Here is a 111,622-nt window from a genome sequence, read left to right as displayed (position 1 = left end):
CGCTCTCGCGTGGGCGATCGGGGCGGCCTGCCTCATCGTGGTCGCCGTCGTCTACAACGGTCTCGTCCCGGGGACGGGGTCGGCCCCGCCGTGGGTGAGCGCGGTGCTGCACCTCATCTTCCCGCTGCTCGTCGTCGTCGACTTCGCCACGGCTCCCGATCGTCCCCGACTCGCGTGGCGCCACCTCTGGTGGGTGCTGCCGTACCCCGTGGCGTGGGTCGCGGTCGTCCTCGCGCGCGGCGCGACCGACGGATGGGTGCCCTACGGCTTCCTCCTGCCCGAGCGGGGTCTCGCCTCTCTCGTTCTGCACGTGGTCGGCATCCTGGCTCTGCTCCTGCTCGCGGCCACGGTAGTCTGGGCGCTCGGTCGTCGACCCCGACGCGCCCCGTCGTCATAGCGGCGGGTCGAGGGCGCGGAGCGCGGCATCCATCCGCTCCGCCATGTACGCGTACCCGGTGTCGTTCGGATGCAGGCCGTCGGCGGCCATCCAGCTGTCGGACGAATCGGCGTAGTGACCGTCGAGCCAGTGGCTGGCGCCCGCGATATGGTCGGCGCCGATCCGCGCGGCGGCGTCTTCGACCCACCCCGCGATGACGTCGACCGACGCCGGGCGGTCCGCGGTGTACCAGAAGGGCTCGACGACGACGATGCGCGCGTCGGGCACGCCCTCGCGCAAGCGCTCGAGGTCGCTGTCGATCGTCTCGCGGATGCGGTCGGCGGCGCGGTCGTAGCTGAAGTTGTCATTCAGGCCCATCGTGACGAAGACGAGGTCGGGATCGTCCGCGATCACCTGGGAGGGGATGTCGTCGAGGCCCGGCCCCATCGAGGCGCGGCGGTTGACGAACCCCAGGCCGTTCTCGCTGCGGTTGATCTCCTGCCACCCGCGCTCGGCCGAGACGATCGTCGACCAGCGCTTGTCGTTTGCGCTCGCACCCGTGCCGCGCGTGTACGAATCGCCGTAGAACGACACGACCGGGCCGGTCGCGGCGGGGGCCGGTGCCGCGGTCGGGGCCGCGCACCCCGAGAAGACGAGGAGGAGGGATGCCGCGGCGACCGGGCCGAGGAGTCGTCGCGCACGCATGACCCCATTCTCGGCGGCGTTCAGTGCTCGGGGGCCGGGGGAGCCGATTCTGCGGAGAGGCGTTCGACGTGGCGTGCGATGCGCGCCGCACGGGTGGCCGGCGTCGCCGCCGTGACCACGGGGTGCAGGACGGAGTAGCGCTCCGCCTTCGTCAGGGCGTCGAAAGCGCGCGCCGCGTCGGGGACGGCGTCGAGCGCCGCGCGCAGATCGGCCGGCACCTCGATCGCCGCGGAGCCCTCGTACGCGCGCTCCCAGCGGCCGTCGGCGTGGGCGCGGGCGATCTCGTCGGCCCCGCGCGGGCGCATGCGGCCCTCGTCGGTGAGGCGTGCCACGTGATCGACGTTGCGTTTCGACCACATCGAGCGGACGCGGCGCGGGGTGAAGTGCTGCCGGAAGGTGGCGGCATCCCGAGACTGCTTCCGCCCGTCGATCCACCCGCTGCAGAGGGCCTCGTCGAGGGCCTGGGCGTAGGTGAGGGACGTGGGCGAGGTCGTGCCCTTCTTGGCGAGCACCAGCCATACGCCGTCGCTGGTGTCTTCGTGGGTGTCGAGCCACGACCGCCATCGTGCGGCGTCGTCGACGGTCAGTTCGGGGGCTTCAGGCATGATCGCGGTCCTTTCCGACGCTCCCCCGGACTTTAGCGTGGACCCCCGACATGCCCGCCCTATCGGAGCGGGCGCCCCACGGCAACCGGCCCCCGCCGACGTGCTCGAGAGGAGATCATCGCTGAATGCGCAGTGTGACCTATGCCGGTGAGACCGTGACCACGACCGACGACGTGGCGGAGGCTCTGGTTCAACTGACGGCGTCGATCGCCGCTGAGGGGCAGGCGGAGGCCGTGAGCATCCCGATCGTCACCGACGGCGGCCAAGAAGAAGCCGAGCTCGTCATCGGCGTCGGCAACGACGTCCTCAGTGCTCCGGCCGACTGGACGGGTGACGAGCCCGACTTCTCGTGGGCGGCGGAAGAGCTGCGTCAGCACAAGCGCTTCCCCCAGGCACCGGCCATCGCCGTCGAGCAGCCGAGCGAAGACGCCAACCCCGACGCGTTCTGGGACCCCGACCTCGACGGGTTCACCCGCGCCTGAGCGGCTCGCCCCTCGCCGGGCCGTTTCCTCGCGACCATCGACCCCCGCACCCCGCGGGGGAGCTCGTCAAGCCCGCCCCCGCTCCCGCGCTCGGACGTAGCGTGAGTCATCCGCACCGGACGCGACCGGTTCATCGCCCCGGTGCGTGAGCCCCGGACAGTTCGGGCGGCCCGCCGTTTCGCGGTGCCGCCCGGACGCTCGTACCGGGAGGATGGGGGCATGCTGTACTCCCTCGTCACCGGCGCCTCGCGCGGGATCGGCCGGGCCATCGCCGTCGCCCTCGCATCACGCGGCGACCGCGTCGCCGTCCACTACGGCCACGACCGCGCCGCCGCCGAAGAGACACTCGCCCTGCTCCGCGGAGACGGGCATCTGCTCGTCGGCGGCGACCTGTCCGACCCGGCGACGGCGGAGCGCGTGGTCGGCGACGTCCTCTCGGCGCTCGGACGCATCGACGTCCTGGTCAACAACGCCGCGATCGCCCCGAGCCCCGAGACCTTGCACCCGATCGCGACCGTCGACTACGCCACCTGGCATCGCACGTGGGAGCGGATGGTCGACGTCGATCTGCACGCCCCCGCGAACATGGCCTTCCTCGTCGCGCGATCGCTGATCGAGCGGGGCCTGCCGGGGTCGATCGTGAACGTCGGCTCGCGCGGCGCCTTCCGCGGCGAGCCGGAGTTCCCCGCCTACGGTGCGGCGAAGGCGGGCCTGCACGCGATGGGCCAATCCCTCGCCGTCGCGCTCGCGCCCCACGGCATCGCGGTCACGAGCGTCGCCCCCGGCTTCGTCGGCACCGACCGGCAGCAGCAGAAGCTGACCGGGGCGGAGGGTGACGGCATCCGGGATCAAAGTCCCTTCGGTCGCGTGGCCACGCCCGAAGAGGTGGCGGATGCCGTGGTGTACCTCAGCGCGCCCGGCTCGCAGTGGGCGTCGGGAACGATCCTCGATCTGAACGGCGCCTCGCACCTGCGCACGTGACGGCGGGCACGAGTCAGGATCCCGCCGGACGCACTGCGGTCATGTGCTCCACGAGCGTGGTGGGAGTGCGCCTTGGCGCGGGCGACAGTGCCGTGTAGACGTCGCCCCAGGTGAGCAGCAGGTGCGCGCGGCTCCCCGTCGCGGCAGTCCATCGTCCGGCCTCGTCCAGTCGCTCCGCGTGATCGCGCAGCGGTGAGGCGTCGGTCATCCACGCGCCCGCGCCACTGATGTGCCACGACTCGCGCACGCGACGAGCGAACGGTCGACTCCGCCACACCAGCCATGCCCACGGTCCGAGCCACACGGCCGCGCCGAGCGCCACGCTCCACGAGACGGAGGCGGCGTGGTGCACGACGACGGCTGCGGCGATCCCGCCGAAGAAGCCGACGGTGGGCCAGATGACGGCGGCGTTCCAGGCGAGCCGCTCCTCGGGGGTGCCGTTCGGGGGGAGCACCCGCAGGTGCTCGACGACGAGCCCGTGTCCGCTCAGCCGACGTTCGTACGAGCCCCAGGTGCCGCTGACGTGAGAGGGGGAGCCGGTGTTCGATCGCACGCAACGATGGTGCGCTCACCCGATCCGCCCCGCGAGGATCCTCACGATACCCATGCGGCAGGCGTAGCGCGTCCGAGTCGTGCACACCGGCGAACAGCCGTCTCCACAGCTGTGGATAACTTTGTGGAAAGTGTGTGTGGAAACCGGCACCGCCTGTGCAAACAGGTGTGGATAAGCCCGGGATTCGTTAACGTGTTCGAAACTACACGCGCGTAATTCCGCGGAGTGGCGGGTCGACTTGGGCGCTTCGCCCTGTGGAGAATCGCCGACCGGATGCCACCGCCTCGGGTCTCAGCCCATCACGCTGCCGAAGATCCTCGCGGCGCCCACAACGCACATCGCGACCCAGAACAGCGTCCACGCCAGCAACGTGTAGCCCCAGATCGCCTCACCCACGCTCATTCGACCGCGGCGGAAGCGGACACCGAGTGCCGCTCCGACGATGAGCACGATCGCGACCACGGCCGCGACGACGGGCTGCTGCCACACGACCAGCAGAGGAAGGGCGAAGATGATCGCCAGCGCCGCAGCGGTGTAATTCACGCCGGACGACTGCGCCTGCACGACCTGCAGAGCGATGACGGCCACCACGATGAGCGCGATCGCGACGACCTGCAGCCACCCGAGCGCCTTCACCCAGAACGGCAGACCCGGCCTCTCGATCCCCGCGGCATCCGTTCGATCTTCCGAGATCCCCGTCATGACGTCCCCCTTCGTCGGTCCCCACCCTGGCGGGTCGCGGCGACGGGACGGGGAGGGGTTGACGGGCGGAGGCGCGGCAGCTTCGCGGCGCGCGGAGCCTCTGGCGGCGTGGGCCCACCCGCTGCGGCTTCGTTTCCTACGGCACCCACGCAAAAGGCCCGCCACACCGCCGATGGCGGTGAGTCGGGCCTTTGAGGGGCTGACGGGAATCGAACCCGCGCTATCTGCTTGGGAAGCAGAAGTTCTGCCATTGAACTACAGCCCCGTGCGCCGTGCGGCGACCGGGCCAGCATAACAGCGTCTGCGCGGCATCCCCGATGACCGCGCGATCCTCACCTGGGGTCGGCGCCCTCGAAACCGCACGAGATTCGCGAGGACGCACGTGTTCGTCGCCCTTCGGGTGCGGTCTCGTCGAACGAGTGCGACCTCGGCGCGACACCACTCCGCCGCGCCGCCCGTCCCGGAACCCGACACGCGCGACGCGGCCCCGCCCCTAGGCTGGGGCCGTGCTGCTCTCCGATCGCGACATCCGGGCCGAACTCGATGCGAAGCGCCTCGGCCTCGAGCCCTTCGACCCGGCCATGGTCCAGCCCTCGAGCGTGGACGTGCGTCTGGACCGGTACTTCCGGTTGTTCGACAACCACAAGTACCCCTTCATCGACCCGGCCGAGGATCAGCCCGAGCTCACCCGCCTCATCGAGGTCGATCCGGACGAGCCGTTCATCCTTCACCCGGGCGAGTTCGCACTCGGTTCGACGTTCGAGCGCGTGAGCCTGCCCGACGACGTCGCCGCGCGCCTCGAGGGCAAGTCATCGCTCGGCCGGTTGGGTCTGCTGACCCACTCCACCGCGGGCTTCATCGACCCGGGCTTCTCGGGTCACGTCACCCTGGAGCTGTCGAACGTCGCGACGCTGCCCATCAAGCTGTGGCCCGGCATGAAGATCGGCCAGGTCTGCTACTTCCGGCTCACGTCGCCGGCCGAGAACCCCTACGGCTCCGGCCCCTACGGCAACCGCTACCAGGGACAGCGTGGACCGACGGCCTCGCGGTCGGCGCTGAACTTCCACCGCACCGACGTCGGCTCCACTGACGCGGGGTCGGCGGGACGCTGACGATACGACGACGCGGCGGGCTCCCGAGGGAGGTCCCGCCGCGTCGTCTTTTCGCTCATCACTCGGATGCCGCGGACTCGCGCCCACGGATGAATCCGGCGTCGAAACCGCGCTCGTAGGCGCGCTCCGCCGCGCGGTGTCCGCGCTCGTGCCGGTGGCCGGGGTGGCCGTGGCGGTGCTCGCCGTGCGCGGCGGAGCCGTCCGCGGCTGCGTGGTCGCCGTCGGGCCAGTGCCCCTCGGTGTGTCCGCCGTGGCGGGGTCCGAAGCCGTGGTGGGCGTTGCCGCCGCCACCGCGTCGGTGGTCGCGCTCGCCGCCGCCGAAGCGGGGGCCGCCGCGCATGCCGGGGCCGAATCCGCGGCCCGAGCCGGGGCCGAACGGGCCGGGACCAAAGCCGAACCCGCGGGGTCCCCGCGGGCGTGCCGTCTCGGCGTGCTCGTCGAGCCCGAGGGCGGCGGAGATCGCGTCGAGAGCGGCGTTCAGGCGCTCGATCTCGTCGGCCGGGACCTGGGAGAGAAGCACCTGGCGGTCGGCATCCACTCGATCGAGGATCTGACGACCCTCGTCGGTGAGCGTCCAGCCGTCGCCGGCGGGGGCGATCCATCCCCGGTCGGCGAGGGCGCTGATGCGCTTTCCGCCGCGGGCGATGCGGTCACTGATCCACGGGGCGTCGAGGCGCCCGTCGATCACGGAGAGGACCAACACGGTCTTCGGGTGCAGGTCGCTGTCGCGCATCTGTGCGAACAGGCGGTGGTGCAGCGCGTGGCCAACCGTCGTGAGGCGGTGGGCGAGGCTGCGGGGATCTGAGGGTGTGGGGGTGTTCATGGAGGGGTCCTTTCGTCGGCGGTCGATCCGTCATTGCATGTCATGTGACAACGAATGTACTGTGACATGTATTCCTGATGCTTGTCAAGCGACATGTAAAATCTCCCCATGTCCACCGACCCCGCCGACGAGATCGCCGCCGCCCTCGGGCGCCTGCGTGGACGACGACCGCGGCCGCCCTTCGCGGGTGACGGCCATCACCACCCGCACGGTGAACACGGCGGCGGGCACGGGGGACCGTGGGGGCGGGGCGCTCCGCCCTGGGTCGCCGATCCCGCGCATGGGCGCTTCGGCGGTCCCGCGCGGCTGCGCATGCTCGACGCGTTGATCGCGGCATCCGGGTCGCTGTCCGTCAGCGAGATCGGCGAAGCCGTCGGCGTTGATCAACCCCGCGCATCGCGACTCGTGCAGCAGGCGGCGCAGATGGGACTGGTCGTGCGCGAGCCCGACCCCGACGACGCCCGCCGCACGCGTGTGCGCCTCACCCCCGAGGGGGAGGGGCTCGTATCCGGTTTCCGCGGACGTCGACGGGATGCCGTGCGCTCCGCGCTCGAATCCTTCACCGACGCCGAGCGGGTGGAGTTCGCGCGTCTGCTGGCGAAATTCGCCGACTCCTGGCCGCGCGACTGACGTCGTTCTCCCGGCGGATCAGACGATGACGGCCGGCTTCCCCTTCACCGGGATGAGCAGCAGCAGCCCCGCGCCGAGGATCAGCACGATGCCCAGGATGCCGAGACGCGTGTCGCCCGTGATGCCCACGAACAGGGCGAATAGCCCGGGAGCGAGGAACGACACGGCGCGACCCGTCGTGGCGTACAGACCGAAGATCTCACCCTCGCGCCCCTCAGGAGCGACGCGGGCGAGGAAGGACCGGCTCGCCGACTGGACGGGGCCGACGAAGGCGCACAGGCCGAGGCCGGTGATCCAGAAGGCGCCCTGCGACGTCCCGATGAAGAGGACGGCCCCGCCGAGCACGATGAGTCCGATCAGTGAGATGACGATGACGCGCTTCGGGCCGAACCGATCGTCGAAGCGGCCCGCGACGAACGTGCTCACCCCCGCCACCACGTTCGCCGCCACCGCGAAGTACAAGACCTGCGTCGAGCTGAAGCCGAACACCTGCGCGGCGATGATCGCGCCGAAGGTGAAGACGCCGGCGAGCCCGTCGCGGAAGACGGCGCTGGCCACGAGGAAGAGCAGTACCTCCCGGCTGTCGCGCCAGAGCGAACGCAGCGTGCCCCACAGCACCACGTAGGAGCGGAAGAAACCGACCCGCACCTGGCGGCTGCGGGCGGGGATCTCCGGAACGCGCAGCAGCACCGGGATCGCGAACGCCCCGAACCAGAGGGCGGATGCCAAGACGGCGAGGCGGATGTTCCATCCACCCTCCTTGGTCATGGCGAGGAGCCCACCGGCATCCGGATCTCCGAAGCTCTGGATGAAGAGCACCAGCAGCAGAAGAAGCAGCACGATGCCGCCGACGTAGCCCATTCCCCAGCCGAAGCCCGAGACACGGCCGATGTTCTCGCGCGTGGAGACCTGCGTCAGCATCGCGTAGTAGTTGACGCTCGCGAACTCGAAGAAGACGTTGCCGACCGCGATCAGGGTCGCGCCCAGCACGAGGAACCCGGGGGTGCCCTCGACGAACACCATCGCCGCCATGGCCAGCACGACGAGACCGGTGTTGATGCCGAGCCAGAGCTTGCGGCGGCCGGTTCCATCGGAGCGCTGACCGAGCACCGGGGCGACCAGGGCCACCACGATCCCCGCGATCATCAGCGCGACACCCACGAGGGTCGCGTTGTCGGCGAGGGCGCGCACGAGGGCCGGGTCCTTGTCGTTCCCGTTCGCGGCGGCCACGATCCTCGGGTCGACGAAGAGCTGGCTGGCCAGGTACGTGCTGAAGACGAAGGTCGTCACGACCGCGTTGAACGCCGCCGACCCCCAGTCCCAGAGGGCCCAGGCGATCACCGGTCGGCGGTCGGTGGCGGGGGCTGCGGTGGTTCCGGGGGAGGACATGTCGGTCACGCTAGGGTCCTTCGGTGAACGCCCGGTACGGCCGGGGAGGCAGCCGCGCCGTCGTCGGCGCGCGGGTTCAGGTTAGACCCCGGCCCGCGCGAGAGCGCGGAGGAGACTACCGTGGAGTCATGGCATCCGAAACCCCCGTCGACTCCGCTGAAGCCGAGACCACTCCCGAGAAGCTCACCTTCGCCGATCTGGGACTGGATGCCGCTGTGCTCAAGGCCCTGAAAGACGTGGGCTACGAGACCCCGTCCGCGATCCAGGCGGCCACGATCCCCGTACTGCTGCAGGGCCGCGACGTCGTCGGCCTCGCCCAGACCGGAACCGGCAAGACCGCCGCCTTCGCGCTGCCCGTGCTGTCGCAGATGGAGACCGGTCACAAGAACCCGCAGGCCCTCGTGCTCGCGCCCACCCGCGAGCTCGCTCTGCAGGTGTGCGAGGCGTTCGAGAAGTACGCCGCGCACATCAAGGGCGTCTCGGTGCTCCCCGTCTACGGCGGCCAGGGCTACGGCCAGCAGCTGTCGGCCCTGCGCCGCGGCGTCGACATCGTCGTGGGCACCCCCGGCCGCATCATGGACCACCTCGACAAGGGCACCCTCGACCTGAGCGAGCTGAAGTACCTCGTGCTCGACGAGGCCGACGAGATGCTCAAGATGGGCTTCGCCGAAGACGTCGAGACGATCCTCGCCGACACCCCCGCGACTAAGCAGGTCGCGCTGTTCTCGGCGACCATGCCCGCGCAGATCCGTCGCATCTCGGCGCAGTACCTCAACGATCCCGAAGAGATCACGGTCAAGACCAAGACCGCGACCTCGACCAACATCACCCAGCGCTACCTGATCGTGTCGTACCAGCAGAAGATCGACGCCCTCACGCGCATCCTCGAGGTTGAGAACTTCGAGGGCATGATCGTCTTCACCCGCACCAAGAACGAGACCGAGACGGTCGCCGAGAAGCTGCGTGCCCGCGGCTACACGGCCGCCGCGATCAATGGCGACGTGGCTCAGGTGCAGCGCGAGCGCACGGTCAACCAGCTCAAGAGCGGCAAGCTCGACATCCTCGTCGCCACCGACGTGGCCGCGCGCGGTCTCGACGTCGACCGCATCAGCCACGTGGTCAACTACGACCTGCCGATCGACACCGAGTCGTACGTGCACCGCATCGGCCGCACGGGCCGTGCCGGACGCACGGGAGATGCGATCAGCTTCGTCACGCCGCGCGAGCGCCGCATGCTCACCGCGATCGAGAAGGCCACGCGCCAGCCGCTGACCGAGATGTCGCTGCCGAGCGTCGATGACGTCAACGCCACGCGCCTCACGCGCTTCGACGACGCCATCACCACGGCTCTCGAGGACACCGCCGCGATCGCGACGTTCCGCGACGTGGTGGCCCACTACGTGTCGCACCACGACGTGCCCGAGGCCGACGTGGCCGCGGCCCTCGCCGTGGTCGCCCAGGGTGACACCCCGCTGCTGCTCGAGGCCGAGGCCTTCCGCCAGCAGCGGTTCGACAACGACCGCCCCGCGCGCGACTCCGGTTCTCGCGAGGGAGGATCCCGCGACGGCGGTCCGCGTCGCGACTCCTCGGGTCGCTTCGCGACGTATCGCATCGCGGTGGGTCGTCGTCAGCGCGTCGAGCCTCGTCAGATCGTCGGCGCCCTCGCGAACGAGGGTGGTCTGCGCCGCAACGACTTCGGTGCGATCCAGATCCGTCAGGACTTCTCGCTCGTCGAGCTGCCCGTCGACCTGTCGAACGACACGATCGACCGCCTCGCCGACACCCGCATCTCGGGCCAGCTCATCGACCTGCGCCTCGACCAGGGCGGTCGTTCGGCCAAGCGCAGCGACCGGCCGCAGCGCCGCGATCGCGACCGCGACTGAGTCCACGGCATCCGTTCGACGCCCCCGTACCCCGGTGAGGGTGCGGGGGCGTCGTGCGTGGTGGGATGGCGGGCGCCTTCAGGCGGACCATGTCCCACTTTTGGCTGCCTGGGGTGCGCGTGGGCCGCCCATTTTGGGACATGGTCTGCGCAGATGGGGACATGGGTGGAGGGATGCCGTGACACCGCGCTGCGCAGAAGAGCCCGGGGCCGCGCGGGGGGCGGGCGCACGGGCAACCGAGCTAGGCGGCATCCGGAAGTTGAGCCAATCCATATCAAGTCGCCTTGACCTCGCGAACGGGCTCCGATAACCTTGAGTCATCGCGGCTCAACCCGCGCAGAGACTTTCACCAGAACCCCGAGTGCGGCAACGGCCGCGCTCACAAGCAAGGAGACACATATGCCCCGTGCAGTGGGAATCGACCTCGGTACGACCAACTCCGTCGTGAGCGTGCTCGAGGGTGGCGAGCCCAAGGTCATCGCCAACGCCGAGGGTTTCCGCACGACCCCCTCGGTCGTCGCCTACACGAAGGACGGCGAGGTGCTCGTCGGCGAGACCGCCAAGCGCCAGGCCGTCACCAACGTCGACCGCACCATCTCCAGCGTGAAGCGCCACATGGGCACCACGTGGAGCTTCGACGTCGACGGCAAGAAGTGGACGCCGCAGGAGATCTCGGCCCGCATCCTGCAGAAGCTCAAGCGCGACGCCGAGGAGTACCTCGGTGACAGCGTGACCGATGCGGTCATCACCGTCCCCGCCTACTTCAACGACGCCGAGCGTCAGGCCACGAAGGAGGCCGGTGAGATCGCGGGCCTCAACGTGCTGCGCATCATCAACGAGCCCACCGCTGCGGCACTCGCGTACGGCCTCGACAAGGGCAAGGAAGACGAGCTCATCCTCGTCTTCGACCTCGGTGGCGGAACGTTCGACGTGTCGCTGCTCGAGGTGGGCAAGGACGACGACTTCTCCACCATCCAGGTGCGCGCCACCTCGGGTGACAACCGCCTCGGTGGAGACGACTGGGACCAGCGGGTCGTCGACTACCTCATCAAGCAGTTCAAGGACACGACCGGTGTCGACGTCTCGGGCGACAAGATCGCCCTCCAGCGCCTGAAGGAAGCGGCCGAGCAGGCCAAGAAGGAGCTGTCGAGCTCGACCTCGACCAGCATCAACCTGCCCTACCTGTCGCTCACCGACTCGGGCCCCGTCTCGCTCAGCGAGACCCTCACGCGCGCCAAGTTCGAGGACCTCACCAAGGACCTTCTCGACCGCACCCGCAAGCCCTTCTCCGACGTCATCCGCGAGGCCGGCGTCAAGGTCGACGACATCGCCCACGTGGTGCTCGTCGGCGGCTCGACCCGCATGCCCGCGGTCGCCGAGCTGGTCAAGAAAGAGACCGGTAAGGACGCCAACAAGGGCGTGAACCCCGACGAGGTCGTGGCCGTGGGCGCAGCCCTGCAGGCCGGTGTCCTCAAGGGTGAGCGTAAGGACGTCCTGCTCATCGACGTCACCCCCTTGAGCCTCGGTATCGAGACCAAGGGCGGCATCATGACCAAGCTCATCGAGCGCAACACGGCCATCCCGACCAAGCGCAGCGAGACCTTCACCACCGCCGACGACAACCAGCCGTCGGTCGCGATCCAGGTCTTCCAGGGCGAGCGCGAGTTCACCCGCGACAACAAGCCGCTCGGTACCTTCGAGCTCACCGGCATCGCGCCGGCTCCCCGCGGCATCCCGCAGGTGGAGGTCACCTTCGACATCGACGCGAACGGCATCGTGCACGTCTCGGCGAAGGACAAGGGAACCGGCAAGGAGCAGTCGATGACCATCACGGGCGGCTCCTCGCTGCCCAAGGAGGACATCGAGCGCATGGTGCGCGAGGCCGAAGAGAACGCGGCCGACGACAAGAAGCGCCGCGAGTCTGCCGAGACCCGCAACCAGGCCGAGACCCTGTCGTACTCGATCGAGAAGCTGATCAAGGAGAACGACGACAAGCTCCCCGCCGAGGTCAAGACCGAGGTGCAGGGCGATGTCGACGCTCTCAAGACGGCTCTCGCCGGTGACGACGACGACGCGGTCAAGACCGCGTTCGACAAGCTGAACGCCAGCCAGGGCAAGCTCGGCGAGGCCATCTACGCCTCGTCGCAGGCCGCGGGCGAGCAGGCCGACCCCAACGTGGGGCAGCCCGGCAACGGCGAGACGCCGAACCCCGAGGAAGACGTCATCGACGCCGAGGTCGTCGACGACGAGAACCCCGACGAGAACAAGAAGTAAGCAGAGAACATGGCACACAAGGACGACGAACAGCCCACGGGCTCGGGCGCCGGTCCTGACGAGACGGGGCCGGAGGAGAACACCTCCGGCCCCGCGCCGTCGGGCGACCAGCCTCAGACCGAAGGGACGGATGCCGATGGTCTGACCATCGACGACATCCTCGGCGCCGAGCAGACGCCCGAGGCGGCCGCAGAGGGGGCATCCTCCGATAAGGAGGCCTCGCTGCTGATCGACCTCAAGCGCCTGCAGGCCGAGTACGCCAACTACCGTCGGCGCACCGAGGAGCAGCGCGAGCGCGAGATCGAGCGCGCCAAGGGCGAGGCCGTGAAGGGCCTGCTGCCCGTCATGGACGACCTCGACCGCGCCGCCAAGCACGGTGACCTCGTCGAGGGCAGCCCGCTCTCGGCGATCGGCGACAAGGTGCGCGCCGTGGCCGAGCGCCTCGGTGTGGTGTCGTACGGCGCCGTGGGCGACGTGTTCGACCCGCAGCAGCACGAGGCGATCTTCCAGGCCCCCACCCCCGGCGTGACCGAGACCACGATCCTCGAGGTCGTCGAGGTCGGCTACCGCCTCGGTTCGGTCGAACTGCGACCGGCCAAGGTCGTCGTCGCCGTGCCGGCCGAATAGGAGGACCCATGGCGAGTCAGGACTGGTTCGACAAGGACTTCTACAAAGTCCTCGGTGTCGACAAGAGCGTCAGCGCTGCCGATCTGAAGAAGACGTACCGCAAGCTCGCGCGCCAGTACCACCCCGACTCGAACCCGGGAGACGCGAAGGCCGAAGCGAAGTTCAAGGAGATCAGCGAGGCCTACTCGGTGCTCAACGACCCCGAGCAGCGCGAGGAGTACGACCAGATCCGGGCCATGGGCTCGGGGGCGCGCTTCTCGGCTCCCGGGGCCGGAGCGGGCGGTGGCTTCGACGACGTCTTCAGCCGTTTCGGTCAGGGGCGGCAGGCGCCGTCGGGCGGCTTCGACGACTTCTTCACGATGTTCGATCAGCAGGGCGGCGGCTTCGGCTCCGGCCGGTTCGGTCAGACGACGGGAGGGTTCCGCGGCTTCGGCGGCCCGCAGAAGGGCGCTGACGTCTCGGCCCGCACGACGCTCGACTTCGTCACCGCGGCCAAGGGTGAGACCATCACCCTCGCGGGCGAGGACAACGTGCCGTTCAAGGTGAAGATCCCCGCCGGCGTGTCCGACGGGCAGAAGATCCGGCTGCGCGGGCGTGGACGCAAGTCCCCCGACGGTGGCGAGAGCGGCGACATCGTCGTGACCGTCGCCGTGCGGCCCCACCCGGTCTTCACGCGCGACGGACTCAACCTGCGCATCACCGTGCCGGTCACCTTCACCGAGGCCGCTCTCGGTGCGACGATCGAGGTTCCGACGCTCGGCGGCGACCCCGTGCGCTTGCGCGTGGCTCCTGGCACACCCTCGGGACGCGTGTTGCGCGTCAAGGGTCGCGGGATCTCGACCACCAAGGGCACCGGCGACCTGCTCGCCGAGGTCCAGGTCGCGGTGCCCACGCATCTCGACGACGCCGCGCGCGAGGCCCTCGAGCGGTTCCACGAACTGGAGCCGAAAGAGAATCCCCGCGCCGACCTCATGGCCAAGGCGCGATAGACACACGCGCGTCGCCGAGGTTCTCGGCATCCGATACGACAGGATGCCGAGAACCCGGCACCCGCATCCGGCACGACGAAAGAGGTGAAGACGTGTCCGAAAGAGAGATCGACGAAGACGCCCCGATCTTCGCCATCGCCGCAGCCGCCGAGCTGTCGAACATGCACCCGCAGACGCTGCGGCAGTACGACAGGCTCGGCCTCGTCGTGCCCGCGCGGACCCAGGGCGGTTCGAGGCGGTACTCGAGCCGTCACGTCCAGCAGTTGCGCGAGGTCGCGCGCCTGTCGGGCGAGGGGATGAGCCTGCCGGCCATCGCGCGCCTCCTCGCACTCGAGGAGCGCGTCCACGAGCTCGCTCGACGCGTGAACGACCTCGAGCGTCAGCTCACGATCGAGCGGCAGTCGCGCCCCGGTGCCCGCGTCTTCGCGGCCGGGGCCAGCGGTTCGGTCGTCACGCTGCGCCACGGAGCGCGCGTGCGCCGGGCCACCGACATCGTGCTGTGGCGTCCGCGCGACATGCACGGCGACTGACGCCGCCCCGCGCTGCGCGAGGTCTGTGCGCTGCGCGAGGTTCCTGGGCGTGGCGAAACGGGCCGGGATGCTGCGGGCGCGCCGGGCTTCGACGGGCTCAGCCACCCCTCCCGGCTCAGGCCGGGTCGATCCGCAACACGGTCGGCGCCTCGCCGACCTGCAGATCGTCGACCACTCGGATCGTGCGCGCCACGGCATCCACCTCGTCGATCACCGTGCCGAAACGCTGGCGGTCCGAGCACACCGCCGTGACGGTCACGAAGTGCGAGCCGGTGTCCCACGTGTACGTGGCGAACGGAGGCGTCGTGGGGTCGTTCGGCAGCGGCATCGCGAGCTTCTCGCCGACGCCGAGGTGCGGATTGCGGAACGACTCGGTGTCGTCGTACTCCATCGGCATCATCGCCCGGGCCGTACGCAGCTGCGGTGTGGCCTCCTGCAGCTGCGCCATGACGACGAGCAGTTCGGGGTCGCTCTTCCAGACCCACACGACCACGCGCCCGCCGGCGCGGCGCATGAGCAGGGGCGCCGCCTGGCTGAGGATCCACGCGAAGGCTCCACCGCCCGGGCGGGGAGCAGCGCCCGCGGCCTGATTGGCCTGGCTCAGCAGCATGCCGATCGCCGCCTTGCGGTGGCGTCGGCCGCGGAATCCGAGGGAGCCGGTCACGGGCACCCAGAGGTCGGCGGGAGCGTCGGCCTGCAGTCGAGACATGGGCTCAGCCTACGATCCGGCTCCTGAGAGGGGGATGCCGATGAGCCGCGTTCGCGATGAGAGAACGCTCCCACACGGCGAGGGGTCGCCGATGTCGGAGGTCAGTGCCAGGCTGGACTCCGCGGTCATCGCGACCGCGTCGATCTCTCGGAGGGCCTCGTGCTCGGCAAACTCCTCATCCGCTATCTCTCGCGCTATCGCTGGCTGCTGGTCGCCATCCTCGTCTTCCAGGCCGCGTCCGCGGTGGCGACGCTGTACCTGCCGCGACTGAACGCCGACATCATCAACCTCGGCGTCGCCCGGGGCGACACCGGGTTCATCTGGTCGCGCGGCGGGCTCATGCTCGTCATCTCGCTCGGCCAGATCGTGGCCTCGATCATCGCCACCTACTTCGCCGCCCGGGCCGCGATGGCCGCGGGCCGCGACATCCGCCTCGACGTGTTCGAGCGCGTGAGCGGCTTCTCCGAGCGCGAGCTGTCGCAGTTCGGCGCGGGGTCGCTGATCACCCGCAACACCAACGACGTGCAGCAGGTGCAGATGCTCGCGATGATGGGCGCCACCATGCTGGTCAGCGCCCCTCTGCTGGCCGTCGGCGGCATCGTGATGGCCCTGCAGCAAGACGTCGGGCTCAGCTGGCTCATCGCGGTGGCCGTGCCCGTCCTGGTGATCGTGGCCGGGCTCATCATCGCGCGGATGGTCCCGCTGTTCCGCAGCTACCAGACCAAGCTCGACGGCGTGAACCGCGTCATGCGCGAGCAGCTCACCGGCGTGCGCGTCGTGCGCGCCTTCGTCCGCGAGCGCATCGAAGAAGAGCGCTTCCGCGAGGCGAACACCGACATCCTCGTCGTCGGCCGCAAGGTCGGTTCGCTCTTCGTGCTGCTGTTCCCCCTCGCGATGCTCGTCCTGAACGTCACGGTGGTGGGCGTCATCTGGTTCGGTGGCATCCAGGTCGACGCCGGAGGGGTCGAGATCGGCACCCTGTTCGCCTTCATCCAGTACGTGGCGCAGATCCTCGGCGGCGTGCTCATGGCCAGCTTCATGACGGTGATGATCCCGCGCGCCGCCGTCTCGGCCGAGCGCATCGGCGAGGTCCTCGACAGTCGGTCGACGCTCGAACGCCCGGACAACCCGGTCGAGCGTCTGCCCGAGCCCGGCGCGGTGCAGTTCGACGGCGTCTCGTTCGCGTACCCGGGCGCCGAGTCGCCCGTCGTCTCCGGAATCAGCTTCGCCGCACGTCCCGGTGAGACCGTCGCGATCGTGGGTTCGACGGGAGCGGGCAAGACGACGCTCGTCTCGCTGCTGCCGCGGCTCTTCGACGTGACCTCGGGCGCCGTGCGCGTCGGCGGGGTCGACGTTCGCGAGGCCGACCTCGACGTGCTGTGGAAGAGCATCGGTCTCGTACCGCAGCGGCCGTTCCTGTTCAGCGGCACGGTGGCGTCCAACCTGCGGTTCGGCCGCGAAGAGGCCACCGACGACGAGCTGTGGCATGCCCTCGAGATCGCACAGGGTCGCGACTTCGTCGAAGCGATGGACGGAAAGCTCGAGGGGCGCATCGCCCAGGGCGGAACGAACGTCTCGGGCGGCCAGCGCCAACGCCTCGCCATCGCGCGGGCGATCGTCCATCGGCCGGCCGTGCTGGTCTTCGACGACTCGTTCTCGGCGCTCGACCTGAGTACCGACGCTCGATTGCGACAAGCTCTGTGGCGCGAGCTCCCCGAGGTGACCAAGATCGTCGTGGCTCAGCGCGTGTCGACCATCACGGGTGCCGACCGCATCGTGGTGCTCGAAGACGGTCGGATGGCGGGTCTCGGTACGCACGATGAGCTCCTGGCCACCAGCGCCACCTATCGCGAGATCGTCGAGTCGCAGCTGGGGGTCGAGGCATGAGCACCGTGGACGCCCTCACCGAAGAAGAACGCGCAGAGCTCGAGCTCGCCGAGCAGGCGCGGGTGAACTCCGGCAGCTGGGACAGCGTCGCGCCCGGCAAGGCGTCGAACTTCGGCCCGAGCTTCCGTCGCCTGATCGGCCTGCTCCGGCCATACGCTGCCGCTTTCGTGTTCGTGTCGATCCTCGGCGCCATCGGCGTCGTGCTCGCCGTGCTCGCCCCGCGCGTGCTCGGAGACGCGACGAACATCATCTTCGAGGGCGTCGTGTCGAAGGGACTCGCGCAGCAGTTCCCCGCCGGTACCTCGCAGGCCGAGGTGGTCGACGCCCTGCGGGCCGCCGGGCAGAACGACATCGCGAACATCGTCGGAGCGATGAGCAACTTCTCCGTCGGTGCGGGGGTCGACTTCGACGCCCTGCGCGTCGTGATCGTGACGGTGCTCGCGATCTACGTCGGCTCGTCGCTGCTGTCGTGGATTCAGGGGTACGTCATCAACGTCATCATGGTTCGCACGATGTGGCGCCTGCGCGAAGACGTCGAGGCCAAGGTCAACCGCCTGCCGCTGTCGTACTTCGACCGCGTGCAGCGCGGAGAGCTGATCTCGCGTGTCACGAACGACATCGACAACATCACGCAGACGATGCAGCAGTCCCTCTCGAGTGCGCTGACGTCGGTGCTCACCGTGGTGGGCGTGCTCATCATGATGTTCACCATTTCGTGGCAGCTGGCTCTCGTGGCCCTCGTCTCGCTGCCGCTCATGGCGGTGATCTTCGGCGTCATCGGTCCGAAGTCGCAGAAGGCCTTCGGCGAGCAGTGGAAGAAGGTCGGCCGTCTCAACGCGCGCGTCGAGGAGTCGTTCTCGGGTCACGCGCTGGTCAAGGTCTACGGCCGCGAGAAGGACGCCCGCGAGAAGTTCGAGGCCGAGAACGAAGAGCTGTACCAGGCCAGCTTCAAGGCGCAGTTCCTCTCCGGCATGATCATGCCGGGCATGATGTTCGTGGGAAACCTCACCTACGTCGGCATCGCCGTTCTCGGTGGTCTCATGGTGGCCGGAGGACAGATCCGTCTCGGCGATGTGCAGGCCTTCATCCAGTACTCGCAGCAGTTCACTCAGCCGCTGTCGCAGCTGGGCGGCATGGCCGCGGTCGTTCAGTCGGGTACCGCCTCGGCCGAGCGCGTGTTCGCCCTGCTCGACGCCGACGAGCAAGAGCCGGACTCGGCCGACGCTCCGGCGCACGTCGACGGCCGGGGAGTGATCGAGTTCCAGAACGTCCGGTTCTCGTACACGCCCGATCGCCCGCTGATCACCGACCTGTCGTTCCGCGTCGAGCCCGGCCAGACGGTCGCGATCGTGGGGCCGACCGGGGCGGGCAAGACCACGCTGGTCAACTTGATCATGCGGTTCTACGAGCTCGACGGCGGGCGCATCCTGCTCGACGGACAGGACATCGCCGAACTCCGTCGCGACGACGTGCGCTCGCGGACCGGCATGGTGCTGCAGGACCCGTGGCTGTTCGCCGGGTCCATCCGCGACAACATTCGCTACGGGCGCGAGAGCGCCACCGACGAAGAGATCGTCGAGGCCGCCGTCGCCACGCGCGTCGACCAGTTCGTGCACTCCCTCCCCGAGGGGTACGACACCGTGCTCGACGAAGACGCCGCCAATGTCTCCGCGGGAGAGAAGCAGCTCATCACCATCGCGCGGGCGTTCGTCGCCCGCCCCTCGGTGCTGATCCTCGACGAAGCCACGTCGTCGGTCGACACGCGCACCGAGCTGCTGCTCCAGCAGGCCATGGCGGCGCTGCGCGAGGGGCGCACCTCGTTCGTGATCGCGCACCGCCTCTCGACCATCCGCGACGCCGACCTCATCCTCGTGATGGAGCACGGCGACATCGTCGAGAAGGGCTCGCACGACGAGCTCATCGCGGTCGAGGGCGCGTACTACCGCCTCTACCGCTCGCAGTTCGAGCAGGCCAGCGCCGACATCGATGCGACGGAGGCCGAGGCGTCGTCGGCCGGCGACCCGCAGCGCACCTCGGCTACAGACGACGCCGTGGTGGTGTCGGCGCTGGCGGCTGCGGCATCCGAGGTCCCCGCTGCGGCCGGTACCGACGGGCCGCCGCGTCCGGCGCAGGGCGCGCCCGCGCCCGACGCGCGCCTCGACGGACAGCCGTAACGCCGACCGCCCCGCCTCGAAGCCCGCTCGGTCTGGCGCCGAGCGGGCTTCGTCGTGTCCGCGTCCGCAGAGACAACCGGCCGGGCTCCGATCAGGGCCGGCGATGCGACACCTGTGGAGCGCCCCAGAGCCCCGAAACCTGCTCGGGTACAGTGGACGGGCGCATGCACCTGCCTCTGCGAACCGACCGCCGCATAGATAGGCCTCACCCCTCGTGACCACTCCTGCGACGCCCGCCGATCCGTCCGAGCCCGCCGCGTCGACCGATTCTTCGGCTGCCCGCGAAGCGGCGCCGGCCCCCGATCGCCCCCTGCGGATCCTCATCGGCGCCGACACCTTCCTCCCGCACGTGAACGGCGCCGCGCGCTTCGCCGAGCGCCTCGCCGCCGGCCTCGTCGCTCGCGGCCACGACGTGCACGTCGCCGCCCCGAGCGTGGGCCACGGCAACGCGGGCACGGCGACCGAAGTCATCGAAGACCAGCCGATGACCATGCATCGGCTGCCCTCGTACCGCTTCCTCCCGCACGACTGGCTCACCTTCGTGCTGCCGTGGCGTTCGAAGCACTACGCCCGCATCCTGCTCGACGAGATCAAGCCCGACGTCGTGCACATCCAGTCGCACATCGTCATCGGTCGAGGCCTCGCGCGCGAGGCGCGCAAGCGCGGCATCCCCGTCATCGCGACCAACCACGTGATGGCCGAGAACATCCTCGACTTCACCACGCTCCCCGACTTCCTCGACCGCATCTTCGTCAAACTCGCCTGGGCCGACGCCGAGCGCACGTTCAAGATGACGCGCGCGGTCACGACACCCACGCGCAAGGCCGCGGACTTCCTCGAGTCGACGATCGACATCTCGGGGGTCATCCCGATCTCGTGCGGTATCGATCGGTCGAACTACCGCCCCGACCTCACCCCGCGCGACGCCAACCGCATCCTGTTCGTGGGGCGTCTCACGACCGAGAAGCACATCGACGTCGTGCTGAAGGCCCTTTCGCAGCTCGACCCCGCCCTCGACGTCACGTTCGACGTCGTCGGCGGTGGCGACCAGCGCGCCAAACTCGAGACCCTCGCGCAGCAGCTCGGTGTCTCCTCGCGCGTGACGTTCCACGGCCATGCGTCGGAAGAAGACCTGCGCACGCTCTACTCGCGGGCCAGCGTCTTCGCCATCGCCTCGATCGCGGAGCTGCAGTCGATCGCGACGATGGAGGCCATGGCATCCGGTCTGCCGATCGTGGCGGCGAACGCGGTGGCGCTCCCGCACCTCGTTCACGAGGGCGAGAACGGCTACCTCTTCGAGCCGGGCAACGCCGACGAGCTCGCCGCGCGCCTGACCGATGTGCTCACGGCCGCGCCCGAGGAGCGCACGCGCATGCAGCAGGCGTCGCTCGATGCGGTCGCCGTGCACGACATCAACCGGACGCTCGACACCTTCGAGGCGCTCTACCGCGGTCGGCCGCTGCCGGAGTAACCCGTGCACGTCGTGATGTTCGCCGACCAGCACCTCGAGTCGCTCGGCGGCGCGCAGGTGTCGATGCGCTTGCAGAAACGCTTCCTCGAGCGCGCGGGTCACGTGGTCACGGTCGTCGCGCCGCGCCCGCACCGCGAGAGCGCCGGCGACGCGGCCTACCTCGACCTTCCGTCGATCGCGATCACCCCCGACCGCGAGTACGCCCTCACCTGGCCGGGCGTCCGGACGGATCGATTCCTCGATGCCGAGATGGGTGCGCGTCTTCCCGTCGACGTCGTGCACGTGCAGGCGGACTTCTGGGGGGCGTTCATCGGCCACCGGTACGCCGCGCGCCACGGACTGCCCGTCGTGCACACGATGCACAACCGCGTCGACGTGGGGATCGAGGCGACCGCGCCCTTCCCGGGCCTCGTGCTGCGGGCCCTCAACGCCTGGGCGCGGCGGGTGCTGCCCGGGGGCGCCGCCGACCGCGCCGGAGTTCGCGGGAGAGCAGTCGATTCAAGCACGTCACCCCGGGGTACCCGCGAAGGCACGGGTCCGTCGCGCGGACCGGCCGACGGGTGGGCGTTCCTGCGTCAGCTGGCCCGACTCTCGCGGGCGGTCACGGCGCCCTCGAGCCACTTCGCCCGCCGCCTCGAGGCGCACGGCGTCGCCGAGGTCGTCGACGTGATCTGGAACGGCATCGACGACGACGTGCTCGACGCCGCCCTGAGTGCCGAGGCGTCGGAACGCCGACCGGGCCGACCGCGTTTCATCTGGCTCGGACGCATGAGTCCCGAGAAGCGTCTGCTGCCGTTCCTCGAAGCGGTCATCGCGTCGGGCATCGAGGCCGAGGTCGAGATCGTCGGTGGCGGGTCGCAGCTTCGTGCTGCGCGTCGCCTCGTCGAGCGGTCGTCGCCCGCGGCGTCCATCATCTTCGCGGGGCGACTGCCATACACCGAGACGCTCCGCCGACTCGCCGACGCCGACGCGGTGGTGCAGACCTCGATCGGCTTCGAGACGCAGGGCATGACCGTGTTCGAAGCGGCCTCGCTCGGAACCCCGGCCGTGGTGAGCGACCCCGACATCGCGGCGGAACTGGGCTCGGGGGTGTGGGCGGTGACGGATGCCACGGTCCCCGCCCTCGCCGAGGCGCTGCGCGGAGCGGCGGCCGACATCGTCGCGGGCACTCCGGCGGTGCCCGACCCGTCGATCGCGGAACGGTTCCGTCAGTCCTCGCGGACGGCGGCGATGGTCGACGTGTACACGCGCGCGGTCGCTGAGGGGCGCTGAGCCGACGCCGCGAGAACGACGGCGGGGGCTTCGGCGACGCGCCGGGGTGTCGGCATCCCGGAACGGCGTGTCTCTCGCGCCGCCCGCCGTCGTGTTCGCGGTGCGGCCGGCCGGCGGGGCGAACACGACGTGGGTCGGTGGGGATCCGGCCGTACCCGTCGGTGCGGACGAGCCACACGGTTCCGACGATGCCGGCGACGGCCAGGATGCCGAGAGCGATGAAGTAAGCCATGACCGAAAAGCTACGACTGGAGCAATCCGGCCACGAGTGGCATGATGGTCGGCATCCGTCCGATTTCTGCCACACCGGAGGTTTTCATGCGATCGGTCGCCGTCGTCACCCAGCCGGGGTTCGCTCCGTTCGAGTTCGGTCTCGCGTGCGAGGCGTTCGGCCTCGATCGCAGCGATGACGGGATCCCCAACTTCGACTTCCGCATCGTGGCCCCCGACCCCGGCGTGGTCCCCTCGAACATCGGGTTCTCGATCAACGTCGAGCACGGTCTCGAGGCGGCTGCCGATGTCGACATCCTCGTGCTCGCGCCCATTCCCCGGGAGCAGTGGGATGCCGTCGACCCCCGCGTGATCGAGGTCGTCCGCGCGGCGCACGAGCGCGGCGCCTGGCTGTTGAGCGTGTGCAGCGGGTCGTTCGTGCTCGCGGCATCCGGTGTTCTGGACGGAAGACGCGCGACGACCCACTGGCGCTACGCCGACACCATGGCGCGCATGTATCCCCGCATCGAGGTCGACCCCGACGTGCTCTACGTGCAGTCGGGCAGCATCATCACCAGTGCCGGGACGGCGGCCGGGCTCGACGCCTGCCTGCACCTGCTGCGGCAGGAGCTCGGCTCAGAGCTCGCCAACCGCATCGCCCGTCGCATGGTCGTGGCGCCCCAACGCGACGGGGGGCAGGCGCAGTTCATCGCGTCGCCCATCCCGATCGACACCTCGCTCTCGCTCGCCCCGGTGACCGAGTGGATGCTGCAGAACCTGGATGCCGAGCTCTCGGTCGACCGGCTCGCCGCTCGCGCCCACATGTCGCCGCGCACCTTCGCTCGGCGGTTCAAGGCCGACCTGGGGGCCACGCCGGCGGCGTGGCTCGCGCGCCAACGTCTGCTGCACGCCCAGCGACTGCTCGAAGAGACCGACCTCGGCCTGGACCGCATCGCGGCGGAGTGCGGGTTCGGGTCCGCGGCGGTGCTGCGACAGAACTTCGCCCGCACGATGGGGTTGACCCCGACGGCCTACCGGGCGCGGTTCTCGTGCGCGGGGGAGGCGGCATCCGGCTCCGTCGTGGCGGCGACCGCCGAGCCCGTCCCGGCCTGAGTCGCGCCGCGCGCGGGCCCGCGCGCCGCCCTCCCGCGGGGAGCTTAAGGTCCCGGCATCCATTGCTCTCCACCCGCCTCGCTGCTAAACTTGAGTCAACGCAACTCAAGTTTGCGAGCAGACTTTCAGGAGACCACATGAACGCCACTCAACAGCCGGGGCAGGAGGACGCGCGCAGCGCCCTCGAGCAGTTCGGCATCAACCTCACCGACCGGGCCCGTCAGGGCAAGCTCGACCCCGTCATCGGGCGCGACGGCGAGATTCGTCGCGTCAGCCAGGTGCTCACCCGGCGCACCAAGAACAACCCCGTGCTCATCGGTGAACCCGGCGTCGGCAAGACCGCCGTCGTCGAGGGCCTCGCCCAGCGCATCGTCGCGGGCGACGTCGCCGAGAGCCTCAAGGACAAAGAGCTCGTCTCGCTCGACATCTCGGCCCTGGTGGCCGGTGCGATGTACCGCGGGCAGTTCGAGGAGCGCCTCAAGAGCGTCCTCAAAGAGATCACCGAGTCCGACGGTCGCATCATCACGTTCATCGACGAGCTGCACGTGCTCATGGGCGCGGGTGGCGGCGAGGGTTCGGTCGCGGCCTCGAACATGCTCAAGCCCATGCTCGCGCGCGGCGAGCTGCGCCTGATCGGTGCGACCACGCTCGACGAGTACCGCGAGTTCATCGAGAAGGATGCCGCGCTGGAACGCCGGTTCCAGCAGGTCTACGTCGGCGAGCCTTCGGTTGAGGACACCGTTGCGATCCTCCGCGGCCTCAAGGAGCGGTACGAGGCGCACCACAAGGTCGCGATCGCCGACGCGGCGCTGGTGGCCGCGGCATCCCTGTCCAACCGCTACATCCCCGCGCGTCAGCTGCCCGACAAGGCGATCGACCTGATCGACGAAGCCGCATCGCGCCTGCGCATGGAGATCGACTCGGCCCCGCTCGAGATCGACGAGCTGCGTCGCCACGTCGACCGCCTCAAGCTCGAAGAGCTCGCGCTGAAGAAAGAGAAGGACGACGCGTCGAAAGAGCGCCTCGCCACGCTCCGCGAGACCCTCGCCGCCGAGCAGGCCAAGCTCGACGACCTGCAGGCGCGGTGGGAGCGCGAGCGCGCTTCGCTCAACCGCGTCGGCGACCTGAAGACCCGGCTGGATGCCGCTCGCGTCGACGCCGAGCGCGCGCAGCGCGAGGGCAACCTCGAGCGGGCGTCGCGACTGCTGTACGCCGAGATCCCGGCGCTGGAGCGCGAGCTCATGGTCGCCGAACGCGAAGAGCCCGCGGGCGACCGCATGGTCAACGACCAGGTCACCGACGAGGACATCGCGGCCGTCATCGCGGCGTGGACGGGCATTCCGGTGGGACGCCTGCTGCAGGGAGAGACCGAGAAGCTGCTCAACCTCGAGCGCGAGCTCGGCCGGCGCCTGATCGGACAGCGGGATGCCGTGAAGGCGGTGTCCGACGCCGTTCGTCGCTCGCGCGCGGGCATCAGCGACCCGCACCGACCGGTCGGATCGTTCCTGTTCCTCGGCCCGACCGGTGTCGGCAAGACCGAGCTCGCGAAGTCGCTCGCCGACTTCCTCTTCGACGACGAGCACGCCATGGTGCGAATCGACATGTCGGAGTACGGCGAGAAGCACTCCGTCTCGCGCCTGGTCGGTGCCCCTCCGGGCTACATCGGCTACGAGCAGGGCGGCCAGCTGACCGAGGCCGTGCGCCGTCGGCCGTACTCGGTGGTGCTGCTCGACGAGGTCGAGAAGGCGCACCCCGAGGTGTTCGACGTGCTGCTGCAGGTCATGGACGACGGTCGACTGACCGACGGCCAGGGCCGCACCGTGGACTTCACCAACGTCATCCTGGTGCTCACCTCGAACCTCGGCTCGCCCATCCTCATCGACCCGACCCTGTCGATGGACACCAAGCGCGAGCAGGTGCAGGCGCTCGTCCGTCAGGCCTTCAAGCCGGAGTTCGTGAACCGTCTCGACGACATCGTGATCTTCCAGGCCCTGAGCCAGGACGACCTCGCGCAGATCGTCGAGCTCGCCGTCGACGCGCTGCACAAGCGTCTTCGCGAGCGCCGGCTGAGCTTGGCGGTCACCCCCGACGCCCGGTCGTGGCTGTCCGAGCGCGGGTACGATCCGGTGTACGGCGCCCGTCCGCTGCGGCGTCTCATCCAGACCGAGATCCAGAACCGCCTCGCGATGGCGATCCTGGCGGGCTCGGTGCGCGACGGAGACGTCGTGCGGGTCGACGTGGCCAGCGACGGTGACTCGCTCATGCTCGTGAGCACCGGTCCCGCCGCCGAAGAACCCGGAGACGACGACGTGATCGAGGCCGAGATCGTCGAGTAGAACCCCGTCCAGAAGAGCGGATGCCACCACGGCATCCCCTCTTCTGGCCTACCGGCCCCGTTAGCCTGGCGCCATGACGATCGCAACGGCCGACCTGTACGACGAGCGCGGCGACGAACTCGACTCGCTTTCTCTCGCGATGATCGACCTCGGCGGGCACGTCGCCTTCGACGGACCGATCCGCACCGTCCGCTGCCACCGCGACAATGCGCTGGTCAAGAGAGTGCTCGCGACCCCCGGCGACGGAGCCGTGCTCGTGGTCGACGGCGGTGGTTCGCTCGAGTCGGCGCTCGTGGGCGACCTGATCGCCGCGTCCGCGGTCGACAACGGGTGGGCGGGGGTCATCGTGAACGGGGCGATCCGCGACCGCGCGGCGATGGCCGAGCTGCCCCTGGGGGTCAAGGCGCTCGGCTCGAACCCCCGCAAGAGCGCGAAGGACGGCGCGGGCGAGGTCGACGTGACGGTGACCATCGCGGGGGTCGTCTTCGCGCCGGGACGCCACGTGTGGGCGGACGCCGACGGGGTGCTCGTGGAGCGCTGAGCGCGCGTTCCGAGAGCCGACGCGTCCTACGCGAGAGTGACGGCGCGTCGGCGGAAGCCGCTTCGGCGCGGCCCGGGCACCTCCTCCGCCCGTCGGGCCGGGCGCCCATGAGGAACGCCGCCCGAGCGAGACACGATGCAACGGTGCGTGTCTCACTCGAGACGGCGTTCTTCGAGCGGGATGCCGGGGCTCAGTCGTCGACGAGCAGCGACTCCTCGACCGTGCGACGCTGGCGAGGGGCGAGCTCGCGCTGACGCAGGCCCTCTTCGGCCGCGTCGACGTCGCCGAGCGCGCCGACGGCGATCACGGTGACCGGGGTGAAACGCGCGTCGATGTCGAAGGCGGCGCGCAGGTCGTCGGCCACGAAGCCGCCCATCTGGTGGGTCGAGAGGCCCTCGGCGTGCGCCTGCACGGTGAAGTGCGCGGCGGCCTGGCCGCTGTCGTAGAGCGCCCAGGTGCGCGCTTCGCCGTCTTCGGTCTCGGCTTCGGCGAGCACCACGAGGAGAGCGCCGGCGTCGGGTGCCCAGGCCTGGTTGAAGCCCATGAGAGCCGAGACGACCTTCTCGTGGGCGGCGGTCCCGCGGCGCGCGACGATGAAGCGCCACGGCTGGAAGTTCATGCCCGAGGGGGCCCAACGGGCGGCCTCGAGGGCGGAGCGCAGAGCGGCTTCGTCGATCGGCGTCTCGGGGTCGAAGACGCGGGTGCTCCAGCGCTCGGCGAGCACATCGAGGATGGGAGCGTCGGTGGGGGCGGTGCGGTCGAGCGTGAGAGACATGGGTTCTCCTGAGAACGGGGACGGATGCGGGACGCCGTTGACCCGCACCATTGAACGCCGTCGCCGCGCGACGTGTTCCCGTGTGAACTTATGCGTCTCTGATGAGGAGCCGACCCTCATCCCGCGACGCCGGGTGATGGCGGCGTGCCGCGGGATCGGTCAGTCGTTCCAGGACGACGGTCCCGCGGTGCCCGCCGGGTACTCGTCGAGAGGCACCTCGTTCTTGCGCCACGCGTCGATGACGGGCTGCACGATGCGCCAGCACTGCTCGGCCGCGTCGCCGCGGACGGCGAGCATGGCGTCTCCGTCGAGAATGCCCGAGAGCACCTCGCCGTAGGCCTTGAGGGCGCCCTCGCCGAGGTGGGTCGACAGGTTCACCCGCTCGAGGTCGAGCGGGTCGTCGGCGCCGTTGATGTTCAGGCCGAGGCTGATCGTGTCGGGGCCGAGCGAGAACACCATCTCGGAGGGCTCGCTCTCGCCGACGAAGCCGACGGGGAGGTGCCGCACGGGCTTGAACGCGACCGTGACGGCCGGGTCGCCCGCGCCGAGCGCCTTGCCGGACCGCAGCAGGATCGGAACCCCCTGCCAGCGGGCCGTGCGCACCTCGACGGTCATCTCGGCCAGGGTCTCGGTGCCCCGCGACGCGTCGACGCCCGGCTCGTCGACGTACGAGGGGAAGTGGCGGTCGCCCACATCGCCCGCGGTGTAGCGTGCGCGGCGGGAGTTCGCGACCGGGTCGTCGTCTTTGACGTGCGTCGCACGCAGGACCGCCGAGGTCGCGTCGCGCAGGTCGAGTTGATCGAGGGATGCCGGGGGCTCCATCGTGACGAACGCCATGACCTGCAGCAGGTGGCTCTGGATCATGTCGACCAGGGCGCCGGCGGCGTCGTAGTACCCGGCCCGGCCTTCGAGGCCGAGGGCCTCGGGGAAGTCGATGCGGATGGACGCGATGTCGTCGGCCGACCAGACGCTCTCGATGATGCGGTTCGCGAAGCGCGTTCCGAGCAGGTTCAGCACGGTCGAGCGGCCGAGGAAGTGGTCGATGCGGAAGACCTGGTCTTCGGGCACGAGGGTCGCCAGCTGCGTGTTGAGCGTGTGAGCGCTCGCCTCGTCGGTGCCGAACGGCTTCTCGAGGGCCAGGACCGTGCCCTCGGGGATGGTCACGTCGCTCAGCGCGAGGCAGGCCTTCTCGGTGACGGCCGGGGGCACGGCGAAATACAGCGCGGGGCGGCCCTCGGCGTCGTCGAGGAGCTTCTGCAGATCGTCGGCCTTCGTGATGTCGGCCTGCGAGTACGTCGTGTCGGAGACCGCGGCGAATGCGGAGTCGGCATCCATCGTCTGGAAGGCCTTGCGCACGACCTCGCGCCAGTGCTCGTCTGTCCAGTCCTCCATGCCCGCCCCGTGCAGGCGCACCGATCGCTTCGGTTCGCGCGAGAGCAGCTGGCCGAGGGCCGGGAGAAGCAGTCGCGAGGTGAGGTCGCCCGAAGCGCCCAGGATGATCAGGGTGGTGTCCGCCGCCATGGGGCCACCGTAGCGCTCGGGTGCGACATCGCCGTGCCGCTTGCAGCGGGCGCATGGATGCCACTAGCGCGATGTTCGGCCATGATGTCGGCGCCACCTGCCACAATCCGAGGGTGACGACTCCGATCGAGGACTACGCGGTCCTCAGCAACTGCCGATCCGCCGCCCTCGTCTCCTCCGCCGGGAGCGTCGACTGGTTGTGCCTGCCGCGGTACGACAGCGGGTCGATGTTCGGTGCCCTGCTCGGCGACGAGTCCCACGGGGCCTGGTCGCTGCGCCCGGCCGATCCCGAGGCGCGGGCGACCCGCCGCTACGACGGGGACACCTTCGTCCTCGTCACGCGATGGGAGACCGCTACGGGAGTCGCCGACGTGTACGACGCGATGCCGGTCGACGAGGGCGTCGAGGCGCTCATCCGGCGCGTGGTCGGGGTGTCGGGCGAGGTCGACTTCGTCAGCGAGGTGCGGCTCCGCTTCGATTACGCCCGCGCCGTGCCGTGGGTGCGCCAGGTGGGCCGTGGCGACGAGCACGCCATTCTGGCCGTCGCCGGACCCGACGCCGTCACCCTCCGGGGCCCCCGCCTCATCGCCGTCGACACCGCTCACCGCGGCCGATGGACGACGGTCGCGGGCGCGAGCGTCGACTCGGTGCTGGCGTGGGGGCCGTCGTGGCAGGAGCCCCCGGCGCCGTTCAACGTCGAGGCGGCGCTCGAGCGGACCCGCGAATGGTGGGCCGCGTGGGCCGACCGGGTGCAATCGGCCGGTACGCACGCGGCACTCGTCACCCGCTCGCTCATGGTGCTCCGCGCCCTCACCCACTCCGAGACGGGCGGCATCGTCGCGGCGGCGACCACCTCGCTCCCCGAGGCGTTCGGCGGCTCGCGCAACTGGGACTACCGCTACGTCTGGCTGCGCGACGCCGCCCTCACCCTGAGCGCGTACATCGATCACGGGTACCTCGACGCGGCTCATCGCTGGCGCAATTGGCTCCTGCGGGCGATCGCGGGCGATCCGGCGGACGTGCAGATCATGTACGGCATCGCGGGGGAGCGCGACCTTCCCGAGCGCGAGATCTCCGGTCTTCCCGGCTACGGGGGCGCGGCCCCCGTGCGCATCGGCAACGGCGCGGTCGATCAATATCAGGCCGACGTCATCGGCGAGGTCATGGTGGCCCTCGAGGCGGCTCGTGATGCCGGCGTCGAAGAGACGACGTTCTCGTGGGCCCTTCAGCGTGCCCTGCTCGACCAGCTGGCCGGTGAGGTCGATCGCCCCGATCTCGGCATCTGGGAGATGCGCGGCGAGCCGCACTTCTTCACGCACTCGCGGGCGATGGTGTGGGCCGCGTTCGACCGCGGCATCCGGGCCGTCGAAGAGGGCGGGCGCGATGGCGACGTCGAGACCTGGCGCACCCTGCGCGACCGGGTCCGGGCCGAGATCGATGCGCGCGGCGTGCACGCCGGCGGGTGGTTCACCCAGCACTTCGACACCGACGAGGTCGACGCCTCGCTGCTCGTGCTGCCGCAGGTGGGTTTCTGCGCCTACGACGACCCGCGCATGCTCGCCACCGTGGCGCGCATGGAAGAGACGCTCATGCCCGACGGCTGGCTGCTGCGGTACCGGACGACGGGTGTCGACGGTCTCACCGGCGACGAGCACCCCTTCCTCGCGTGCTCGTTCTGGCTGGTCGGCCAGTACGCCCACAGCGGGCGCCGCGATGAGGCTCTCGCTCTCATGCAGCGGCTGACCGCCGTGGCCAACGATCTCGGCCTGCTGTCCGAGGAGTACGACCCGACGACCGGTCGACAGGCCGGGAACACCCCGCAGGCGCTCTCGCACCTCGCTCTGGTGGGCGCCGCCGACGCCCTCGACGCCACGGCGCCGGCCCGCGAGGACTGAGTCGGGCCCGGTCGCGCCGGCCCGGGCCTAGAGTCAACGCATGGACGACGACGTCGAGCTGCACCGCCTGCGCGAGCGCGTGTACGGGGCCGAGGGGGCCACGGCGACGCCCGACATGATCGAGCGCCTCGCCGAGCTCGAGGAACGCGCACGTCGCTCTGCCGTCCCCGTCACGGTCGCGGCGCCCGCCCCCGTCGGAGCGCTCGATCCCACGCGGCCCTCGTCCCCCGTCGGCCCACGGGCCGACCCCTCGACGGCCTCTGACGTCTTCGCCTCCACACTCGGCACGTCGACACCGGACGGCGACGCGGACCGCACCCGCGCCACGATCCCGGATGCCGCCTCCTCGCCGCCGCGCCGCCTCCTCCGCATCATCGCGACCGTCGTCGGCGCCCTCGTCGTGCTCGGGATCGGCATCGCGATCGGGGCGAGCACGGCACCGACCGTGGCGGCGACCCCCGACCCCGCAGCGGCGGCTCTTCCCGAATTGACGTTCCCCCAGACGGTCGAGGACGTCATCTCGGCCGAGATCCTGCGCGACAGCGGGATCGACGCCGGGAGCACGCGCTACATCGCCACGGTCAGCGACTTCCGCATCTACCTCGCCCAACCCGACGACGGGGACGGGCGCTGCATCGTGACGTTCACGTCCACCGACAACCGTCCGTGGTCGGCCGGGTGCGCGAGCGGAGCGCAAGAGGGAGCCGCGATCTTCGGTGTCGACGAGAGTTTGACCGTCGCGATCGGCGACCCCGACGGTTCCGACGTCACTGGCATCCCGATCCGTCTGTCACCGAGCGTCACGGCCTACGTGGCGCAATAACGAAGGAGGACATCATGTTCCGTGCAGATGGCGCGTTTTCGGGGTTCGCGGTCGACGACCTCGAGGCCGCTCACCGCTTCTACGCGGACACCCTCGGACTCCGGGTGGAGGTGCTCGAGGGGTCGGGGTTCCTCACGCTCCATCTGGGGTCCGGAGGGCGTGTCCTCGTCTACGGCAAGCCGCACCACGAGCCCGCGTCGTTCACCGTGCTCAACTTCCCGGTGGCCGACGTCGAGGCGGCCGTCGACGATCTGCGCTCGCGCGGCGTCGACACGAAGATCTACGACGACGCCGACTTCCCGACGGACTCGCGCGGGATCATGCGCGAGGGCGGTCCGCTGATCGCCTGGTTCCGCGATCCGGCGGGAAACGTGCTCGCCGTCCTCGACGAGTGACCGGGTTCACCCGATCGGGGTGAGCCGGCTCCCGTCGGCCGAGAGGGTGAAGGACGCTCTGCGGTAGTCGTCGCTGAGTCCGAACGAGACGTCAGGGAGCCCCACGCTTTCGTTGAACGTGGGGCTTTCGATATCGCCGTCGCTGGTGCGCCTGATGGACACCGGCGCGCCTTCGATCGGAAGGCCGCTCTGGTCCGAGGCTTCCTGAAGGGCGGGCCACACCCGGTCGAGTGCGAGGTCGCTCCACGAGAACTGCTCCTCGGCGACACGGGGCTGGCTCAGCGCGGCTCCGTCGTGGGTGACACGCCCCGCGCGGAAGCTCCATTCGTCGGTCGCCTGTTCCCCGGCGCGGATCGGGGCGTCGACGATCACGGCATCCGGGGTCACGACGATCGAGACCACCTGATCGTGGCCGATCTCGGCCTGCAAGGCGCGCTTCGCCGTCTGCAGGGAGTCGGGGGTGCGCATGTCGGCGCTCCAGCGGCCGTCCTGCCACGCGGCGACCGTGAGGGCGATGCCGTCGCGATAGGGCAGGAGGACCACGGTCGCGGCCACGATCGTGGCCACCGCGAACAGGGCCAGGCGCCACGGCCGCCCGCGACGACCCACGCCGAGCAGGGGGCCGCTCCGGCGTCCGTTGCGGACGCGGGTTCCCGCTTCGATCGGCCGCAGCTCGACCGCGGATCGGGCCGGCACGACGAGTCGCTCCCGCTCGGTGGGGGAGAGCTCGCCGTCGGCGAAGACGACCTCGGGGCCGCCGTCGAGCAGGATCACGACATCGCGCTCGAGGCCCGGCTGATACGCGGCGAGTTCGACGAGAGGGACGATCCGACGGAGGGTGGTCGCCCACGCTCCGCCGTCGAGGGCGATCACGGTGACGTCGATCTCGCACACCGGCTGGTCGTTGACGAGGGTGCCGGTCTGGCGGACCCCGTCGATGCGCGCGCGCCCGAGACGGCGAGCGTCACGGGCCGCGGTGACCGCCGCCGGTGAGGGGAGCGCGGGAGACAGGGACTTCGCGACGCTGACGAGCACGGTCGAGATGATGAAGACCGCGAGAGCGATACCGAAGATCCCGAAACCCGTTTCCTGATCCCCGAGGGCGGCTACCGCGAGACCGCCGAGGACGGCTCCGAGCGCGAGGAAAGCGAGCAGGCGCAGCATGTCATCGAGCCTAACGATGACTCTTCACGACGACGAAAAGGGCGGGTGGATGCCGAAGCCGCAGCATCCACCCGCCCGCCGACCGGGCCCGAACCGGTCAGCCCCGCAGAGCCTCGCCGAGCTTGACGCGCGCCCCCATGCGCAGCAGCGAGTTGCGGTAGATGCGCGCGGCGACGCCGATCGCGAGCACGCAGGAGGCGAGCAGCACGAGGAGCGAGAGCACGGGCTCCCACCACTGCGCGTCGCCGAGGTACATGCGCAGCGGCATCCCCACCGGGGCCGAGAACGGCACGTACGACATGATCGTCAGCACGACGGGGTTGTCGTTGAAGAAGATCACGAGGAAGTACGGCGCCATGATCAGCATGGTGATCGGGGTGGTCGTCGCCCCGATGTCCTCCTGGCGCGAGACCATCGCCGCGGCCGCGGCGAACAGCGCCGCGAGAAGGACGAAGCCGAACAGGAAGAAGATCGCGAACCACGCGATCGGGGCGCCGAGAGCGTCGAGCACCCCGGCCTGACCGGTGACGGCCAGTCCCACGACCGCGACGGCGGCGAGCAGAACGATCTGGGCCATCGCGAGGATCGTGTTGCCGAGCACCTTGCCCGCGAGCAGAGCCCGCACGGGGATCGCCGAGATGAGGATCTCGACCACGCGCGTCTGTTTCTCTTCCACCACGCTCTGCGCGATCGTCCCGCCGAAGGTCGTCGCCGCGATGAGGAAGACGATGCCGAAGGCCAGCGCGATGAAGTACCGCAGCACGTCGGCGGCGTTCGACCCGGGCTCGAGGCGGTCCACCGGCGGGGTGTCGCTCAGCATCTGCAAGAGCGTCGAGGGGACGCTGTCCTTCACCACGACGGTGAAGTCGAACGCCGATACCGACGATCCCGAGACCAGGGCGGCATCCACCGTCCCCTCCGTCACGAGGGCGCGCGCGGCGTCGTCGCTGTCGGCGACCGTCACTTCGAGGTCGTCGAGACCCGACACAGCGCTCTGCGTCTGCGAGGTGACGGCGACCGGGATGCCGCTGGAGCTGGCGTTCGAGGCGGTGAAACCGCCCCAGAGAACCGACGCGAGGGCGGCGACGATGAGGATCGCGGTCGAGATGACGAAGGCCTTGCTGCGCAGCTTCGAGCCGATCTCGCGCTCGGCGACCAGCCAGATACTGTGCAGTTCGCCGGGCGCGCGCCGCGCCGCGGCCGGCGACGTGCGGGTGGGAGTCGACGTGCTCACTGGATGACCTCCTTGAAGATCTCGGCCAGGGTGGGGCGCTGAGGAGAGAAGCTGGCGACGTCGTCGCGACCGACCGCGTCGCGCAGCACGCGCTGGGCGGTGAGGTCGTCGTCGGCGTCGAAGAGGGCGTATCCGCCGTCGAAGTCGATCACCTGCACCCCGGGCTCGTCGCGCAGCCACCCGGTGTCGCCGCGCGAGACCAGCTCGTAGCGGTGGGTCGCGTGCTCGGCGCGGAGGCCTTCGCGGCTCCCCTTCGCGCGGATCGTGCCGTCGGCGATGATGACGAGGTCGTCGCAGAGGCGCTCGACGACGTCGAGCTGGTGCGACGAGAACAGCACGGCCGCGCCGTCGGCGGCCTTCTCCTGCAGCACGCCGGCCACCACGTCGACCGCGAGCGGGTCGAGACCCGAGAAGGGCTCGTCGAGGATCAGCACCTCGGGCTCGTGCACGAGCGAGGCGGCGATCTGCGCGCGCTGCTGGTTGCCGAGCGAGAGCGTCTCGATGAGATCGCCGAGGCGCTCGCCGAGGCCCAGGCGCTCGAGGAGCGTCGTGGCCTTGCGGGTCGCCTCGGTTTTGCCGAAGCCGTGCAGCCGCGCGAGGTAGGCGATGTGCTCGGCCACCTTCATCTTCGGGTACAGCCCGCGCTCCTCGGGCATGTAGCCGAAGCGGCGCCGGTCAGCGGTGGTGACCGCCGCGCCGTTCAGCTCGACGGTGCCCGCGTCCTTGCCGAGCACTCCCAGCGCGATGCGCATCGTCGTGGTCTTTCCCGCGCCGTTGCCGCCGACGAAGCCCGTGAGGCGCCCGGGGGCGACGTCGAAGCCCACGCCGTCGAGCACGCGGCGTCCGCCGTAGCTCTTGGTGATGCCGTCCAGATGGAGCACGATCCATCCCTTCTTCTCGATGTCTCCCACGCTAGGGATCGCCGATGCCGCGCCGCCTCCGCCGTAGGGCGGTTCTGCGGCTCCACCGTGAGGGGGAGGGGTGCGGCCCGCCACAGCGCCGCCGAGCTCACCCGCGTCCGTCGAGATGACCCCGGGTGCCGCCGAACGGTCGATGGGCTCGCGGGTCGTCTCGGTGCCGAGGTGGCGCTCGACAGCGCCGCCGTCAGGCCAGGCCGTGCCGGTGCGCCAGCACCACGGCCTGCACGCGGTCGCGCGCGCCGAGCTTCTGCAGCACGTTCGACACGTGCGTCTTCACCGTCGCCTCGCCGATGAACAAGCGCGCCGCGATCTCGGCGTTGCTGAGCGCTTCGGCGACGAGGGACAGCACCTCGCTCTCGCGCTCGGTCAGCGGCTCGCTGAGGTGCAGCGGTTCGATGGTGGCGGAGGGAGGGGATGCCGGCACCTCGGCGTCACGCGTCGCGAAACGCTCGATGACCCGGCGGGTGACCTCGGGGGCGAGCAGAGCATCGCCGGATCCGACGATCCGGACGGCCGACACCAGCTCCTCCGGCCCCGCGTTCTTGAGGAGGAAGCCGCTGGCCCCGGCGGCCAGCGCCGCGAAGAGGTAGTCGTCGCGGTCGAAGGTCGTGACGATGAGGACGGCCGCCTCCGATGCGGGGTCGGCGGTCAGCTGCCGGGTCGCTTCGAGGCCGTCCATGTCGGGCATCTGCACGTCCATGCAGATGACGTCGGGTCGCAGACGGGCCGCGGCGGCGAGGGCCTCGACCCCGGATGCCGCCTCACCCACCACGTCGATGTCGGGCTCGAGCGACAGGATCGTCCGGAATCCCGCCCGCATCATGGCGTGGTCGTCGACCAGGAGAACGCGCAGCTCAGACATTCGCCATCTCCGCCGTGGCGAGGGGCACACGTGCCCGCACGAGGTATCCGCCGCGTGAGCGCGGCCCGATCTCGATCGTCCCGCCCGAGACGGCGGCGCGCTCGCGCATGCCGAGCTGACCGAGGCCCGGGGTCGCGGGGCCGCTGCGCCCGGTGTTCGAGATCTCGAGCTCGACGGCATCCGATTCGAACCGGAGGCGCACGTCGGCTGTCGCATCGGGACCCGCGTGGCGACGGGCGTTGGTCAGCGCTTCTTGGGCGATGCGATAGAGATTCACCTGCACGAGGGGTGGCGGGTCGCACGCGGGTTCGCCGACGAGGGTGAAGGTCGTCGGAAGCCCTGCGGCGGTGGCGTCATCGACCAGCGACGGGATCGACGTCAGGCCATGGGTGGTGGGGGCGGTGTCGGGGGCGCTGTCCGACCCCGGGGCGCGCAGCGTCTCAAGCAGCTGGCGCAGCTCGTGAAGAGAGGTGCGCGCCGAGCTCTCGACGCTCGAGAGCGTATCTCGAGCGGCGTCGGGGTCGCGGGTCAGGAGCGAGCGGGCGACGCCCGCCTGAACGCCCATGAGTGACACGTGATGGGCGACCACGTCGTGCAACTCGCGCGCGATGCGCACGCGGTCGAGGGCCACGGCCTGCGCCGCGGTCACTTCGCGCTCGGACTCGAGCTCCGCGGTGCGCTCTTCGAGGGCCGCGCGCTCGCGCATCTGCTGGTAGGAGCGGTCGCCGAAGTAGTAGGCGCCCCCGAAGAACAGAGCGTTCACCCCGATGGTGAGCAGTTGGTACGCGACGAAGGGCGAGAACGACCCCGCCCGAGAGAAGGCCCCCTCGACCTCTTCGCCGACGGGGAGCGTGGCCTGCTGGAACATGACGACGAACAACCACGCGAACATGCCCACGATGAGGGCGATGCGCACGATCGTCGCGCGCCGGCGGTTGGTCTCCCACGCGCCCACCGTGTACAGCGCGATGAACATGGCGATGTTGCCGGCGTAGAGCTCGGGGATGCGGAAGGTCACGGCGAGGAAGTACGCGAAGGTCACGATGACCGCCGCCACCGACGGCCACCGTCGGCGGAACGCCAGCGGGACCGCGAGCACGGCGACGTAGCCGAGCGCCACGGCGAGAGAGCCCTGCTGGTCGCCGTAGATACCCGATATCGACGACAGCACCGCACTCAGCACGCCCCCGAGGAACAGCACGACCGCGAGCACGATGTCGTTGCGCTGTTGCGCGCGCGTGAGTCGTGGCATCCCTCCACGCTAGAGCGGACCGCCGACACCTGCATCCCCCGCGAGGCGGAGTCAAGAGGAGGGGGAATACAGGTTCGATCGTGATGCTTGCACGTGAATGAGTTCGGGCGCCCGGCGCCCCCGTCGTCCAGAAAGAGGATCATCGTGACCGACTACACGATCGGCTACATCGTCGGCAGCATCTCCAGCACCTCGATCAACCGCCGTCTGGCGAAGGCACTCGAGAAGGTCGCTCCCGAGGGAGTGACGCTGAAGGAGATCCCGATCAAGGACCTGCCCTTCTACTCGCCCGACTACGACGGGAACTTCCCCGAGGTCGCGACGCAGTTCAAGAAGGCCATCGAAGACACCGACGCCATGTTCGTCGTGACCCCCGAGTACAGCCGTTCGATCCCCGGCGTGCTCAAGAACGCCCTCGACTGGTCGGCCCGCCCCTACGGCGAGGCGTCGTTCAACGACAAGCCCACCGCGGTCATCGGCACCTCGCAGGGCGGCATCGCCACCGCCGCCGGCCAGCAGCACCTGCGCGCCGTGCTCCTGCACTACAACGCCCTCGTCCTCGGTCAGCCCGAGGGCTACATTCAGTCGACCCCCGGCCTGTTCGAAGAGGACGGCACCGTCACCGACGAGGGCACGGCCGCGTTCCTGCGCTCGATCATCGAGGCGCTCGTGACCCTCGCGAAGCGCACCGCTCCCGCCGAGGTCCCCGCCGTCTGAGGCACCCTTCGCGACGGGGTCGGGGGTTCGCCCTCGGCCCCGTCGTCGCGCGTGCCGGGGTCCTGTCCGCGTCGAAGGACCGGCCCTACCCCTCCGACTCTCCGTCGAAATCGCGAGCCAGCGCCTCGGCCTTGCGTCGGAGCAGCGCCGCCTCGCGCTCGTTGCGCGTGAGCCCGGCGGCGGCGAGCAGCTCCGCGCGCGCCTCGGCCGATCGCCCCAGGCGCGACAGCAGCTCACCCCGCACCGACGGGATGAGGTGCGACCCCTTCATCGTCCCGGTCGCCGAGAGCGCGTCGACGGCCGCGAGGCCTTCGAGGGCACCGGATGCCATGGCCACCGCGACCGCGCGATTGAGCGCCACGACCGGATTGGCTCCGAGCCGACCGAGCGCGTCGTAAAGCTGCACGATGCGCGGCCAATCCGTGGTGTCGACACTCGGGGCCTCGGCGTGACACAGGGCGATCGAGGCCTGCAGCTGGTACGGCCCGGCGTTTCGGCCGAGGGTTTCGGCGCGTTCGAGAAGCATCCGGCCGCGCGCGATCGCCGACCGGTCCCAGCGCCGACGGTCCTGGTCGGCCAACAGCACGGCATCGCCGTTCGCATCGACGCGGGCGGCGAAGCGCGACGCCTGCAGCTCCATGAGCGCCGACAGCCCGAGCACTTCCGGCTCGCGGGGGAGCAGACGACCGAGCACGCGCCCCAGCCGCACGGCCTCGTGCGCGAGCTCGGTGCGCAGCACCGCGTCACCGGTGCTCGCGGCGTAGCCCTCGGTGAAGATCAGGTAGATCACCGCCAGCACGGCGGTCCGTCGAGCGGGCCACTCAGACGGCTCGGGCACCTCGAACGGCACCCCGGCCGCGCTCAACGCTTTCTTGGCGCGCACGATCCGCTGCTGCATGGTGGGGACCGGTACGAGGAAGAGGCGTGCGATCGCCTCGGTGTCGAGACCGCCGACGACCTTGAGGGTCAGCGCGACCTGCGCGTCGCGGGCGAGCACCGGGTGGCACGCCGTGAACACCAGGCGCAGCACGTCGTCGTCGATGGGCTGCCACACGGCATCCGCCACCTCGTCGAGATCGGCGCCGATGAGCTCGTACTTCTCGCCGCGCACCCGCTCGCGACGCCACCCGTCGATCGCGCGGCGCTTCGCGACAGCGGTGAGCCAGGCCCCGGGTTGTGCGGCACGCCCTCGCGGGGCCACTGCGCCAGGGCCTCGAGCAGAGCGTCGTGCGCAAGGTCTTCGGCGGTGGGCAGATCACCGACCACGCGCGCGAGCGTCGCGACGATGCGGGCGCCTTCGATGCGCCAGATCGCCGCGACGCGTCGCGAGAGGTCGTCGGTCACGTCGGGTCAGCGCGCGGCCTGCTCCTCGCGCCAGCCCTCTTCCTTCTGGATGTACTCGTTGTCGGCGAAGGCCGCGAAGTCGGTCTCGTCGGTCACGCGGCGCACCTCGAGCGTGTTGCCCGCGATGAGAGGCGCGCGTCGCGCCCATTCGACGGCCTCGTCCTTGCTGGAGACCTCGATGATCCAGAAGCCGTTGAACAGCTCATGGGTCTCGCCGTAGGGGCCGTCGGTGACGACCGGCTCCTCACCGCCGAACTCGACGACGAAGTTCTTGCTCATGTCTTCGGCGAGGCCGTCGCCGGCGACGAGCACCCCCGCGTTGACCATGGACTCGTTGTACGCGCCCATCTCGTTGATGACCTGCTCGAACGGGATCTTCTTGTACTCCGCGTACGCCTCGTCGGTGCCGCGCATGATCAGCATGTACTTCATCGTCGTCTTCTCTCGTCGGTGCTCCGGGGAACCGTTCCCCTACTATCGCGTCGAACGGGCACCGAAGGAATCGACAGGGTGCGGAAAAGAGTTTCCGGATGCCGCTGCGGCGGCGCTCAGCCGAAGATCATCGGCAGGTCGTCCTCGTCGTCGGCGCCCGAGAGGTCGAGGTCGGCGACCACGGGCACGTGGTCGCTGGGGACTTCGCCCTTGCGCTCGTTGCGGTGGATCTCGGCGCCGTGCACCGCGTCGGCGAACGCCCGCGAGCCGAGGATGAAGTCGATGCGCAGGCCCTCGTTGCGGGGGAAGCGCAGCTGCTTGTAGTCCCAGTAGGTGTAGCCGGTGGGGATCAGCGGACGCACGACGTCGGTGAGGCCGGCGGCCTCGAAGGCGCGGAACGCCTCGCGCTCGGGCGGGGAGACGTGGGTGGTCGCGCCCTCGACGACCGTGGGGTCGCCGTTGTCGTCGTCGGTCGGGGCGATGTTGAAGTCGCCGGTCAGCGCGAGCGGCAGATCGGGGCTCTTCTCGAGGGTGTCGGCCGTGTACTGGCGCAGCTTGTCGAGCCAGTCGAGCTTGTAGACGTAGTGCGGGTCGTCGAGCCCGCGCCCGTTGGGCACGTAGAGGCTCCACACGCGCACGCCGTTGACGGTCGCGCCGATCGCGCGCGCCTCTTGCGGCAGGTCGGGGCCCTCTTTGCCCTTCTCGAACCCGGGCATGCCGGGGAAGCCGATCTCGACGTCTTCGAGGGGCTCGCGGCTCGCGATGGCGACGCCGTTCCACTGGTTCAGGCCGTGCGCGGCGACGTGGTAGCCGGCCTCTTCGAACGCCGCGTAGGGGAACTGCTCCGTCTTGCACTTGATCTCCTGCATCGCCAGCACGTCGATGTGCTCGCGCACGCAGAACTCGACGGTGCGGGCGACGCGGGCACGGATGGAGTTGACGTTCCAGGTGGCCAGGCGCATGGCATCCAGCCTACTTTCGGCCGCCGACATCGGCGGCCAGGGTGACCCCGGCGTTATCCGTATGGAGCACTAAACTCGGGGCCGTGACCACCGCCTCCACGCCCGAGCTCGAAGCCGACCGTCAGGCCCTCATCGGCCTCATCAAGGACGAGGCGGTGTTCCACGGCGACTTCACCCTCTCGAGCGGCAAGAAGGCGACGTACTACGTCGACATGCGCAAGCTCACCCTCGACCACCGCGCCGCTCCCGCGATCGGCCGGTTGGTGCTCGACCTGGTGAAAGACCTCGACGGCGTCGTCGCCGTCGGGGGACTCACGCTCGGCGCCGACCCCATCGCCAACTCCGTCATGCACGAGTCGGTGCACGCCGGTCGCCCGCTCGACGCGTTCGTCGTGCGCAAGGAGCCCAAGGACCACGGCCGCGGCCGCCAGATCGAGGGCGCCGATGTGAAGGGCAAGCGCGTCGTCGTCGTCGAAGACACCTCGACCACGGGCCAGTCGGCGCTCAAGGCCGTCGAGGCCCTGCGCCGCGAGGGCGCCGAGGTCGTCGCCGTCGCGGTCGTCGTCGACCGCAAGACCGGCGCTCAGGCCGCGATCGAGGCCGAGGGCCTGCAGTGGCTGGGGTCGATCGACCTCGACGACCTGGGCCTCGCCCCGCAGTAGGCCCGCCGCGTCACCAAAACAGGCTGGTGCGCTGGGAACAGGCCGATTCCGCGCGAATCTTCCTGTCGCGGTGACACCCCCTGTTCTCGTGACGATCAGGGGGTGGATGCCGACCCCTCGCCGCCCCGAACGGCGCGACAGCCGTGCTCAGGGCGCGTCGTCTCCCGGCCCATCGAACGGGTCGCGACGACCGCTGCCGCCGCGACGCGAACGGCGCCACTGCACGATGAAGGCGACGAGTGTTCCCGCCGTGATGACGAAGGCGACGATCAGCCAGAGAGTGCGGTCGTCCATGATGTGGTCTCCTCGGGCTCAGAGTCCCGCTTCGAGGCCCGCTTCGCCGTCGGCGAGATCGGTCTCGACGGGTTCGGCGCGCACGAGTTCGGCGACCGAGCCCAGGATCTCGTCGGGGCGGAACGGGTAGCGCTCGATCTCGCGCTGGTCGCTGATGCCGGTCATCACGAGCACCGTGTGCAGGCCCGCCTCGATGCCGGCGACGATGTCGGTGTCCATGCGGTCGCCGATCATGCCGGTGTTCTCGCTGTGGGCGCCGATGCGGTTGAGGGCGGAGCGGAACATCATCGGGTTGGGCTTGCCGACGATGTAGGGCTCCTTGCCCGTGGCCTTGGTGATCAGGGCCGCGATGGCTCCGGTGGCGGGCAGCACTCCCTCGGTCGAGGGGCCCGTGGCATCCGGATTCGTCGCGATGAACCGCGCGCCCCCGCGGATGAAGCGGATCGCCTTCGTGATCGCTTCGAACGAGTAGTTGCGGGTCTCGCCCACGACGACGTAGTCGGGGGTGGTCTCGGTCATGATGAAGCCCGCCTCGTGCAGGGCGGTGGTGAGCCCCGCCTCGCCGATGACGAAGGCGGAGCCGCCGGGCATCTGCGACTTCAGGAAGTCGGCCGTGGCGAGCGCCGACGTCCAGATCGACGACTCGGGGACGACGAGCCCCGACGCCCGCAGACGGGCGCTGAGATCGCGCGGGGTGTAGATCGAGTTGTTCGTCAGTACGAGGAACGGCGTGCCCTCGGAGCGCCACTGCGCGAGCAACTCTGATGCTCCGGCGATGGGCGTGTTCTCATGGACGAGAACGCCGTCCATATCGGTCAGCCAGCACTCGATGTCGCCTCGGGTCCGCATGGGGCCCAGCCTAGACCCGGCCACCGACACGCTCCCAGGGGGTGATTTCCCCGTGAATGAGCGCGGGCGGGCCCGACCGGAGTCGTGGCCCGCCCGTCCGCGGAAGCCGACTTACTTGAAGGTGTCCTTCACGTTCTCGCCGGCCTTCTTGGCGTCGGCCTTGACCTGGTCGGCCTTGCCTTCGGCGGCGAGCTTGTCGTTGTCGGTCGCGTTGCCGATCGCTTCCTTCGCCTTGCCCACGATGTCCTGAGCGGCGTTCTTGATCTTGTCGTCGAGACCCATGATCTGACTCCTTCTTGTCGTGTCGGCGTCGGCGGCGGGAGTATCTCGTCGCGACGGAGCGGGTTGCTCACAGAGGAGACGCACCCCGAGCGGGATTCGTCACGCGAGGTCGCGAAAAACTTTTCGTCGGGCGGTATTCCGTCTGCGGAATGCACCCGTGACGGACGGGCTCGATCTCGTTAGGGTCGAAGGGTGACGCGAACCGAATGGGACCCCGAGAACCTCCCGAACCTCTCCGGGCGGTCCTATCTGGTCACGGGCGCCACGCGCGGGCTCGGCTTCTTCGCCTGCGAGCAGCTCGCCGGCGCCGGAGCCCATGTGCTGCTGACGGGGCGCAATCCCAACAAGATGTCCGCGGCCAAGGCCGCGATCAAGCGATCGACTCCGGATGCCAGCATCGAGACGCTGCTGCTCGACACCAGCAACATGGGCTCGGTGCGTGCCGCCGCTGCCACGGCCCGCGCGCGCGGGCGCCTCGACGGTCTGCTGCTGAACGCGGGCATCGTCCACCCGCCCAAGGAGCGCGAGACCGCCGGCGGCCACGAGTTGGTGTTCGCGACCAACGTGCTCGGGCACTTCGCGCTCGCCGGCGAGCTGCTCAAGCCCCTGGCCGCTGCGCGCGGTCGCATGGTGTGGGTCGGCAGCATGTCGACCTCGCTGTGGCGCCACGTCCCCACCGACCCCGAACTGCGTGAGGGTTATTCGCCCTGGCGCGCGTACGTGCAGTCGAAGGCGGCGACGACCGCTCTGGCGCTCGAGGCGCAGAAGCGCCTGATGGCTCACGGCGTCCCGGTCGAGAGCCTCGTCGCGCACCCCGGGTACTCCACGAGCGGCCGGACCCGCGGAGTGCGCGGGGTCAACGAGCCGAGTCGTCTCACCCGCTTCCTCGACAACCTGCAGGCCCCGATCACGCAGTCCAAAGAGCAGGGGGCCTGGGCGCTCGTCCGCGCGCTCGTCGACCCTCTCGCCGAGGGCGGCTCGATGTACGGACCGGCGCTGGTCGCGCGGGGCGCACCGCGAGTGGCGACCCCCGCTCGTCGGACGCGCGGCGGAGAGCTCGGCGCCGACCTGTGGCGCGCGTGCGAGACGGCGACGCACGTGCGGTGGCCGTTCGATCGGGCCCGACGCGCGGCATCCTGAATCCGGGGCTTCACTCGATCTCGGTGAGAGGGCTCAGCTCGCCCCGGTGACGCGTGTCAGCGCGTCAGCCAGACCGAGCTCCCCGCCCCCGCGGGCAACGACACCTCGACGCCGTCGGCGCGCACGACGTCGTCGCTGAGCACCTCGAGTTCATGCCCCACGTCGATGCCGTTCTCCACGAGGGCCCGCAGCAGCTCCGGATCGCGGTCGCTCACGCGCAGGACCCGACCCGAGTGCCCGGCCGGCGCCTCGGCGAGGAGCACGAAGGGTTCGCGGTGCACCGAGCCGTCGGCATCCGGGATGGCATCTCCGTGGGGATCGAAACGCGGGCGGCCGAGCCGCTCGTCGATGCCCTCGAGCAGACGGTCGCTGAGGGAGTGCTCGAGGACTTCGGCTTCGTCGTGCACCTCGTCCCACGAGTAGCCGAATTCGCGCACGAGCCAGGTCTCGATGAGACGGTGGCGACGGATGACGCCCGCCGCACGTCGCCCGCCCGCGGTCGTCAGCGACACCGGTCCGTACGGCCGGTGTGTGACGAGCCCCTGCGCGGCGAGCTTCTTGACCATCTCGGTCACGCTCGACGGCGCGAGGCTCAGCACCGCGGCGAGCTGCGAGGGCGTGATCGGATTGTCCTGCCACTCGGTGTGGTGGTAGATCGCCTTGAGATAGTCGTCGGCCACGGGCGATTCCACTCCGTCAGCCTATCCGCCGGTGAACACCAGCCACAGGAGCAGGGCGTTGAGGGCGATGAGGAAGACGGATGCCAGCACCCCGGCCGCCGTGGTCAGCCCGCGGTTGCAGTACTCGCCGAGCACGTCGGGTCGACGGGTGAGGGCCACGAGCGGGACGAGCGCGAAGGGGATGCCGAACGACAGGACGACCTGGCTGAGGACGAGCGCGAGGGTGGGGTCGACGCCGAGGCCGAGGATGACGAGCGCCGGCACGAGGGTCACGAGGCGCCGGGCGAGCAGGGGGATGCGCGCGTGCAGCAGCCCCTGCATGATCTCGGCGCCCGCGTAGGCGCCCACGGACGTCGAGGCGAGACCGCTCGCGAGCAGCCCCACCGCGAACAGGGTGGCGACGAGCGGGCCCAGTCCGTCGCGCAGGGCCGCGTAGGCGCCCTCCAGGCTGTCGGTGCCGTCGACGCCGGCGAGGTTGGCCGCGGCGAGCAGCAGGATCGCCAGGTTCACGGTGCCGGCGACGGCGAGGGCGATCGTGACGTCCCAGCGCGTCGCGCGCAGCAGACGGGGGGTCGAGATGCCCCGGGCGTGCGCGAGGGTGTCGGCGCGGCTCTGGGCGGTCGCCGACTCCGGTGCGTGGGCGTGCGCCGCGGCGATGCCGCCCGAGGGATCGGCGGGGTCGCCGGTGGGCGCGAAACGGTCGCGGGCGAGAGCGGAGTGCGCGTAGATCGCGTGCGGCATGATCGTCGCCCCGAGGATCGAGGCCGCCAACAGCACCGAGGTGCTGCCCTCGAATCTCGGCACGAGACCGGCGATCACTCCGGTGGGCTCGGGCGGCGCGAGGAACAGGCCGAACGTGAAGCCGACGGCGATCACGAGTAGCAGGCCGATCAGCACCGTCTCGAAGGCCCGCGCCCCGCGCCGCGTCTGCACGAGCAGCAGGCCCATCGAGATGACCCCCGTGATCGCCCCGCCCCACACGAGGGGGATGCCGAACAGCAGATGCAGCGCGACGGCACCGCCGATGACCTCGGCCACGTCGGTGGCCATCGCGACGAGCTCCGCCTGCAGCCAGTAGGCGCGTCGCGTCCACGGGCGGCGGATCCGACGGCCGAGCACCTGGGGGAGGCTCTCTCCCGTGACGATGCCGAGCTTCGCCGAGAGGTACTGGATCAGCCACGCCATGACGTTGCCGAGCACCACGACCCACACGAGCAGATAGCCGAACGTCGCCCCCGCGGTCATGTTGCTCGCGACGTTCCCCGGGTCGAGGTACGCGACGCCGGCGACCATCGCGGGTCCGAGCAGCCAGAGAGCGCGCTGCGGCGCGCGGCGGCGGGGCACGGCATCCGCTGTTTTCGGCATCCCGAAACCGTAGCAATTTTTCGGGCAGCCGAAAAGTGTGCGTGATCACTGAGAGTGCGGCGCACGCCCCGACCGTCCAGTGCCGTCGAGACGAGGTCGCCACCGCACCGCGAGTAGCCTGAAACGGTGACGGATGCCGAGAACCCCCCGCCGTCGCAGGGCGACGCCGCCGAGTCCCGATCGACGGATGCCGACGGCCCGGCGTCGCCGCAGGAAGCGACCCCCACGCACGGCGTGGGCCCGTGGCCCGGGGGCGCGGACGCCTGGCCCGACGATCCGCGCTACGACCGCGACCTGCTCGAGAACGGCGACACCCGCAACGTGGTCGACGAGTACCGCTACTGGAGCATGGACGCGATCGTGGCCGACCTCGACGCGAAGCGGCATCCGTTCCACGTCGCGATCGAGAACTGGCAGCACGACCTCAACATCGGGTCCATCGTGCGCAGTGCCAACGCCTTCCTCGCGGCCGAGGTGCACATCGTCGGCAAGCGCCGCTGGAACCGTCGCGGCGCCATGGTCACCGACCGGTACCAGCACGTGCGCCACCACGAAGACGTCGCCGCCTTCGCCGCCTGGGCGCGCGAGGCGGGGCTGCCGGTGATCGCGGTGGACAACGTCGAGGGGTCGATGCCCGTCGATCGCGCCGATCTTCCCGAGGCCTGCGTCCTGCTCTTCGGCCAGGAGGGACCGGGCCTGTCCCCCGAGGCGATCGAGGCGGCCACGGCGGTCGTCGAGATCACGCAGTACGGATCGACCCGTTCGATCAACGCAGCGTCCGCCGCCGCCGTGATCATGTACGAGTGGTGCCGCCGCTGGGCGTGACCCGCGACAGTCCGCGTCGGGCGGGTGTCCGCGCGGTGCGCGCCCACCCGCGAGGCTGCCTCAGGCGGCGTCGCCCGCGCTCATCCACGACCGGCCGCGCACCCGCAGCCCGAGGGTGAGCGCCCGCGCCACCATGTAGACCCCGAAGAACGCCGCCGACAGCCACGCCAGGCCGACGGCGCCGCCGCCCGCGAACAGCGCCACGAGGATCAACGCCGGAACGTACGGCACGAGGTTCAGCAGCCCGGCGAGAGCGAGGTAGCGCGCGTCGCCGGCCCCGATCAGAACGCCGTCGAGCACGAAAACGAACCCCGCCAGCGGTTGGGCGAGCGCGAGCACGAGCAACGCGGGCTGAATGAGCGCGGCGATCTCGGCATCGCCCGTGAAGATCAGGCCGATGACGCCCGAGGCGGCCGCCAGCACCGCCCCCACCGCCACACCGAACCAGATGCCCCACGCGCTCGTGCGGGTGAGCACCCGCCCCACCGTCACGGTGTCGGCGGCACCCAGAGAACGGCCGATCAGTGCTTGAGCTGCGATCGCGAGGGCGTCGAGCGCGAACGCGGCGGTCGAGAAGATCGTGAACGCGATCTGCCAGCCGGCGAGCTCCGCCGAGCCGAGACCCGTGGCGACGGCGACCGTGGCCAGGAACGCGGCGCGCAGGCTGACCGTGCGCACGAACAGCCAGCCGCCGGAGCGCACCGTGCCGCCGAGGCTCTCCCGTTGGAAGCCGAGGGATGCCGTGTGCACCCGTGCCAGTCGGCGTGCCACGAGCACGTAGGCGCCGACCATCCCCCACTGCGCGACGACCGTGCCGATCGCGGACCCGGCGATCCCCCACCCGAAGCCGTAGATGAAGAGCGCGTTGAGGAGGGCGTTCGCGCCGAAGCCCAGGCCGGCGATCCAGAGCGGGGTGACCGTGTTCTGCATGCCGCGCAAGAGCCCGGTGGCGGCGAAGACCACGAGCATGGCCGGCAGACCCCACATCGAGATCGCGAGATAGGTGCGCGCGTTCTCGGCGACATCGGGGGCGGCGCCGAACAGATCGACGACCGCGGGCGTGACGAGCGAACCGGCCGCGGCCAGCAGCGCGCCCAGGCACAGGGCCAGCCACATGCCGTCGATCCCGACGCGCACGGCACGGCCGTACTCGCCGGCGCCGTAGCGTCGGGCCACCGCGGGAGTGGTCGAGTAGGCGAGGAACACCATGAGCCCCACGATCGTCTGCAAGACGGCGCCCGCGATGCCCAGTCCGGCGAGGGGAGCGACACCGAGGTGGCCCACCATCGCCGCGTCGACGATGAGGAACAGCGGTTCCGCGATGAGCGCGCCCAGGGCCGGCAGCGCGAGCCGCAGGATCGAGCGATTCAGCGTCTCGGGCGGATGGGTGGTCACGGTCCGAGCCTAGAGCGGGGTCCCGACCCCGCCGCGGCGGCGCACCCGCGGCGCGGAGGGCCGTTCCGAGCCGCCGTGGATGTGTGGCACTTATCCTGTCTCCATGACCGACATCCCCCGCTCCGGTCTCGCGCTCGACGAGCTCAGCGACGAGATCCGCCCGCAGGACGACCTGTTCCGCCACGTGAACGGCAGCTGGCTCGAGCGCACCGAGATCCCCGACGACAAGGCCCGTTGGGGCTCGTTCCACCTCATCGCCGAGCAGGCCGAGGCGGACGTGCGCACCATCGTCCAGGAGTCGCAGGACGCCGAGCCGGGCAGCGAAGCCCGCAAGATCGGCGACCTGTTCGCGAGCTTCATGGACACCGACCGCATCGAGGCCGCCGGGAGCGAGCCGCTCGCCCCGCAGCTCGAGCGCGTCGACGGCGTCTCCGACATCCCCTCGCTCCTCCGGCTCATCGGCGAACTCGAGCGCGACGGGATCAGCGGCCTGCTGACCCTCTTCGTCGAGCCCGACCCGGGCGACCCGACCCGTTACGTGCCCGTCGTCTACCAGGGCGGCATCTCGCTGCCCGACGAGAGCTACTACCGCCTCGACAACTTCGCCGACACCCGCGCGGCCTACCGTGCGCACATCGAGCGCATCCTCGAGCTCGCCGGGGTCGCCGAGGCCGCGGCATCCGCCGATCGCACCTTCGCCCTCGAGACCGACATCGCCGCGCACCACTGGACGCGCGAAGACAGCCGCGACTCGGTCAAGACCTACAACCTGAAGTCGTGGGACGACACCGTCGCCCTCGCAGGCGTCGACCTCGAGCCGTGGCGCGCAGGGGTCGCCCCCGGACACGAGGAGGCGCTCGCCGAGGTCGTCGTCTACCAGCCGAGCTTCGTCGAGTCGCTCGGCGCCCTGCTCGTCGAGGAGCGCCTCGACGACTGGAAGGCGTGGCTGCGCTTCAAGATCGTGCACGCCGCCGCGGCGTTCCTCTCCGAGGCGTTCGTCGCCGAGAACTTCGCCTTCTACGGCACCCAGCTCACCGGCGTGCCGGTGAACCGCGAGCGCTGGAAGCGCGGCGTCAGCCTCGTCGAGGCGGCCCTGGGCGAAGCGATCGGCAAGGTGTACGTCGAGCGCCACTTCCAGCCCGCGGCGAAGGACGCCATGGACGGTCTCGTCGCGAACCTCATCGAGGCGTACCGGCGCTCGATCCAGGGCCTGTCGTGGATGACCGATGAGACCCGCGAGCGCGCGCTCGCCAAGCTCGACACCTTCGTGCCGAAGATCGGCTACCCGGTCCGCTGGAAGGACTACTCCGAGCTCGAGATCACCGCGGACGACCTCGTCGGCAACGTCCGTCGGGCGCACGTCTGGGAGCACGACCGCCAGCTCGCCAAGGTCGGCCAGCCGATCGACCGCGACGAGTGGTACATGACCCCGCAGACGGTCAACGCGTACTACAACCCGCTCATGAACGAGATCGTGTTCCCCGCGGCGATCCTGCAGTACCCCTTCTTCGACGCCGATCGCGACGCGGCCGCCAACTACGGCGGCATCGGAGCGGTCATCGGTCACGAGATCGGCCACGGCTTCGACGACCAGGGCAGCCGCTTCGACGCCGACGGGTCGCTTCGCGACTGGTGGACGGATGCCGACCGCTCGGCGTTCGAGGAGCGCACCAAGGCCCTGATCTCCCAGTACGAGGCCCTCGTCCCGCAGGGGCTGAGCGAGGAGCACCACGTCAACGGCGCGCTCACGATCGGCGAGAACATCGGCGACCTCGGCGGGCTGGGCATCGCGATCGCCGCATACCGCCTGTTCCTCGAGAGCCAGGGCGAGACCGACCTCGACGGCCCGGTCGTCGACGGGTACACCGGCATCCAGCGGCTCCTGCTCAGCTGGGCGCAGATCTGGCAGCAGAAGGGCCGCGACGCCGAGACCATCCGCCTGCTCACGATCGACCCTCACTCGCCGAACGAGTTCCGTTGCAACCAGATCGTGCGTAACATCGACGCGTTCTACGAAGCGTTCGAGGTGACCGAGGGCGACGCCCTCTGGCTCGACGCAGACCAGCGCGTCACCATCTGGTGAGGCCCTGTTTGTTGCTCTCCTGACGCGGAAGGAGCCACGCTCGTGGGCATGCCCCCGGTTCCCGAGCCCGCCCTGCCCGATCCCGTCGGCGGGCCGGTGGAGTCGTCTCGACGCGACGCCCCGGCCCTCCGCGGGGCCGGACGCAAGGGGCCCAAGCGACTGCCCCGCCGCGCGGCGGCGGGTCGCCGATCGTTCACGGCGACCCTGCGCTCTCTCGACGAACTCGCCGCGTCGGGCGCGAAGGTGTCGGTGCGCATCGACGACCTCGACGGGGGCTCCACCGAGGTGCTCGCCGGCGACGACTTCGTCACGCTGCCGGTCGGAGGTCTCGGCGTCGTCCCCCTGCTCATCGAAGCGGCGGCCGCGTTCGAATCGGGGCGCCTCGACCCGCTCGAGATCATCGATCGCGCATCGGTGCACGGCGCCGCACACGGCGGCGTCTGGCAGCACCTGAAAGCCCCGGCGCTGCCCCTGACCGACGTGGCCATGCTCGCCGCGTCGTCCGGCGACGCCCTCGCCGTCAACGCCCTGCTGCACCGGGTGGGTCTGCAGTCGGTGCGCGCGCGGGTCGAGCAGCTCGGGCTGCGTCGCACGGCTCTGCTCGACCGCTTCCGTGACGACCGCGGTCCCGACGACGCCCCGCATCTCGCCCTGTCGACGGCCCGCGAGATGGCCCAGGTCTTCGCGGGGCTCGTGAACTCCACCGTCGTCTCGCCCGGGGTGAGTGCCCAGGTCGCCGAATGGCTGAGCCTGAACCACGACCTCTCACTCGTGGCATCCGCCACCGGCCTCGATCCTTTCGCGCACGAGAACGACCAGCACGGGCTGCTGTTCATCAACAAGACGGGGCGTGCCCCGGGCGTCCGCGCCGAGGCGGGCGTGCTCGGCGGACCCCGCGCGGGGATCTCGTACGCGCTGATCGTGAACTTCGACGACCTCTCGATCGCCCACCGCCTGCGCGCGCACGACGCCTTCCGCGTGCTGGGCGTCGAGCTGATGGAGTACGTGTACTGAGATCGGGGCGGGAATGGTCCCGCACCCGACGCCCGAACGCAATCCCTCCTTTCGAGCCCCGACCCGCTGGGACGCTGGTGGCCTCGAAACGAAAGAAGGGACCGAAGCCATGTCGGACACCACTCCCACCAACGACCCGTTCGCCGCCTCGAGCGGACCCGAGGGTCACTCCATCACCGACTGGACCGACCTCGGCCGCGAGATGTGGTCGTACCTGACCGGCCGCGGCGCCGCGGTCAACTACTCGTTCGTCGACATGACCGTCGAGGTGCCGCGCGACATCGGCCCCGACGCGCCCCGCGCGACCTGGAAGCTCAACGGCACCCTCCGCGTCACCACGAGCGACGACACCGCGGCCGGGTCCGACCCGTACCGCGGCAACTGAGGGGAGGCGCCATCATGGTGCGCCTCGACATCGACCTCGCCTTCTCGGAACACGAGCAGGACCAGGATGCCGACACCCCGCCGTTCGAGGGCACGGTCACGGCCGCGGGCACCGAGGTGCGCATCGTCGTGAGCGACCCCTCGCGGCTGCCCGGTAACGGCCGGCGGACGCTCGCCGAACTGTCCACGGTCGCCGACGCCCTGGCATCCCGAGGCATCTCGGTGAAGCTCGAGGGACCCGAGGGCCCGATCCTGCACCTCGGCGACGTGAAGAGCAGCGTGCTGCAGCGCGCGATCACGGGGTCGAAGCACATCCGCCTCGGGTCCGTCTCGGCCGTCGCGCCGTTGCTGACGCGGCGGAACAAGGGGCAGGCGCTTACCTTCCCGATTCCGCCCGAGACGCCACTACCCCTCGTGCCGACGGCCAATCGCACGGTGCGACGGCGCATCACGACGACCCACTACACGCCCGGTTCCGGCCGGCCGCGTCTGATCTTCGCGGTGGGCGATTCGTCGTGGGACGGCTCGCGTCCGCGGGAGTTCGACCTGTTGCCGACCAAGACGGTCATCGGTTCGGGCGAGGGGGTCGACTTGCGTCTTCCCGGTCTCGCGCCGATTCACGCCGAGATCCGCCACGAGGGCGACGATGAGTACGTCCTCTACGGCTTCGACGAGGTCGGGGGCGGCGGGGCACGCGAGCAGGGCCCCGGGCGCGACCGCGGCGGACGCATCCTGCGCACCGGCGCGCGCATCGAGCTGGGCGACTGGCGTCTGGCGTACTTCCGCGCGGAGTTCGCCGACCACGGACGCCCCTACGGGGGCCGCCAGGGCGGCGAGCTCTCGGATCAGCGCAAGCAGCCGCCGCGCGGCGGTTCGGGCCCGCTCAGTCGGGCGACCGACCCGGAGTGACCACGCGCGCGTGAGGGGTCGTCTTCTGTCGCTCGGCATCACCGGAGGCGACAGGAAACGACCCTTCACGCCTGCGGGCGGGCGTCGAGCGGCGCGCGGCGGCCGGGGTCCCGGCATCCGGGATTCAGAAGACGATCGTGTGGTTTCCGTGGCGGATCACGCGGTCTTCGGCGTGCCACAGCACGGCACGCGACAGCACCTGGCGCTCGACGTCGGCGCCGCGGCGGGCGAGCTCGGCCGAGGAGTCGGCGTGGGTCACGCGGACCGTGTCCTGCTCGATGATCGGACCCTCGTCGAGGTCGCTCGTGACATAGTGCGAGGTCGCGCCGATGAGCTTGACGCCGCGCTGCTTGGCCTTCTTGTAGGGCTCGGCGCCGATGAAGGCCGGCAGGAACGAGTGGTGGATGTTGATCACCGGTACGCCGATCTTCTCGAGGAACTCCGGCGAGAGGATCTGCATGTAGCGCGCGAGCACGATGAAGTCGACGTTGCCGACCAGCAGTTCGAGGATGCGGGCCTCGGATGCCGACTTGTCGGGCCCCGGCGTCGACGGGACGTGGAAGAAGGGCACCCCGAACGACCGCACGTCCTCGGCGGCCGTCGTGTGGTTCGACACGACCATGGGGATGCTGACGGGGAGGTCGCCGCGACGGTGACGCCACAGCAGGTCGAGCAGGCAGTGGTCCTGCTTCGAGGCGAGGATCGCCATGCGCTTGGGCGTCGAGAGGTCGGTGAGCGTCCACTCGAGCTCGAAGCCGTCGCCGAGGGTCTTCGCGAGGTCGGCCTCGATCTCGGGGAACGCGGCCGAGAGGTCGGGGCGGTGGAAGACCACGCGCTGGAAGTACGCCCCGCCACGGGGATCGTCGGAGTACTGGTCGAAGGCGACGATGTTGCCGCCCTGGCGCGCGATCAGCGCCGAGACCGCGGCGATGATGCCGGGGGTGTCACTGCCGTGCACGATGAGACAGGCGTGATCGGGCTGCAGGTGGGGGCTCGCGGAGACCATCGGACCATTATTCCGCGCGCGGGTGGCGTCGCCGACCACGCGCGGTGTCGCTTCGGGGCGTGGTTCGTGGCCCCGGGGCCACTTGTGACGCCCCGGGGCCATTTACGCCGCCCCGCCGGGGCCCGACCCCGGCCCGGATCACAGGCGCACGACGATCTTCTGCGCCGAGACGCCCGCGCGCTGGCGGTCGAGGGCGCCCTGCACGGTGTCGAGGCCGTCGCCGACGACGAGCGGGGCGGGCGCGGGGCGGAGCGCACCCTCGGCGAGCAGGCGCGGGACGACCTCGCCCCAGAGGCGCGGGCCCATCTCGTCGTCGCGGAGGCTGCTACCCCAGACGAAGTTCGCGCGGATGTCGCGGCGGCGGGCGCGCAGCGTCGAACGTAGCGTGCCGAGCCCGATGCGCGTGAAGACCGGCAGCATCGCGGGGAACAGACGGCGCCGACCGACCAGTGAGTCGAGCGCGATCGGCGTGCTCGCCATGGCCAGCCGGTTCCCGCCGGTGCGGGCGAGGACGTCGATGCACGCGTCGGTCGAACCGGCCCCGAGCGCAACCGCCCCGACCACGGGGCGTCCGCCGACGGCCGCGACGAGCTCGGCCACGGCGGAGGGCGAGCGGTGGTCGACGACGGCGTCCGCTCCGAGGTCGCGCACGGTCGCCGCGTTGCGGGCGGATGCCGTGGTCACGACGTCGTAGCCGGCGGCGCGGGCCAGTTGGATGGCGTTCATGCCCACGCTCGTCGATCCGCCCCAGATCACGACGACGCCTCGGGTAGTGTCGGGCGCCGGGTCACCCGGCATCCGGAGTCCGAGGTGCTGGGGTTGGAACAGTGCGCACGCCGCCGTGGACAGGCCCAGCGGGAAGACGGCGGCCTCCTCGTCGGAGAGGCTGTCCGGTGTGGGGGCGCTGAGGCGCTCGAGCAGGGTCGTGTACTCCTGGAACGCGCCTTCGCGCAGCGGATCCCGGCCGCGGTCGGTACCGGTCGCGAGCCCGAAGACGCGCTGACCCACGCGGAAGCGCGTGACGCCGGACCCGATCGCGACGACTTCGCCCGCGACGTCGGAGCCGAGCACGGCGGGGGTGCGCAGCCATCGGTAGGTGATGCGGCTGGTGCCCTGGATCACCCAGTCGACCGGGTTGACCGCCACCGCGCGAACGCGCACGAGCACCTCGTCGGCGGCGGGTGCCGGGGTATCGACCGTGCCGCGGGTGAGGGCGGCTCGAGGCGCGGAGAGCAGGGCGGCGGCGTGCGAGGACATGGGGGACCTTTCGCGTGATGACACGGAGTGTCTTCACTATAACGTGATGACACGTGGTGTCGTCACATAGGATCTCCGCATGGCCAGATGGGCACCCGATACCAGAGAGCGCTTGCGCGAAGCCGCGATGCAGCTCTTCGCGGAGCGCGGGTTCGACGCGACGACGGTGCCCGACATCGTCGAGCGGGCCGGGGTGACGCGGCGCACCTTCTTCCGCCATTTCGGCGACAAGCGCGAGGTGTTCTTCGGCGACGACGAGATCCCGAGGCTGGCCGCCGAGATGCTCGCCGCCGCCCCGGCGGACAGCTCGCCCTTCGAGATCGCGTGGGCGGGGTTCCAGTCCCTCGCCACCGACCGCTTCGAGCCCCGCCGCGACGAGATCGTGGCCGCGCGACGCCTCATCGAGGCCGAGCCCGCCCTGCGTGAGCGCGACCTGCAGAAGCAGGCCGACCTGCGGGCGGTGTTGGTCGAGGGGTATCGCGCGCGCGGCATCGAGTCCCTGCAAGCCCGGGTGCTCGCGGGGGTCGCGGTGGAACTGCTGCAGACGGCCCTCGAGCAGTGGGCGGCGGACGTTACGGGCACGCCCTTGCGGGCCTATCTCGAACGGGTGCGCCGCGAGATGTCGGCCGTCCTGTCCTGACGCTCGCCCGTGCGCCGGTGACGCGCCGACCACGCGCGGGGTGCGTTTCGGGGCGTCGTTCGTGGCCCCGGGGCCACTTCTGCCACCCCGGGGCCCCGTCCCGTGCCCCGGCGTCGCGGCGGGCCGCGTCGAACCCGGCGACGCGCCACCCGCTGCTCGCCGGCACCGGGGCGCGTCTCGTGCACCGGGGCGGTCGGCGGACGCCCCACTGCACGGAAGGCACCCCACTGCGCGTGCCCCGCGCGCACACCGCCACCCCGCCGCCGATGTCGGTGGCCGGGGCTAGCCTGGAAGACGTGACCAGCACCCTCCGCCTCGACCGGCCGGGGTGGCGTACCTGGACGCTGTGGATCGTCGGCGTTCTCGCGTACGTCGTGTCGATCATCAACCGCACCTCGCTCTCGGCGGTGGGGGTGGATGCCGCTGTGCGCTTCGGAGCCGACGCCTCGGCCCTGTCGATGTTCGCCGTCATCCAGCTCTTCGTCTACGGCGCGATGCAGATCCCGGTCGGGCTCCTGCTCGACAAGTACGGCGCGCGACCGATGATCGCGATCGGCATGGTGCTGATGGCCGCGGGCCAGCTCGTCATGGCCTCCGCGGATGCCGTGGGGATCGGCATCCTGGCCCGTGTCCTCATCGGTGCGGGCGATGCCGCGATCTTCCCGAGCGTGCTGCGCGTGATCGCGACGTGGTTCCCCGCGCAGCGGGCGCCGGTGCTCGTGCAGCTGACCGGGATCATCGGTCAGCTGGGCCAGATCGTCGCCGTGGTCCCGCTCGCCGCCCTCCTGCACGCCACGAGCTGGAGCGTCGCCTTCGGCAGCGTCGCGGGTCTCGGCCTGCTGTTCGCGGTCCTGACGTTCCTCATCATCCGCAACCGCCCGCCCGAACGCCGGTCCGACCCGGTCGACACCTCGGTCGACACGCAGACCGGCGCGATCCGCGTGGTGCGGTCATCGCCCGACCTGCGGCAGGGTTTCCGCGAGTCGTGGGCGCACCCCGGCACGCGTCTCGGCTTCTGGTCGCACTTCGCCACTCCCTTCGCGGGCACGGCGTTCATGCTGCTGTGGGGCTTCCCCTTCCTCACCGCGGGCGAGGGCCTCGCCCCCGCCACCGCGTCTCTCGTGATGACCTCGCTCGTGCTCTTCAGCATCCTCAGCGGTCCCGTGATCGGGGCGCTGTCGAGTCGGCATCCCACCCGCCGTTCGCGCTGGCTCGTGCTGCCGACTGTGGTGTTCCAGGCCGTGATGTGGATCGTCGTGATCGTCTGGCCCGGGCCCGCGCCCGTGTGGCTGCTCGTGGTGCTGATGTTCGCGCTGTCGACCGGGGGCCCGGCGTCGATGATCGCGTTCGATCACGCGCGTACGTTCACTCCCAGTCACCGCCTCAGCACGGCGACAGGCATCGTCAACGGCGGCGGATTCCTCGCGGCCCTTCTGGCCATCCTGTTCATCGGCATCGCGATGGACGTGCAGGGTGCAGGAAGCCCCGAGACGTACTCGCTCGACGCATTCCGTCTCGCCTTCCTGACGCAGGTACCGCTGTGGCTCGTGGGCGGGATCGCGATCGTCATCGAGCGCGGGCGGACCATCCGTCACGTCGGCGGGGTGCTGCCGCGCTGACGTGCCCGCGCCGCGGTGCGAGACTCGAGAGCATGAGCGAGATCGACATCCGGACCCTCGACACCGTCGAAGCCATCCACGAGGCCGCGGGTGTGCTCGACCGGGTCTGGGGTGAGGACGGGACCATGCCGGCGAACATCCTGCGGGCTCTCGAGCACGCCGGAAACTACGTCGTCGGCCTCTACGACGGCGACCGGATGATCGGCGCCTCGGCGGCGTTCTTCGGCCCACCCGCCGAGAGGTCGATGCACTCGCACATCACCGGCATCGTCCCCGGATATCAGGGGCGCGGACTGGGCCGACAGCTGAAGAACCACCAGCGCGAGTGGGCGCTCGAGCGCGGCGTCGGCCGCATCACCTGGACGTTCGACCCGCTCGTCGGTCGCAACGCCCACTTCAACCTCGCGGTGCTGGGCGCGCGCGTCACCGACTACCTCGTGAACCAGTACGGCGAGATGGCCGACGCGGTGAACCGCGGCGACGAGTCCGACCGCCTGATGGTGTCGTGGGCTCTCGCCGAACCTCCCGCGCCCACCCCGACGGATGCCGGGATCTCGGCCGTCGTGCCCGTGCCCGACGACATCGAGGCCCTGCGCTCGAGCGACCCGGCGGCAGCCGCCGAGTGGCGTCGGCGCGTGCGTGACGAGCTGCGGGGGCACCTGGCATCCGGTCGACGGATCGGTGGCTTCGATCGCCGCGGGTACCTCATCGTCGGCTGAGACGGAGCCGCGTCCCCGGGCGGGGACGCGGGGGCGTCACCGCTCGGTGATCGGGGTGTCCTTCTCGGCTGCCGGGTCGCCCTGGCCCGGACCCGGCCGCACGGCCGCGTCGTCGCGGACGTCGATCCGCGTGATCCCGTCGTGCTCGCTGACGTCGAAGCGCGGAGCTGCGTCTTCCTCCGTCGCCTTCGGCGCGCTCGTCAGCTGGTCGTGACGGTTCTCTTCGAAGCTCTTCTCGTCGCTCACGGTGATCACTCCTTCTCGCCGGCCGAGCGCCAGGCGTCCGACTCCATGTGCGAGCCTGCCTGCGGGCCCATGTGCAGCATTCCGCCGTCGACGACCCAGCTGGCTCCGGTGACGTAGGCGCTCTCGCGCGAGGCGAGGAAGCGAATGACATCGGCGACCTCGTCGGGCTTTCCGGGGCGACCCAGGGGGATGCCGGGGCGGTGGGTGCGCTCGGCGTCTTCGGCCGACATGTCGTTGATGGGGGTGGCGATCTCGCCGGGCGCGACCGCGTTGGCGGTGATGCCGTACGGGCCGAGCTCGAGGGCCATCGTCTTGATGAGTCCGCCGACGCCGTGCTTGGCGGCGACGTAGGGGGCCGAGCCGACGCGCGGCTGGTGCTCGTGCACGCTCGACACGACGATCAGGCGTCCGCCGTTGCCCGCCTTCACCATGCGGCGGGCGGCGGTGTGCAGGGCGAGGAACGCCCCGTCGAGGTTGAGCGAGATGTCGGTGCGCCAGGTGTCGAAGTCGAGGTCGAGGAAGGTGCCGCCGATACCGCCTCCGGCGTTGTTGACGAACACGTCGAGGCCGCCGAGCTCGTCGGCCATGGCGTTCACGGCATCCGGAACCGCGTCGAAGTCGGTCGCGTCGAACTGCGCGACGGTCGCCTTCACACCGCGCTCGCGCACGGCTGCGGCGGTCTCTTCGGCGCCGTCCCTATCGGAGTGGTAGGTGACGGCGACGTCCATCCCGGCGGAGGCGAGGGCGAGGGCCGTGGCCGCGCCGATGCCCGAGTCGGAGCCGGTGACGATCGCGTGGCGGGGGGTGAAGTCAGCGCTCATGCGGCCGACGCTACGCGCGGGCGGCAGCGGCATCGGCGGCCTTGCCACGGCCGGGCGCGGGCGTTACGGTCGCGGGTCGGCCGGGCGCGGAAGCCACCGACCGACTGACGCAGGCGCGGCGGGTCGGGCAAGGGTGGCGTGCACAACTCCTGCGATTCCCCCGGCTCGGGCGCCGGTCCTCCCCCTCCGCGCCCGTTCTGCAGGAGTTGTGCCGGGGTGCCGCGACACAACGCAGGAGAATTGCTCGGCCGTCCCGGCTGCGGGGCCGTATGCCGGGGGCCGGCGTCCGCGTCTCCTGCGTTGTGCCGCCGCCCCCGCTAGCCTGCCGTCATGCCGCTGATCCGCCCCGCCGCGCCCGTGACCCTCGATGCCGTCGACCTGCGCGTGCTGCACATGCCGCTCGTGTCGCCCTTCACCACCTCGTTCGGCACCGAGACGGTGCGCGAGGTCATCATCGTGACCGCCGAGACGCCCGACGGCCGCGGCTGGGGTGAAGTGGTGACCCAGTCCGAACCGTCGTACTCCAGCGAGTACACGCAGGGCGCGTGGGACGTGCTGACCCGCTTCCTCGCCCCGGCCCTGCTCGCGCGTCGGACCGTGGCACCCGAGGAGGTCGCCGGAGCGCTGCACCACGTCGTCGGTCACCGCATGGCGAAGGCCGGTCTCGAGCTCGCGGTGATCGACGCGGCCCTGCGGGCCGAGAGCCGCAGCTTCGGCGAGTACCTCGGCGCCGAGAAAGACAGGGTGCCCTCGGGCGTCTCGGTCGGCATCCAGAGCGACCCGCAAGCTCTCGTCGCGGCCGTCGGCGGCTACCTCGACGAGGGGTACGTGCGCATCAAGATCAAGATCAAGCCCGGTCGCGACATCGACGACACGGCCGCCGTCCGCGCGGCCTTCGGCGGTGTTCCGCTGCAGGTCGACGCCAACTCCGCGTACACGCTTCAGGATGCCGACACCCTCGCCGAACTGGACCGCTTCGACCTTCTGCTCATCGAGCAACCCCTGCAGGAGGACGACCTGGTCGATCACGCGACGTTGGCGAAGCGCCTGTCGACGCCCGTCTGCCTCGACGAGTCGATCGTGAGCGACAAGGCCGCCGCCGACGCCCTCGCCCTCGGGTCCGCCGCGATCATCAACATCAAGGCGGGGCGCGTGGGCGGCTACCTCGAGGCCGTCGCGATCCACGACCGTGCGCTCGCCGCGGGCGTTCCCGTGTGGTGCGGGGGCATGCTCGAGACCGGCATCGGCCGCGCGGCCAACGCGGCGCTCGCGGCCCTGCCCGGGTTCACGCTGCCGGGCGACATCTCGGCATCCGCTCGCTTCTACACGCGTGACATCGTGACCGAGCCGGCCGTGATCGAGGACGGGCACGTGCGCGTGCCGACCGGCGCGGGGCTCGGTGTCGAGATCGACGAAGCCGCGCTCGAGGAGTTCACCGTGCGTCGCGAGCGCCTCACGCGGTGACGCCCGGAGGGCGACCAGGCGGGCACGGGCCTCTTCGATAAACTGGGTGCCGCGCACTCGCGCTCGAACCCCACAGCTTTCCCGACCATTGGAGCCACCGTGGCCGAACAGTCCCGCCTCGACAAGGTCATCGCCCTCGCCCGCCACCGCGGGTTCGTCTTCCAGGCCGGTGAGATCTACGGCGGTTCGCGCTCCGCATGGGACTACGGCCCCCTCGGCACCGAGCTCAAAGAGAACATCCGTCGGCAGTGGTGGCAGACCTTCGTCCGCGGTCGCGGCGACATGGTGGGGCTCGACTCGAGCATCATCCTGCCCAAGCGCGTGTGGGAGGCCTCGGGTCACGTCGCGACCTTCACCGACCCGCTCGTGGAGTGCCTGAGCTGCCACAAGCGCTTCCGCGCCGACACCCTCATCGAGGACTTCGAGGCGCGCAAGAACCGCAAGGCTGAGAACGGTCTCGCCGACATCCCGTGCCCGAACTGCGGCACCAAGGGCCAGTACACCGAGCCCAAGTCGTTCTCGGGCCTGGTCAAGACCTACCTCGGCGTTGTCGACGACGAGTCGGGCCTGTACTTCCTGCGCCCCGAGACGGCGCAGGGCATCTTCGTGAACTTCTCGAACGTGCTCACGGCATCGCGCCGCAAGCCCCCGTTCGGCGTCGGCCAGGTCGGCAAGGCCTTCCGCAACGAGATCACCCCCGGAAACTTCATCTTCCGCACGCGCGAGTTCGAGCAGATGGAGATCGAGTACTTCACGCCCCCGGCCGAAGCGAACGAGTGGTTCGAGCACTGGGTCGAGGCGTGCTGGAATTGGTTCATCGAGCTCGGGATCGATCCCGAGAACATGAAGCGTTTCGACGTCCCCGAAGACGACCGCGCGCATTACTCCGCCGGCACGATCGACGTCGAGTACCGCTTCGGCTTCCCGGGCAAGGAGTGGGGCGAGCTCATGGGCGTCGCCAACCGCACCGACTACGACCTCAAGAGCCACTCCGAGGCCTCGGGCCAGTCGCTCACGTTCTTCGACCAGGCCTCGGGCGAGAAGTACACGCCCTACGTCATCGAGCCCTCGTTCGGTCTGACGCGCGCGATGATGGCCTTCCTCGTCGACGCGTACCGCGAAGAAGAGGTGCCCAACGCCAAGGGCGGCACCGACACCCGCACGGTGCTCAAGCTCGACCCCCGCCTCGCGCCCGTCAAGGTCGCCGTGCTCCCGCTCTCGCGCAACGAGCGCCTGTCGCCGCTGGCCCGCGAGGTCGCCGACACGCTGCGCGCGGCCGGTTGGAACATCGACTTCGACGACGCCGGCGCCATCGGCCGCCGTTACCGTCGCCAGGACGAGATCGGCACCCCGTTCTGCGTCACGGTCGACTTCGACTCCCTCGACGACAACGCCGTGACCGTGCGCGACCGCGACACGATGGGCCAGGAGCGCATCGGCCTCGACGCGTTGCACGGCTACCTGGCGGAGCGCCTGCGGGGAGCCTGACCCGATTCAGCGAAGACCGGATGCCGTGGCCCGAGGCCGTGGCATCCGGTCTTCGGTCGTTTCGGGGCGCCGTCGGCGCCTCACGCGCGGGGGAGGGGCCCCGCGGTGCTCGCGCGGACGACGAGTCGCGGTTCGGCCAGGCGTACGGTCTCGAGGGTCTCGTCGGCGTCCCACACCTCCACGAGCAGTTCCAGACAGGCCGACCCGAGCTCGCGCGCGGCGAGGTCGATCGAGGTGACCGGCGGCGACAGGAGGGCGTGCGCGGGTTCGTCGACGCACGCCGCGACGAGGAGGTCGTCGCCGACGCGGCGGCCGGCGCGAACGGCGGCCTCGAGGGTCGCCGCGGCGGAACCGCTCGGGGCGATCACGAGCGCGTCCACCTCGGGAAGCGTCAGGAGTTCGGCCACGGCCCGGCCGATCTCGTCGGCGGTCGGCACGAACGAGACCCGGCGCGACAGGTCTTCGCGACCGTGCGCGCGGGTCCATTCGGCGTAGGTCTCGGCCAGCTCGCGGCTCCACGACGTGCCGTCGGGCGGCAGGATGGCGGCGATGCGCGCGGCGCCCCGATCGGCGAGATGGGCGAGCAGTCGGGTGAGCGCCGCGCGGTGGTCGGTCGCGACGCTGCCCTCGGTGCGCCCCGCGCCGCCCAGGACGTGCTCGCCGCTGACGACGGGGCGGTCCGAGTCGAGCAGGGCCCGGATGCCGGGGTCCTCGACGGACGCGTCGACGATCACGTAGCCGTCGACGAACGCCGACGGTGCGGAGGTGTCCGCGGCGTCGCGGTGGGGGAGGAGGATCACCGACAGCCCCCGGCGGTCGGCGGCGTCGACGACGCCGAAGGCGAAGTCCGTGTAATAGGGCAGGTGCGTCGTGCCCGCCGGAAGGGACAGACCGACGGCGCCCGACCGGGCCGTCCGCAGACTGCGCGCGGGGATGTTGACCGAGTAGCCGAGGTCGCGCGCGACGGCGAGGACGCGGTTGCGGGTGTCGGGGGAGACCCCGGTCTTGCCGCGCAGGGCGAACGAGGCGGCGGCGACCGACACGCCCGCGCCGGCGGCCACGTCGTGGAGCGTCGGCTTGCGCGGGGTCACGAGCAGTGACGTTACCCGACGCGAGGTGACGGTCGATCCGCGGAAAGGTCTTGCGGCGCGGTGGACTTAAACGTTTAATGTCAGGGAAACAGAACGGGCACGGAGACCGAAACACACGGTCCCTAGCCTCGGGTCCACCGGACGCTCTCGACGAGGAGGCGTCCCGGCCCGTCCCGTGTCCGCCGCACGCCGGCTCCCCGAGAGGTACCCGTGTCCGCTTCCGTCCAGTCCGCCCCGACGTCCGTCGGCGCCGCCCGGCTCCCCATCCGCTTCTCCACCGCCTCGTCGACGTTCCTCGTCGGCATCGCGGGGTACCTCGGCGTCAACCTGTCGCCGTACATGATCGCCGCCGTCCAGACGGGCGTCGGCGCCGACGTGCTGACGGCGAGCTGGATCGTCACGGCGACCCTGCTGCTCACCGCCCTCGTCGGCCTCGCCGTCGCCCCCGCGTGCGCGGGACCGCGCCGTCGCCTGGTGGCGCGCGTCGGTCTGATCCTCGCGGTCGTCGGCTTCGGCGCCGCGGCGCTCGTTCCCGTGCTCGTCGTGACGGGCCTGCTCCTCGGCGGCGTCGGCGCCGGTGGGGCGGTCGCGGCCGCGGGCGCCGCCCTCGCCGCGTTCCGCAACCCCGACCGCGTCGCCGGACTCAACGGTCTGGCCAACCGCGGGCTCATCACGATCATCCTCGCCGTCGTCCCGCTCATCGGCCTCGCCCCGATCGACGTGTTCGGCTCGATGGCGGTGTTCAGCGTCCTCGCCCTGCTCACGGTGTCGTGGATGCCCACGGCCCCGGCCGCGACGGTGCACGCGGCGGCGGCGATCGGCGAGGCCGTCCCCATCGAGGTCCCGCCCACCGGCACGCTCCGCACCGCCGCGCCGCCCTCGCGCGCGGTCACGGTCGCGGGCTTGGTGCTCCTCGTCGTGTTCGCCCTGTGGGCCGCGAGCGAGGATTCGCTGTGGGCCATGGCCGGGGTCATGGGCGCCGACAACGCCGGTCTGACGCCCGAGGGGCTCAGCCTCGCCCTCAGCGGTGCCACCGCGGGAGGCCTGCTCGGCACCATCGCGCTCGTGGCCGTCGGAGATCGCCTGGGTCGCGGCATCCCCCTGATCGTCCTGTTGGTGGCCGGCGGCATCCTGAAGATCGTCGAAGGCTCCGTGACCGATCCGACGCTCTTCGTCGTGGTCTTCATCGCGTGGAACACGATCTACGCCGTCGCCTTCATGTACTTCGTCGCCACGGCCGCGGCTCTCGACGCCGACGGACGCTGGTCCGGCCCCCTGCTCGCGACCTACCTCGTCGGTTCGGCGCTCACGCCCGTGATCGGTGCATCCCTGGTGGGGCTCCTGGGATACCAGGGCTTCGCCCTCACGCTCGCCCTCGCGAGCTTCGTCCTGGCCGTTCCGGCCGGCATCATCGGCGTGCTCTCGCGACGGCTCGAGCGCGCCGCGAAGGAGGCAGCATGACGCGCACGCTCTACCGCGGGGGACGGATCTTCACCGCCCACACCGATCCGCGACGGCAGTGGACGGATGCCATCGCCGTCGACGGCGAGACGATCGCGGCCGTCGGGTCTGAGGCGCTGGCGTCCGCGGCCGACGAGGTGGTCGACCTGGGGGGAGCCGTCGTGCTCCCGGGCTTCACCGACGCGCACACGCACCTGCTGATGATGGGCGCGTCCCTCGCCCAGGTGCCGTTGACCGAGGCGCGGTCGCTCGAGGCGATCCAGGTCCTCCTGCGCGAGGCGCGCGAGGCGGCTCCCGAGGCGCCCGCGATCTGGGGGCGCGGGTGGCTGTTCGACTCGATTCCGGGCGGGGCGCCGACCGCGAGCATGATCGACGCGGTCGTCTCCGACGTGCCCGTCTACCTGGATGCCAACGACTACCACTCCTGCTGGGTGAACTCGGCGGCGCTGGCCGAGCTCGGCATCACCCGCGACACCCCCGACCCGCTCGGCGGCGAGATCGGCCGCGACGCCGACGGCGAGCCGAACGGGATGCTCTTCGAGACGGCCGCGATCCGCTACGCGTGGGCCCGTCGCGACTCGTCCACGACAGACGACGAGCGCGACGCGGCCGTCGACCGCGTGATCGACGCGTACGTGCGCGCCGGAGTCGTCGGAGTCGTCGACATGGCTTTCAACGAGCACGGCCTCGCCGCCTTCGAGCGAGCCGTGACGCGCCACCGCGGGCGACTCCCGATCCGCGTCGCCGCACACTGGCTCGTCGAGAACACCGGTGACCGTGAGAAGAACCTCGCCCAGTTGGACCGCGTGATCGACCTCGTCGAGCGCACCCGCTCGTCGTGGGTGCGGGTGATCGGCATCAAGCTGATCCTCGACGGCACGATCGACGCGTGCACGGCGGCGATGGGCGCCCCGTACGCCGACGGTTCGAACGCCACTCCCATCTGGCCGCTCGCCGATCTCGCGCCGGTGGTGGGCGCTGCCGACGCCGCGGGGCTTCAGATCGCGATGCACGCGATCGGCGACGCCGCGAGCGACGCGGCGCTCGTCGCCCTCGAGCGCGCCTACCGCGCCAACGGCGATCTGCCTCGTCGCCACCGCATCGAGCACCTCGAGTACACCGCCCCCGGGACGGCGGAGCGCATGGCGCGGCTCGGAGTCACGGCATCCATGCAGCCGGTCCACGCCGACCCGGCGATCTACCCGAACTGGGCCGCGATGCTCGGTGACGAGCGGGCCGACCGTGCGTTCGCGTGGCCTGAGTACGAGCGCGCGGGAACTCTTCTGGCGTTCTCGACCGACGCGCCGACCGCCCCCTACGACGCCCTCGCCAACATGTACGTCGCGGCGACCCGCGCCTCGGCTCTCGACACGGGCGTCGCGGCGGTGCACCCGCAGTTCGCGCTGCCCCTGACCGACAGCATCGCCCACGCCACGCGCGATGCGGCCGCGTCGACGGGGGACGGCGACTGGCGCGGGCGTCTCGCTCCCGGGTTCGCGGCCGACTTCGCGGTCCTCGACACCGACCCCTTCGCCGACGGGGCCTCGACGCTTTTGACTGCCCGCGTCGTGCGGACCGTGCGGGCCGGGGAGACGGTCTTCGCCGAGGAGGCGGTCGCCGCGCTCCCGCGCGAGTGACGGCGGTGACCCCGGGCTGGGGAGGAACCGCCGCTGTGCATGACCCCGGTGGGGCGGCCGGACTTCGCTAGCCTGGGTCGACGACCGACGCCGAGGGGGCACGATGACGGAAGTCGATCACGGGGGAGCACTGTCGGGCATCGCCTGGCCCGAGCAGCCGGGGGCGCTCGTCGACACATCGCGCTGCCCGTCGTGCTTCGCACCCATCACCGTGTCGCCGTGCGCCTCGTGCGGGCTCGACCTGACCGATGCGCGCACGGCGCGGGTGCTCGACCTGTCGCAGCGGATCATCGCCCTCGTCGACGAGCGCGCCGACGTCCTCATGCGGGTGCACCGCGATGCGGAGACCGCGGCTGCCCGGGCAGAAGAGGAACGGATGCCGGCTCCCCCGTCGTCCGAGCTTCACCTGGTGCGGCCGTCCCCGGTGTTTCCGTCCCCCGCGCCTCCGTCGCCGGTTGCGATGCCCCCGGGTGACTCCGTGACGGCCGAGCCCGCATCGCTCTCGACGACGGCGTCGGCGCCCGCCGCAGCCGCCGACGTGGCGTTCTCACCGCCGTCGGGGCCGACGATTCCCCCGGGGCCGCTGGTCGAGCCGAGCGCAGGCTTCCCGGCTGCGCCGCTGTTCGACGGTGATCCTCCGGTGGAGCCGGCCGCACCCGTCCCCGCGGGGCCGGCCGCGCCCCGCCGTTCGAGCGTCCAGGTCTTCCTCCTGTCGGTCGGCGTGGTGCTTCTCGCCGTGGCTGCGGCCTTCTTCCTCACCGTCGCGTGGATCAGTGGCGGGTTCGTCCTGCGCTCCGTCATCATCGGACTCGTCACGGCGGCGATCATCGCCACCGCCTCGCTCCTGCGCCGTCGGGGCCTCGGTGCCACCTCCGAGGGCATCGCGCTGCTCGGGATCGCTTTCGTGGCCCTCGACGTCTGGGCCGTCCGAGCCAACGACCTGGGCGGGGCGGCGAGCCTCGAACCGAGCGTGTACTGGGGCGCGACGACGGTGGCCGCGGGTGCCGCGTTCGTGGGCTGGTCGCGTCTATCGCGCCTGCGCGCCCCGCTCTCGGTCGCTGTCGCGGCTCTCGCGGTCGGGCCCGCGATGCTGGTCGCCGGTCTCTTCACGCGGGATGCGGCCCTCGGGTGGTACGCGTGGGGGCTCGTCCTGCTGCTCCTGGCCCTCGCGGCACCCTTCGCACCGCTCCTCGCCCGGGCGCCGCGCCCGGCGTTGACGATCGAGATCGCGGTCGTCCGGGCTCTCGCCGCCGTCGGTGCGGTCGTCGCGATGACCTCCGCCCTGATCGTCGACCCGCGCAGCACGGCGACCCCCGTGGTCCTCGGCGCGGCGCTTTCCCTCGGTCTCGCTCTGCACGCCCGGTCGTTCGCGCGCCGAGGTGCCGCGCGCCTGGCGCCGACGGCCGCGGTGGCAGCGGTCGTCGTCCTCGGGCTGGGGATCGCGGGCACGGTCATCCGTGCGGCCGACGCGACCCTGTCCGTCACCGTCCCGGTGCTCGTCGCCTCGGCCGTCGCGTTGGGGCTCGACGTCGCCGCGCGTCGCGCGACTCCGGGCCTCGGGCGGACGACCGTCGTCGTCGCTTCGCTGGCTGCGGCGATCGCCGCCGCTGTCGCCGCGATCCTGCCCCTGGTCGGCGCGATGGATACCGTCGGCACCGTCCTGGGTCGGTCGATCGTGGTCTTCGGGCGCTCCGCCCTCGATCTCGATGCCCCGGATGCCGTCAGCACGGCGGCCGTGATCGCCCTCGCGGCCATCGTCGTGCTCGCCGCCGTGGTCTGGCGTCTGTCGGGATCGTGGGCGCAGCGCCGGACCCCCGCGCTGATCGCCGGGGCGGCCGTCGCCCTGCTCGCAGGACCCCAGCTGCGCGTCCTGATCCTCGTGGTCGCCTGGTACCTGGCGCTCGCCGTGGTCGCCGTCGTCGTCCTCCGCCGCCGTCGCGGCGACATCGCCCTCGCCGCGGTCGGGGGTTTCCTCGCCCTCGGCGCAGGGTGGGTGTCGTCGTTCTCCTCTCCGCTCGCCTGGGGGCTGTGCAGCGTCGTGGTCGCGGCCGTGCTCGCCGCGGTGGCCGGAGCGCATCCGAGTATCCGGGTGCCGTCCGCGATTGCGGTCGTCCTGTTCCTGACGGGGAGCGCCGTCCTCGTTCCCGGGGCGTTGCGCGCCGGAGCCGACCTCGTCGTCGACGGGGCCACCCCGACGACGGTTCCTTTCGCGATGGCATCCCTCTGTCTCGTCGCTCTCGTCGCCCCGCTCTTCCGGCGGTGGGGTCTCGATGTCGCGCAACGAAGCGCCGGCATGGTCACCTCTCTGGCGGTCATCGTGATGGTCGCCGCCCCCGCGCTGTGGTTCCGCGCGGGCACCGCGACCGACGTGTGGATGCTCGTGTCGGCGCTGGTCGCCGCGGTCGCGTCGGCGGCCGTCCTCACGACGCCCTACCTGCCATGGCGCGTCGCGCGGCCCTTCGCGGCGGTCATGACGCCCCTGCTCGTCGCGGGCGCGGCCGGTTCCGCGCTCCGGCTGATCGACCCGCTGCCGCTGGTGCCGGCGATCGTCTACGCGGCGATCGCCGTCGCCAGCGCCGCGGCGGGCCTGCGCCTGCTCCGCACCGACCCGTCCACCCGCGCCTGCCTGGACGTGGGGGCCGCGCTCGTGGCCGCTCTGTCGATCGTCGTCGTTCCCTCGCAGGGAGTCCGGTGGCTTCCGCTGCTGCTCGCGGCGGTGGCCGCTGTGCTGTGGGCGACCGACGGCGACGGTCTCTTCCGCTCTCGCGGGCCCCGCCGACACCTCATCTGGCTCGCGCTCGTCCTGGGCACCCTCGCGCTGTGGACGCGGCTGCTCTGGCAGCAGACCGAGACGGTCGAGCTCTTCACCGTGCCGGTCGGTATCGCGGTGCTCGGCATCGCGGCCGGCCACGAGCGGGCGCGACGGGTGGGAGAGAACCGTTCCGCGGTCGTCCCAGCGGTGATCGCCGCCGCGGGGACCACCGTCGCGCTCGCTCCCAGCGCCCTCTCGGCCCCGGGAGACCTCGTCCACGTGCTGGCGGTCGCGCTCCTCTCGGCCGCGGTTCTGGTGGTCGGGGCCTGGGTGCGTCCTCCACGGACCCCCGACGAACTCCCCGTCGCGGTGGGAGCCGCGGGAGCGCTCTCGCTCGTGCTGGTCACGGTCGCGCAGCTCCTCCCCTCCGTCGAGCGGGGTGGCATCGGCATCGCGGATCTCGTCGTCGTGGTGTCGGTCGTGGCGATCGGCGCTGCCGCCGTGGGCGTCGCGCGACGCCCGGCCCCGTGGGCGGCGTCGTCCGGGCGCAACGCTCTGGTCGGCGCCGCCGTACTGCTCGCGCTCGGATCGGCCGTGCTGGTCGCCGTCGACGGCGGACCGATCGGGCGCATGGTGATCGCCGTCGCGGTGCTCGGTGCCGTCGGCGTCGCCGCCCTGCGCGTGCGTCACCGGCTCGGGGGGATGCCGCTCGCGATCACCGCGCACTGCGGAGCGGGGCTCGTCGCCCTCATCGGCGTGGGGGCAGATATCCGCCCGATCGAGTGGGCCACCGTGCCTCTCGCGCTCGTGTGGATCGCCGCCGCCCTCCTCGATCGCCGCCGCCCGGTCGTCCCGGCCTCGGCGCTGTTCGCCGTCGGCGGTGCGGCGGTCGGGCTCCTGCCCTCCGCGGCGCTCGCCGACGCGTCGCCGGTGCGCGCGATCGGCGTGACGGTGGCGGCGATCGCCGTGCTGGTGGTCGGGGCTGTTCTGCTTCGCGGCGCGCTCGCCCCGCTGGCGACCCCGGTGATCGGCGTCGCCTCGCTCGGCCTGATCGTGGCCGCGTCGCTGCGCGCCCTGCACGAGCTCGTGACCGCCCTGTTCGACGTGTGGCTCGTCGCCGCGACCGTTCCTCTGGTGGTCGTCGGCGTTCTCCTCCACCGTCGGCGCGCGGACGTCCTGCCCGGGGTGTCGCAGGCGCTCGCGATCGCCGCTCCCGCGGTCGCGGTGGTCCTCACCGCTGCCCGGCTCTCGGCCACGGGCGAGGGCCCGCTGCGTGTGATCGTGACGCTCGTCGCCGTCCTCGCCCTCGGGCTGTGGTGGCAGGGTGCGGCGGTGCGGTGGACCGCGATCGGTCTGTCGGCCGTCCTCGGCCTCGTGGCGATCGTTCTCGGCAGCGCCGATCCCGTCGAGGCGGCCACGACTCCCCTCGCCGTGGCGCTCTTGATCCACGGCATCCGGACCCTCCGTCAGCGTCCCGAGGTGCGGACGTGGCCGGCGCTCGGGATCGGCCTGGCGCTCCTGCTCATCCCCTCGCTGCTGTTCGACTTCTCGAGCGGCAACGCGCTGTGGCGCGTCCTCGCGCTCGGCGTCGTCGCTCTGGTGACGCTGCTGGTCGGCGCGCGGTTCCGTTGGCAGGCCCCGGTTCTGCTCGGCGGGATCGTGCTGATCGTCCACGCCGTCGCCCAGCTCTGGCCGTGGATCGCGTCGCTCTACGAGAGCGCGTCCGGCCTCTGGTGGCTGTGGCTCGGCATCGCCGGCGTGCTCCTCATCGTGATCGCGGCGACGTACGAGCGCCGCATCCGCGAGGTGCGGGCGGTGGCCCTCGCGATCAGATCTCTTCGGTGAGGGGGCGAGTTCCTACTTCGCCTTCGCTTCCTTCGCGGCGGCCTTCGCGGCGCGCTTGTGCTCGCGCACCTTGGTGAGCGACTCCGGGCTCACGATGTCGGCCACGGAGCGGAACGAGCCCTCTTCGCCGTAGGGGGCCGAGGCCTCCCGCCAGCCGGCGCCGTCGAAGCCGCGTTGCTTGCCGAGCAGCGCGAGGAAGATCTTCGCCTTCTGCTCGCCGAAACCCGGCAGCGCCTTCAGGCGCCTGAGCACGGTCTTGCCATCGGGGGCGTCGCGCGTCCAGAGACTCTCGGCCTTGCCGTCCCAGTCCTCCTCGATCGCCGCGCAGAGCGCCTGCACGCGCCCCGCCATCGATCCCGGGTAGCGGTGGACGGCGGGCGACTGCGAGAACGCGGCGGCGAACGCGTCGGGGTCCTGGTGCGCGATCGCGCCGGCATCCATCGATCCGGTGCGCTCCTGGATCTTCAGCGGGCCGGCGAACGCCGTCTCCATGGCGACCTGCTGGTCGAGCAGCATGCCGATCAGCAGGGCGAGCGGGTTGCTCGACAGCAGCTCGTCCGCGGCGGGGTCGTCGGTGATGCGCAGGCTCATACGCTCATTCTCCCGCGAACACCCGCAGGCGCAGCCCTCAAGCCGGGTCGGCGATCCACTTCCGAGCGAACGGCACGGCATCCATCTCGAGCAGATCCTCCGTCGCCTCGCTGATCTGCACCTCGAAGTGCGCGACGCTTCCGGGCTTCAGCCGCTTCACGAGCGAGCCGTCGACGCGACGGATGACGGTCTCGCTCACCGAGGGAGCGTCGTCCTCGATGTGCAGCAGGCCCAGGGCGAACGTCGCCACCCAGCGCAGTGCGTTGCCCCGGCGGGGTTCTCCCGCGACGACATAGACCTCGGATGCCGGTGTGCTCACGGCATCCATCCTGCCCGAGGACCCGGGATCAGGCGGGGAGTCAGCCCGCGTCGGCGATGTCGCGACGCGCCGGGGCGGAGGCCGCGGGATCGGCGACCTCGATGCCGAAGAGAGCCGACAGGGCGTCGATGTACTCGTCGGCGCGGCCGGTCTCGGCGAGCTCGTGGGCGCGGGTGGTCGGGGTGTGCAGCAGCACGCCGACGAGGTGGCGGAGTGCCTGCTCGGTCTGACCGCCCTCGTCGCCGCGGGCGCGCACGCGGGCGACCTCGGCGTCGAGCACGCCGAAGACGTGCGCGCGCAGGGCCACGACGGCGGGGGTGATGTTCTTGCGCTCGCCGACCGAGGCGAAGCGGCGGGCGGCGTCGCGCACGAGGTCGCGCGCGGCGTCGGTGGCCTGGAGCTCTTCGAGCGGGGCGTGCAGGCGGATGGTCTCGAGGTCGAGCAGGTCGATGCCGGGAACCGTGGCGACGTCGGGGTCGACGTTGCGGGGCAGGCCCAGGTCGATCACGAGGCGACGCGCGGTGTGGTCGACGGGGCAGACGCCCGCGGCCCCGTCGACGGCGGCCTCGAACGCTCCGCGACCCGCGGCGAAGGTCGCCGCGCTGAGGACGTGGTTCTCGCTGGTGGTGCAGGTGATCACGAGGTCGGAGTGGGCGACGACGCTCGGGAAGGTCTCGGCCGAGATCGCGCGCAGACCGTGCTTGGCCGAGAACTTCGCGGCCCGGCCCGAGGGCGAGTACACCGAGATGTCTTCGGCGCCCTGGTCGCGGAGGGCCGCGACCGTGGCGGCGGCGTAGGCGCCCGTGCCGACGAGCAGCACCCGCTGGGTCGACCAGTCCGCGATGCGGCTGTCGGCGAGCTCGAGGCCGAGGCGCACGAGGGAGCGTCCGGCGCGGCCGATCGCGGTGGAGTTCTTGACGCCGCGCTGCGCTTCGGAGGCCCGCTGGAACAGGCGCTCGAGTTCGGCGGAGGTGGTGCCGAGCTGGCGCGACTCGTTGAGCGCGCGGCGCACCTGACCGGCGATCTCGCCCTCACCGACGACGACGGATTCGAGACCGGATGCCACCGAGAAGAGGTGCTCGGCCACGTCGCTGCCGCCGAGGACGGTGTACGAGCCCTCGAGCTCGCTGGCCGGGACGCCGGTCGCGGATTCGATGGCCGCGAGGGTGGCCTCGATGCCGAGGGCGACGGCCGCCGTGACGGGCTCGTCCATGTCGACGTAGGCCTCGAAGCGGTTGCAGGTCGCCACCACGACGGCGCCCTGGACGCACTCGTCGTGCTCGGCGATCAGAGGGGCGACGGGTGTCGCGGGTACGCTGAGCCGCTCGAGGAGATCGAAGGACGCGGTCTTGTGACTCGCGCTGACGCACAGCAGCACGTCCATATTCTACGCCCGGCTTCCTCGGGGTATTCCGGGTGGCCTCTCGACGTCAAGGCATCCCACGTGCTCCCGCGGGGCGGGTGGGAGGATGGATGCCATGGCCTCCCTCGACGCGCCCCTGCTCCGTGCCCTCCGTGGCGATCGTCCCGAGCGGCAGCCGGTGTGGTTCATGCGGCAGGCCGGGCGCTCCCTGCCCGAGTACCGGGAGTTGCGCGTGGGCACGCGCATGCTCGACGCGTGCCTGACCCCCGACCTCGCGGCGGAGATCACCCTCCAGCCGATCCACCGTCACAAGGTGGACGCCGCGATCTTCTTCAGCGACATCGTCGTGCCGCTGCGTCTGGCAGGCGTCGGCGTCGTGATCGAGCCCGGCCGTGGCCCGGTCTTCGCCGACCCCGTCCGCACCGCCGACGACGTGGCGCGGATCACCGCGATCGACCCCGACGACGTCGCCGCGGCGGCCGAGCCCGTGCGCGAGGCCGCCCGCCGCGTGACCGCCGAGCTCGACGAGGCCGTTCCCCTCATCGGCTTCGCCGGGGCGCCCTTCACTCTCGCCGCCTACCTGGTCGAGGGCGGGCCGAGCAAGGAGCACCTGCGCGCGCGCGGCATGATGCACGCCGACCCGGAGTCCTGGCACCGTCTGGCCGGGTGGCTGTCGAAGGTCTCGCGCGCGTTCCTCGACGCGCAGATCGACGGCGGTGCCCAGGCCGTGCAGCTCTTCGACTCGTGGGCGGGGTCGCTCTCGCCCGCCACGTTCCGCGAGTTCATCGCCCCGCATTCTCACGCCGCACTCGAGGGGATCGAGGTCCCCCGCATCCACTTCGGCGTGGGCACGGGGGCCTTCCTCGACGACATGCGCCTGGGCGGTCTCGCCGACGCGGTGGGGGTCGACTGGCGCATGCCGCTCGACGAGGCCGCGGCGATCGTGGGCCCCGACGTGACGCTGCAGGGAAACCTCGACCCGGCACTGCTGGGCGCTCCGTGGCCGGTCCTGGCCGCGCACGTCGACGACGTCCTCGCCCGCGGTCGCGCGGCCCGCGCGCACATCCTCAACCTCGGGCACGGCGTGCCGCCCGACACCGATCCCGATGTGCTGACCCGCATCGTCGCCCGCGCTCATGGGGAGGACGCGTGAGCGAGCCTCTCGATCGTCTCGTGCGTCACGCGCACGAGACGCGGGTGATCGTCGTCGGCGGCGGGATCTCGGGTTTGGTCGCGGCGCGCGAATGCGCCAAGGTCGGCCTGAAGGTCACGGTCCTCGAGGCCTCCGAGGTGTTCGGCGGGGTTCTGCGGACCGCCGAGGTCGGCGGGATGACCCTCGACGTCGGCGCCGAGAGCTTCGCGACGCGCGGCGGAATCGTGCGCAGACTCCTCGACGAGCTCGGTCTCGCCGACGACATCGTCTCTCCCAACCCGGCCGGGGCGTGGGTCGCGGGTGTGCCGGGAGTCGGGGCGGCGCCGCTGCCGAAGGGCGGGGTTCTCGGCATCCCGGACAATCCCTTCGCCCCCGACGTGCGACGTGTCATCGGCTGGTCGGGGGCGTGGCGCGCGTACCTGGACCGCCTCCGGCCGCCGCTCACGATCGGGCACGCGCACAGCCTCGGAAAGCTCGTGCGGTCGCGGCTGGGCGCGCGTGTGCTCGACAGGCTGGTCGCACCGGTCACGAGCGGGGTCTACTCGGCCCGCCCCGACGACATCGACATCGACCTCGCGGCTCCCGGTCTGAACGCGGCTCTGACACGGACGGGCTCGCTCACGGGCGCCGTCGCCGATCTGCGTGCGAGCCGCGCGGCTGCGCGCCCCGCAGACGCTCCCGCATCGGACATTCCCGTCGTGTCCGGCGGGGCCTCGAAGACTCCCGCCCCCGGGGGCGCGGTCGAGGGCATCGCCGGCGGGATGTCCCGCCTCGTCGACGCTCTCGTCGCCGCCCTGGTCGAGAGCGGCGTGGAGGTGCGCACGGGCGTCGCCGCCCGGGCTCTCGAGAAGACCGACGACGGCTGGACGGTGACCACGTCGGTCGACGACGAACCGCTCGCGGCGCGCGCCGTCATCGTCGCCCTGCCCGAGGGGCCTGCCCGCGAACTGCTCGCGCCCGTGGTCCCCGGCCTCGAGGTGGGCGATCCGGTCGCCCCGGTCGTCGAGGTCGTGACCCTCGTGGTGCACGCCCCCGCTCTCGACCGGGCTCCGCGCGGAACCGGCGTCCTCACCGTTCCCGGCAGTCACGTCGCGAAGGCCCTCACGCACTCCACCGCGAAATGGGACTGGGTTCGGGATGCCGCCGAGCCCGGCGTCCACGTGGTGCGCGTCTCGTTCGGTGCTCAGGGCGAAGAGCCCGCGACCGCCGCTCTCGACGACGATGCGGCGGCAGCCCTGGCCCTCTCGGAGGCCTCCGCGATGCTCGGCGTCGAGCTGTCGGCATCCGCCCTCCGGGACGCGCATCGCGTGCGATACGTGCAGTCGCAGCCCGCGGCGACCATCGGGCGGGCGGCCGAGACCGCCGCCGCGCGCGGTGCCGTACGCGCGGTTCCGGGCCTCGGGGCGACCGGCGCGTGGATCTCGGGCACGGGCCTCGCCCAGGTCATCCCCGACGCCCGCGATGAGGCCGATCGCGTGCGCAGCGACGCCCTCTGGACGAGCTGACCTCGCACTCTCTCGACCAAGTCCGCCCGGCTGTCAAGGGTGGATGCCGAGCGCGGCATACATGACTACTGTGAGACTCGACCAGCACTCGTTCGAGCGTGAGGAGACCCCATGAGGGGCAAAGCAGCACTCGTCGTCGGACTCGTGGCGGGCTACGTGCTCGGCGCACGGGCAGGCCGCGACCGGTACGAGCAGATCAGGACTCAGGCCGCGAAGGTCTGGGACCAGCCCGTCGTCCAGGGACAGGTCGAGAAGGTCAAGGCCTTCGGTGTCTCGGCCCTGAAGTCCGTTCCCGGCGTGGTGTGGAAGGGCGCGAAGTCGGTCACCGGTGCCGCGAGCGGCTCGGGCACCGTGCAGGAGCGCGCCGAGCGCGCCGGACGTGCCGCCAGGCAGTCGGCCCACGAGGTCGCCGACGTCGTCGAGGACTCCGTCGACGACGCCAAGCAGGCGGAGAAGTCGGCCACCACGCGGGCGCGTGCGGCCAAGAGCGGCTCCACCTCGTCCGGGAGCTGACGCATGACCACTCCGCGCGGATTCCGCGATCGTTCCGACGACAGCCTGTTCACCCTCATCGGCGACATCCCCGAGCTGGTGCGCAACCTCGTCGTCGCCGAGATCAACGGCGCGAAGGCGTGGGCGCAGCGCACCGCCAAGGACGCCGGGATCGGCGCCGGGTGGTTCGTCGGTGCCCTGATCGTCTTGTTCTGGGCCATCCCCGTCTTCTTCGCCTTCGTGATCGCGGGGCTCTCGTCGTGGTGGCCCGTGTGGCTGTCCGCGCTCGTCGTGTTCGGCGTGATGATCGTCATCACCGCGATCCTGGCCCTGCTGGGGTACCTGCGTTTCAAGAAGCTCTCGAACCGCGAGAACCCGGGCAAGGCCATCTCCGAAGACGTCCGCATCGTGAAGGAGGCCCGCGATGAGTATTGATCGCCCCGTCCCCGTCCCCCGCACCGCGGTTCCCCTGGGGATCACCGACCCGGTGCAGTCGGCGCGCGCCGAGCTCAAGGCGGCGCTGGCGGCCATCGAGGTGAAGGCCAACGCCCCGCGTCGCGTCAGCGAGGCCATCGACCGGACCGTCGGCGAGGTGCGCGAGAAGGCGCAGCAGAACCCCGGGGCAGCCGCGGCTGCGGTCGCCGGCGTCGCCGCGCTCGTCGGTCTCGCCGTCTGGGGCATCGTCCGCGCCTACACGCGCTGAGACTCCGCGAAGCGGCCCGCCTCCTTCGGGGGTCGGGCCGCTTCGTCGTCCGCGGGCCGGCCGGTGGTCGCGGTGTCGCGGACGCACCGGGCGGTGGCCGTGGCGTCGCCGATGCCGCCGGCGCACCTGTCGGTGGTTCGGCGGCGAGTCAACCGGTTTGGACCGCCGCCCCGACCGGACGAGACTGGAAGCATGTCCGACGACAGCTCCTCCTCCGTGTACACGCTGTGGGCGGTTTTCCGCCGCGATCCCGAGAACCCGGTCACCGCCGCCGACGCGACCGAACTCGCCGACCTCGTCTCGCTCGTCGAGGCCGACGGAGTCACCGTCCGCGGCTTCTACGACGTCAGTGGTCTGCGCGCCGACGCCGACCTCATGGTCTGGCTCCACGGCGAAGACCCCCAGGCCCTTCAGCGCGACCTGCGACGCCTGCGTCGCACCGACCTGCTGAAGAATCTCCTGCCCACGTGGAACGCCATGGGCGTGCACCGCGACGCGGAGTTCAACCGCTCGCACGTGCCCGGCTTCCTCCGCGGCATCGAGGCCCAGCAGTGGTTGTGCCTGTACCCCTTCGTCCGCAGCTACGAGTGGTACCTCCTGCCCGAGGCCGAGCGTCGCGAGATGCTCATCGAGCACGGCAAGAAGGGCTCGGCCTACAAGGGCGTCATCGCCAACACGGTCGCGTCGTTCGCCCTCGGCGACTACGAGTGGCTCCTGCCCATGGAGGCCGACGTCCTGACCGACCTCGTCGACATGATGCGCGACCTCCGCTACACCGAGGCCCGCCGCCACGTGCGCGAAGAGGTGCCGTTCTACACCGGCCGTCTGGTCACGCTCGACGAGATCCCCGAGATCCTTCAGTGAGTGCGCCTCTGCGCCTCGGCACTCGCCGCAGCACCCTGGCGATGACGCAGTCGCAGATGGTCGCCGACGCCGTGTCCGCGGCATCCGGTCGTTCCGTCGAGCTGGTGCCGATCGTCTCGGAAGGCGACGTCAACCGCGCCTCGCTGTCGCAGCTGGGCGGGCGCGGAGTCTTCGCGAACGGGCTGCGCGAGGCCCTCGCGGCGGACCGCTGCGACTTCCTCGTGCACTCGCTCAAAGACCTGCCGACGCAGCAGCCCGACGGGTTGGTGATCGCTGCGACGCCCCCTCGTGAAGATGCGCGCGACGTCGTCGTGACGCGCGCGGGTGTCGCCCTGGGGTCCCTCGCCCCGGGGTCGCGGGTCGGCACCGGTTCCCCGCGTCGTATCGCTCAGGCCCTGCGGCACAACCCGCGCCTCGACATCCGCGACATCCGCGGCAACGTCGACTCGCGTCTCGCCCGGGTGCGCGAGGGAGAATTGGATGCCGTGATCCTCGCGGCCGCGGGAATCTCGCGGCTCGGAGGAGATCTGGGCGGACTCCTCGCCGAGGAGCTCGGTCTCGCGGAGTGGCCGACCGCTCCGGGGCAGGGGGCGCTGGCGGTGGAGACGCGCGACGACATCGACCCGGACATCTTCGCGGCCCTCGCCGAGCTCGACGACGAACGCACCCGGGTGGCCATCACCGCGGAGCGCACCGTGCTCTCCGCCCTCGATGCCGGGTGCAGCGCGCCTGTCGGCACCCACGCCTCGCTCGCGGAGGGCGACCTGCGCCTGCGGGCGGTGGTCTACGCGCTCGATGGAACGCAACGGATCGGCATCGACCGGACGGTGCGTCTCGACCCGGGGTATGGTGGGGACACTACGGGCAGTGGCAATGGAGCAGATGCTGCCGACGACGGGGGACCGATCGCGCGAGCGACGCGAGCGGGCCAAGAAGCCGCGCGTCGGTTGCTCGAACGCGGGGCGGCCGACCTGGTACCACGAGAGTCGACCACATGAACGAAGGCCACCAGCACACGCCGAACCCCTCCACGGGCAGCGTGCCGAAACCGCTTGCCGGTCGTCGCGTCCTCGTCCCCCGAGGGGGCCCCTGGGGCGACGGCGTCGCGGCGAGTCTTCGACAGCTCGGAGCGGTGCCCGTCATCGCGCCGTTGATCAACTTCGCGCCGACAAACGACCAGGCGACGCTCGACCAGGCGCTCGCCGACCTGGCCGCGGGTGCCTTCGATTGGCTGACGCTCACGAGCGCCACGACGGTCGACGTGCTGTACGCCTATAAGGCGGTCATCCCCGCCGAGACGAAGGTCGCCGTCGTCGGCGAGACGACCGCGGCCGCGATGCAGGCCGTCGGGTACCACGTCGACCTCGTGCCCGAGCGGGACAACTCCGCTCAGGGCATGGCCGAGCAGATGATCGCGATCGAGACCGAGCCGCGTAAGGTGCTGACCCTGCGCAGCGAGATCGCCAAGCCGGTGCTGACGCGACTGCTCATCGAGGCCGGCCACGACGTGCGCAGCGTCGTCGCGTACCGCACGGTGGGCGTGCCGGTGACCGAGAAGATCGCCGCCGACGTGACCTCGGGCCGCATCAACGCCATCCTCGTCACCAGTGGCTCGGTCGCGGAGCAGGTCGTCGATCAGTTCCCCGAGATCCCGGCATCCACCGTCATTGCCGCCATCGGCCCCCGCACCGCCAAAGACGCCAAGCGCGCCGGTCTGAGCGTCGACGTGGTGGCCGAGACCCAGACCGTCGACTCCCTCATCGAAGCCGTCGCCCGCTTCCCCCTGCACTCCGACGAATCGACCTCATGAGCTTCCCCGAGCACCGCCCGCGGCGCCTGCGCCGCACCCCCGCCGTCCGTCGTCTCGCCCGCGAGACGCACCTCGTGCCCTCGCAGCTCGTGCTGCCCATGTTCGTGCGCGAGGGGATCACCGAGCCGAGCCCGATCGGTTCGATGCCGGGCATCGTGCAGCACTCGATGGACTCCCTCCGCCGCGCGGTGGCCGAGGCCGCCGAGCAGCGCATCGGCGGAGTCATGCTCTTCGGCGTGCCCGAGGTGCGCGACGCCGTGGGCTCCGGGGCCGACGACCCGAACGGCATCCTGAACCGCGCCACCGAGGCCGTGGTGGCCGAGGTCGGCGATGCGGTGGTCGTGCAGACCGACCTGTGCCTCGATGAGTTCACCGACCACGGGCACTGCGGCGTGCTGCGCGACGACGCGACCGTCGACAACGACGCGACTCTCGAGCGCTACACCGCCATGGGGCTCGCGCAGGCGCGTGCGGGCTCGGCGATGCTGGGGCTGTCGGGCATGATGGACGGCCAGGTCGGCGCTGTGCGCGAGGCGCTCGATGCCGAGGGCTTCACCGACACCCTGATCCTCGCCTACTCGGCGAAGTACGCCGGGGCTTTCTACGGTCCGTTCCGCGAGGCCGTCGACTCGCAGCTGAAGGGCGATCGCCGCTCGTACCAGCTCGACCCCGGCAACGGCCGCGAGGGCGTGCGCGAAGCGCTGCTCGACGTCGAAGAGGGCGCCGACGTCGTCATGGTCAAGCCGGCGCTGCCCTATCTCGACGTGCTCGCCGACGTGAAGGCCTCGGTCGACGTGCCCGTGTGGGCTTACCAGGTGTCGGGCGAGTACGCGATGGTCGAGGCCGCCGCGGCCCACGGCTGGATCGACCGCCGCGGCGCGATCACGGAGAGCCTGCTCGGCGTCCGTCGCGCCGGCGCCGACGCGATCCTGACCTACTGGGCGGTCGAGGCCGCCCGCTGGCTCCGCGCCGAGCTCTGAGGCCCCACCCGCTGACGCGCGGTGGCGTGAGTCGCCAAAATGTGTCGCTTCGACGGCCTCCACAGCGACGATTTTTGGCGACTCACGCGGGTGAGTGGCCGGGAAACCGACCTGCGCGGAGCCGATAGCCGCGCGCGCCCGGAAGAATGGATGCCATGACCGATCTCAACGACCAGTGGTTCGCTCGCGCCAAGGACGTCATCCCGGGCGGCGTGAACTCGCCCGTGCGCGCGTACGGCTCCGTGGGTGGCACGCCGCGGTTCGTGCAGTCGGCGTCGGGTCCGCGGATCACGGATGCCGCGGGTCGCGAATACGTCGACCTCGTCGCCTCGTGGGGTCCGGCCCTGCTCGGCCATGCGCACCCCGAGGTGGTCGGGGCGGTGCAGTCCGCGGCATCCCGTGGTCTGTCTTTCGGTGCTCCGACGGGGGCCGAGGTCGAGCTCGCCGATCTCGTCGCGCAGCGCGTGCAGGTCGGCGACCTGAAGCCGATCGAGAAGGTGCGCCTGGTCTCGACCGGCACCGAGGCGACGATGACGGCGATCCGTCTCGCGCGCGGCGTGACCGGTCGCGACCTGCTGATCAAGTTCGCCGGGCACTACCACGGTCACTCCGACGGCCTGCTGGCCGCCGCGGGTTCGGGGGTCGCGACCCTCGCCCTGCCCGGGTCGGCCGGTGTTCCCGCGCCGATCGCCGCGCAGACGCTCGTGCTGCCCTACAACGACCTCGACGCCGTGCGCGAGGTGTTCGAGGTGCACGGCGAGAACATCGCCGCGATCATCGTCGAGGCGGCATCCGCGAACATGGGCGTCGTTCCGCCGCTCCCCGGCTTCAATGCGGCGCTAGCCGACATCGCGCACAGCCACGGCGCCCTGCTGATCATGGACGAGGTGCTGACCGGATTCCGCGTGCACCCCGCCGGATTCTGGGGCCTGCAGGCGTCGCTGGGCGAGCGCTACCTGCCCGACATCCTCACCTACGGCAAGGTCATCGGCGGCGGTATGCCGCTGGCGGCCCTCGCCGGCCGCGCCGAGATCATGGACCACCTCGCGCCCCTCGGTCCGGTGTACCAGGCGGGGACGCTGTCGGGGAACCCGCTGTCGGTGGCCGCCGGTCTCGCGACGCTGCGACTCGCGACCCCCGAGGTGTACGCGGCTGTCGACGCCGCGGCCGCTCAGGTGTCGGAGGCGCTGGACGCTGCGCTCACGGCCGAGGGCGTCGTGCACGCCGTGCCGCGCGCCGGCTCGCTGTTCGGTGTCGCGTTCCTGCCCGAGGTGCCCCTCGACTACGCCACGGCCCTCACTCAGCAGTCCTACCGGTACGCCCCGTTCTTCCACGCGATGCTGGATGCCGGTGTCTCGCTGCCCCCGAGCGTCTTCGAGGCCTGGTTCCTCACCGCCGCCCACGACGAGGTCGCGCTCGACCGCGTGCTCGAGGCGCTGCCGGTCGCGGCGAAGGCGGCCGCGGAGGCGCTGGATCCGACGCTGCTCGCGCAGTAGCGGGAGGCCGAGAGTCAAGGGCCGTCGGCGCCGACGCTCCGCGCACGGCGCGTTGTTATCGTCTACGGCAGGGGGGTACACGTGGCAGATGTCTTCTGGTTGGCGCCGGACGCACTCGACCGTCAGGCGAGCGCCTTCGATGAGTACGCGCAACAGGCGGGGAGCGCCTACTCCTGGCTCGTCGATCATCCTCTCCAGAACACCGCGGCGTATCCTGCGTACGCCGCCGCCGCGACGAGGGCTGAGACGCTTCGCGCGTCGATGGCCGACTGGTTCTCATACCTGCAGGAAGTCCTCGCGGGTGTCGCCACGGAACTTCGTGATGTCGCGCAAGAGGGGCGCTCCATCGATGCCGAGGAGGCGGCGGCCATCGATGCCTCCGCACCGTCGGTGTACGACGGTCAGACATCGACTGCCACCGAGGTCGCAGAGGATGGCGAGACGCCTCGCAGTACTGATCTCATGCCCGTCTGGGGTCCGCCCGGGGGAGGTGCGGGTTTCTTCTGCGACCAAGGGCCGATCTACGACCACCTCAATGAGCTGACGGTCGATCTGGTTCCGGGAGATCTCCTCAGTCCCTCTCAGTGGATCGATACCGTGTTGGGGTGGCTGGGAGCGACGTCGCTTCCAGAGCGGATCCTGCAGGAGTTCGGCGGCCGCTGGGGCGACCTGCGCGCGTTCGCCGACACGGTACGGGGCATGGGTGCCCTCGTCGACGACATGCGAGGTCACCTGGCGTCGGCAGCCGCATACATCGAAATCGCGTGGCAGGGATACGCCGCAAGCAGCGCGAAGGACTACTTCGAGAAGCTGAACGGGGTACTCTCCGACGCGCACGTCGCATTCACCGATGCCGGGAACGCGTTCGCCGATTACGCGGACGGGGTGGAGGGCACCGCAGAGGCTGTCGGCGGTGCCGCGTACAGCCTGCTCGACGCGGTCCTGATCGCCGCTGTCGCTGCGGGTCTCGGCACGGCGACGATCGAGACGGTCATCGGTGGCATCGCGGGGTGGGGTACCGCAGGAATCGCCATGTTGCGCGCGGGATCCCTCGTCAAGGAGATCAACGACTCGTTCCAGGAGCTGAACGACCTCATCACCATCCTCACGGCGTTCGACAATCTCACCTCGGACCTCTCGGACGTCACTACACAGCTCCATGTGCCTGCGATGGAGGCCACCCCGTGACAGAGAAGACCCCATCCGCGCCCTCGTTGCACGACGTCAACGCGATGTTCCGCGCCGACCCGTCCGGGCCGGCCGACGAGTTGTCTTTGGCGTCCACTCCGTCATCGGCTCCGATCCTGGCGGCGCTGCGGAGAGACCTGCAGCGGGCGCTCGCGGATGTCGACCCGAACGAGCCGCGCGCAGTGGTAATGCGCAACGTTCTGCAGGGTCGGGAGTCCCTGGCGTCTCTGCTGCGAGAGCCTTCGTTCGCCCGGCCGCCGGCCGAGGCACCATCGGAACTGATCGAGTCGGTCACCGCGGTGATCGAGGGAGAGGTCCGTGCACACCATGCACCTTGACGAACAGGCCGCTGCGGGTTCGCTCGCGTTGGTCGAGCAGGCCATCGACAGAATCGACGGCATCCTGACCTCTCTGGCGGCGGAGGTCGACAACCTCGAACGCGCGTGGGACGGCGAAGCCCGCGAGGCCTTCCGCACGGCTGAGCGGGAGTGGCACCAATCGCTGACGGCTCTGCGAGCGGCGGCGGCGTCGGCCGCGACGCGGGCGACGGGGGCGGTTCAACGCTTCGGAGACTTCGATCGTCGGCGTGCGGGCGCGTGGGCGCGATGATGCGTCGAATGAAGGTCGCCGGCGGAGTCGCGACGTGCGCGGTCATCGCCATCGTGGCGTCGGGGTGCGGCTCTGGCGCGGGGACGCCCTCAGCGTCGTCCTTGACGATCACCTTCACCGACGGTTCCGGTTCGCAGTCGGTGGTCTTCCAACCTGATCGCGTCGAGTGCGACGACAGTGGCGCGCGGGGCATCTCGCTGAAGAACGACCCGCAGGGGCGATTCTCGTTCGTGACGTCCTCCGACGGGGCGACCCGCGGTTCGGTCGGCGCCGGGGCTTCGGTCGGACTCGTCGCGTTCCAATCCGACGACGTCGACGTCACGATCTCCGACGGTCTGGTCCGTGTGGGGCAGAGCTCGGGTGAGGTGGCCGTGGTGGCGGGGTGGACACCGGACGACGGCTTCGATGTGTCCGAGGACGACGCGGCGAAATATGCGGCGACGCTCTCGGGCGAGCTGCGCTGCGACTGACGCGCGCGGAGCCCCTCGGCGGCGTCGGCCATCATCCTCGCGATGGATACGTTTGGTCCTTTGCGATGATGCGCGGGGCAGGTGCGGCCGGAAGGCTGGAGTCATGCTCCCCGCACGCCCCGCGCCGTCCACCTTCTCGCCGCTGTTCTCGAGACTCGTGGCGTGGTGGCCGACGTCGATGGCACCTCGGCGCCGTCGCGCGACGTGGCAGCCGTGCCCGCGTGGTCACGTCTGAGATCAGCGCCACGTCCAGCTGAGGAGAGCGGAAAGGGCCCGGATGCCGGCTTCGCCCACGTCATCGCGCTCTGCAACGAGCGCGCGGACGGTGCGGTCAGCCCACGCAGCCAGGTCTGTCGCGTCGTCGCCGGGGGTGATGGCATCCATTCGTTCGATCAGGCCCTCGACGCGCGTGCGCAGGGCTGGATCGGGGACGGACTCGGGATGCCGGCCGGGGACGGCGGAGCCGTCGGCCCAGATGTAGGCGGTGAGGGCGGTGTCGAGGGTCATGGGTCCTTGCGAGAGGTCTAGAACGGGGATGTTTGCGGCACCACGAAGGGCCAGCGCCACGTGAGAGCGTCCAGCGCGTCGTCGGAAAGGCGGGGCATGATCAGCCCCAGACGCGCTCGGACGCGACCGAGAAGCCCATCGTCGGCGGGCGCGACCTCGTGGAACACGAGCGACGCGGACCCACGGACGAAAGCGGCCAGGACCGGCTCGAGGGCCGGAAACTCCGTTGGGAATCGAGCCTCCACACGGGTGACGTCGTCGACCGGTTCCGGCGTTGCGCCCCAACCGGTGAAGAGCACGATCGCCTCACTCAGCTGCGCATCGTCGACCGCCGGCGAGGACGTTATTCGCTGCTCGGGGAAACGCGCCTGCGCGTCAACGGCCGTAGCGGGGTTGTTGAACCTGCTGTTGCCGGTCCACCAGGTCTGGCAGTAGTCGCAGCGGTAGAGGAAATCGTCCGGAGACGTCGCGACGAGGAAGGTGGGCTGAGCCTCGCGCATCGCCAGGTCGAGGCACGCGGGGCACCCGAGGGGTCTCGACTCCACGGGGTCACGTCCGTGGGAGAAGAACGGGCGCATCATGACTGCCTGGCCATGCGTGTGGGCAACCTCAACTCGCCGTCCCTTCGTCGGCGGACTTCCACTCGCGAAGTCGCTGCTCCATCCGCGCACGCTGTCGGTCACCGCTCGCCAGCGCCTCCCGTTCGTCCGCGGCGGAGGAGGAGGACGTTTCGCCCAGTCCCGGCTCCAGGTCCGACCACGCCCAGGCGCACGCCTCTCGCTCATCCGCGAATCGCATCTCCTGGCCGGTTGCATCCAGGACAGGGCGTGCGATGGTTCGGAGGTCGCCACGTGTGACAGTCACCGTGCCATCGGGGTGCTGCACGAGGCAGAGAACCGTGGGAATGGGGCGTCCGTCGCGCACCATCGAGACGATGTAGGGGACGGTCTCGGGTCCGACTCTCTCCCGGATGCGTGACTGCAGATGCTCGTCATCCACGTCCCTCGCTCTGGCGGGTTCGGCGGGGCCGGGCGCCCGTCGCGTGACGACGATACCCGGGAGCATGCTGTCGGCTTTTTCCGGAATGCTCGGTCGACTCCTGTAGTCGCCTTCCGCCTGGCGACGGCGCAGATTGTCCATGGCGGCTTGAGATTTCGCTCGATCTTCAGCGGACAGCCCAGGAGCTATTTCGTCGGAATCCTCCGTTGTCACCGTCCCAGAACGCTCCGCAGATTCGCGTCGACGTGCGCGGTCACCACCGTCCGACGGCTCGGCGTCGTCGAAGAAGCTATCCGGGAAGGGTTCGGGATCCCCATCAGCGCTCCTCACCCTAGAAATCCCGGGGAGCATAGACTCCGCCTTCCCAGGGATCGCGGGTCGATCGCGGCATTGCCCGGAGGCCTGCCGGCGCATCATCCGCTTGAGATTCTGCATCGTCTTATCTTGCTCTTCGGGTGTCAGACCCGGTGCCATTCCGTCCCGCTCGTTCACGGCACCAGTTCGGTTCGGAACTTCGCAATCCCCGCCGGCTCGATATCGAACCCGAGATTCGAACCGGGGTTGACGACGAGGCCCTGCGTGGCCGGGGACTGCAGCAAGAGCTGGCTCCCCGACATGGCGACGACGAACGGTGCAAGGTGGGCGACGCGCCCGGCCTCCTGAGGGGATGTGAAGACAGCCATCATCGAGTGGTCGTCTTTCGGGAACAGCACGGGCTGAAAGTCCGTGAACGTCTCTCCCGGATCCGCTCCGCTCGGAACGTAGAGCGTGCTCGCCGCGAACGTCCAGAGCACCGACTGCATGGTGAGCTGGTCCGATCGCGCTCGGGCGATTGCTGTCTCGAGCACTGAGGACATCAGAAGTCTCCTCGATCCGCTGGGTGGCTTAGCCGACACGAGAGGGAGCCGATACGAGAGCTCGCCTCTCGCGTCGATTCCAGCGCCTCCGTCAGAGTCCCAGAGTGCGCCGCAACTCTTCGTCGAAGTCGCGAGTGATGCGTTCGGATTCTGCCTTCTCCGCAGGAGTCAGGTGAACCCCTGGACGGTGATTCTTTCGCACCTGATCGAGGATGAAAGCGCACGCCTCGGATTCGGAGGGGAATCGCGCGAGTTCCGACCACTGTCCTCGATCTTGCGCACCCACGACGAACACGGACGGCCCGTCCTCGCGAAGGATGAGGTCGCCTGTCACGGGATCGCCGTCGCCCACCCGCGGGTGCTGGGGACTCGAGACGCGAGCGGAGCCGAACTCCTCACGGAGCACACCACACAGCTGCTCGAAGGTCAGGTCTTGCATGCTCAATTCTCGACTTTCGTGAGGTACCCGTGTTCCTCAAGCCATTGAACAGGCTTGGGAAGGTGGTACTGGACGCCCCCACCGGGTTGTTCGAACCAAGGCGCGATTTGGCCCGCGCGCGGCATCCCGGATTCTTCGTCGAAGGGTTTGGTCACCCGGTATTGGAAGTAGGGCTGCCCCACCGAGTCGGGCGGAATCGCGCGCTCTGGGAACGGTGTACCGGCGGGCGAGGTGTACCGACCGTAGGGCTCGCCGTAGCGATCCATGACGTACCCCTCGGGGAGGTTCACTTCTTTCGGAGTCTTCCCCGCCGATAGGTCGAAGCCATCGTCCGGTGGATAGCGCCATCCGCCGGTCGATTTGTCGTAGTTGACGCTGTCGGGGTTCCAGTATTTATCAACGAATTCTGACTCGGAAAGATCGCCGAATCGCTGGTAGGAGTCGGGGATGTTCGAATGCCCTGGGGTGGCATCCGTCACCTCCGAGGGCCCGAGGTGATCCGACGGGTTCCGGGCGACCGGAGGTGGATCTGGAAGCGGGGTGGTCGGCTCATGAGGGTGCGCGGAAGGCGCGTCGGCGCGAGGGGTGCCGTGGGGTGCGCGCCGCGGCACGCTTCCGAGCAGTCCAGCGCCCTTGCTCATCAGCGCCCGAAGCTCGTTGAGAAGGTCGCCGAGCTTGCCGCACGAGCGCAGCAGGCCGGTGAGCTTGCCGCTGATCTTGGCGGTCCAGCTGGCGACGCGGGAGGAGACCTGGGAGATGATCCAGGGGGTGGCGATGCCGACGGTGACGACGGCTTCGGTGGCCCACGAGATGGCGGATCCGACGAGCTGGGAGAGGATGTCGCGGACGAGGTCGTGAACGACCTGGACGATGGTCGAGGCGATCTGCAGGCCGGTGGCCATGGCGCCGGCCCATTGGCCTGAGGCGCGGATGTGGGCGGCGGCGTCGGTTTGGAAGCGTCGGTAGGCGTCGATGGCTTCGCCGGCCATGTCGTCGAGGTCGCTGACGACGCGGTCGAGGTAGTCGGCGGAGCTGTTGAGCTGGTTTTGGACGTTGGTCCAGGTCTGGGAGAACCCGGCGACGGCGCCGGCGTCTCCGGTCAAGTCGTTGAACCAGCCTTTGATGGGCTCGAAGTGATCGATCAGCCAGCCGAGGCCGGCGGCGATGAGCGACCCGAGGGGATCGATGGCGGTGGCGACGGTGTCGACGACCGTGCTGAAGGCCGCAAGGCCGCCTTCGACCCAGTTGCCGGACTCGATCGCATGGGCGAGCTGCGTCCCCGAGTCCAGAAGCCCCGCCCCGCTGAACGGGGTCGCCGTGTCGACGGGACCCGCGATGAGCGCGTTGCTCACAGACCCGTCTCCAACGCACGGATCGATTCGAGGACCTTCTGCTCGTACGCGTCCATATCGCTTCCGACACCCACGATCTCGGTCGCGGAGCGGCGCACCATGTCTTCGGCGGCGCCGATGAGCGACCGGGCGGCGTCGGCCACCATCGTCGCGGGAGGCACCAGGAACGAACACAACACCCCGAACGCCTCGGCGTTCAACCCGCCCGATGACCCGGCGTCACGGGCGACGGAGATGTCGGATGCCACGGCGCTCAGCCGCGAGGCGTGCGAGCCGATCAGTTCGGAGTCGACGGCGATACGGTCGGCCATGCGCGTCAGACCCGGAAACCCATGGGCTGCGACGGCGGCTCACGATCGAGCTCACCCGCGAGGTGACCGACGATCGGTGAATCAGCGCCGAACGCGACCCGCGTGATCTCCAACGCCTGCTCACCCGCCAGCACCTGAGCGCGCCCCGCGGTCTCGACGATCAGCTGCTCCAACGCGTCAGGACGCAGTTCGTACGCGGCGTCGGCGAGGCGGATACCGGCCAGCCGTCCCGCCGCATCGACGGTCACCGTGACCTCGCGGCGCGGAGAAGTCGCCGACGCGCGAACCGCGTCGATGTCCGCCTGCACCTGCTGCGCTTGAGCTGCCCGAACCTGCGCTTCGGCCACCTGCTGCTCGATCCGAGCGATGGCCGCCTCGGCTTCACGAGAGGAGAAGAGGTCTGTCACTCGGGTGATGGTAGTCCCCGAGCCCATGACCTGGGTCAAAGATGTGAGAATTTTCATTTTCGCGCCGTCCGTGCTGGCGCCGTCGGGGTGAGGCGTCTCACCGACGGTGAGCACTCCACATCGGGTGAAGGACTCAGCAGATGCGTCCTCCCCAGCCTCGTGTCTTGGTTCTCGCCGGTGGAGTCGGGGGGGGGGGGGGGGGGATTCACCCTCGGCGTTCGCGCCGCGCTGCGCCGACTCGGTGCGACGGAGGCGACCGTCGTCGTCAACACTGGCGACGACCTGTGGCTCTCGGGTCTGCATGCTGAGCGACCCCTCTTGTCCTCGCGTGAGGGCCGCTTCCAAGACGTTCACTGCGCCGTTGGCCAGGGGCGTTCCCGTTCTGTCAGGCCCAGCTCCCGCTCACGCATCATCGAGGAAGAAGAGGGGCTCGACGAACTCCCCGGGCGTCGTGACGGGCGCCGGGGGAGATTCGAGTGACGCCCTCAGCAGCTGTTGCACGTGAGAGACGAGCTCGTCAAGCGTCGGGGGGAGCGACGCGGACGGATCGGACTCGGCGAGCTGTTCCACGATGACAACCGGCCGTCCGTCAGGCAGAGCCGTGCGGGCGACCTCGAGCAGAACGACTTCGGGCGATAGCAGGATTTCTTGCTCGGCGGGGTGGGCGGAGAACGCAGCGATGTCGCGGCCGGTGCGGCTGACGATCGCCGCGACCGCGAGCGTCCAGAAGTTTTCCGTCGCGATGTGCGGGTCATTGCTGGTCGCGGTGACCCCGTGCGTCCACCGGGCCGACGATAATCCAGAACCAGTAGGTAGTCCGTGGAAAACGATGCCGGTGTAGGTCGGAAGGCGCTTGAGGGCGCGGAGGAATCTGAGCGCTGCGTCTGCGGCGTCAACCATCTTTGGACTCTTCGTCTGGTCGTCCGCCTCTAACGGTTCGGCCGGACCAGGGGCAGGGCGCACCACGGAGATTCCAGGGAGCATGCTGTCCGCCTTTTCCGGAATCGCCGGGCGACCTCGATAGAGTTTTGGATCGTGCCGGCGGCGGAGATTCTCCTGGCAGCTCGCGCCTTGGCCTGATCTTCGGGGGGAGAGCTCCGGAGCTATTCCATCGAACTCGTTCACGGAACCTCCCGCATGCAGATCTGGATTCTGCCGTCGATCTCCTGACGAGACAGAACCTCGAAGTGAGTGCCCGGACGGAAGAGCACCTCGTTCTCAGTCGAGGCGTAGTGGCTGATGTGCTGAAAGCTCTCCCCGTGCAGCGACTCGATCTGATTTCGCTTCCAGGCGATAACGCACGCCCGGTCCGGATGCGGGACTGACGGTTCGGATGCCGGGGAGCATGCTCTCCGCTTTGTCTGGCACCCCCGGCCTGAGATTGAACTCGCCACCCTCTTTGCGACGGATTAGCTCTCGAATTCTATCGATAGACCGTTGCTGCTCCTCCGGTGACAGGCCCGGCGCAAGTTCGCCACCTTCGCTCATGAGGGGTTCTCCATCCCAAGCAGGGTTCTATTGCCGTTCTGAGAGGTCGACGCGTAGCCGAGCCCGCTTGACAATGAACTCGCAGACGCGAAACAGGCCCGTCTTATCTGAATGATCGCCCATCAGCCACGTCCCGAAGCATGCCGCCAAGTATCCCCGGTCGAGGCGGAAGTGGTCCGCCCCTCAGGGGCCGACCACCCCCTCGACAGCCGGACCGTGGTTCTCCTGACTCGCATGCCGCGGCGGTAGGTCCAGACGCAGACGTGCCCATTGATCGATGAGCGTGCACACTTGCAACAGTCCGATCGTGTCCGAGTGGTCCGCGCTCAGCCACTTACCGAAGACCGAGACGGCGTATCCATCCGCGATAAAGATTCCCCCGATCAACTCTCCATGAGCCGACTCGGTCGAGATGCTGATGTCGATCTTCCCGTAGATCCTCGCGAGGGTCCGAGAGCGGGTACGGCCTGACGAGTGAACTTGTGAGATGTCCGACTTCCAGAAGTCGACGATGTGGCGCTCGATCTCTTCGTGAGTTACAGCCGGGCCGGGTGCCCGCGGAGTGTGGGGAGGAGGGGGAATTTCCTCGCCGGCGGTAGACCACGCGTCGAATGCCTGTAGAAACCTCGCGGGAAGGCTTGCGCGCACTTCCGAATCCACGTGTGCGAGCACGGATACGACTGCGGCTGATCGCACAGTGAGCTCAGTCTCGGGAACGGGGAGCAGGGGGATGGCCGATCGGGAGGCGACGGTGATGTCTCCCTCCGCTGGAGCTAAGGAAACCTTGGCGGCGTCGTAGATGACGACGGAAGCAGAGCCAACACTGCTGTCCAACTCCCGCATGCGAGCACCACGTCCCCAACGTGAGCGGAGAAGGCGGGACATCGTCTTGGAGGCTTCAAGATTCGTCATTTGCTCAGTATCCCGTGTAGATGGCCGTCATCGAGTTTCTGTCATATTCGTAGCCGTGACTCTCCAGCCATTCGATCTCTTTAGCCAGAGACGTCCCGTCACGTATTGGTTCGTGAGAGAAATAAAAGTCCTTATGGGCGGCGGCTTGGTCCTCAAGGAACGGGACGTTGTATGCCTCGAACATCCCATTGTTGTCCAGGCCCTGAGCTTTTTGAATGTCCTCCCACGCATCTATCGAGAAGTATGCATGCCCACCTTCTTCGGCTTTGGTCGTGTAGCGAAGTTCGGGGTGGTCACGATCCCACTTTCCGAGCATCGCTGTCGGTGCGTCTCCGTTGTGGACGGATGCTTGACGTACCTGTTGTGGGTCGGTGATGTCGTATCCCCACTTCGACGACAATGATTGCGTCTCGTCGGAGGATCCGCCTGGTCCGTCCTCGGACATGTCACTTCGTTTGACAGCACCGCCGTCGTCACCATGCCCGTCGGCGGGGCGAGGCCGTGCATCGTCCTCCACGTGCGGGGCTTCCTGAGACCTGGGTGGCACGACTGCGAACGCGTGTGGAGAGTCATCGCCTCCCGACAAACGATGAGGCGCTTCGGGTAGGTCTCCGTTCTGGGGACTCCGAAGGCCACCGCCGGGCGCACGCCGAGGAACACTCCCTAGCAGCCTCGCACCCTTGACCATCAGCGCCCACAGCTCCCTCAGCAGATCCCCTAGCTTGCCGCAGGAGCGCAGCAGGCCGGTGAGCTTGGAGCTGATCTTCGCGGTCCAGCTCGCTACGCGCGACGACACCTGCGCGATGATCCAGGGGGTCGCGATGCCGACGGTGACCACGGCCTGCGTGGCCCATGAGATCGCCGAGCCCACGAGCTGCGACAGGATGTCGCGCACGAGGTCGTGCACGACCTGCACGATGGTCGACGCGATCTGCAGGCCGGTCGACATGGCTCCGGCCCACGACGCGGAGGCGCGGATGTGGGCGGCAGCATCGGCCTGGAACCGGCGATATGCCTCGATGGCCTCGCCGGCCATGTCGTCGAGGTCGGTGATGACGCGCTCGAGGTAGTCGGCGGAAGCATCGAGCTGGTTCTGGACGTTGGTCCACGTCTGCGCGAAACCGGCGACCGCTCCTGCCTCGCCGGTCAGGTCGTTGAACCAGCCCTTGATGGGCTCGAAGTGATCGATCAGCCAGCCCAGGCCCGCGGCGATCAGCGAGCCGAGAGGGTCCATGACCGCGGCGACGGTGTCGGCCACCGCTCCGAACGCTGCAAGCCCGCCCTCGACCCAGTTGCCCGACTCGATCGCCGCGACGAGTTGACTCCCGGAATCGAGCAGACCCGCCCCGCTGAACGGCGTCGCGGTGTCGATAGGGCCGGCGATCAGGGCGTTGCTCACAGGCCCGCCTCCAGCGCCCGGACGGTCTCGAGCACCTTCTGCTCGTAAGCCTCCATGTCGCTTCCCACCCCGACGATCTCGGTTGCTGAGCGGCGCACCATGTCTTCGGCGGCGCGGATCATCGATCGTGCGGCGTCCGCGACCATCGTGGCGGGTGGAACGAGGAACGAGCAGAGAACGCCGAAGGCTTCCGCGTTCAGCCCGCCCGAGGACCCCGCGTCGCGGGCGACGGAGATATCGGATGCCACGGCTCCCAGCCGAGACGCGTGCGAGCCGATCAGTTCGGCGTCGATGGCGATGCGATCGGCCATCGGAGTCAGACCCGGAACCCGGCGGGCGCTGCGGACGGCGGCTCGCGATCGATCTCTCCCGCGAGCCGCTCGACGATCGGCGAGTCCGCACCGAAAGCGGCGCGCGAGATCTCCAACGCCTGCTCGCCGGCGAGACGTTGGGCCCGCCCGGCCGTCTCCACGATCAACTGCTCCAACGCGTCGGTGCGCAGGTCGTACGCCGCGTCGGCGAGGCGGATGCCGGCCAGCCGACCCGCGGCATCTACCGTCACGGTGACATCCCGACGCGGCGACGTCGCCGACGCGCGGACGGCGTCGATGTCGGTCTGTACCTGTTGCGCTTGTGCGGCGCGCACCTGCGCCTCGGCAACCTGCTGCTCGATGCGGGCGATGGCCGCCTCGGCTTCGCGCGAAGAGAAGAGGTCTGCCACCCCCGCGAGCGTAGTCGTTCTCCTCATGAGCGAGGAGCAACATGTGAACAATCTCATCCGCCCCTCGGGTGAAAGACTGAACAGATGCGTCCTCCCCAGCCTCGTGTCGTGGTTCTCGCCGGTGGAGTCGGGGGGTCGAGATTCACTCTCGGCGTCCGTGCCGCTCTTCGCCGGCTGAGCGCTCCCGAGGCCACGGTCGTCGTCAACACCGGCGACGACCTGTGGCTCTCGGGCGTGCGGCTGCAGCCCGACGTCGATTCGATCACGTACGCCCTCGCGGGGGTGAACGACACCGAGCGCGGCTGGGGTCGGGCCGGCGACACCGAGCGCGTCAACGAAGAACTCCAGGCGTGGGGCGCGGGCTGGCCGTGGTTCACCCTCGGCGACCTCGACCTCGGCACGCACCTCGCCCGCACGGGGTGGCTGCGGGAGGGACTCACCCCGACCCAGGTGCTCGCACGCATGGCGCAGCGGTGGCCGCTCGGCATCCGGATGCTCCCCATGACCGACAGCGAGGTCGACACCCACGTACTGCTCGAGGACGGCGGACGCCTGCACTTCCAGGAGTGGTGGACCCGCCACCGCGCGAAGCTCACGCCCCGCGCCTTCGAGAACCCCGGGATCGCGGATGCCGTGCCCGCCCCGGGCGTCGCCGAGGCGATCGCGGGGGCCGATGTGGTGCTGATCGCACCGTCGAACCCCGTCGTGTCGATCGGTCCGATCCTGGCGGTTCCCGGTATCCGGGATGCCGTGCGGCAGACGTCGGCGAAGGTCGTCGGCGTCTCGCCGATCATCGGCGGGCGGGTCGTGCGGGGCATGGCCGACGTGTGCCTGACCGCGATCGGGGTCGAGACCGCCGCCGCGGCCGTGGCCCGGCACTACGGCGCGCGGTCGGCTGGCGGCGTGCTCGACGCGTGGTTGCTCGCCGAAGAGGATGCGGCGTCGGCATCCGAGGTCGAGGCCGCGGGCATGCGCACCGTCGTCGCTCCGCTCTGGATGCGCGACGAGGCGACGTCCGCCGCGATCGCGAAGGCGGCGCTCGAGGCCTGAAGCGCCGGCCCGGTCAGGCCGCAGCCGCCGCCAGCACCGCGGACGTCCGCGGACCCACGCCCAGCGCCACGGCCTCGGACAGCTGGGCCGCGGTGTCGACGTCGCGGTGGAGCGTCGAGTCGCGCTCGACGGCGAGGTCGGTGCAGCCGAGCAGGCGGTGTCGCGCGGCGGAGTCGGGGCCGAAGGCCGAGACCCACACCGCCCCGGCGCGGGCGGTGATGAGCGTGGAGCCGGTGCCCTCGGCATCCGGGACCAGGCCTCGTTCGACGGATGCCGCGAGTTCGAGCGCGGCGTCGAGATCGGCGGGGCGCAGGGCCGGGACGTCGCCCAACAGCGCGGCGCGCGGGGCGCCCACACCGGCCGCCTCGGCGCCGAGGGCGATGGCGGCGTCGAGCCCGCGGGTGTCGCCCTCGGGCACGACGTCGACGGTGCGCGAGCGACGGAACTCGGAGCGGACACCCTCGTCGTCGGTCACGACGATGACGCGCGACACCAGATCGGCGGCGGCCGCCGCAGCGATGGTGTCGAGTGCGATCGCGCGCGCGAGGGCCTCGCGGTCGGTGCCGACGTCGGTGAGTCGGGTCTTGCCGACCGCGGCGGGCTTGACCGGCACGACGATCGTCCAGCCGGAGGCGTCAGGAATGCTCATCGCCTCCATTGTGTGCCGGGCATCCGACATTCCCGTGCGGGGGTGGCGGGGTGCCGCGAAACGTGCAGGCCCTGCCACCCCTGCGCCTCAGGCGAACCGCTTGCGCAGGCGCGGGAGGATCTCGTCGCCGTACATGCGCAGGAATTCCTCCTGGTCGTGCCCGGGGTCGTGGAAGACGAGGTGGCGGAAGCCGAGGTCGACGTACTGCGCGATGCGCTCCACGTGCTCGTCGGGGTCGGTCGAGACGATGAAGCGCGAGGCCGCGCGCTCGATCGGCAGCTCGTTCGCGAGGCGCTGCATCTCGATCGGGTCGTGCACGCTCATCTTCTCTTCGGCGGTGAGCGCGAGCGGAGCCCAGAAGCGGGTCTTCTCCATCGCGGTGTCGTGGTCGGGGTGGTACGACACCTTCACCTCCATGAGCGTGTCGACGTCGTCGCGCGAACGGCCGGCCTTCGACAGCCCGTCGTCGAGGGCGGGAAGGAGCTTCTCGGTGTAGAGCTCGGTGTCCTTGCCGCTCGTCGTGATGTAGCCCTCGGCGATCCGGCCGGCCAGGCGCGTCGCAGCAGGACCGGAGGCACCGATATAGATCGGCACCTTCTGCTCGGGGCGGTCGTAGATGGTGGCATCCTTCACCGAGTAGTAGGTGCCCTCGTAGGTGACGCGCTCGCCGGCCCACAGCTCGTTGATGATCGTGATGGCTTCTTTGAGGCGCTGGAAGCGCTCGGGCGGCTCGGGCCACTCGAGGCCCAGGGTCACCTCGTTGAGCGCCTCGCCGGTGCCGACGCCCAGCACGACGCGGCCCGGGTACATCACACCGAGCGTCGCGAACACCTGCGCGATGACGCCCGGGTGGTAGCGGAAGGTCGGGGTGAGCACGCTCGTGCCGATGATCACGCGTTCGGTGCGCGCGCCCAGGGCGCCGAGCCAGGGGAGGGCGTTGGGGGCGTGGCCGCCGTCGTGCATCCAGGGCTGCAGGTGGTCGGAGAGGAAGACCGAGTCGAAGCCGACCTCCTCGGCCAGCACGCCGAAATCGAGCAGCTCGTTCGGCCCGAACTGCTCGCTCGAGGCCTTGTAGCCGAATCTCAGGGGAACGCTCATCTGTGACTCCTCCAGTGTCAGCTGCGCACGGGGCTGTGCGCGGGTTCGAACTCCGACCCGTCGGCGCCGGTGAGGCGCTCGCGGAACGCTTGCACGGTGCCCGGCCACAGCAGGGTGAGCCGGCCCGAGCGGGAATCGACGTACCAGTTGCGGCATCCGCCGGTCATCCAGGGGGTGGATGCCGCAGCGGCGTCGATCTCGTCGGTATAGGCGGCCTCGGCCTCGGGGCGCACGCGCAGCACCCGCTCGGGGCGGCGGTCGCGTTCGGCGAGGGCGCGCACCACGTACGCGGACTGCTCTTCGGCCATGAGCACGGCGGAGTTGTGGCCGAGGCTCGCGTTGGGGCCGTTGAGCACGAAGAGGTTGGGGAAGCCGGCGACGACCGTCGACCCGAACGAGGTCATGCCCTCGGACCAGTGCTCGGCGAGGGTCTCGTCGTCACCGCGCACGAGGTCGGCGTACGGCTGCTCGGCCGCGGCGAAGCCGGTCGCGAGCACGAGCACGTCGGCCTCGTACCGCTCGCCGCTCGCGGCGGTCAGGGTCGAGCCGTCGACCGTGGCGAGCTCCGTGGGTTCGAGGGTCACGGCATCCGACGCCACCGCCGGGTAGAACGCGTCGGAGAGCAGCACGCGCTTGCAGCCGAAGGCGTAGTCGGGGGTGAGCGCGGCGCGCAGAGCGGGATCCGTGACCTGTGCGTGCAGGTGGGCGAGGGCGGCATCGCGGGCGGCGGCGGATGCCACGGTGTCACCCGAACGGGAGGCGAAACGCTGCTCGCCCTCGGCGTAGAGCTCCGCCCGCAGGCGCGCGAGGGCACCGGGGCTGTCGGCGAGACGTTCGCGCTCGGAGACGGGGATGTCACCGCCGCCGCGGGGCACGATCCACGCCGGGGTGCGCTGGAAGAGCGTCACGTGGGCGGCGAGACGCGCGAGCTCGGGCACGAGCTGCACGGCGCTCGCCCCGGTGCCCACGACGGCCACCCTCTTACCGGTGAGGTCGACGTCGTGGTTCCACCGCGCGGAGTGGAACAGCGGCCCCGCGAACGACTCCAGCCCGGGGATCGAGGGGACGAACGGCTCGGTCAGGCGACCGCACGCGAGCACGAGCGAGCGGGCGACGAGCTCTTCGGCGCCGGTGTCGATGCGCCACACCGACGTCTCGGCGTCCCACGCGGCGCCCAGCATCGGGGTGCGCAGCCGCAGCTTGTCGCCGAGCTCTTCGCGGGCGGCGACGTCGCGGAGGTAGTCCTGGATCTCGCCGCCCGGGGCGAAGGTGCGCGACCAGCCCGCGTTGGGGTGCGCGGCGAGGCTGTAGAGATGCGCGGGCACGTCGCACGCGACTCCGGGGTAGGTGTTGTCGCGCCACGTTCCGCCGACGTCGGCCGCGCGTTCGAGCACGATCACGTCATCGCGGCCGGCTCGCCGCAAGGCTCCGACCATCGCGAGGCCCGCGAAGCCCGCCCCGACCACGACGGTGTCGATGATCCTCATGCGGGGTGCCCGTCGCCGGGTCGGGGTGCGACCCGGTAGTCGGTGGTCCGCAGTCGGAACGGCCGCATGAGGCTCCGCGCGATGCGCTCGGCGGCAGCGACCGGCAGCTCGAGGCCCTGCTCGATGCCGGTGTCGGGCAGCACCCGACCGTCGTAGAGCGTGCCGCCGAGGTCGTCGCCGCCCGAGCGCAGCAGCACGGCCGCGGCCTCGCGTCCGACCCGGGTCCACGGGATCTGCACGTGCGAGATGCTCCCCGACAGCGCGAGGCGCGACACGGCGACCATCGCGCGATGCTCGTCGATCGGGCTGCGACCCTCGACCAGGGCCACGTCTCCGCCGGGAAGGGGGATCGGCACGAACTCCGCGAAGCCGCGGGTCTCGGCCTGGATCTCGCGCAGGCGTCGCAGGTGCGCGATGCGCTCCGCGGCGGTCTCGACGTGCCCGTAGAACAGCACGGAGGTCGAGCGGAAGCCCGCGCGATGCGCCGCGGTGATGCCCTCGACCCAGCGATCGATCTCGAGGTCTCCGGGGGCGACGAGGGCGCGCACGCGCTCACTGAGGAGCTTCGCGCCCGTGCCGGGCACGGTGTCGACACCCGCGTCGCGCATCGCCGCGAGTGCGCCGTCCAGTCCGAATCCGCCGCGGTCGGCGAGGTCGTGCACGTCGAGCGGTCGGTACGCGTGCACGTGGATGCCGGGAGCCCCGCGCTTCACCGCCCGCAAGAGGTCGAGGTAGCCCGAGGGGTCTTCGTCGGGCCGCAGCGCCCCCTGGATGCAGATCTCGGTCGCGCCGAGCGCGGCGGCATCCGCGGCGATCTCGGTGGCGTCGTCGAGGTCGAACTCTCCCGCGCTCGCCCGACCCGCACGGCGGAACCCGGTCGAGGTGAGGTTGCGGTTCTGCACGAGGGTGACGGGCTCGCCGACGGTGTAGCGGCGTGCGTCGTCGGCGGCGGCGGTGAGCTCGTCGAGCTCGGCACCGGTGGTGCGAAGCAGTCGGACCCAGTCGTCGTCGCCGAGGTCGAGAGGGGCGGATGCCGCCCGCTCGGCCAGACGCTTCACTCCGGGGTCGACGGCACGTGCGCCGGGCGTCACCACCGAGGCCGGTGCCGCCGCGGGCTTCACGTCGGCCGCGAGTCCCGTGGCATCCGCCAATGCCCGAACAGGAGCGTGCAGAGCGGGGTCGATCCAGCGCTCGGCGTCGCCCACGTACTCGGGGTGCGCGGTCAGGCGCTCGCGGAGGACGTGTCCCTGCGCCGCGGTCTGGGCGGCGAGGTCGTCGATCTGCGGCCACGGACGCTCGGGGTTGACGTGGTCGGCTGTCAGGGGCGAGACCCCGCCCCAGTCGTCGATGCCCGCTTCGATGAGCAGCCCCAGTTCGCGTGGGTCGGAGAGGTTCGGCGGCACCTGGATGCGCATGTCGGCGCCGAACACGAGTCGTGCGACGGCGACCGCGGCGAGGTAGTCGTGCATGTCGGCATCCGGAGCGCCCTGCATCGCCGTGCGGGGCTTCGCGCGGAAGTTCTGCACGATGACCTCTTGCACGTGGCCGTGGCGATCGTCGATCTCGCGGAGGGCCACCAGTGATTCGGCGCGGTCGCGCACGGTCTCGCCGATACCGACGAGGATGCCGGTCGTGAACGGGATGCCGGCAGCCCCGGCGTCGTCGATGACCTTCAGCCGAAGTGCGGGGTCTTTGTCGGGCGAGCCGAAGTGCACCTGGCCGGGCTCCTCGTAGAGGCGGCGCGAGGTGGTCTCGAGCATCATGCCCATCGAGGGGGAGACGGGGCGCAGCGCGGCGAGCTCGTCGGGGTGCATGACGCCGGGGTTGGCGTGCACGAGCATGCCGGTCTCGGCGGTGATGAGCCGGGCGATGTGCGCGACGTAGTCGATGGTCGAGGCGAAGCCGTGCTCGTCGAGCCACGCGCGGGCCTCGGGCCAGCGCTCTTCGGGGCGGTCGCCGAGGGTCAGCAGCGCCTCTTTGCAGCCCATCGCCTGACCCTGGCGCACGACCGTGAGCACCTGCTCGGGGCTCATGTACGCGGGCTTTCGCAGCAGGGCGAGCTGGCCGGGGGTGTCGACGAACACGCAGTAGTGGCAGCGATCGCGGCAGAGGGTCGTGAGCGGCACGAAGACCTTGCGCGAATACGTGATGACACGGGGCCGGCCGGCGTGCTCGAGCCCTTCGTCGCGCAGCGCCGACGCCACGCGGAAGAGCGCGGGGAGCGGAGCGTGCAGGAGTGCTTCGGTCTCGTCGACGTCGGGGCGGTGCCCCGCCGCGATCGCGGTCAGGAGATCGTCGATCGACGCGCCTCGGGCCGGTGCGACTCGCGGCGCAACGCTGCCCGTGCTCATTGGTCCAGGCTATCCCGCGGCTTCGACATCCGGGCCGTGACGGTGGACGGCTGCTGATCGTTGCGGTCCTGTGAGGTGAGAGGCCCGTTCGCCCCGCCCGACGCTGGCAGGATGGAACACATGGTGACCCTGCTGCTCGATTCGACGCAGCTCGAGGTCGTGCTCTCGCCGACCGAGCGTGCGCTGTCCTTCCGCAAGAGCAACATCGTCGTCCCCCGTGAGCACATCGAACGGGTGCAGCTCACCGACGACGCGTGGACGTGGATCCGGGGGGTGCCGAATCCCGGTATCAACCTCCCCGTCGCCGTTGGAGCGGGCACCTGGAAGTCCGCCGGAGGCAACGACTTCGTCATCATCCGCGGTCGCAAACCGAGCGTCGTGATCGACCTCTCCGGTCACGAGGAGTTCGAGCGCCTGGTGCTGACGACGAAGCACGGGGTCGCCCTGCTCAAGGCGCTGCGCCTCGACGTGGCATCCGAGCCCGAGAACGTCGCCGACATCGTGAGCTGACCAGCGCCGTCTACGACGTGAACTGCACCACGGTGTCCCACGCGAGCTTCACGATCAGGATCGACAGCGTCACGAGGAACACGATCCGCACGAACCCGCTGCCGCGTCGCGTCGCCATGTGAGCGCCGATGAAGCCGCCGGTGATGTTCATGACGGCCATCGCGAGCCCCAGTACGAGAAGGATCTCGCCGTGCACCCCGTACACCGCGAGAGCGGCGAGGTTGGTGGTGAGGTTGGCGATCTTGGCGTTGACGCTCGCCTGCAAGAAGCCGTATCCCAGCACGCTCACGATGAGGATGACGAAGAACGAGCCGGTGCCCGGACCCAGGATGCCGTCGTAGAACCCGACCGCGAGACCGATCGCCGCCGCACGCCAGGCGATGGCCGTCGCCTCGTCGTGCCGGGGCTCGTGGTGAAGGCCCATCGTCGGCTTGAACAGCGTGTAGAGCGCGACGGCGATCACCGCGACGAGGACGATCGGGGTCAGCACCTCACGAGGAACGAATCGCGAGAGCGCCGCGCCGACCGTGGAGCCCGCGTACGCCCCCGCCACCAGGGGGATCAGCAGGACGAGCTGCACACGGATCTTCCGCAGGTACACCCAGCTGGCCGACAGCGTCCCGAAGAACGACGACAACTTGTTGGTGCCGAGGATGAACGGGGTCGCGACGTCCTTCGGGACGGCGATGACGAGCGCGGGAAGCTGGATGAGACCGCCCCCGCCGACGACCGCGTCGACCCAGCCGGCGACCCCCGCGGCGATCAACAGCAGCACGAGGGCCGCTACCGAGACGGGGAGCCACTCGGCGATCACCGGTCCATCGAGCACGGTTGATTCTCACCGACCCGAGCGGGGCGACCAAATGCACGGACGCCGCGCGCAGCGGACGCGCTCAGTCGATGTCGCGACGCCAGGTGGTGAACAGGCCGATGACGAGGAAGACGACCGCATACCCGAGCAGCACGAGTCCGCCCGCCCGCCACTCGAGGGAACTGTTGTTCCCGGTGCCCATGGTGCCGAAGATCGTCTGTCCCACCAGCGCGTCGCTCGCGGCGCTCGGGAACCACTTGACCACGTCGCCGAACCCCTCGACGAGGCCGCCGACGGTGCGGACGATCGGTTCGATGAACAGCGTGACGGCCAGCACGATGACGATCGCCGCGACCTGGTTGCGGACGACCGTTCCGACGCCGATGCCGACGAGGGCCCAGAGGGCGAAGGCCAGCAGCATGCGTCCGATGAGGACCCAGGTGTCGGATTGCCCGAGCTCCGAGTCGATGCCGAAGATGCTCAGCACGCCCGCCCCGGCGGCGACCGCGGCGATCGAGCCCAGGATGCCGTAGAGCAGGCCGACCACGATGCCGACGATGAACTTGCCCACGAGGACGACACCGCGACGGGGAGTCGAGAGGAAGGTCGGCGTCAGCGTCTTGTGGCGGAACTCGGTGGTGACCATGAGGGTGCCGATGAGCAACGGGAAAACGTAGCCGACCGCCGTGGCGGAGCTGTAGACGAGGGCCGGAACACCCTCGCTCGACATCGCGGGGCCGTTCGCTCCGGTCAGCTCGCCGGAGGCGACGCCGCCGAACACGAACGCGAGGGCGGCGGCGGTGAAGCCGACGTAGGCGACCAGGACGATCGCGAGCACCCACCAGCCGACGGTGGTGAACTGCTTGGTGTACTCCGAGCGCGTGGCAGCGACGAGACTCATCGCGGCACCTCCTGGTCGAGGGGCTGATCGGCGGGTCGGTCCGCGGCCCGGTCGTCGTGGCCGGCGGGTGAGACGATGTCGATCACCCCGGTCGACGCGACGGCGTACGACTGCCGCGGACCCGCCTCGGGGGTCTCGGGCGCGGTGCGCACCGCGCGCGGCGGTGCCATGACCGCGACGAGGGCGGTCGAGGGCCGCGCTTCGTCGGGACCGGGTGCGTCGGAGGAGAGCGCGTCGTGGCTCACCGCGGGGGCCGGTGCGCCGGTGGGAGCCGGGAAGGCGTCGAGGTGCGTGGTGGACGGCGGCGTCTCGGCATCCGGGACGGGCTCGGCCGGGGCGGCCGCACCGGCGCTCTCGTGCACGCGCACCCCGCTGACCAGTTCGAGGAAGATGTCCTCGAGGCTCGCGCCCTTGCTCTGCAGGTTCGACAGGGCGATCCCGGCACCCGCGGCGAGGCCGCCGATCTCGACGGGATCGTGGTGGCGGATCGTGAAGCCGTTACGGAGCAGCTGGTACTCGATGCCGCGCTCGTCGAGCACGCGCGACAGGCCCGCGCGATCGGGCGCGTCGACCACGGTGGCGTATTCGTCGGGGTCGGCGAGGTCTTCGATGCCGCCCTGGAACACCAGGCGGCCGCGCGAGATGATCAGCAGAGCGTCGACCGTCTGCTGCACCTCGGCGAGGAGGTGCGACGAGATGAGGACCGTGCGACCCTCTTCGGCGAGGTGCCGCAGGAGCGAGCGCATCCACCGGATGCCCTCGGGATCGAGGCCGTTGGAGGGCTCGTCGAGTACGACGACACCCGGGTCGCCGAGGAGCGCCGTGGCGAGTCCGAGACGCTGGCGCATGCCGAGCGAGAAGCCGCCGACCCGTCGACCGGCGACATCGGCGAGCCCGACCAGGCCGAGGACCTCGTCGACGCGGGAGGTCTGCAGGCCCGCCGCGCGCGCGTAGACCTTGAGGTGGTTCGCGGCCGAGCGCCCGGGGTGGAAGCTCGAGGCCTCGAGGGCCGCGCCCACCGTCTGCAGCGGAGAGGTGAGCTCGCTGAAGTGCTTGCCGCCGATCGTCGCCGTGCCCGACGTGGGGCGGACGAGGCCCAGCAGCATGCGCAGCGAGGTGGTCTTGCCGGCGCCGTTGGGACCGAGGAAGCCGGTGACCTGTCCGGGTTCGATCCGGGCCGAGAGATCGTCGACGGCGGAGATCGAGCCGAAACGTTTGGTGAGCCCGGCGAGCTCCAGCACCTGTCCGTCGGGCATACGGCACCTTTCGTTCTGCGTGCGTTCTTCCCATCTTCCCCGATCCGGGGGCGAAAACACAGTCATCCACAGCCGAGGGCGCGGCGAACCGCCTGTGTAACGTGGCACCGTGCACGCACAGCGAACCGAAGACGTCAGCGCCGGCGACACCGCCGCAGACAGCGTCCTGGTCGGAGGCCGTGGCGGCCTCGGTCGTCTGACGCTGAATCGCCCGCGGGCCATCAACGCCCTCGACCTCGAGATGATCCGCGCCCTCCACGTGACGCTCGATCGCTGGGAGCGCGACACCGACGTCGACGTGGTGCTCCTCGACGGGGCGGGGGAGCGCGGTTTCTGCGCCGGTGGCGACGTGCGGGCGCTGCACGAGATGGTCACGGCGGGTCGGGTCGACGAGGTGCACGCCTTCTTCCGTGAGGAGTACGCGCTCGATCACCGCATCGCGATCTCGCGCAAGCCCGTCATCGCGATCGCCGACGGCGTCTGCATGGGCGGAGGGATCGGCTTGGCCGGTCACGCGGCCATCCGCATCGTGACGGAGCGCTCGAAGCTCGCCATGCCCGAGACCCGCATCGGCTTCACCCCCGACGTGGGCGGATCGTGGCTGTTGGGGCGGGCCCCCGGCCGTCTCGGCGAATACCTCGCCCTCACGGGAGGGACGATGGATGCCGCGGACGCGGTGTACGCCGGCTTCGCCGACCACATGGTGCCCACCGCGCACCTCGAGGCGCTGTACGAGGCGCTCGAGAACCGCGCCGACCCGTCGAGTCCCACCGAGCTGGTGCTGCTGTTCGACGAGACCCCGGAACGGTCGCGGCTCGAGGACGCGCGGGAGTGGGTCGATGACGCTTTCGCCGCCGAGGACGTGCCCGGCATCCTGGATCGTCTGCGCGCGCGGCCCGAGCCCGAGGCGCGCGAGACCGCCGAGCTACTGGCGTCGTCGGCGCCGACCGCGCTCGCCGTGACGCTCGAGGCCGTGCGTCGCGCTCGCGAGCTGCCCTCGCTGCGCGCTGCCCTCGCCCAGGAATACGGCCTGGTCATGTGGTTCGCGTTCACGCAACCCGACCTCGTCGAGGGGATCCGCGCCCAGGTGGTCGACAAGGATCGCTCGCCGTCGTGGTCGCCTGCGCGCCTCGAGGACCTCCCTGCCGAGCGCGTCGCCGAAGCCTTCGCGTATGCGCCGGAGCCCGCGCTCTGGTGACAGCGCTCCGGCGACGGCGCTGTGGCGATAGCGCTGTCGCGTCCGCGACCTCGCCGTCCGGGCCGCACACAGCCGCAGCGGGTTAGCCTGAGAGGCGCCGCGTCCTCGCGGCAGAACGGATGAACGCACGTGTTCGACAGTCCCATGTCGTCCTCGGCATACGAGGTGCTCCGGGTCGCGGCCGACATCGATGACGAGGGTCTGCGCCGCGCCTACCGCGTGCGTCTGCGCGAGACCCACCCCGACACCGGAGGCGACGCCGCCCTGTTCGTCCAGGTCCAGCGTGCCTGGGAGCTCGTGGGCACGCCCGAGGCGCGCAGCGCCTACGACCGGGGTCGCGGGACGACTACCGGCGAATGGGGCGGTGGGGTGCCGGCATCCGCTCCCTCCCGTCCGGCCGACACGCGGCCGCGCGCTCGATCGCACGGCCAGCCCGGCGGGTGGCGTCGCGAGCGGTATCTCGGACTCATCCGCGAGTGGGTGGGGCGCGGCGTCGACATCGCCGACCCCTATGACCCCGCTCTCGTGCGGTCGGCCCCGCCCGAGATCCGCCACATCCTCGCCGACGCGCTCGCCGAGGAAGAGACCGCCCGGCTCGTCGCGGAGTTGGGCATGGGCTACACCGTCTGGCACGACGTGTTCGCCGATCGCGACGGACGCGACCCGGAGCAGAAGCTCGATCACCTCGTCCTCGGTCCGAGCGGCCTCTACGCCCTGCTGAGCGAAGACTTCGGCGGACCCGTCGGGGTGCGCCGTGGCGAGATCACCGGCCCCAACGTGATCGGATCCCCCGTGACCGAGCTCGTGTCGCGCGCTCGCGTGATCGCGCGCGCGGCCGGTGTCCGCTTCAGCGGGGCGATGGTCGTGCTGCCCGACGACGCGGTGCTCGACGCGATCACCGAGCTCGGCAAAGTGCGGGGAACGCCCGTGGCGCTGGTCACGCGCAGTGCGCTCACGACCCTTTTGCGCAGAGGGATCACCGGGGGGCGCGAGGTCGGCGGCACCGAGCTGTTCGACATCCGCACGCGTCTGCAGCAGCGCGTGCGGCACGTCTGACTCGCGACACCCGCCGCGGACATGCCTAGGGTGGAGGCATGAGTACCGACGAGACCGCGGGTGCCTCGGCATCCGACGACATGAAGCGCAAGTTCAAGGAAGCGCTCGAGAAGAAGAACGGTCAGCACCGTTCGGGTCAGGCGCACCTCGACGGCCACTCCGCCGTGCAGGGAACGCACGGGGCGGTCACCAAGCGGGAGTTCCGTCGCAAGAGCGGCTGAGCCTCTCGGCCGACGTCACTGAGGTGCCGGGGATCACGTCTCGTGCGCGAGACCCCCGGCACCTCACGCGCGTGTCAGGGGCGCGTCGAAGAACGCCAGCTCCAGCGCCATGGATCGGTCGTACGCCGTCGCCATCTCACGGCGGGTGGCGGGGGATGCCGCCCGCGCGGCGGCATCCGCGATCCTCTCGGCCTCGGCAGACGACGCGGCGAACGTCTCGTCGCCATAGGCCGTGAGCCAGTCGGCGTAGGGGTGGGTGGGGCCGAAGGTGCCTCTCCAGCGGGCCCCGATGTCGGTGTAGAGCACGTAGCACGGCAGGATCGCCGCGACCAGGACCGCGTACGACCCGCCGGCTGCGGCGGCGTGCAGGTGGTCGGTGTACGCCCAGGTCGTCGGGGCGGGTTCGAGGCCCGTCGGGTCAACGTGCGACTGATGCAATGTCGCCTCCTCGGCGAGGCAGGCCACCGAGCCCGCGGCCCAGAACCGCTGTTCTTCGGCCGTGGGGGCCAGGGCGGCGGCGCGTGCGAGCACGCGGGCGTACTCGCGCAGGTACAGCAGGTCCTGGCCGAGGTACCAGGCGAAGGCGTCGCGGTCGAGATCTCCGGATGCCAGCCCCCGGACGAACCCGCACTCGTCGACCTCTGCGCGGATGGAGACGGTGGCATCCCACCGCTCGTTGCTCCACGATCGGCCGAGGTCGATGTGCGGGCGCAGTTCGTGCAGGTGGTCGATGGGGCCGTTGCCTCGACCGACGTGCAGGGCTTCGGCGTGCTCCAGGGCTCCCGTGAGCCAGCGCTTCGCGCGGGTGAGGGCGTCGGGCCAGGGCAGGCCGTGCGCGGCGAGGGTCGCCATGGCCGATGACAGCGAGCAGCCGGTGCCGTGGGTGTGCGGGGTGTCGACACGGCGGCCCGGAACCTCGTGCACACCGGTGGCGTCGACGATGGCATCCGGGCACTGTCGGCCGTCCAGGTGCCCGCCCTTGAGGAGGACCGCGGTGTCGGCCGTTGCGGCGAGCTGTTCGGCCTGGGCGACCGCGGCGTCCCATGTCATCGCGACGGGTTCGCGCACCAGTACCGCGAGTTCGGGGAGGTTGGGGGTGACGAGGTCGGCGCGGCGGCAGAGTGCGCGCACGGCGTCTTCGGCGTCCGCCTCGAGAAGGCGGTCACCGCTGGTGGCGACCATGACGGGGTCGAGGACGACGATCGGCGGTCGCGTGGCGGTGAGCCACTGGTCGACGGTGGCGATGACGTCGGTCGAGCCGAGCATGCCGATCTTCACCGCGTCGATGTCGACGTCGTCGCTGACCGCGCGCAGCTGCTCCTCGAGGAAGGCCGTCGGCGGTACGTGGACGCTGCGGACCCCGCGGGTGTTCTGGGCGACCAGGGCCGTGACCGCGGCCATTCCGTAGCCGCCGAACGCGGCGATCGACTTCAGGTCGGCCTGAATGCCCGCCCCGCCGGTCGGATCGGTGCCGGCGATGCTCAGGACGCGGGGGATCACGCTCCGCCCTCCCACGCCGCGCGCAGGTGCCGAACGATCTCGTTCGGGTCATCGGCCTCGCTCACCAGAGAGACGACGGCGACTCCCGCGGCACCGGCGCGGCGGAGGGCGGTGACGTCGTCGAGGCCGATCCCCCCGATCGCGACGCACGGGAGGGGAGTGGATGCCGCGAGCTCGCCGAACCCGTCGATGCCGAGCGGTCGCGGGTGGTCGGGTTTCGTCGAGGTGGCGCGGATGACGCCGACGCCGAGATAGTCGACCGTGTCCGTGGGCAGCGCCTTCGCCGCGGTGAGGTGCGCCGGGGTGTTCGCCGTCCATCCGATGAGGGCGTCGGGTCCGAGCAGTGCGCGCGCCGCGTCGACGGGCAGGTCGCTCTGACCGAGATGGACGCCGTCGACGCGAGCGCGGTTTCCGGTGGGACCGACCGGTGCGCCCAGGCGTTCGCGCGCGGCGAGGACGATGTCGAGGCGATCGTCGACGACGAACGTGCAACGTCCCGCGATGACGTCGGCGAGGTCGAGGGTGCGGGCGAACAGTTCTGCGCCGCTCGCGACCTTGTCGCGCAGTTGCACCACGCTCACGCCCGCGGTGACGGCCTCGTCGACGAGGTCGCGCAGGCGCGCGAACGGCACGCGGTGATCGGTGACGAGGTGCAGGGACAGGTCGGCGGTCATCGTGCGACCTCGGTGTCGATGCGGACGCGTCCGTCGAGGTCGGCGGGCTGGATCGCGGCCAGTTCGTCGAGGAACGCCACCGCGAACGACCCCGGCCCTCGTGTTCGGGATGCCGCCCGCTCCGAGGCCACGGCCCAGATCGCGCTGGCGGCGCTCGCCGCATCGAACGCGGGGGCGACGGCGAGGAGGCTCGCCATCGCGGCCCCGAGCGCGCAGCCGCCGCCGGTGACCGTGGTCAGCAGGGCGCTGCCGCCGGTCACGCGCGCCGTGCGGGTGGCATCCACGATGAGGTCGGTCTCTCCCGAGACGGCGACGGTGCCGCCGGTGCGGATCGCGAGGGAGCGGGCGGCGTCGAGGGCGTCTTCGGCGGAGTCGGTGGCGTCGACCCCGCGGCCGCCAGCGCCGGCTCCCGCGAGGGCGAGGATCTCGGACGCGTTCCCGCGGATGATCGCCGGTCGGTGTTCGAGGAGCTCGTGTGCGAGGGCGGTGCGCACGGGCAGGGCGCCGACGGCGACCGGGTCGAGGACCCAGGGGGTTCCCGCGGTGACGGCCTCGCGGGCGGCATCCCTCTGCTCGCTCGTGGGGGTGCCGAGGTTGACGAGCACCCCGCCCGAGATTCCGGCGAACATCCCGGCCTCTCCGGGGATGTCGCACATCGCGGGTGCCGCGCCGAGGGCGAGCAGTGCGTTTGCGGTGAAGTTCGTCACCACCGCGTTCGTGATGCACTGCGTCAGCGGGGCGGCCTCGCGCAGAGCGTCGAGGGCTGCTGCGGCGGTGCTGGTTGTGAGGGTGGACGGAGACGACGACGTGCGAACGACCATTCGCGACATCCCTTCGCTAGTACGAACTAGATCAGGTTCGACGGGTGTGTTCTCAGCCCTGGCGGGCACCCCGTGTCACTGTCTGGCACGCTAGCAGGTCGTCGGCCTCCGGATGCCGCGCTCCGGACGCCGCGCCTCAGTCGTCGCGCGAGCCCGCGGCGGCGTTCTCGGAGCGGGGGCCGGTCTCTTCGTCGTCTTCGAGGGATTTGGTGCAGGGGGAGTGGGGAAGCCGTCGGGGGCCATACGGCACGGCACGGAGGAAGCGTCGTCGCTCCCGCAGCGTGGCAACCCTTTCCGCCAGGTCTGCAGACGCCGAAACGCCGAACGGCTCGCCGTCATCGCCCAGGTTCGTCAGAGCCTCCTCATACTGAGCGGTCGCCGGCTCCCTTTCGACGGTTTTTCCGAGATACGAGGAAAATGACGACCGCGACGATCACCACTACCGTCACCACGATGCCGAAGACGATGCCGATGATGGTCGGGAGAAGGTTCGACGACGGCGTCACCTGCGGTGCATCGTGTCCCCCGTCACGAGGTCGGGGGAGTTCCGACGAGCTGGCCGTCGGTGTTTCGGGCGGGGGGAAGCTTGACCCGCGCGCTGCAGCGGCCTGAATCTGCTCATCGGTCGGCTTATTCCGGCCGTCGCTGAGCAGGAGGTTTTCGTCTGGATAGCTGGTGGGGTCCGTGGCGAGAAGTCGCGCGGGCCAAGCGAGCCCGTAGCCGAAACCGCTCGCCGCGTCATTCTCGAGGTCGTGCGCCTTCGTCCCGGTGTTCCGAATGAGCCCCTGGACCAATTGCGCGGGAGTGGCGGCCGGATATCGCTCTTTCGCCAGCGCCAGCATTCCCGCGACGATCGGAGCGGCGAACGAGGAACCGGATGCCACACCACCCGTTCCCCACCCACTCTCCTCACTGCCGACGGTACCGAGGTGTAGGCCTGGCGCGACCACCGTGGTTCCCTGGAAGGCGAATGGAGCCCCATTCGAAGACGGGAGCTGACCCTTGTCGTCTATGGCCGAGGCGACGACGACGCCTCGATACTCGCGCAACCCCGTCGAGGATTTTGTCTCGGGATTCGGTCCCGAACCGACCAGGATTACGCCTTTCGCGATCGCGTTGGCGATGACATCTGAGTCGAATGATGATGTTCCGCCCGCGATGGAACTGACGACGACGTCGGCGCCGTCCTCAATGGCGCGTTGCACCCCCAACCCCATTTGGGTGAGTCCGCCCTCGTATTCGGCTGGGGTGCATTCATCGGAAGCGGTCGTGGTGCCAAAGCTGTAGAACTTGACGTCGGCATCCGGTGCCATCCCGCGAATCCCGTCGGGGCCTGTTCCGCTCCCGATGATCTGAGCGACGACTGTCGTGCCGTGTATGGCGTCCCCCGTGGGCTCGGTCGTCGTCGGTGACGACGATTCAGCGCACAGCGGCCGCGAGTCGACGGCGAGGCGGCGACCTTCGAAGACCGGGAGCTCGGGATTTATATTGGCGTCGATGACAGCGATTTTCACGCCCGCACCGGTCCAGCCTTCGCTGTGGATGGTCGTCATTCCGTAGGCGTCGTACCACCAGTTGTCGTCGGGGGCGGCATCCGCAGCGAACGCAGGGATCAGGATGAGAGCTGTCGACATCGCAGCGGCGGTGACGCAGCGGACCCTCCAATTTCGCAACGGTGTTTCTGGAATCACGCGCCGAACCCCGAACGGGCATCTGACGCGGAAGCGCCGGGTGTCGGCGACGTCGCGGAGAGGCCGGTTCGTGGCAAGTCCGTAGATCCGATGGACGGCTGGCTCCCGATGTCGTCGATCAATGCTGTCCTCCCCTGCGCTTCGCTGTTGCTGACCTGGTCCTGATTTCGAAACATCTATATGGCCCATGTGAGCGCGTCGCATTGTGCAGGGCGGGCTCCGGATGCCGCGCCTCAGTCGTCGCGCGAGCCCGCGGCGGCGTTCTCTGAACGGGGACCGGTCTCTTCATCGTCTTCGAGGCGAGGGGCGATGGGGCCGCCGAGGCCGCGTCGCTCGTCGCGGCGATCGGAGCGTGAGCCCGAGCCCATACCTCCGGCGCCCCGGCTGCCGGCGGCGCCGGCCGCGCCGCCGCCCGCCGTGCTGCCCCCGACTCCACCGGTGGTGGCCGGCGTCCCGGCTCCACGGCTTCCGGCCACGGCGGTGTTCGCGCCGGTTCCGGATGCGCCCGTGCCGCCTGCGCCGCCGCCCAGGGAGCCGGTGCCCGAGCGTCCGCCGAGCCCGGTGCCGGTGGCCGAGGCTCCGCTCTTGCCGAGGAGTCCTCCGCTCCCGCTAATGGGGCGTCCGGCGGCCGCGGTGCTCGAACCCGCCCCCGAGCTCAACCGGCTGAGGGCCGCTGCGCCACCGCCCCCTGCGATCAGTCCGGCCGAGAGGCCCGAGCCGAGGCCCGCCCTGCCCCCGGAGATCCCACCTGGGAAGGGGCCCCCGATCAAGCCGGGGCCGGAGACATGTCCGGGGAGGGTGCCGATGCCCGAGAT

At 70.5% G+C, this 111,622-nt stretch carries 110 protein-coding genes, 1 tRNA gene, 1 pseudogene and 1 riboswitch (2 of these 113 cut by a window edge); of the genes and pseudogenes, 55 read left to right on the top strand and 57 right to left on the bottom strand.

Features of this window, described 5'->3' with window-relative positions:
• Window positions 1–397, top strand: partial view of a Pr6Pr family membrane protein gene (locus OVA26_RS01505; RefSeq protein WP_268102648.1) — the 3' portion only. Its footprint begins 236 nt before the window's first position; the window shows 397 of its 633 coding nt (coding positions 237–633); its start codon lies off the left edge, out of view; the stop codon is at window positions 395–397.
• Here the strand turns inward: OVA26_RS01505 and OVA26_RS01500 are convergent.
• Window positions 392–1,081: an SGNH/GDSL hydrolase family protein gene (locus tag OVA26_RS01500; protein ID WP_268102646.1), complete on the bottom strand. Its 690-nt coding sequence runs from the start codon at window positions 1,079–1,081 to the stop codon at window positions 392–394. The two genes, OVA26_RS01505 and OVA26_RS01500, sit on opposite strands and share 6 nt — an antisense overlap.
• A 20-nt stretch (window positions 1,082–1,101) precedes the next feature.
• Window positions 1,102–1,686, bottom strand: coding sequence for a YdeI/OmpD-associated family protein (locus OVA26_RS01495; RefSeq protein WP_268102645.1), 585 nt, complete (start codon window positions 1,684–1,686; stop codon window positions 1,102–1,104).
• A 125-nt stretch (window positions 1,687–1,811) separates the two neighbouring features.
• Between OVA26_RS01495 and OVA26_RS01490 the strand changes: the two genes are divergently transcribed.
• On the top strand, window positions 1,812–2,168 hold the full coding sequence (locus OVA26_RS01490) for a hypothetical protein (protein ID WP_268102643.1): 357 nt from the start codon (window positions 1,812–1,814) through the stop codon (window positions 2,166–2,168).
• Window positions 2,169–2,387: 219 nt separating this feature from the next.
• On the top strand, window positions 2,388–3,149 hold the full coding sequence (locus OVA26_RS01485) for an SDR family NAD(P)-dependent oxidoreductase (protein WP_268102641.1): 762 nt from the start codon (window positions 2,388–2,390) through the stop codon (window positions 3,147–3,149).
• A 13-nt stretch (window positions 3,150–3,162) separates the two neighbouring features.
• Here OVA26_RS01485 and OVA26_RS01480 read toward each other — a convergent pair whose 3' ends face one another.
• The 3 genes from OVA26_RS01480 to OVA26_RS01470 form a co-directional block, all read right to left on the bottom strand.
• On the bottom strand, window positions 3,163–3,702 hold the full coding sequence (locus OVA26_RS01480) for a DUF6611 family protein (RefSeq protein WP_268102640.1): 540 nt from the start codon (window positions 3,700–3,702) through the stop codon (window positions 3,163–3,165).
• Between the two features lie 291 nt (window positions 3,703–3,993).
• A complete protein-coding gene (locus OVA26_RS01475) occupies window positions 3,994–4,404 on the bottom strand; it encodes a hypothetical protein (protein ID WP_268102639.1) in 411 nt (136 codons plus the stop codon).
• 194 nt (window positions 4,405–4,598) lie between these two features.
• Window positions 4,599–4,669 (bottom strand) — tRNA-Gly (locus OVA26_RS01470).
• Between the two features lie 241 nt (window positions 4,670–4,910).
• Here OVA26_RS01470 and dcd point away from each other — a divergent pair.
• Complete coding sequence (dcd, locus tag OVA26_RS01465) at window positions 4,911–5,516, top strand: dCTP deaminase (protein ID WP_268102638.1); 606 nt, start codon at window positions 4,911–4,913, stop codon at window positions 5,514–5,516.
• A 58-nt stretch (window positions 5,517–5,574) separates the two neighbouring features.
• On the opposite strand, the gene OVA26_RS01460 is transcribed toward dcd, so the two are convergent.
• Window positions 5,575–6,339, bottom strand: coding sequence for a hypothetical protein (locus tag OVA26_RS01460; protein ID WP_268102637.1), 765 nt, complete (start codon window positions 6,337–6,339; stop codon window positions 5,575–5,577).
• Between the two features lie 108 nt (window positions 6,340–6,447).
• On the opposite strand from OVA26_RS01460, the gene OVA26_RS01455 reads away from it, so the two are divergent.
• Window positions 6,448–6,969, top strand: a complete 522-nt coding sequence (locus OVA26_RS01455) for a MarR family winged helix-turn-helix transcriptional regulator (RefSeq protein ID WP_268102636.1) — start codon at window positions 6,448–6,450, stop codon at window positions 6,967–6,969.
• A gap of 18 nt (window positions 6,970–6,987) precedes the next feature.
• Here OVA26_RS01455 and OVA26_RS01450 read toward each other — a convergent pair whose 3' ends face one another.
• Window positions 6,988–8,358 carry an MFS transporter gene (locus tag OVA26_RS01450; RefSeq protein WP_268104848.1) on the bottom strand — a complete coding sequence of 457 codons (1,371 nt, stop codon included), beginning with the start codon at window positions 8,356–8,358 and terminating at the stop codon, window positions 6,988–6,990.
• 128 nt (window positions 8,359–8,486) lie between these two features.
• Between OVA26_RS01450 and OVA26_RS01445 the strand changes: the two genes are divergently transcribed.
• From OVA26_RS01445 to OVA26_RS01425, 5 genes are all read left to right on the top strand, one after another.
• Window positions 8,487–10,241: a DEAD/DEAH box helicase gene (locus OVA26_RS01445; protein WP_268102635.1), complete on the top strand. Its 1,755-nt coding sequence runs from the start codon at window positions 8,487–8,489 to the stop codon at window positions 10,239–10,241.
• 399 nt (window positions 10,242–10,640) lie between these two features.
• Window positions 10,641–12,515, top strand: a complete 1,875-nt coding sequence (gene dnaK, locus OVA26_RS01440) for a molecular chaperone DnaK (protein WP_074694626.1) — start codon at window positions 10,641–10,643, stop codon at window positions 12,513–12,515.
• Between the two features lie 9 nt (window positions 12,516–12,524).
• Window positions 12,525–13,142: a nucleotide exchange factor GrpE gene (locus tag OVA26_RS01435; RefSeq protein WP_074694627.1), complete on the top strand. Its 618-nt coding sequence runs from the start codon at window positions 12,525–12,527 to the stop codon at window positions 13,140–13,142.
• 8 nt (window positions 13,143–13,150) lie between these two features.
• A complete protein-coding gene (locus OVA26_RS01430; protein ID WP_056224719.1) occupies window positions 13,151–14,131 on the top strand; it encodes a DnaJ C-terminal domain-containing protein in 981 nt (326 codons plus the stop codon).
• Between the two features lie 92 nt (window positions 14,132–14,223).
• On the top strand, window positions 14,224–14,661 hold the full coding sequence (locus OVA26_RS01425) for a heat shock protein transcriptional repressor HspR (protein WP_268102634.1): 438 nt from the start codon (window positions 14,224–14,226) through the stop codon (window positions 14,659–14,661).
• Window positions 14,662–14,776: 115 nt separating this feature from the next.
• Here OVA26_RS01425 and OVA26_RS01420 read toward each other — a convergent pair whose 3' ends face one another.
• Window positions 14,777–15,370, bottom strand: a complete 594-nt coding sequence (locus OVA26_RS01420; protein ID WP_268102633.1) for a hypothetical protein — start codon at window positions 15,368–15,370, stop codon at window positions 14,777–14,779.
• Between the two features lie 159 nt (window positions 15,371–15,529).
• Here OVA26_RS01420 and OVA26_RS01415 point away from each other — a divergent pair, with 159 nt between their 5' ends.
• The 7 genes from OVA26_RS01415 (at window position 15,530) to rraA (ending at window position 26,374) form a co-directional block, all read left to right on the top strand.
• Window positions 15,530–17,257 carry an ABC transporter ATP-binding protein gene (locus OVA26_RS01415; protein WP_268102632.1) on the top strand — a complete coding sequence of 576 codons (1,728 nt, stop codon included), beginning with the start codon at window positions 15,530–15,532 and terminating at the stop codon, window positions 17,255–17,257.
• Window positions 17,254–19,431 carry an ABC transporter ATP-binding protein gene (locus OVA26_RS01410; RefSeq protein ID WP_268102631.1) on the top strand — a complete coding sequence of 726 codons (2,178 nt, stop codon included), beginning with the start codon at window positions 17,254–17,256 and terminating at the stop codon, window positions 19,429–19,431. Before OVA26_RS01415 ends, OVA26_RS01410 begins: the two co-directional genes overlap by 4 nt.
• A 214-nt stretch (window positions 19,432–19,645) precedes the next feature.
• Window positions 19,646–20,902, top strand: coding sequence for a glycosyltransferase (locus OVA26_RS01405; protein WP_268102630.1), 1,257 nt, complete (start codon window positions 19,646–19,648; stop codon window positions 20,900–20,902).
• A gap of 3 nt (window positions 20,903–20,905) precedes the next feature.
• A complete protein-coding gene (locus OVA26_RS01400; protein WP_268102629.1) occupies window positions 20,906–22,174 on the top strand; it encodes a glycosyltransferase in 1,269 nt (422 codons plus the stop codon).
• Window positions 22,175–22,492: 318 nt separating this feature from the next.
• Window positions 22,493–23,497: a GlxA family transcriptional regulator gene (locus OVA26_RS01395; protein WP_268102628.1), complete on the top strand. Its 1,005-nt coding sequence runs from the start codon at window positions 22,493–22,495 to the stop codon at window positions 23,495–23,497.
• Between the two features lie 137 nt (window positions 23,498–23,634).
• Complete coding sequence (locus tag OVA26_RS01390; protein WP_268102627.1) at window positions 23,635–25,833, top strand: ATP-dependent Clp protease ATP-binding subunit; 2,199 nt, start codon at window positions 23,635–23,637, stop codon at window positions 25,831–25,833.
• Window positions 25,834–25,906: 73 nt separating this feature from the next.
• On the top strand, window positions 25,907–26,374 hold the full coding sequence (rraA, locus tag OVA26_RS01385; protein WP_268102626.1) for a ribonuclease E activity regulator RraA: 468 nt from the start codon (window positions 25,907–25,909) through the stop codon (window positions 26,372–26,374).
• Window positions 26,375–26,564: 190 nt separating this feature from the next.
• Here the strand turns inward: rraA and OVA26_RS01380 are convergent, their stop codons facing one another.
• Both OVA26_RS01380 and OVA26_RS01375 read right to left on the bottom strand, forming a co-directional pair.
• On the bottom strand, window positions 26,565–27,149 hold the full coding sequence (locus OVA26_RS01380) for a nitroreductase family protein (protein ID WP_268102625.1): 585 nt from the start codon (window positions 27,147–27,149) through the stop codon (window positions 26,565–26,567).
• A 159-nt stretch (window positions 27,150–27,308) separates the two neighbouring features.
• Window positions 27,309–28,670: a glucose-6-phosphate dehydrogenase gene (locus tag OVA26_RS01375; RefSeq protein ID WP_268102624.1), complete on the bottom strand. Its 1,362-nt coding sequence runs from the start codon at window positions 28,668–28,670 to the stop codon at window positions 27,309–27,311.
• A 113-nt stretch (window positions 28,671–28,783) separates the two neighbouring features.
• On the opposite strand from OVA26_RS01375, the gene OVA26_RS01370 reads away from it, so the two are divergent.
• The 3 genes from OVA26_RS01370 to OVA26_RS01360 are packed head-to-tail and all read left to right on the top strand — an operon-like array spanning window position 28,784 to window position 31,783.
• A complete protein-coding gene (locus tag OVA26_RS01370; RefSeq protein WP_268102623.1) occupies window positions 28,784–30,565 on the top strand; it encodes a glycoside hydrolase family 15 protein in 1,782 nt (593 codons plus the stop codon).
• 40 nt (window positions 30,566–30,605) lie between these two features.
• Window positions 30,606–31,388, top strand: coding sequence for a hypothetical protein (locus OVA26_RS01365; protein WP_268102622.1), 783 nt, complete (start codon window positions 30,606–30,608; stop codon window positions 31,386–31,388).
• Between the two features lie 14 nt (window positions 31,389–31,402).
• Complete coding sequence (locus OVA26_RS01360) at window positions 31,403–31,783, top strand: VOC family protein (protein ID WP_268102621.1); 381 nt, start codon at window positions 31,403–31,405, stop codon at window positions 31,781–31,783.
• A gap of 6 nt (window positions 31,784–31,789) precedes the next feature.
• On the opposite strand, the gene OVA26_RS01355 is transcribed toward OVA26_RS01360, so the two are convergent.
• The 5 genes from OVA26_RS01355 to OVA26_RS01335 form a co-directional block, all read right to left on the bottom strand.
• Window positions 31,790–32,947: a hypothetical protein gene (locus OVA26_RS01355; protein WP_268102620.1), complete on the bottom strand. Its 1,158-nt coding sequence runs from the start codon at window positions 32,945–32,947 to the stop codon at window positions 31,790–31,792.
• Between the two features lie 97 nt (window positions 32,948–33,044).
• Window positions 33,045–34,181 carry an ABC transporter permease gene (locus tag OVA26_RS01350; protein WP_442786047.1) on the bottom strand — a complete coding sequence of 379 codons (1,137 nt, stop codon included), beginning with the start codon at window positions 34,179–34,181 and terminating at the stop codon, window positions 33,045–33,047.
• Window positions 34,178–35,062 carry an ABC transporter ATP-binding protein gene (locus OVA26_RS01345; protein ID WP_268104846.1) on the bottom strand — a complete coding sequence of 295 codons (885 nt, stop codon included), beginning with the start codon at window positions 35,060–35,062 and terminating at the stop codon, window positions 34,178–34,180. The genes OVA26_RS01350 and OVA26_RS01345 overlap by 4 nt, the downstream gene beginning before the upstream one ends.
• Before the next feature lie 223 nt (window positions 35,063–35,285).
• Window positions 35,286–35,963 carry a response regulator gene (locus OVA26_RS01340; protein WP_268102619.1) on the bottom strand — a complete coding sequence of 226 codons (678 nt, stop codon included), beginning with the start codon at window positions 35,961–35,963 and terminating at the stop codon, window positions 35,286–35,288.
• Window positions 35,956–37,215, bottom strand: a complete 1,260-nt coding sequence (locus OVA26_RS01335; protein WP_268102618.1) for a sensor histidine kinase — start codon at window positions 37,213–37,215, stop codon at window positions 35,956–35,958. The genes OVA26_RS01340 and OVA26_RS01335 overlap by 8 nt, the downstream gene beginning before the upstream one ends.
• Before the next feature lie 144 nt (window positions 37,216–37,359).
• Here OVA26_RS01335 and OVA26_RS01330 point away from each other — a divergent pair, with 144 nt between their 5' ends.
• Window positions 37,360–37,932, top strand: coding sequence for an NADPH-dependent FMN reductase (locus OVA26_RS01330; RefSeq protein WP_268102617.1), 573 nt, complete (start codon window positions 37,360–37,362; stop codon window positions 37,930–37,932).
• 85 nt (window positions 37,933–38,017) lie between these two features.
• Here the strand turns inward: OVA26_RS01330 and OVA26_RS01325 are convergent.
• The 3 genes and pseudogenes from OVA26_RS01325 to OVA26_RS01315 form a co-directional block, all read right to left on the bottom strand.
• Window positions 38,018–39,276: pseudogene (locus tag OVA26_RS01325) on the bottom strand (RNA polymerase sigma factor).
• Between the two features lie 6 nt (window positions 39,277–39,282).
• Window positions 39,283–39,708 carry a YciI family protein gene (locus OVA26_RS01320; RefSeq protein ID WP_056224684.1) on the bottom strand — a complete coding sequence of 142 codons (426 nt, stop codon included), beginning with the start codon at window positions 39,706–39,708 and terminating at the stop codon, window positions 39,283–39,285.
• A gap of 116 nt (window positions 39,709–39,824) precedes the next feature.
• Window positions 39,825–40,670, bottom strand: a complete 846-nt coding sequence (locus OVA26_RS01315; protein ID WP_268102616.1) for an exodeoxyribonuclease III — start codon at window positions 40,668–40,670, stop codon at window positions 39,825–39,827.
• Window positions 40,671–40,753: 83 nt separating this feature from the next.
• Between OVA26_RS01315 and pyrE the strand changes: the two genes are divergently transcribed.
• Entirely contained in the window at window positions 40,754–41,332 is a 579-nt protein-coding gene (gene pyrE, locus OVA26_RS01310; RefSeq protein ID WP_268102615.1) for an orotate phosphoribosyltransferase, read from the top strand.
• A 147-nt stretch (window positions 41,333–41,479) separates the two neighbouring features.
• Here pyrE and OVA26_RS01305 read toward each other — a convergent pair whose 3' ends face one another.
• The 3 genes from OVA26_RS01305 to OVA26_RS01295 form a co-directional block, all read right to left on the bottom strand.
• Window positions 41,480–41,626 (bottom strand): hypothetical protein, encoded by a 147-nt coding sequence (locus OVA26_RS01305; RefSeq protein ID WP_176786312.1) that lies wholly within the window; start codon window positions 41,624–41,626, stop codon window positions 41,480–41,482.
• A gap of 18 nt (window positions 41,627–41,644) precedes the next feature.
• Window positions 41,645–42,475, bottom strand: a complete 831-nt coding sequence (locus tag OVA26_RS01300; protein ID WP_268102614.1) for an HAD-IIA family hydrolase — start codon at window positions 42,473–42,475, stop codon at window positions 41,645–41,647.
• 111 nt (window positions 42,476–42,586) lie between these two features.
• Window positions 42,587–42,757: a CsbD family protein gene (locus OVA26_RS01295; protein WP_055832729.1), complete on the bottom strand. Its 171-nt coding sequence runs from the start codon at window positions 42,755–42,757 to the stop codon at window positions 42,587–42,589.
• Between the two features lie 192 nt (window positions 42,758–42,949).
• Here OVA26_RS01295 and OVA26_RS01290 point away from each other — a divergent pair, with 192 nt between their 5' ends.
• On the top strand, window positions 42,950–43,897 hold the full coding sequence (locus tag OVA26_RS01290) for an SDR family NAD(P)-dependent oxidoreductase (protein WP_056224676.1): 948 nt from the start codon (window positions 42,950–42,952) through the stop codon (window positions 43,895–43,897).
• Window positions 43,898–43,953: 56 nt separating this feature from the next.
• Here OVA26_RS01290 and OVA26_RS01285 read toward each other — a convergent pair whose 3' ends face one another.
• The gene (locus tag OVA26_RS01285; protein ID WP_056224675.1) at window positions 43,954–44,589 is read right to left on the bottom strand and encodes a metal-dependent transcriptional regulator; all 636 of its coding nucleotides are present in this window, start codon (window positions 44,587–44,589) and stop codon (window positions 43,954–43,956) included.
• A gap of 9 nt (window positions 44,590–44,598) precedes the next feature.
• Window positions 44,599–45,942 (bottom strand): Nramp family divalent metal transporter, encoded by a 1,344-nt coding sequence (locus OVA26_RS01280; RefSeq protein ID WP_268102613.1) that lies wholly within the window; start codon window positions 45,940–45,942, stop codon window positions 44,599–44,601.
• A 234-nt stretch (window positions 45,943–46,176) separates the two neighbouring features.
• On the opposite strand from OVA26_RS01280, the gene OVA26_RS01275 reads away from it, so the two are divergent.
• Window positions 46,177–46,767 carry a TrmH family RNA methyltransferase gene (locus OVA26_RS01275; RefSeq protein ID WP_268104845.1) on the top strand — a complete coding sequence of 197 codons (591 nt, stop codon included), beginning with the start codon at window positions 46,177–46,179 and terminating at the stop codon, window positions 46,765–46,767.
• Between the two features lie 60 nt (window positions 46,768–46,827).
• Here OVA26_RS01275 and OVA26_RS01270 read toward each other — a convergent pair whose 3' ends face one another.
• Complete coding sequence (locus OVA26_RS01270) at window positions 46,828–48,162, bottom strand: MATE family efflux transporter (RefSeq protein WP_268102612.1); 1,335 nt, start codon at window positions 48,160–48,162, stop codon at window positions 46,828–46,830.
• A gap of 103 nt (window positions 48,163–48,265) precedes the next feature.
• Between OVA26_RS01270 and OVA26_RS01265 the strand changes: the two genes are divergently transcribed.
• From OVA26_RS01265 to OVA26_RS01250, 4 genes are all read left to right on the top strand, one after another.
• Window positions 48,266–50,245, top strand: coding sequence for a M13 family metallopeptidase (locus OVA26_RS01265; protein ID WP_268102611.1), 1,980 nt, complete (start codon window positions 48,266–48,268; stop codon window positions 50,243–50,245).
• A gap of 48 nt (window positions 50,246–50,293) precedes the next feature.
• Window positions 50,294–51,259, top strand: coding sequence for a serine hydrolase (locus OVA26_RS01260; RefSeq protein ID WP_074694815.1), 966 nt, complete (start codon window positions 50,294–50,296; stop codon window positions 51,257–51,259).
• A gap of 109 nt (window positions 51,260–51,368) precedes the next feature.
• Window positions 51,369–51,644 (top strand): hypothetical protein, encoded by a 276-nt coding sequence (locus OVA26_RS01255; RefSeq protein ID WP_056224661.1) that lies wholly within the window; start codon window positions 51,369–51,371, stop codon window positions 51,642–51,644.
• A gap of 14 nt (window positions 51,645–51,658) precedes the next feature.
• A complete protein-coding gene (locus OVA26_RS01250; RefSeq protein WP_268102610.1) occupies window positions 51,659–52,552 on the top strand; it encodes an FHA domain-containing protein in 894 nt (297 codons plus the stop codon).
• A gap of 124 nt (window positions 52,553–52,676) precedes the next feature.
• On the opposite strand, the gene purU is transcribed toward OVA26_RS01250, so the two are convergent.
• On the bottom strand, window positions 52,677–53,558 hold the full coding sequence (gene purU / locus OVA26_RS01245; protein WP_074694650.1) for a formyltetrahydrofolate deformylase: 882 nt from the start codon (window positions 53,556–53,558) through the stop codon (window positions 52,677–52,679).
• Between the two features lie 138 nt (window positions 53,559–53,696).
• The gene (locus tag OVA26_RS01240) at window positions 53,697–54,815 is read right to left on the bottom strand and encodes a zinc-binding alcohol dehydrogenase family protein (protein WP_268102609.1); all 1,119 of its coding nucleotides are present in this window, start codon (window positions 54,813–54,815) and stop codon (window positions 53,697–53,699) included.
• 79 nt (window positions 54,816–54,894) lie between these two features.
• On the opposite strand from OVA26_RS01240, the gene OVA26_RS01235 reads away from it, so the two are divergent.
• From OVA26_RS01235 to OVA26_RS01225, 3 genes are all read left to right on the top strand, one after another.
• On the top strand, window positions 54,895–55,455 hold the full coding sequence (locus OVA26_RS01235; protein ID WP_268102608.1) for a TetR/AcrR family transcriptional regulator: 561 nt from the start codon (window positions 54,895–54,897) through the stop codon (window positions 55,453–55,455).
• A 296-nt stretch (window positions 55,456–55,751) separates the two neighbouring features.
• Entirely contained in the window at window positions 55,752–57,074 is a 1,323-nt protein-coding gene (locus OVA26_RS01230; RefSeq protein WP_074694653.1) for an MFS transporter, read from the top strand.
• Window positions 57,075–57,106: 32 nt separating this feature from the next.
• On the top strand, window positions 57,107–57,793 hold the full coding sequence (locus tag OVA26_RS01225) for a GNAT family N-acetyltransferase (RefSeq protein ID WP_268102607.1): 687 nt from the start codon (window positions 57,107–57,109) through the stop codon (window positions 57,791–57,793).
• A gap of 36 nt (window positions 57,794–57,829) precedes the next feature.
• Here the strand turns inward: OVA26_RS01225 and OVA26_RS01220 are convergent, their stop codons facing one another.
• Both OVA26_RS01220 and OVA26_RS01215 read right to left on the bottom strand, forming a co-directional pair.
• Window positions 57,830–58,039: a multidrug transporter gene (locus OVA26_RS01220; protein ID WP_268102606.1), complete on the bottom strand. Its 210-nt coding sequence runs from the start codon at window positions 58,037–58,039 to the stop codon at window positions 57,830–57,832.
• Between the two features lie 5 nt (window positions 58,040–58,044).
• Window positions 58,045–58,860, bottom strand: coding sequence for an SDR family oxidoreductase (locus OVA26_RS01215; RefSeq protein ID WP_268102605.1), 816 nt, complete (start codon window positions 58,858–58,860; stop codon window positions 58,045–58,047).
• A gap of 330 nt (window positions 58,861–59,190) precedes the next feature.
• Between OVA26_RS01215 and menC the strand changes: the two genes are divergently transcribed.
• Both menC and OVA26_RS01205 read left to right on the top strand, forming a co-directional pair.
• A complete protein-coding gene (gene menC / locus OVA26_RS01210) occupies window positions 59,191–60,324 on the top strand; it encodes an o-succinylbenzoate synthase (protein WP_268102604.1) in 1,134 nt (377 codons plus the stop codon).
• A 99-nt stretch (window positions 60,325–60,423) separates the two neighbouring features.
• A complete protein-coding gene (locus OVA26_RS01205; RefSeq protein ID WP_268102603.1) occupies window positions 60,424–61,812 on the top strand; it encodes a glycine--tRNA ligase in 1,389 nt (462 codons plus the stop codon).
• A gap of 80 nt (window positions 61,813–61,892) precedes the next feature.
• Here OVA26_RS01205 and OVA26_RS01200 read toward each other — a convergent pair whose 3' ends face one another.
• Window positions 61,893–62,903: a LacI family DNA-binding transcriptional regulator gene (locus OVA26_RS01200; protein WP_268102602.1), complete on the bottom strand. Its 1,011-nt coding sequence runs from the start codon at window positions 62,901–62,903 to the stop codon at window positions 61,893–61,895.
• A 210-nt stretch (window positions 62,904–63,113) separates the two neighbouring features.
• On the opposite strand from OVA26_RS01200, the gene OVA26_RS01195 reads away from it, so the two are divergent.
• From OVA26_RS01195 to OVA26_RS01185, 3 genes are all read left to right on the top strand, one after another.
• Window positions 63,114–64,364, top strand: a complete 1,251-nt coding sequence (locus OVA26_RS01195; protein ID WP_268102601.1) for an MFS transporter — start codon at window positions 63,114–63,116, stop codon at window positions 64,362–64,364.
• Window positions 64,361–66,001 (top strand): amidohydrolase, encoded by a 1,641-nt coding sequence (locus OVA26_RS01190; protein ID WP_268102600.1) that lies wholly within the window; start codon window positions 64,361–64,363, stop codon window positions 65,999–66,001. The genes OVA26_RS01195 and OVA26_RS01190 overlap by 4 nt, the downstream gene beginning before the upstream one ends.
• Window positions 66,002–66,104: 103 nt before the next feature.
• Complete coding sequence (locus tag OVA26_RS01185; RefSeq protein WP_268102599.1) at window positions 66,105–70,598, top strand: SCO7613 C-terminal domain-containing membrane protein; 4,494 nt, start codon at window positions 66,105–66,107, stop codon at window positions 70,596–70,598.
• Between the two features lie 12 nt (window positions 70,599–70,610).
• Here the strand turns inward: OVA26_RS01185 and OVA26_RS01180 are convergent, their stop codons facing one another.
• From OVA26_RS01180 to OVA26_RS01170, 3 genes are read right to left on the bottom strand one after another with little or no spacing between them, the layout of a single operon-like run.
• Complete coding sequence (locus OVA26_RS01180) at window positions 70,611–71,189, bottom strand: HhH-GPD-type base excision DNA repair protein (RefSeq protein ID WP_268102598.1); 579 nt, start codon at window positions 71,187–71,189, stop codon at window positions 70,611–70,613.
• Between the two features lie 37 nt (window positions 71,190–71,226).
• Window positions 71,227–71,508, bottom strand: coding sequence for a hypothetical protein (locus OVA26_RS01175; protein WP_144784074.1), 282 nt, complete (start codon window positions 71,506–71,508; stop codon window positions 71,227–71,229).
• Window positions 71,509–71,548: 40 nt separating this feature from the next.
• Window positions 71,549–72,886, bottom strand: a complete 1,338-nt coding sequence (locus tag OVA26_RS01170) for a glutamyl-tRNA reductase (RefSeq protein ID WP_268102597.1) — start codon at window positions 72,884–72,886, stop codon at window positions 71,549–71,551.
• Between the two features lie 100 nt (window positions 72,887–72,986).
• Between OVA26_RS01170 and hemE the strand changes: the two genes are divergently transcribed.
• From hemE to OVA26_RS01100, 14 genes are all read left to right on the top strand, one after another.
• Window positions 72,987–74,024 carry a uroporphyrinogen decarboxylase gene (hemE, locus tag OVA26_RS01165; RefSeq protein ID WP_268102596.1) on the top strand — a complete coding sequence of 346 codons (1,038 nt, stop codon included), beginning with the start codon at window positions 72,987–72,989 and terminating at the stop codon, window positions 74,022–74,024.
• Window positions 74,021–75,529 (top strand): protoporphyrinogen oxidase, encoded by a 1,509-nt coding sequence (hemG, locus tag OVA26_RS01160; protein ID WP_268102595.1) that lies wholly within the window; start codon window positions 74,021–74,023, stop codon window positions 75,527–75,529. The genes hemE and hemG overlap by 4 nt, the downstream gene beginning before the upstream one ends.
• 111 nt (window positions 75,530–75,640) lie before the next feature.
• Window positions 75,641–76,042: a hypothetical protein gene (locus OVA26_RS01155; RefSeq protein ID WP_268102594.1), complete on the top strand. Its 402-nt coding sequence runs from the start codon at window positions 75,641–75,643 to the stop codon at window positions 76,040–76,042.
• 3 nt (window positions 76,043–76,045) lie between these two features.
• A complete protein-coding gene (locus OVA26_RS01150) occupies window positions 76,046–76,456 on the top strand; it encodes a phage holin family protein (protein WP_268102593.1) in 411 nt (136 codons plus the stop codon).
• Window positions 76,446–76,724: a hypothetical protein gene (locus OVA26_RS01145; RefSeq protein ID WP_074694661.1), complete on the top strand. Its 279-nt coding sequence runs from the start codon at window positions 76,446–76,448 to the stop codon at window positions 76,722–76,724. The genes OVA26_RS01150 and OVA26_RS01145 overlap by 11 nt, the downstream gene beginning before the upstream one ends.
• Window positions 76,725–76,916: 192 nt before the next feature.
• Window positions 76,917–77,588, top strand: a complete 672-nt coding sequence (gene hemQ / locus OVA26_RS01140) for a hydrogen peroxide-dependent heme synthase (protein ID WP_074694663.1) — start codon at window positions 76,917–76,919, stop codon at window positions 77,586–77,588.
• Complete coding sequence (gene hemC / locus OVA26_RS01135) at window positions 77,585–78,586, top strand: hydroxymethylbilane synthase (protein ID WP_268102592.1); 1,002 nt, start codon at window positions 77,585–77,587, stop codon at window positions 78,584–78,586. Before hemQ ends, hemC begins: the two co-directional genes overlap by 4 nt.
• The gene (locus OVA26_RS01130; protein WP_056224614.1) at window positions 78,583–79,398 is read left to right on the top strand and encodes a uroporphyrinogen-III synthase; all 816 of its coding nucleotides are present in this window, start codon (window positions 78,583–78,585) and stop codon (window positions 79,396–79,398) included. The genes hemC and OVA26_RS01130 overlap by 4 nt, the downstream gene beginning before the upstream one ends.
• Window positions 79,395–80,378 (top strand): porphobilinogen synthase, encoded by a 984-nt coding sequence (gene hemB, locus OVA26_RS01125; protein WP_268102591.1) that lies wholly within the window; start codon window positions 79,395–79,397, stop codon window positions 80,376–80,378. Before OVA26_RS01130 ends, hemB begins: the two co-directional genes overlap by 4 nt.
• Before the next feature lie 155 nt (window positions 80,379–80,533).
• Complete coding sequence (gene hemL, locus OVA26_RS01120; protein WP_268102590.1) at window positions 80,534–81,874, top strand: glutamate-1-semialdehyde 2,1-aminomutase; 1,341 nt, start codon at window positions 80,534–80,536, stop codon at window positions 81,872–81,874.
• An 81-nt stretch (window positions 81,875–81,955) separates the two neighbouring features.
• Window positions 81,956–83,062 (top strand): hypothetical protein, encoded by a 1,107-nt coding sequence (locus OVA26_RS01115; protein WP_268102589.1) that lies wholly within the window; start codon window positions 81,956–81,958, stop codon window positions 83,060–83,062.
• 26 nt (window positions 83,063–83,088) lie between these two features.
• On the top strand, window positions 83,089–83,400 hold the full coding sequence (locus tag OVA26_RS01110) for a hypothetical protein (RefSeq protein ID WP_268102588.1): 312 nt from the start codon (window positions 83,089–83,091) through the stop codon (window positions 83,398–83,400).
• Window positions 83,390–83,671, top strand: coding sequence for a WXG100 family type VII secretion target (locus OVA26_RS01105; protein WP_268104844.1), 282 nt, complete (start codon window positions 83,390–83,392; stop codon window positions 83,669–83,671). Before OVA26_RS01110 ends, OVA26_RS01105 begins: the two co-directional genes overlap by 11 nt.
• Window positions 83,672–83,679: 8 nt before the next feature.
• The gene (locus OVA26_RS01100; RefSeq protein WP_268102587.1) at window positions 83,680–84,141 is read left to right on the top strand and encodes a hypothetical protein; all 462 of its coding nucleotides are present in this window, start codon (window positions 83,680–83,682) and stop codon (window positions 84,139–84,141) included.
• Window positions 84,142–84,378: 237 nt separating this feature from the next.
• Here the strand turns inward: OVA26_RS01100 and OVA26_RS01095 are convergent, their stop codons facing one another.
• The 13 genes from OVA26_RS01095 to OVA26_RS01035 all read right to left on the bottom strand — a co-directional run bounded on the left by OVA26_RS01095 (window position 84,379) and on the right by OVA26_RS01035 (window position 93,533).
• Entirely contained in the window at window positions 84,379–84,648 is a 270-nt protein-coding gene (locus OVA26_RS01095) for a hypothetical protein (RefSeq protein ID WP_268102586.1), read from the bottom strand.
• A 17-nt stretch (window positions 84,649–84,665) separates the two neighbouring features.
• A complete protein-coding gene (locus OVA26_RS01090; protein ID WP_268102585.1) occupies window positions 84,666–85,193 on the bottom strand; it encodes a hypothetical protein in 528 nt (175 codons plus the stop codon).
• Window positions 85,194–85,257: 64 nt separating this feature from the next.
• Window positions 85,258–86,139 carry a hypothetical protein gene (locus OVA26_RS01085; RefSeq protein WP_268102584.1) on the bottom strand — a complete coding sequence of 294 codons (882 nt, stop codon included), beginning with the start codon at window positions 86,137–86,139 and terminating at the stop codon, window positions 85,258–85,260.
• Entirely contained in the window at window positions 86,136–86,504 is a 369-nt protein-coding gene (locus OVA26_RS01080; protein ID WP_268102583.1) for an SseB family protein, read from the bottom strand. Before OVA26_RS01080 ends, OVA26_RS01085 begins: the two co-directional genes overlap by 4 nt.
• Before the next feature lie 91 nt (window positions 86,505–86,595).
• Window positions 86,596–86,943, bottom strand: a complete 348-nt coding sequence (locus OVA26_RS01075) for a hypothetical protein (protein WP_268102582.1) — start codon at window positions 86,941–86,943, stop codon at window positions 86,596–86,598.
• Window positions 86,944–86,945: 2 nt separating this feature from the next.
• A complete protein-coding gene (locus OVA26_RS01070; RefSeq protein WP_268102581.1) occupies window positions 86,946–88,295 on the bottom strand; it encodes a TNT domain-containing protein in 1,350 nt (449 codons plus the stop codon).
• Entirely contained in the window at window positions 88,292–88,606 is a 315-nt protein-coding gene (locus tag OVA26_RS01065) for a hypothetical protein (RefSeq protein WP_056224595.1), read from the bottom strand. The genes OVA26_RS01070 and OVA26_RS01065 overlap by 4 nt, the downstream gene beginning before the upstream one ends.
• Before the next feature lie 5 nt (window positions 88,607–88,611).
• Window positions 88,612–89,127 carry a YbaB/EbfC family nucleoid-associated protein gene (locus OVA26_RS01060; RefSeq protein ID WP_268102580.1) on the bottom strand — a complete coding sequence of 172 codons (516 nt, stop codon included), beginning with the start codon at window positions 89,125–89,127 and terminating at the stop codon, window positions 88,612–88,614.
• Between the two features lie 288 nt (window positions 89,128–89,415).
• Window positions 89,416–89,913 (bottom strand): hypothetical protein, encoded by a 498-nt coding sequence (locus OVA26_RS01055; protein WP_268102579.1) that lies wholly within the window; start codon window positions 89,911–89,913, stop codon window positions 89,416–89,418.
• 771 nt (window positions 89,914–90,684) lie between these two features.
• Window positions 90,685–91,344 carry a hypothetical protein gene (locus OVA26_RS01050; RefSeq protein ID WP_268102578.1) on the bottom strand — a complete coding sequence of 220 codons (660 nt, stop codon included), beginning with the start codon at window positions 91,342–91,344 and terminating at the stop codon, window positions 90,685–90,687.
• A gap of 73 nt (window positions 91,345–91,417) precedes the next feature.
• Window positions 91,418–92,812 (bottom strand): hypothetical protein, encoded by a 1,395-nt coding sequence (locus tag OVA26_RS01045; RefSeq protein ID WP_268102577.1) that lies wholly within the window; start codon window positions 92,810–92,812, stop codon window positions 91,418–91,420.
• Window positions 92,809–93,123, bottom strand: coding sequence for a hypothetical protein (locus OVA26_RS01040; protein ID WP_268102576.1), 315 nt, complete (start codon window positions 93,121–93,123; stop codon window positions 92,809–92,811). The genes OVA26_RS01045 and OVA26_RS01040 overlap by 4 nt, the downstream gene beginning before the upstream one ends.
• A 5-nt stretch (window positions 93,124–93,128) precedes the next feature.
• Window positions 93,129–93,533 carry a YbaB/EbfC family nucleoid-associated protein gene (locus OVA26_RS01035; RefSeq protein WP_268102575.1) on the bottom strand — a complete coding sequence of 135 codons (405 nt, stop codon included), beginning with the start codon at window positions 93,531–93,533 and terminating at the stop codon, window positions 93,129–93,131.
• Window positions 93,534–93,617: 84 nt separating this feature from the next.
• On the opposite strand from OVA26_RS01035, the gene cofD reads away from it, so the two are divergent.
• Complete coding sequence (cofD, locus tag OVA26_RS01030; RefSeq protein WP_268102574.1) at window positions 93,618–94,583, top strand: 2-phospho-L-lactate transferase; 966 nt, start codon at window positions 93,618–93,620, stop codon at window positions 94,581–94,583.
• Window positions 94,584–94,596: 13 nt separating this feature from the next.
• Here cofD and cofC read toward each other — a convergent pair whose 3' ends face one another.
• From cofC to cofG, 4 genes are all read right to left on the bottom strand, one after another.
• Complete coding sequence (gene cofC, locus OVA26_RS01025) at window positions 94,597–95,232, bottom strand: 2-phospho-L-lactate guanylyltransferase (RefSeq protein WP_268102573.1); 636 nt, start codon at window positions 95,230–95,232, stop codon at window positions 94,597–94,599.
• An 87-nt stretch (window positions 95,233–95,319) separates the two neighbouring features.
• Window positions 95,320–96,330, bottom strand: a complete 1,011-nt coding sequence (gene fgd, locus OVA26_RS01020; protein ID WP_268102572.1) for a glucose-6-phosphate dehydrogenase (coenzyme-F420) — start codon at window positions 96,328–96,330, stop codon at window positions 95,320–95,322.
• A gap of 17 nt (window positions 96,331–96,347) precedes the next feature.
• Complete coding sequence (locus OVA26_RS01015; protein WP_268102571.1) at window positions 96,348–97,817, bottom strand: flavin-containing monooxygenase; 1,470 nt, start codon at window positions 97,815–97,817, stop codon at window positions 96,348–96,350.
• Window positions 97,814–100,168, bottom strand: a complete 2,355-nt coding sequence (gene cofG, locus OVA26_RS01010; RefSeq protein WP_268102570.1) for a 7,8-didemethyl-8-hydroxy-5-deazariboflavin synthase CofG — start codon at window positions 100,166–100,168, stop codon at window positions 97,814–97,816. The genes OVA26_RS01015 and cofG overlap by 4 nt, the downstream gene beginning before the upstream one ends.
• Window positions 100,169–100,279: 111 nt before the next feature.
• Between cofG and OVA26_RS01005 the strand changes: the two genes are divergently transcribed.
• Entirely contained in the window at window positions 100,280–100,678 is a 399-nt protein-coding gene (locus tag OVA26_RS01005; protein WP_268102569.1) for a hypothetical protein, read from the top strand.
• A 10-nt stretch (window positions 100,679–100,688) separates the two neighbouring features.
• Here the strand turns inward: OVA26_RS01005 and OVA26_RS01000 are convergent, their stop codons facing one another.
• The 3 genes from OVA26_RS01000 to OVA26_RS00990 all read right to left on the bottom strand — a co-directional run bounded on the left by OVA26_RS01000 (window position 100,689) and on the right by OVA26_RS00990 (window position 103,646).
• Entirely contained in the window at window positions 100,689–101,507 is an 819-nt protein-coding gene (locus OVA26_RS01000; protein ID WP_268102568.1) for a sulfite exporter TauE/SafE family protein, read from the bottom strand.
• A gap of 64 nt (window positions 101,508–101,571) precedes the next feature.
• Window positions 101,572–102,390: an ABC transporter permease subunit gene (locus OVA26_RS00995; protein WP_268102567.1), complete on the bottom strand. Its 819-nt coding sequence runs from the start codon at window positions 102,388–102,390 to the stop codon at window positions 101,572–101,574.
• Complete coding sequence (locus OVA26_RS00990) at window positions 102,387–103,646, bottom strand: ABC transporter ATP-binding protein (protein WP_268102566.1); 1,260 nt, start codon at window positions 103,644–103,646, stop codon at window positions 102,387–102,389. Before OVA26_RS00990 ends, OVA26_RS00995 begins: the two co-directional genes overlap by 4 nt.
• A 109-nt stretch (window positions 103,647–103,755) precedes the next feature.
• Here OVA26_RS00990 and OVA26_RS00985 point away from each other — a divergent pair, with 109 nt between their 5' ends.
• The 3 genes from OVA26_RS00985 (at window position 103,756) to OVA26_RS00975 (ending at window position 106,121) form a co-directional block, all read left to right on the top strand.
• Complete coding sequence (locus OVA26_RS00985; protein WP_268102565.1) at window positions 103,756–104,844, top strand: enoyl-CoA hydratase/isomerase family protein; 1,089 nt, start codon at window positions 103,756–103,758, stop codon at window positions 104,842–104,844.
• Between the two features lie 129 nt (window positions 104,845–104,973).
• Window positions 104,974–105,900 carry a DnaJ domain-containing protein gene (locus OVA26_RS00980; RefSeq protein WP_268102564.1) on the top strand — a complete coding sequence of 309 codons (927 nt, stop codon included), beginning with the start codon at window positions 104,974–104,976 and terminating at the stop codon, window positions 105,898–105,900.
• A 38-nt stretch (window positions 105,901–105,938) separates the two neighbouring features.
• Window positions 105,939–106,121 (top strand): DUF5302 domain-containing protein, encoded by a 183-nt coding sequence (locus tag OVA26_RS00975; protein ID WP_056224573.1) that lies wholly within the window; start codon window positions 105,939–105,941, stop codon window positions 106,119–106,121.
• Window positions 106,122–106,184: 63 nt separating this feature from the next.
• Here the strand turns inward: OVA26_RS00975 and OVA26_RS00970 are convergent, their stop codons facing one another.
• The 5 genes from OVA26_RS00970 to OVA26_RS00950 all read right to left on the bottom strand — a co-directional run.
• Window positions 106,185–107,621: a bifunctional hydroxymethylpyrimidine kinase/phosphomethylpyrimidine kinase gene (locus OVA26_RS00970; protein ID WP_268102563.1), complete on the bottom strand. Its 1,437-nt coding sequence runs from the start codon at window positions 107,619–107,621 to the stop codon at window positions 106,185–106,187.
• Complete coding sequence (locus OVA26_RS00965; protein ID WP_268102561.1) at window positions 107,618–108,295, bottom strand: thiamine phosphate synthase; 678 nt, start codon at window positions 108,293–108,295, stop codon at window positions 107,618–107,620. The genes OVA26_RS00970 and OVA26_RS00965 overlap by 4 nt, the downstream gene beginning before the upstream one ends.
• The gene (thiM, locus tag OVA26_RS00960; protein ID WP_268102559.1) at window positions 108,292–109,116 is read right to left on the bottom strand and encodes a hydroxyethylthiazole kinase; all 825 of its coding nucleotides are present in this window, start codon (window positions 109,114–109,116) and stop codon (window positions 108,292–108,294) included. The genes OVA26_RS00965 and thiM overlap by 4 nt, the downstream gene beginning before the upstream one ends.
• A riboswitch (TPP riboswitch) is annotated at window positions 109,108–109,199 on the bottom strand. (Overlaps the previous gene by 9 nt.)
• A 279-nt stretch (window positions 109,200–109,478) precedes the next feature.
• Entirely contained in the window at window positions 109,479–110,750 is a 1,272-nt protein-coding gene (locus OVA26_RS00955; RefSeq protein ID WP_268102557.1) for a S8 family peptidase, read from the bottom strand.
• A 290-nt stretch (window positions 110,751–111,040) separates the two neighbouring features.
• Window positions 111,041–111,622: the 3' portion of a hypothetical protein gene (locus OVA26_RS00950; RefSeq protein WP_268102556.1), read on the bottom strand. The gene runs 786 nt beyond the window's last position; 582 of the gene's 1,368 nt are visible here — the last part of the coding sequence; the start codon falls outside the window, past its right edge; its stop codon occupies window positions 111,041–111,043.

The sequence above is a fragment of the Microbacterium sp. SL62 genome (genome assembly GCF_026672635.1).
In the GTDB taxonomy this organism is placed as follows: Bacteria; Actinomycetota; Actinomycetes; order Actinomycetales; family Microbacteriaceae; genus Microbacterium; species Microbacterium testaceum_A.
Note: the sequence above shows the minus strand (reverse complement) of the source record. Positions and strands in the feature narration are given on the sequence as shown.

Excerpts from the sequence above, each read along its gene's own strand:
- OVA26_RS01500 (WP_268102646.1), bottom strand. The coding sequence starts at position 1,081 with ATGCGTGCGCGACGACTCCTCGGCCCGGTCGCCGCGGCATCCCTCCTC.
- OVA26_RS01495 (WP_268102645.1), bottom strand. The coding sequence starts at position 1,686 with ATGCCTGAAGCCCCCGAACTGACCGTCGACGACGCCGCACGATGGCGG.
- OVA26_RS01490 (WP_268102643.1), top strand. The coding sequence starts at position 1,812 with ATGCGCAGTGTGACCTATGCCGGTGAGACCGTGACCACGACCGACGAC.
- OVA26_RS01485 (WP_268102641.1), top strand. The coding sequence starts at position 2,388 with ATGCTGTACTCCCTCGTCACCGGCGCCTCGCGCGGGATCGGCCGGGCC.
- OVA26_RS01475 (WP_268102639.1), bottom strand. The coding sequence starts at position 4,404 with ATGACGGGGATCTCGGAAGATCGAACGGATGCCGCGGGGATCGAGAGG.
- OVA26_RS01460 (WP_268102637.1), bottom strand. The coding sequence starts at position 6,339 with ATGAACACCCCCACACCCTCAGATCCCCGCAGCCTCGCCCACCGCCTC.
- OVA26_RS01455 (WP_268102636.1), top strand. The coding sequence starts at position 6,448 with ATGTCCACCGACCCCGCCGACGAGATCGCCGCCGCCCTCGGGCGCCTG.
- OVA26_RS01450 (WP_268104848.1), bottom strand. The coding sequence starts at position 8,358 with ATGTCCTCCCCCGGAACCACCGCAGCCCCCGCCACCGACCGCCGACCG.
- OVA26_RS01445 (WP_268102635.1), top strand. The coding sequence starts at position 8,487 with ATGGCATCCGAAACCCCCGTCGACTCCGCTGAAGCCGAGACCACTCCC.
- dnaK (WP_074694626.1), top strand. The coding sequence starts at position 10,641 with ATGCCCCGTGCAGTGGGAATCGACCTCGGTACGACCAACTCCGTCGTG.
- OVA26_RS01435 (WP_074694627.1), top strand. The coding sequence starts at position 12,525 with ATGGCACACAAGGACGACGAACAGCCCACGGGCTCGGGCGCCGGTCCT.
- OVA26_RS01430 (WP_056224719.1), top strand. The coding sequence starts at position 13,151 with ATGGCGAGTCAGGACTGGTTCGACAAGGACTTCTACAAAGTCCTCGGT.
- OVA26_RS01420 (WP_268102633.1), bottom strand. The coding sequence starts at position 15,370 with ATGTCTCGACTGCAGGCCGACGCTCCCGCCGACCTCTGGGTGCCCGTG.
- OVA26_RS01410 (WP_268102631.1), top strand. The coding sequence starts at position 17,254 with ATGAGCACCGTGGACGCCCTCACCGAAGAAGAACGCGCAGAGCTCGAG.
- OVA26_RS01395 (WP_268102628.1), top strand. The coding sequence starts at position 22,493 with ATGCGATCGGTCGCCGTCGTCACCCAGCCGGGGTTCGCTCCGTTCGAG.
- OVA26_RS01390 (WP_268102627.1), top strand. The coding sequence starts at position 23,635 with ATGAACGCCACTCAACAGCCGGGGCAGGAGGACGCGCGCAGCGCCCTC.
- rraA (WP_268102626.1), top strand. The coding sequence starts at position 25,907 with ATGACGATCGCAACGGCCGACCTGTACGACGAGCGCGGCGACGAACTC.
- OVA26_RS01380 (WP_268102625.1), bottom strand. The coding sequence starts at position 27,149 with ATGTCTCTCACGCTCGACCGCACCGCCCCCACCGACGCTCCCATCCTC.
- OVA26_RS01375 (WP_268102624.1), bottom strand. The coding sequence starts at position 28,670 with ATGGCGGCGGACACCACCCTGATCATCCTGGGCGCTTCGGGCGACCTC.
- OVA26_RS01365 (WP_268102622.1), top strand. The coding sequence starts at position 30,606 with ATGGACGACGACGTCGAGCTGCACCGCCTGCGCGAGCGCGTGTACGGG.
- OVA26_RS01360 (WP_268102621.1), top strand. The coding sequence starts at position 31,403 with ATGTTCCGTGCAGATGGCGCGTTTTCGGGGTTCGCGGTCGACGACCTC.
- OVA26_RS01355 (WP_268102620.1), bottom strand. The coding sequence starts at position 32,947 with ATGCTGCGCCTGCTCGCTTTCCTCGCGCTCGGAGCCGTCCTCGGCGGT.
- OVA26_RS01340 (WP_268102619.1), bottom strand. The coding sequence starts at position 35,963 with ATGTCTGAGCTGCGCGTTCTCCTGGTCGACGACCACGCCATGATGCGG.
- OVA26_RS01335 (WP_268102618.1), bottom strand. The coding sequence starts at position 37,215 with ATGCCACGACTCACGCGCGCGCAACAGCGCAACGACATCGTGCTCGCG.
- OVA26_RS01320 (WP_056224684.1), bottom strand. The coding sequence starts at position 39,708 with ATGAAGTACATGCTGATCATGCGCGGCACCGACGAGGCGTACGCGGAG.
- OVA26_RS01315 (WP_268102616.1), bottom strand. The coding sequence starts at position 40,670 with ATGCGCCTGGCCACCTGGAACGTCAACTCCATCCGTGCCCGCGTCGCC.
- OVA26_RS01305 (WP_176786312.1), bottom strand. The coding sequence starts at position 41,626 with ATGGACGACCGCACTCTCTGGCTGATCGTCGCCTTCGTCATCACGGCG.
- OVA26_RS01300 (WP_268102614.1), bottom strand. The coding sequence starts at position 42,475 with ATGCGGACCCGAGGCGACATCGAGTGCTGGCTGACCGATATGGACGGC.
- OVA26_RS01295 (WP_055832729.1), bottom strand. The coding sequence starts at position 42,757 with ATGGGTCTCGACGACAAGATCAAGAACGCCGCTCAGGACATCGTGGGC.
- OVA26_RS01280 (WP_268102613.1), bottom strand. The coding sequence starts at position 45,942 with ATGCCGAAAACAGCGGATGCCGTGCCCCGCCGCCGCGCGCCGCAGCGC.
- OVA26_RS01265 (WP_268102611.1), top strand. The coding sequence starts at position 48,266 with ATGACCGACATCCCCCGCTCCGGTCTCGCGCTCGACGAGCTCAGCGAC.
- OVA26_RS01260 (WP_074694815.1), top strand. The coding sequence starts at position 50,294 with ATGCCCCCGGTTCCCGAGCCCGCCCTGCCCGATCCCGTCGGCGGGCCG.
- OVA26_RS01255 (WP_056224661.1), top strand. The coding sequence starts at position 51,369 with ATGTCGGACACCACTCCCACCAACGACCCGTTCGCCGCCTCGAGCGGA.
- OVA26_RS01250 (WP_268102610.1), top strand. The coding sequence starts at position 51,659 with ATGGTGCGCCTCGACATCGACCTCGCCTTCTCGGAACACGAGCAGGAC.
- purU (WP_074694650.1), bottom strand. The coding sequence starts at position 53,558 with ATGGTCTCCGCGAGCCCCCACCTGCAGCCCGATCACGCCTGTCTCATC.
- OVA26_RS01240 (WP_268102609.1), bottom strand. The coding sequence starts at position 54,815 with ATGTCCTCGCACGCCGCCGCCCTGCTCTCCGCGCCTCGAGCCGCCCTC.
- OVA26_RS01235 (WP_268102608.1), top strand. The coding sequence starts at position 54,895 with ATGGCCAGATGGGCACCCGATACCAGAGAGCGCTTGCGCGAAGCCGCG.
- OVA26_RS01225 (WP_268102607.1), top strand. The coding sequence starts at position 57,107 with ATGAGCGAGATCGACATCCGGACCCTCGACACCGTCGAAGCCATCCAC.
- OVA26_RS01215 (WP_268102605.1), bottom strand. The coding sequence starts at position 58,860 with ATGAGCGCTGACTTCACCCCCCGCCACGCGATCGTCACCGGCTCCGAC.
- menC (WP_268102604.1), top strand. The coding sequence starts at position 59,191 with ATGCCGCTGATCCGCCCCGCCGCGCCCGTGACCCTCGATGCCGTCGAC.
- OVA26_RS01190 (WP_268102600.1), top strand. The coding sequence starts at position 64,361 with ATGACGCGCACGCTCTACCGCGGGGGACGGATCTTCACCGCCCACACC.
- OVA26_RS01185 (WP_268102599.1), top strand. The coding sequence starts at position 66,105 with ATGACGGAAGTCGATCACGGGGGAGCACTGTCGGGCATCGCCTGGCCC.
- OVA26_RS01180 (WP_268102598.1), bottom strand. The coding sequence starts at position 71,189 with ATGAGCCTGCGCATCACCGACGACCCCGCCGCGGACGAGCTGCTGTCG.
- hemE (WP_268102596.1), top strand. The coding sequence starts at position 72,987 with ATGGCCTCCCTCGACGCGCCCCTGCTCCGTGCCCTCCGTGGCGATCGT.
- OVA26_RS01155 (WP_268102594.1), top strand. The coding sequence starts at position 75,641 with ATGAGGGGCAAAGCAGCACTCGTCGTCGGACTCGTGGCGGGCTACGTG.
- OVA26_RS01150 (WP_268102593.1), top strand. The coding sequence starts at position 76,046 with ATGACCACTCCGCGCGGATTCCGCGATCGTTCCGACGACAGCCTGTTC.
- OVA26_RS01145 (WP_074694661.1), top strand. The coding sequence starts at position 76,446 with ATGAGTATTGATCGCCCCGTCCCCGTCCCCCGCACCGCGGTTCCCCTG.
- hemQ (WP_074694663.1), top strand. The coding sequence starts at position 76,917 with ATGTCCGACGACAGCTCCTCCTCCGTGTACACGCTGTGGGCGGTTTTC.
- OVA26_RS01130 (WP_056224614.1), top strand. The coding sequence starts at position 78,583 with ATGAACGAAGGCCACCAGCACACGCCGAACCCCTCCACGGGCAGCGTG.
- hemB (WP_268102591.1), top strand. The coding sequence starts at position 79,395 with ATGAGCTTCCCCGAGCACCGCCCGCGGCGCCTGCGCCGCACCCCCGCC.
- hemL (WP_268102590.1), top strand. The coding sequence starts at position 80,534 with ATGACCGATCTCAACGACCAGTGGTTCGCTCGCGCCAAGGACGTCATC.
- OVA26_RS01105 (WP_268104844.1), top strand. The coding sequence starts at position 83,390 with ATGCACCTTGACGAACAGGCCGCTGCGGGTTCGCTCGCGTTGGTCGAG.
- OVA26_RS01100 (WP_268102587.1), top strand. The coding sequence starts at position 83,680 with ATGAAGGTCGCCGGCGGAGTCGCGACGTGCGCGGTCATCGCCATCGTG.
- OVA26_RS01095 (WP_268102586.1), bottom strand. The coding sequence starts at position 84,648 with ATGACCCTCGACACCGCCCTCACCGCCTACATCTGGGCCGACGGCTCC.
- OVA26_RS01080 (WP_268102583.1), bottom strand. The coding sequence starts at position 86,504 with ATGTCCTCAGTGCTCGAGACAGCAATCGCCCGAGCGCGATCGGACCAG.
- OVA26_RS01075 (WP_268102582.1), bottom strand. The coding sequence starts at position 86,943 with ATGCAAGACCTGACCTTCGAGCAGCTGTGTGGTGTGCTCCGTGAGGAG.
- OVA26_RS01065 (WP_056224595.1), bottom strand. The coding sequence starts at position 88,606 with ATGGCCGACCGTATCGCCGTCGACTCCGAACTGATCGGCTCGCACGCC.
- OVA26_RS01055 (WP_268102579.1), bottom strand. The coding sequence starts at position 89,913 with ATGGTTGACGCCGCAGACGCAGCGCTCAGATTCCTCCGCGCCCTCAAG.
- OVA26_RS01050 (WP_268102578.1), bottom strand. The coding sequence starts at position 91,344 with ATGCGGGAGTTGGACAGCAGTGTTGGCTCTGCTTCCGTCGTCATCTAC.
- OVA26_RS01040 (WP_268102576.1), bottom strand. The coding sequence starts at position 93,123 with ATGGCCGATCGCATCGCCATCGACGCCGAACTGATCGGCTCGCACGCG.
- cofD (WP_268102574.1), top strand. The coding sequence starts at position 93,618 with ATGCGTCCTCCCCAGCCTCGTGTCGTGGTTCTCGCCGGTGGAGTCGGG.
- cofC (WP_268102573.1), bottom strand. The coding sequence starts at position 95,232 with ATGAGCATTCCTGACGCCTCCGGCTGGACGATCGTCGTGCCGGTCAAG.
- fgd (WP_268102572.1), bottom strand. The coding sequence starts at position 96,330 with ATGAGCGTTCCCCTGAGATTCGGCTACAAGGCCTCGAGCGAGCAGTTC.
- OVA26_RS01015 (WP_268102571.1), bottom strand. The coding sequence starts at position 97,817 with ATGAGGATCATCGACACCGTCGTGGTCGGGGCGGGCTTCGCGGGCCTC.
- cofG (WP_268102570.1), bottom strand. The coding sequence starts at position 100,168 with ATGAGCACGGGCAGCGTTGCGCCGCGAGTCGCACCGGCCCGAGGCGCG.
- OVA26_RS01005 (WP_268102569.1), top strand. The coding sequence starts at position 100,280 with ATGGAACACATGGTGACCCTGCTGCTCGATTCGACGCAGCTCGAGGTC.
- OVA26_RS00995 (WP_268102567.1), bottom strand. The coding sequence starts at position 102,390 with ATGAGTCTCGTCGCTGCCACGCGCTCGGAGTACACCAAGCAGTTCACC.
- OVA26_RS00990 (WP_268102566.1), bottom strand. The coding sequence starts at position 103,646 with ATGCCCGACGGACAGGTGCTGGAGCTCGCCGGGCTCACCAAACGTTTC.
- OVA26_RS00975 (WP_056224573.1), top strand. The coding sequence starts at position 105,939 with ATGAGTACCGACGAGACCGCGGGTGCCTCGGCATCCGACGACATGAAG.
- OVA26_RS00965 (WP_268102561.1), bottom strand. The coding sequence starts at position 108,295 with ATGACCGCCGACCTGTCCCTGCACCTCGTCACCGATCACCGCGTGCCG.
- thiM (WP_268102559.1), bottom strand. The coding sequence starts at position 109,116 with ATGGTCGTTCGCACGTCGTCGTCTCCGTCCACCCTCACAACCAGCACC.
- OVA26_RS00955 (WP_268102557.1), bottom strand. The coding sequence starts at position 110,750 with ATGTCGACAGCTCTCATCCTGATCCCTGCGTTCGCTGCGGATGCCGCC.